At 62.3% G+C, this 106,867-nt stretch carries 104 protein-coding genes, 4 tRNA genes, 3 pseudogenes and 2 riboswitches; of the genes and pseudogenes, 51 read left to right on the top strand and 60 right to left on the bottom strand.

The genetic code is table 11. The features are described 5' to 3' along the window. The coding region (locus tag Q355_RS0105165) for an IS5 family transposase (RefSeq protein WP_027876814.1) at nt 1-311 on the top strand (311 nt) is incomplete at its 5' end. A 418-nt stretch (nt 312-729) separates the two neighbouring features. On the opposite strand, the gene Q355_RS16385 is transcribed toward Q355_RS0105165, so the two are convergent. Beyond that, nucleotides 730-891, bottom strand: coding sequence for a transposase (locus Q355_RS16385; RefSeq protein WP_084496062.1), 162 nt, complete (start codon nt 889-891; stop codon nt 730-732). A 62-nt stretch (nt 892-953) separates the two neighbouring features. Here Q355_RS16385 and Q355_RS16380 point away from each other — a divergent pair. From Q355_RS16380 to Q355_RS0105140, 3 genes and pseudogenes are all read left to right on the top strand, one after another. Next, a pseudogene (locus Q355_RS16380) lies at nt 954-2,035 on the top strand (IS630 family transposase). An 884-nt stretch (nt 2,036-2,919) separates the two neighbouring features. Then, complete coding sequence (locus tag Q355_RS16670) at nt 2,920-3,075, top strand: hypothetical protein (protein WP_156941875.1); 156 nt, start codon at nt 2,920-2,922, stop codon at nt 3,073-3,075. Further along, the gene (locus tag Q355_RS0105140; RefSeq protein WP_084496061.1) at nt 3,072-4,016 is read left to right on the top strand and encodes a stalk domain-containing protein; all 945 of its coding nucleotides are present in this window, start codon (nt 3,072-3,074) and stop codon (nt 4,014-4,016) included. Before Q355_RS16670 ends, Q355_RS0105140 begins: the two co-directional genes overlap by 4 nt. Nucleotides 4,017-4,050: 34 nt before the next feature. Here Q355_RS0105140 and Q355_RS0105135 read toward each other — a convergent pair. The 5 genes and pseudogenes from Q355_RS0105135 to Q355_RS0105110 all read right to left on the bottom strand — a co-directional run. Next, nucleotides 4,051-4,506 (bottom strand): annotated as a pseudogene (locus Q355_RS0105135) (magnesium chelatase subunit ChlI family protein); the annotation flags it as partial. A gap of 7 nt (nt 4,507-4,513) precedes the next feature. Further along, nucleotides 4,514-4,870: pseudogene (locus tag Q355_RS0105130) on the bottom strand (erythromycin esterase family protein); the annotation flags it as partial. A 12-nt stretch (nt 4,871-4,882) separates the two neighbouring features. Then, a complete protein-coding gene (locus tag Q355_RS0105125; RefSeq protein WP_156941874.1) occupies nt 4,883-5,245 on the bottom strand; it encodes a hypothetical protein in 363 nt (120 codons plus the stop codon). 480 nt (nt 5,246-5,725) lie between these two features. Next, nucleotides 5,726-7,252 (bottom strand): ABC transporter transmembrane domain-containing protein, encoded by a 1,527-nt coding sequence (locus Q355_RS0105120; RefSeq protein ID WP_027876805.1) that lies wholly within the window; start codon nt 7,250-7,252, stop codon nt 5,726-5,728. A 481-nt stretch (nt 7,253-7,733) separates the two neighbouring features. Beyond that, the gene (locus Q355_RS0105110; RefSeq protein WP_027876803.1) at nt 7,734-9,224 is read right to left on the bottom strand and encodes a YifB family Mg chelatase-like AAA ATPase; all 1,491 of its coding nucleotides are present in this window, start codon (nt 9,222-9,224) and stop codon (nt 7,734-7,736) included. Nucleotides 9,225-9,313: 89 nt separating this feature from the next. Here Q355_RS0105110 and Q355_RS0105105 point away from each other — a divergent pair, with 89 nt between their 5' ends. Together Q355_RS0105105 and Q355_RS0105100 are read left to right on the top strand one after the other, a co-directional pair. Continuing rightward, nucleotides 9,314-9,610 carry a hypothetical protein gene (locus Q355_RS0105105; protein WP_156941873.1) on the top strand — a complete coding sequence of 99 codons (297 nt, stop codon included), beginning with the start codon at nt 9,314-9,316 and terminating at the stop codon, nt 9,608-9,610. Further along, entirely contained in the window at nt 9,607-10,509 is a 903-nt protein-coding gene (locus tag Q355_RS0105100) for an ROK family protein (protein WP_027876801.1), read from the top strand. The genes Q355_RS0105105 and Q355_RS0105100 overlap by 4 nt, the downstream gene beginning before the upstream one ends. Before the next feature lie 101 nt (nt 10,510-10,610). Here the strand turns inward: Q355_RS0105100 and Q355_RS0105095 are convergent, their stop codons facing one another. Both Q355_RS0105095 and Q355_RS0105090 read right to left on the bottom strand, forming a co-directional pair. After that, nucleotides 10,611-11,531, bottom strand: coding sequence for an aldo/keto reductase (locus Q355_RS0105095; protein WP_051529315.1), 921 nt, complete (start codon nt 11,529-11,531; stop codon nt 10,611-10,613). A gap of 225 nt (nt 11,532-11,756) precedes the next feature. After that, a complete protein-coding gene (locus Q355_RS0105090; protein ID WP_027876799.1) occupies nt 11,757-13,187 on the bottom strand; it encodes an ATP cone domain-containing protein in 1,431 nt (476 codons plus the stop codon). Between the two features lie 159 nt (nt 13,188-13,346). Between Q355_RS0105090 and Q355_RS0105085 the strand changes: the two genes are divergently transcribed. Together Q355_RS0105085 and Q355_RS0105080 are read left to right on the top strand one after the other, a co-directional pair. Further along, nucleotides 13,347-13,421 (top strand) — tRNA-Cys (locus Q355_RS0105085). A 48-nt stretch (nt 13,422-13,469) separates the two neighbouring features. Further along, nucleotides 13,470-13,546 (top strand) — tRNA-Val (locus Q355_RS0105080). A 73-nt stretch (nt 13,547-13,619) separates the two neighbouring features. Here the strand turns inward: Q355_RS0105080 and Q355_RS15395 are convergent. The 9 genes from Q355_RS15395 to Q355_RS0105030 form a co-directional block, all read right to left on the bottom strand. Further along, nucleotides 13,620-14,870, bottom strand: coding sequence for a tyrosine-type recombinase/integrase (locus tag Q355_RS15395; protein ID WP_084496058.1), 1,251 nt, complete (start codon nt 14,868-14,870; stop codon nt 13,620-13,622). Continuing rightward, on the bottom strand, nt 14,851-15,090 hold the full coding sequence (locus tag Q355_RS0105070; protein ID WP_027876798.1) for a hypothetical protein: 240 nt from the start codon (nt 15,088-15,090) through the stop codon (nt 14,851-14,853). Before Q355_RS0105070 ends, Q355_RS15395 begins: the two co-directional genes overlap by 20 nt. 285 nt (nt 15,091-15,375) lie before the next feature. Then, entirely contained in the window at nt 15,376-15,750 is a 375-nt protein-coding gene (locus Q355_RS0105065; protein WP_027876797.1) for a hypothetical protein, read from the bottom strand. Between the two features lie 202 nt (nt 15,751-15,952). Then, entirely contained in the window at nt 15,953-16,228 is a 276-nt protein-coding gene (locus tag Q355_RS0105055; RefSeq protein ID WP_036258703.1) for a hypothetical protein, read from the bottom strand. A 2-nt stretch (nt 16,229-16,230) separates the two neighbouring features. Next, nucleotides 16,231-16,533: a hypothetical protein gene (locus Q355_RS0105050; protein ID WP_156941872.1), complete on the bottom strand. Its 303-nt coding sequence runs from the start codon at nt 16,531-16,533 to the stop codon at nt 16,231-16,233. Nucleotides 16,534-16,807: 274 nt separating this feature from the next. Then, entirely contained in the window at nt 16,808-18,316 is a 1,509-nt protein-coding gene (locus Q355_RS0105045; protein ID WP_027876793.1) for a DUF3987 domain-containing protein, read from the bottom strand. Next, on the bottom strand, nt 18,313-19,200 hold the full coding sequence (locus Q355_RS0105040; RefSeq protein ID WP_084496057.1) for a toprim domain-containing protein: 888 nt from the start codon (nt 19,198-19,200) through the stop codon (nt 18,313-18,315). Before Q355_RS0105040 ends, Q355_RS0105045 begins: the two co-directional genes overlap by 4 nt. Before the next feature lie 10 nt (nt 19,201-19,210). Continuing rightward, nucleotides 19,211-19,441: a MerR family transcriptional regulator gene (locus Q355_RS16665; protein ID WP_156941871.1), complete on the bottom strand. Its 231-nt coding sequence runs from the start codon at nt 19,439-19,441 to the stop codon at nt 19,211-19,213. A 646-nt stretch (nt 19,442-20,087) separates the two neighbouring features. Next, entirely contained in the window at nt 20,088-20,741 is a 654-nt protein-coding gene (locus Q355_RS0105030) for a sigma factor-like helix-turn-helix DNA-binding protein (protein ID WP_027876790.1), read from the bottom strand. A gap of 127 nt (nt 20,742-20,868) precedes the next feature. Between Q355_RS0105030 and Q355_RS0105025 the strand changes: the two genes are divergently transcribed. The 3 genes from Q355_RS0105025 to Q355_RS15390 all read left to right on the top strand — a co-directional run bounded on the left by Q355_RS0105025 (nt 20,869) and on the right by Q355_RS15390 (nt 23,577). Next, entirely contained in the window at nt 20,869-21,225 is a 357-nt protein-coding gene (locus tag Q355_RS0105025) for a hypothetical protein (RefSeq protein WP_245597492.1), read from the top strand. Between the two features lie 466 nt (nt 21,226-21,691). Beyond that, nucleotides 21,692-23,077 carry an HD-GYP domain-containing protein gene (locus Q355_RS0105015; RefSeq protein ID WP_027876788.1) on the top strand — a complete coding sequence of 462 codons (1,386 nt, stop codon included), beginning with the start codon at nt 21,692-21,694 and terminating at the stop codon, nt 23,075-23,077. A gap of 17 nt (nt 23,078-23,094) precedes the next feature. After that, complete coding sequence (locus Q355_RS15390) at nt 23,095-23,577, top strand: DUF5317 domain-containing protein (protein WP_245597491.1); 483 nt, start codon at nt 23,095-23,097, stop codon at nt 23,575-23,577. A 72-nt stretch (nt 23,578-23,649) separates the two neighbouring features. Here Q355_RS15390 and Q355_RS0105005 read toward each other — a convergent pair whose 3' ends face one another. The 10 genes from Q355_RS0105005 to Q355_RS16660 form a co-directional block, all read right to left on the bottom strand. After that, nucleotides 23,650-24,762 carry a Fic family protein gene (locus Q355_RS0105005; protein WP_027876787.1) on the bottom strand — a complete coding sequence of 371 codons (1,113 nt, stop codon included), beginning with the start codon at nt 24,760-24,762 and terminating at the stop codon, nt 23,650-23,652. A gap of 320 nt (nt 24,763-25,082) precedes the next feature. Beyond that, entirely contained in the window at nt 25,083-25,493 is a 411-nt protein-coding gene (locus Q355_RS0105000) for a GNAT family acetyltransferase (protein ID WP_027876786.1), read from the bottom strand. 51 nt (nt 25,494-25,544) lie between these two features. Continuing rightward, nucleotides 25,545-25,940 (bottom strand): hypothetical protein, encoded by a 396-nt coding sequence (locus tag Q355_RS0104995; RefSeq protein WP_027876785.1) that lies wholly within the window; start codon nt 25,938-25,940, stop codon nt 25,545-25,547. Nucleotides 25,941-26,067: 127 nt separating this feature from the next. After that, nucleotides 26,068-27,231, bottom strand: coding sequence for a zinc-dependent alcohol dehydrogenase (locus Q355_RS0104990; protein WP_027876784.1), 1,164 nt, complete (start codon nt 27,229-27,231; stop codon nt 26,068-26,070). 108 nt (nt 27,232-27,339) lie between these two features. Further along, the gene (gene metF / locus Q355_RS0104985) at nt 27,340-28,215 is read right to left on the bottom strand and encodes a methylenetetrahydrofolate reductase [NAD(P)H] (RefSeq protein WP_027876783.1); all 876 of its coding nucleotides are present in this window, start codon (nt 28,213-28,215) and stop codon (nt 27,340-27,342) included. Beyond that, on the bottom strand, nt 28,205-29,473 hold the full coding sequence (locus Q355_RS0104980; RefSeq protein ID WP_027876782.1) for an O-acetylhomoserine aminocarboxypropyltransferase/cysteine synthase family protein: 1,269 nt from the start codon (nt 29,471-29,473) through the stop codon (nt 28,205-28,207). The genes metF and Q355_RS0104980 overlap by 11 nt, the downstream gene beginning before the upstream one ends. Nucleotides 29,474-29,516: 43 nt before the next feature. Then, nucleotides 29,517-29,665, bottom strand: a riboswitch (SAM riboswitch). Nucleotides 29,666-29,729: 64 nt separating this feature from the next. After that, the gene (locus Q355_RS0104975; RefSeq protein ID WP_027876781.1) at nt 29,730-30,707 is read right to left on the bottom strand and encodes a DHH family phosphoesterase; all 978 of its coding nucleotides are present in this window, start codon (nt 30,705-30,707) and stop codon (nt 29,730-29,732) included. Between the two features lie 80 nt (nt 30,708-30,787). Next, complete coding sequence (locus Q355_RS0104970; RefSeq protein WP_027876780.1) at nt 30,788-31,546, bottom strand: ABC transporter permease; 759 nt, start codon at nt 31,544-31,546, stop codon at nt 30,788-30,790. Beyond that, entirely contained in the window at nt 31,524-32,336 is an 813-nt protein-coding gene (locus Q355_RS15385; RefSeq protein WP_169735535.1) for an ATP-binding cassette domain-containing protein, read from the bottom strand. Before Q355_RS15385 ends, Q355_RS0104970 begins: the two co-directional genes overlap by 23 nt. A gap of 50 nt (nt 32,337-32,386) precedes the next feature. Continuing rightward, nucleotides 32,387-32,671, bottom strand: coding sequence for a hypothetical protein (locus tag Q355_RS16660; protein ID WP_156941870.1), 285 nt, complete (start codon nt 32,669-32,671; stop codon nt 32,387-32,389). Nucleotides 32,672-32,926: 255 nt separating this feature from the next. On the opposite strand from Q355_RS16660, the gene aroA reads away from it, so the two are divergent. Continuing rightward, nucleotides 32,927-34,207 (top strand): 3-phosphoshikimate 1-carboxyvinyltransferase, encoded by a 1,281-nt coding sequence (gene aroA, locus Q355_RS0104955; protein ID WP_027876779.1) that lies wholly within the window; start codon nt 32,927-32,929, stop codon nt 34,205-34,207. A 107-nt stretch (nt 34,208-34,314) separates the two neighbouring features. Further along, nucleotides 34,315-34,962, top strand: coding sequence for a (d)CMP kinase (cmk, locus tag Q355_RS0104950; RefSeq protein WP_027876778.1), 648 nt, complete (start codon nt 34,315-34,317; stop codon nt 34,960-34,962). Between the two features lie 347 nt (nt 34,963-35,309). Here the strand turns inward: cmk and Q355_RS0104945 are convergent, their stop codons facing one another. The 3 genes from Q355_RS0104945 to Q355_RS0104935 all read right to left on the bottom strand — a co-directional run bounded on the left by Q355_RS0104945 (nt 35,310) and on the right by Q355_RS0104935 (nt 40,301). Further along, nucleotides 35,310-36,593, bottom strand: a complete 1,284-nt coding sequence (locus Q355_RS0104945; RefSeq protein ID WP_027876777.1) for a 2-oxo acid dehydrogenase subunit E2 — start codon at nt 36,591-36,593, stop codon at nt 35,310-35,312. A gap of 62 nt (nt 36,594-36,655) precedes the next feature. Further along, nucleotides 36,656-39,376, bottom strand: coding sequence for a pyruvate dehydrogenase (acetyl-transferring), homodimeric type (aceE, locus tag Q355_RS0104940; RefSeq protein ID WP_027876776.1), 2,721 nt, complete (start codon nt 39,374-39,376; stop codon nt 36,656-36,658). Between the two features lie 253 nt (nt 39,377-39,629). After that, nucleotides 39,630-40,301: a hypothetical protein gene (locus Q355_RS0104935; RefSeq protein WP_027876775.1), complete on the bottom strand. Its 672-nt coding sequence runs from the start codon at nt 40,299-40,301 to the stop codon at nt 39,630-39,632. Between the two features lie 76 nt (nt 40,302-40,377). On the opposite strand from Q355_RS0104935, the gene trmB reads away from it, so the two are divergent. Continuing rightward, the gene (gene trmB / locus Q355_RS0104930) at nt 40,378-41,298 is read left to right on the top strand and encodes a tRNA (guanine(46)-N(7))-methyltransferase TrmB (protein WP_027876774.1); all 921 of its coding nucleotides are present in this window, start codon (nt 40,378-40,380) and stop codon (nt 41,296-41,298) included. On the opposite strand, the gene Q355_RS0104925 is transcribed toward trmB, so the two are convergent. Both Q355_RS0104925 and Q355_RS0104920 read right to left on the bottom strand, forming a co-directional pair. After that, nucleotides 41,295-41,699 (bottom strand): bacteriohemerythrin, encoded by a 405-nt coding sequence (locus Q355_RS0104925; RefSeq protein ID WP_027876773.1) that lies wholly within the window; start codon nt 41,697-41,699, stop codon nt 41,295-41,297. The genes trmB and Q355_RS0104925 overlap by 4 nt on opposite strands. A gap of 49 nt (nt 41,700-41,748) precedes the next feature. After that, nucleotides 41,749-42,708 carry a Stp1/IreP family PP2C-type Ser/Thr phosphatase gene (locus Q355_RS0104920; RefSeq protein ID WP_027876772.1) on the bottom strand — a complete coding sequence of 320 codons (960 nt, stop codon included), beginning with the start codon at nt 42,706-42,708 and terminating at the stop codon, nt 41,749-41,751. A 124-nt stretch (nt 42,709-42,832) separates the two neighbouring features. On the opposite strand from Q355_RS0104920, the gene Q355_RS0104915 reads away from it, so the two are divergent. After that, on the top strand, nt 42,833-43,066 hold the full coding sequence (locus Q355_RS0104915; protein ID WP_027876771.1) for a hypothetical protein: 234 nt from the start codon (nt 42,833-42,835) through the stop codon (nt 43,064-43,066). A gap of 3 nt (nt 43,067-43,069) precedes the next feature. On the opposite strand, the gene nth is transcribed toward Q355_RS0104915, so the two are convergent. Beyond that, a complete protein-coding gene (gene nth / locus Q355_RS0104910; protein WP_027876770.1) occupies nt 43,070-43,705 on the bottom strand; it encodes an endonuclease III in 636 nt (211 codons plus the stop codon). Nucleotides 43,706-43,834: 129 nt separating this feature from the next. Further along, nucleotides 43,835-45,268, bottom strand: a complete 1,434-nt coding sequence (proS, locus tag Q355_RS0104905; RefSeq protein WP_027876769.1) for a proline--tRNA ligase — start codon at nt 45,266-45,268, stop codon at nt 43,835-43,837. 239 nt (nt 45,269-45,507) lie between these two features. Between proS and Q355_RS17215 the strand changes: the two genes are divergently transcribed. Both Q355_RS17215 and Q355_RS0104895 read left to right on the top strand, forming a co-directional pair. Then, complete coding sequence (locus Q355_RS17215; protein ID WP_027876768.1) at nt 45,508-48,132, top strand: S8 family serine peptidase; 2,625 nt, start codon at nt 45,508-45,510, stop codon at nt 48,130-48,132. A 165-nt stretch (nt 48,133-48,297) separates the two neighbouring features. Then, nucleotides 48,298-48,828, top strand: a complete 531-nt coding sequence (locus Q355_RS0104895) for a GNAT family N-acetyltransferase (protein WP_027876767.1) — start codon at nt 48,298-48,300, stop codon at nt 48,826-48,828. A gap of 106 nt (nt 48,829-48,934) precedes the next feature. Here the strand turns inward: Q355_RS0104895 and Q355_RS17290 are convergent, their stop codons facing one another. Next, a complete protein-coding gene (locus Q355_RS17290; RefSeq protein ID WP_416338668.1) occupies nt 48,935-49,006 on the bottom strand; it encodes a choice-of-anchor Q domain-containing protein in 72 nt (23 codons plus the stop codon). 124 nt (nt 49,007-49,130) lie between these two features. Between Q355_RS17290 and Q355_RS0104890 the strand changes: the two genes are divergently transcribed. Then, nucleotides 49,131-50,360: a 2,3-bisphosphoglycerate-independent phosphoglycerate mutase gene (locus tag Q355_RS0104890; protein ID WP_027876766.1), complete on the top strand. Its 1,230-nt coding sequence runs from the start codon at nt 49,131-49,133 to the stop codon at nt 50,358-50,360. An 85-nt stretch (nt 50,361-50,445) separates the two neighbouring features. Here the strand turns inward: Q355_RS0104890 and Q355_RS0104885 are convergent, their stop codons facing one another. Further along, a complete protein-coding gene (locus Q355_RS0104885) occupies nt 50,446-50,940 on the bottom strand; it encodes a CarD family transcriptional regulator (protein ID WP_027876765.1) in 495 nt (164 codons plus the stop codon). Continuing rightward, on the bottom strand, nt 50,937-51,533 hold the full coding sequence (locus Q355_RS0104880) for a TetR/AcrR family transcriptional regulator (RefSeq protein WP_051529310.1): 597 nt from the start codon (nt 51,531-51,533) through the stop codon (nt 50,937-50,939). Before Q355_RS0104880 ends, Q355_RS0104885 begins: the two co-directional genes overlap by 4 nt. Nucleotides 51,534-51,778: 245 nt before the next feature. Here Q355_RS0104880 and Q355_RS0104875 point away from each other — a divergent pair, with 245 nt between their 5' ends. The 3 genes from Q355_RS0104875 (at nt 51,779) to Q355_RS0104865 (ending at nt 54,088) form a co-directional block, all read left to right on the top strand. Next, nucleotides 51,779-52,294 (top strand): metal-binding protein, encoded by a 516-nt coding sequence (locus Q355_RS0104875; protein WP_027876763.1) that lies wholly within the window; start codon nt 51,779-51,781, stop codon nt 52,292-52,294. 51 nt (nt 52,295-52,345) lie between these two features. After that, on the top strand, nt 52,346-52,858 hold the full coding sequence (locus Q355_RS0104870; RefSeq protein WP_027876762.1) for a cupin domain-containing protein: 513 nt from the start codon (nt 52,346-52,348) through the stop codon (nt 52,856-52,858). 78 nt (nt 52,859-52,936) lie between these two features. Next, nucleotides 52,937-54,088 (top strand): MFS transporter, encoded by a 1,152-nt coding sequence (locus tag Q355_RS0104865; RefSeq protein ID WP_245597490.1) that lies wholly within the window; start codon nt 52,937-52,939, stop codon nt 54,086-54,088. Nucleotides 54,089-54,244: 156 nt separating this feature from the next. On the opposite strand, the gene Q355_RS0104860 is transcribed toward Q355_RS0104865, so the two are convergent. Beyond that, nucleotides 54,245-54,712, bottom strand: a complete 468-nt coding sequence (locus Q355_RS0104860) for an Hsp20/alpha crystallin family protein (protein WP_027876760.1) — start codon at nt 54,710-54,712, stop codon at nt 54,245-54,247. A gap of 177 nt (nt 54,713-54,889) precedes the next feature. Here Q355_RS0104860 and Q355_RS0104855 point away from each other — a divergent pair, with 177 nt between their 5' ends. From Q355_RS0104855 to Q355_RS0104845, 3 genes are read left to right on the top strand one after another with little or no spacing between them, the layout of a single operon-like run. Next, complete coding sequence (locus Q355_RS0104855) at nt 54,890-56,011, top strand: COG1470 family protein (RefSeq protein ID WP_036258709.1); 1,122 nt, start codon at nt 54,890-54,892, stop codon at nt 56,009-56,011. Between the two features lie 8 nt (nt 56,012-56,019). Continuing rightward, the gene (locus tag Q355_RS0104850) at nt 56,020-56,949 is read left to right on the top strand and encodes an ABC transporter ATP-binding protein (RefSeq protein WP_027876758.1); all 930 of its coding nucleotides are present in this window, start codon (nt 56,020-56,022) and stop codon (nt 56,947-56,949) included. Further along, entirely contained in the window at nt 56,939-57,913 is a 975-nt protein-coding gene (locus Q355_RS0104845) for an ABC transporter permease (protein ID WP_027876757.1), read from the top strand. The genes Q355_RS0104850 and Q355_RS0104845 overlap by 11 nt, the downstream gene beginning before the upstream one ends. On the opposite strand, the gene Q355_RS0104840 is transcribed toward Q355_RS0104845, so the two are convergent. The 4 genes from Q355_RS0104840 to ispD form a co-directional block, all read right to left on the bottom strand. Continuing rightward, complete coding sequence (locus tag Q355_RS0104840) at nt 57,910-59,451, bottom strand: ABC transporter permease (protein ID WP_051529318.1); 1,542 nt, start codon at nt 59,449-59,451, stop codon at nt 57,910-57,912. The genes Q355_RS0104845 and Q355_RS0104840 overlap by 4 nt on opposite strands. Before the next feature lie 181 nt (nt 59,452-59,632). Continuing rightward, entirely contained in the window at nt 59,633-60,655 is a 1,023-nt protein-coding gene (locus tag Q355_RS0104835) for a thiamine ABC transporter substrate-binding protein (protein WP_051529317.1), read from the bottom strand. A gap of 86 nt (nt 60,656-60,741) precedes the next feature. Then, nucleotides 60,742-60,838: riboswitch (TPP riboswitch) on the bottom strand. Between the two features lie 35 nt (nt 60,839-60,873). Continuing rightward, complete coding sequence (locus Q355_RS0104830) at nt 60,874-61,701, bottom strand: 4-(cytidine 5'-diphospho)-2-C-methyl-D-erythritol kinase (protein WP_027876754.1); 828 nt, start codon at nt 61,699-61,701, stop codon at nt 60,874-60,876. After that, entirely contained in the window at nt 61,689-62,321 is a 633-nt protein-coding gene (gene ispD, locus Q355_RS0104825) for a 2-C-methyl-D-erythritol 4-phosphate cytidylyltransferase (protein ID WP_027876753.1), read from the bottom strand. Before ispD ends, Q355_RS0104830 begins: the two co-directional genes overlap by 13 nt. Before the next feature lie 60 nt (nt 62,322-62,381). Between ispD and Q355_RS0104820 the strand changes: the two genes are divergently transcribed. Continuing rightward, nucleotides 62,382-63,158 carry an undecaprenyl-diphosphate phosphatase gene (locus Q355_RS0104820; RefSeq protein WP_027876752.1) on the top strand — a complete coding sequence of 259 codons (777 nt, stop codon included), beginning with the start codon at nt 62,382-62,384 and terminating at the stop codon, nt 63,156-63,158. Here the strand turns inward: Q355_RS0104820 and Q355_RS0104815 are convergent. The 3 genes from Q355_RS0104815 to Q355_RS0104805 form a co-directional block, all read right to left on the bottom strand. Beyond that, on the bottom strand, nt 63,155-63,745 hold the full coding sequence (locus Q355_RS0104815) for a UbiX family flavin prenyltransferase (RefSeq protein WP_027876751.1): 591 nt from the start codon (nt 63,743-63,745) through the stop codon (nt 63,155-63,157). The two genes, Q355_RS0104820 and Q355_RS0104815, sit on opposite strands and share 4 nt — an antisense overlap. 81 nt (nt 63,746-63,826) lie before the next feature. After that, complete coding sequence (locus Q355_RS0104810) at nt 63,827-65,206, bottom strand: alanine/glycine:cation symporter family protein (RefSeq protein WP_027876750.1); 1,380 nt, start codon at nt 65,204-65,206, stop codon at nt 63,827-63,829. Between the two features lie 15 nt (nt 65,207-65,221). Continuing rightward, the gene (locus tag Q355_RS0104805; RefSeq protein ID WP_027876749.1) at nt 65,222-66,007 is read right to left on the bottom strand and encodes a DUF4388 domain-containing protein; all 786 of its coding nucleotides are present in this window, start codon (nt 66,005-66,007) and stop codon (nt 65,222-65,224) included. Between the two features lie 159 nt (nt 66,008-66,166). On the opposite strand from Q355_RS0104805, the gene Q355_RS0104800 reads away from it, so the two are divergent. Continuing rightward, the gene (locus tag Q355_RS0104800) at nt 66,167-67,027 is read left to right on the top strand and encodes a cell division protein FtsX (RefSeq protein WP_027876748.1); all 861 of its coding nucleotides are present in this window, start codon (nt 66,167-66,169) and stop codon (nt 67,025-67,027) included. Beyond that, a complete protein-coding gene (locus Q355_RS0104795) occupies nt 67,024-68,370 on the top strand; it encodes a murein hydrolase activator EnvC family protein (protein WP_084496054.1) in 1,347 nt (448 codons plus the stop codon). The genes Q355_RS0104800 and Q355_RS0104795 overlap by 4 nt, the downstream gene beginning before the upstream one ends. Before the next feature lie 107 nt (nt 68,371-68,477). Here the strand turns inward: Q355_RS0104795 and Q355_RS0104790 are convergent. After that, nucleotides 68,478-68,554 (bottom strand) — tRNA-Ile (locus Q355_RS0104790). A gap of 119 nt (nt 68,555-68,673) precedes the next feature. On the opposite strand from Q355_RS0104790, the gene Q355_RS0104785 reads away from it, so the two are divergent. Beyond that, nucleotides 68,674-68,750, top strand: a tRNA-Pro gene (locus Q355_RS0104785). A gap of 191 nt (nt 68,751-68,941) precedes the next feature. Then, nucleotides 68,942-69,700, top strand: a complete 759-nt coding sequence (locus tag Q355_RS0104780) for a DUF4388 domain-containing protein (RefSeq protein WP_027876746.1) — start codon at nt 68,942-68,944, stop codon at nt 69,698-69,700. Between the two features lie 43 nt (nt 69,701-69,743). Here the strand turns inward: Q355_RS0104780 and Q355_RS0104775 are convergent, their stop codons facing one another. Then, complete coding sequence (locus Q355_RS0104775) at nt 69,744-70,082, bottom strand: hypothetical protein (RefSeq protein ID WP_027876745.1); 339 nt, start codon at nt 70,080-70,082, stop codon at nt 69,744-69,746. Nucleotides 70,083-70,135: 53 nt separating this feature from the next. Continuing rightward, entirely contained in the window at nt 70,136-71,626 is a 1,491-nt protein-coding gene (gene glpK / locus Q355_RS0104770; RefSeq protein WP_027876744.1) for a glycerol kinase GlpK, read from the bottom strand. A 417-nt stretch (nt 71,627-72,043) separates the two neighbouring features. On the opposite strand from glpK, the gene gyrA reads away from it, so the two are divergent. Then, nucleotides 72,044-74,464, top strand: coding sequence for a DNA gyrase subunit A (gene gyrA, locus Q355_RS0104765; RefSeq protein WP_027876743.1), 2,421 nt, complete (start codon nt 72,044-72,046; stop codon nt 74,462-74,464). Nucleotides 74,465-74,710: 246 nt separating this feature from the next. Here gyrA and Q355_RS0104760 read toward each other — a convergent pair whose 3' ends face one another. The 3 genes from Q355_RS0104760 to Q355_RS0104750 all read right to left on the bottom strand — a co-directional run bounded on the left by Q355_RS0104760 (nt 74,711) and on the right by Q355_RS0104750 (nt 76,013). Further along, nucleotides 74,711-75,085, bottom strand: a complete 375-nt coding sequence (locus Q355_RS0104760) for a type II toxin-antitoxin system VapC family toxin (protein WP_027876742.1) — start codon at nt 75,083-75,085, stop codon at nt 74,711-74,713. Then, nucleotides 75,066-75,347: a type II toxin-antitoxin system Phd/YefM family antitoxin gene (locus Q355_RS0104755; RefSeq protein ID WP_027876741.1), complete on the bottom strand. Its 282-nt coding sequence runs from the start codon at nt 75,345-75,347 to the stop codon at nt 75,066-75,068. The genes Q355_RS0104760 and Q355_RS0104755 overlap by 20 nt, the downstream gene beginning before the upstream one ends. Nucleotides 75,348-75,428: 81 nt before the next feature. Further along, nucleotides 75,429-76,013, bottom strand: coding sequence for a hypothetical protein (locus Q355_RS0104750; protein ID WP_027876740.1), 585 nt, complete (start codon nt 76,011-76,013; stop codon nt 75,429-75,431). A gap of 375 nt (nt 76,014-76,388) precedes the next feature. Between Q355_RS0104750 and Q355_RS0104745 the strand changes: the two genes are divergently transcribed. The 14 genes from Q355_RS0104745 (at nt 76,389) to Q355_RS0104680 (ending at nt 90,201) form a co-directional block, all read left to right on the top strand. Next, nucleotides 76,389-76,649 (top strand): type II toxin-antitoxin system Phd/YefM family antitoxin, encoded by a 261-nt coding sequence (locus Q355_RS0104745; protein WP_027876739.1) that lies wholly within the window; start codon nt 76,389-76,391, stop codon nt 76,647-76,649. After that, a complete protein-coding gene (locus tag Q355_RS0104740) occupies nt 76,646-77,062 on the top strand; it encodes a type II toxin-antitoxin system VapC family toxin (RefSeq protein ID WP_027876738.1) in 417 nt (138 codons plus the stop codon). Before Q355_RS0104745 ends, Q355_RS0104740 begins: the two co-directional genes overlap by 4 nt. Before the next feature lie 62 nt (nt 77,063-77,124). Then, on the top strand, nt 77,125-77,634 hold the full coding sequence (locus Q355_RS0104735; protein ID WP_156941869.1) for a PcfJ domain-containing protein: 510 nt from the start codon (nt 77,125-77,127) through the stop codon (nt 77,632-77,634). A 405-nt stretch (nt 77,635-78,039) separates the two neighbouring features. Continuing rightward, nucleotides 78,040-78,552, top strand: a complete 513-nt coding sequence (locus tag Q355_RS0104730) for a MogA/MoaB family molybdenum cofactor biosynthesis protein (protein WP_027876736.1) — start codon at nt 78,040-78,042, stop codon at nt 78,550-78,552. Between the two features lie 66 nt (nt 78,553-78,618). Then, entirely contained in the window at nt 78,619-81,165 is a 2,547-nt protein-coding gene (gene mutS / locus Q355_RS0104725) for a DNA mismatch repair protein MutS (RefSeq protein WP_027876735.1), read from the top strand. Between the two features lie 5 nt (nt 81,166-81,170). Next, nucleotides 81,171-82,802 (top strand): DNA mismatch repair endonuclease MutL, encoded by a 1,632-nt coding sequence (gene mutL, locus Q355_RS0104720; RefSeq protein ID WP_027876734.1) that lies wholly within the window; start codon nt 81,171-81,173, stop codon nt 82,800-82,802. A 236-nt stretch (nt 82,803-83,038) separates the two neighbouring features. Then, nucleotides 83,039-84,292 (top strand): molybdopterin-dependent oxidoreductase, encoded by a 1,254-nt coding sequence (locus Q355_RS0104715; protein ID WP_027876733.1) that lies wholly within the window; start codon nt 83,039-83,041, stop codon nt 84,290-84,292. Nucleotides 84,293-84,445: 153 nt separating this feature from the next. Continuing rightward, on the top strand, nt 84,446-85,150 hold the full coding sequence (locus tag Q355_RS17210; RefSeq protein ID WP_027876732.1) for a c-type cytochrome: 705 nt from the start codon (nt 84,446-84,448) through the stop codon (nt 85,148-85,150). After that, a complete protein-coding gene (locus Q355_RS0104705; protein ID WP_027876731.1) occupies nt 85,147-85,608 on the top strand; it encodes an MOSC domain-containing protein in 462 nt (153 codons plus the stop codon). The genes Q355_RS17210 and Q355_RS0104705 overlap by 4 nt, the downstream gene beginning before the upstream one ends. 9 nt (nt 85,609-85,617) lie before the next feature. Further along, nucleotides 85,618-86,514: a delta(1)-pyrroline-2-carboxylate reductase family protein gene (locus Q355_RS0104700; protein WP_027876730.1), complete on the top strand. Its 897-nt coding sequence runs from the start codon at nt 85,618-85,620 to the stop codon at nt 86,512-86,514. 133 nt (nt 86,515-86,647) lie between these two features. Further along, nucleotides 86,648-86,959: a divalent-cation tolerance protein CutA gene (gene cutA, locus Q355_RS0104695; protein ID WP_027876729.1), complete on the top strand. Its 312-nt coding sequence runs from the start codon at nt 86,648-86,650 to the stop codon at nt 86,957-86,959. A gap of 257 nt (nt 86,960-87,216) precedes the next feature. Next, complete coding sequence (locus Q355_RS0104690) at nt 87,217-88,125, top strand: magnesium transporter CorA family protein (protein WP_027876728.1); 909 nt, start codon at nt 87,217-87,219, stop codon at nt 88,123-88,125. Between the two features lie 206 nt (nt 88,126-88,331). Further along, nucleotides 88,332-88,940 (top strand): helix-turn-helix domain-containing protein, encoded by a 609-nt coding sequence (locus tag Q355_RS0104685; RefSeq protein ID WP_027876727.1) that lies wholly within the window; start codon nt 88,332-88,334, stop codon nt 88,938-88,940. 337 nt (nt 88,941-89,277) lie between these two features. After that, nucleotides 89,278-90,201 carry a DUF4032 domain-containing protein gene (locus Q355_RS0104680; RefSeq protein ID WP_027876726.1) on the top strand — a complete coding sequence of 308 codons (924 nt, stop codon included), beginning with the start codon at nt 89,278-89,280 and terminating at the stop codon, nt 90,199-90,201. A gap of 31 nt (nt 90,202-90,232) precedes the next feature. On the opposite strand, the gene Q355_RS0104675 is transcribed toward Q355_RS0104680, so the two are convergent. From Q355_RS0104675 to Q355_RS0104650, 6 genes are read right to left on the bottom strand one after another with little or no spacing between them, the layout of a single operon-like run. After that, nucleotides 90,233-90,844: a VOC family protein gene (locus tag Q355_RS0104675; RefSeq protein ID WP_027876725.1), complete on the bottom strand. Its 612-nt coding sequence runs from the start codon at nt 90,842-90,844 to the stop codon at nt 90,233-90,235. Then, nucleotides 90,841-91,713: a 3-hydroxybutyryl-CoA dehydrogenase gene (locus tag Q355_RS0104670; RefSeq protein ID WP_027876724.1), complete on the bottom strand. Its 873-nt coding sequence runs from the start codon at nt 91,711-91,713 to the stop codon at nt 90,841-90,843. Before Q355_RS0104670 ends, Q355_RS0104675 begins: the two co-directional genes overlap by 4 nt. A 29-nt stretch (nt 91,714-91,742) precedes the next feature. Continuing rightward, the gene (locus Q355_RS0104665) at nt 91,743-92,786 is read right to left on the bottom strand and encodes an SIS domain-containing protein (RefSeq protein ID WP_027876723.1); all 1,044 of its coding nucleotides are present in this window, start codon (nt 92,784-92,786) and stop codon (nt 91,743-91,745) included. Then, the gene (nagA, locus tag Q355_RS0104660) at nt 92,783-93,877 is read right to left on the bottom strand and encodes an N-acetylglucosamine-6-phosphate deacetylase (protein WP_027876722.1); all 1,095 of its coding nucleotides are present in this window, start codon (nt 93,875-93,877) and stop codon (nt 92,783-92,785) included. Before nagA ends, Q355_RS0104665 begins: the two co-directional genes overlap by 4 nt. Then, nucleotides 93,878-97,045 carry an alpha-mannosidase gene (locus Q355_RS0104655; RefSeq protein WP_036258697.1) on the bottom strand — a complete coding sequence of 1,056 codons (3,168 nt, stop codon included), beginning with the start codon at nt 97,043-97,045 and terminating at the stop codon, nt 93,878-93,880. Further along, nucleotides 97,045-97,533, bottom strand: coding sequence for a DUF4127 family protein (locus Q355_RS0104650; RefSeq protein WP_027876720.1), 489 nt, complete (start codon nt 97,531-97,533; stop codon nt 97,045-97,047). The genes Q355_RS0104655 and Q355_RS0104650 overlap by 1 nt, the downstream gene beginning before the upstream one ends. A 49-nt stretch (nt 97,534-97,582) precedes the next feature. On the opposite strand from Q355_RS0104650, the gene Q355_RS0104645 reads away from it, so the two are divergent. From Q355_RS0104645 to Q355_RS0104630, 4 genes are all read left to right on the top strand, one after another. Continuing rightward, entirely contained in the window at nt 97,583-97,852 is a 270-nt protein-coding gene (locus tag Q355_RS0104645; RefSeq protein WP_281172000.1) for a glycoside hydrolase family 3 N-terminal domain-containing protein, read from the top strand. Nucleotides 97,853-98,158: 306 nt separating this feature from the next. Then, nucleotides 98,159-99,241: a TRAP transporter substrate-binding protein gene (locus Q355_RS0104640; RefSeq protein WP_027876718.1), complete on the top strand. Its 1,083-nt coding sequence runs from the start codon at nt 98,159-98,161 to the stop codon at nt 99,239-99,241. Between the two features lie 165 nt (nt 99,242-99,406). Beyond that, on the top strand, nt 99,407-99,964 hold the full coding sequence (locus Q355_RS0104635) for a TRAP transporter small permease subunit (protein ID WP_027876717.1): 558 nt from the start codon (nt 99,407-99,409) through the stop codon (nt 99,962-99,964). Continuing rightward, nucleotides 99,965-101,389: a TRAP transporter large permease gene (locus Q355_RS0104630; RefSeq protein WP_027876716.1), complete on the top strand. Its 1,425-nt coding sequence runs from the start codon at nt 99,965-99,967 to the stop codon at nt 101,387-101,389. Here Q355_RS0104630 and Q355_RS0104625 read toward each other — a convergent pair. The 3 genes from Q355_RS0104625 to Q355_RS0104615 all read right to left on the bottom strand — a co-directional run bounded on the left by Q355_RS0104625 (nt 101,386) and on the right by Q355_RS0104615 (nt 103,857). Then, a complete protein-coding gene (locus tag Q355_RS0104625) occupies nt 101,386-102,348 on the bottom strand; it encodes a quinone oxidoreductase family protein (RefSeq protein ID WP_027876715.1) in 963 nt (320 codons plus the stop codon). The two genes, Q355_RS0104630 and Q355_RS0104625, sit on opposite strands and share 4 nt — an antisense overlap. Nucleotides 102,349-102,652: 304 nt before the next feature. Continuing rightward, nucleotides 102,653-103,147, bottom strand: coding sequence for a DUF4384 domain-containing protein (locus Q355_RS0104620; RefSeq protein ID WP_027876714.1), 495 nt, complete (start codon nt 103,145-103,147; stop codon nt 102,653-102,655). Between the two features lie 62 nt (nt 103,148-103,209). Then, nucleotides 103,210-103,857: a ribonuclease HII gene (locus tag Q355_RS0104615; protein ID WP_027876713.1), complete on the bottom strand. Its 648-nt coding sequence runs from the start codon at nt 103,855-103,857 to the stop codon at nt 103,210-103,212. Between the two features lie 197 nt (nt 103,858-104,054). Here Q355_RS0104615 and Q355_RS0104610 point away from each other — a divergent pair, with 197 nt between their 5' ends. The 3 genes from Q355_RS0104610 (at nt 104,055) to Q355_RS0104600 (ending at nt 106,842) form a co-directional block, all read left to right on the top strand. Beyond that, nucleotides 104,055-105,077, top strand: a complete 1,023-nt coding sequence (locus Q355_RS0104610; RefSeq protein WP_027876712.1) for an NAD(P)/FAD-dependent oxidoreductase — start codon at nt 104,055-104,057, stop codon at nt 105,075-105,077. Nucleotides 105,078-105,234: 157 nt separating this feature from the next. After that, complete coding sequence (locus Q355_RS15380) at nt 105,235-105,684, top strand: hypothetical protein (protein WP_051529308.1); 450 nt, start codon at nt 105,235-105,237, stop codon at nt 105,682-105,684. A gap of 36 nt (nt 105,685-105,720) precedes the next feature. Beyond that, nucleotides 105,721-106,842: a transposase gene (locus Q355_RS0104600; protein WP_027876711.1), complete on the top strand. Its 1,122-nt coding sequence runs from the start codon at nt 105,721-105,723 to the stop codon at nt 106,840-106,842. The last annotated feature ends 25 nt before the right edge of the window (nt 106,843-106,867 follow it).

Genomic DNA, 106,867 nt, shown 5'->3' with positions numbered 1-106,867 from the left:
TCCAAGCGGTCACCCAGGAACGGGTGGAGATCGCCTTCGTGGATCAGGGTTACACGGGGTCCGAGGCTGAGCAAGCCGCTGCCCAGGAGGGTATTGCCCTGTGTGTGGTCAAACTTGCCGAGGCCAAGAAGGGCTTTGTTCTGCTGCCCAGGCGCTGGGTGGTCGAGCGCAGTTTTGCCTGGATGGCTCGTTTTCGTCGTCTGGCCCGTGACTACGAACGTCTGGCCGAGACCCTCAAGGGGTTTCACTGGCTGGCTTTCTCCATTCTGCTCTTGCCGAAAGTCCTGGATGGTTTATGTTTGGCTTCTTAGCAGGCTCTAGCCACCTCCCGCAAACCCCGGTACCCCCAGTCCACGAAGACCTTCCGTGCCCTCGGCCAATAGTCGAGGTCCATCCCCTCCAGAAGGGCCTTCCCACCCCACCGGTCGTGCCCGCCCTCCGGGTGCACCTACACCTTCAGCCATCGGCCCCCCGTGTCCGTCAGGATCTGGCGTTTCCTCCCCTTGACCTTCTTCGCCCCGTCGTGTCCCCGGGGCCCCCCTTTTCACTCGTCTTCACCGACTGGCTATCCATCACCAGGGCGCTGGGAGAGGCGTATCGCCCCTCCCGCTCCCGATCCCACCGGGCCAGGGCTTGGACCGCCTTCTCCCACACCCCCTCCTTCTGCCACTTGCGGAAGTAGGGGTAGACCGTAGACCCGTGGGGTAAGTCATGGGGCATGGCCCGCCCCTAGATGCCGTTTTTCAGGACGTAGGGTATGGCGTTGACGATCTCCCTTCTGGGTACTTTTGCAGGGCGGCCTCCCGGCTTGGGGGCGGGGATGAGGGGTTCCAGGAGAACCCACTCCGCATCCGAGAGGTCGCTGGGGTAAAATCTTCGTGTAGAAGCCACCCTTCAAGCATAGTAGACTTTTACGACAGCCTCTCATACCAAATCTATGTAGATAATAATACATGCCGAGCAAAGCCATAGCCCTACACCCCCACCTGAGCCTGGAAGAACTCGAACAGCGCTACCGTAGCTGCAAGGATGCCAAGGAGAAGACCCGCTGGCAGGTGATCTGGTTGTACGCCCAGCAGACCCGGGAGCACCGCCCCAGCACCCTGGCGGTGAGCCAGGCCACCGGGTTTAGCCAGAACTGGGTCTACAAGCTCATCCGGCGCTACAACGCCGAGGGACCCCAAGGGCTCATCGATAAGCACCGCTACAACCCAGGAGGGGATAAGCGGGCCTTGCTGAACCAGGAGGAGCAACAAGCCCTCCGGCGGGCCCTGCAAGCGCGTCCTCCCGACGGGGGGGTGTGGACGGCCCGCAAGGTGGCCCACTGGGTTCAGGCGCACACCGGTAAGAGCATGGCCGAGGTCACCGCCTGGACCTACCTGCGCCGCTTGGGCTTCAGCCTCCAACGCCCCCGCCCCCGCCACACCCGCGCTGCGAGCGAGCAGGAGCAGGAGGCTTTCAAAAAAAAGTAGCCCAGGTGGTAGAGGCCCAGCGGCAGTTGCACCCGGATAAGCCGGTGGAGGTCTGGAGCCAGGATGAGGCCCGGGTGGGCTTGAAACCCATCCTGTGTAAGGTCTGGGCGCTCAAAGGGCAGCGGCCTCTGGCCTTCCACCGCACCCGCTATGAATGGCTGTACGTTTACCTCTTCGTGCATCCGGCCAGTGGGAGGAGTACCTTCCTGATCCTGCCCACGGTGAACAGCGAGCTCATGAGTCTGGCCCTACGGGAGTTTCAGCAGGAGGTGGACCCAGAGGGGCGGAAGGTTCTGGTGCTGCTTTTGGACAACGCAGGCTGGCACCGGGCCAAAGACCTCCAGGTACCGCCCGGTCTGCTGCTGCTGCACTTACCGCCCTACACCCCCGAGCTCTCCCCGGCAGAGCCGGTGGTGCCTTTGCTGCGGGAAGCGGTGGCCAATGAGAGCTTCCCCAACTTGGAGGCTTTGCAAGAGCGTCTGGTAGAGCGGTGTGTCTATCTCCAGGAGCACCCCGAGTTCATCCGGGGGGTGGCGGGGTTCGGGTGGATCCCCAAGGAATGACTATCTATCTAAGGTTGGTATCACCCGCCGGGCCGAGGAGCCGGGGTCGCCCCAGCAACCCCAGCACCCAGCTAGGGGCCGGTGTAGGGTTTTTGGGGACAGTTTCGAGCATCAGAGTTATTATCGCGCACTATGCGCTCAAAGGTGGATCGCAAACCCTCGTAAGCGTCTTGGTAAGCCCAGCTCTAGTATCCCATTCAAACGGATAATCTTGCCTGATGTACAAATTACACAAGCCAGCGTGACACTCGCGTGACATCCCGGATAAGACGGGGTCTTTCGCCTCCTCCACCTCCTGACCTGCAACCTCCACAGTCAAGCCGCCTTCGGCGACATCTACGGTGGCCAAAACCCAGTTAAGGTCTCGCCCCCCAAGGGCGGCGTGGACATCGCCCTCCAGCCTGCGACCGACCAGAGCCTGGGGTTGGGCGACGTGCAGCTGCCGGGAGTCGAGTACCCAAGATAAGCCGTCTGGAGATGGGACACAATCGCGTAGAACCGCTAGAGGCTACTAAGGACTGGTAGGGAAGGCTCCAAACGAAGGCAGGTGTTTTGTTTGGGGGCTCCCCTCGGGCGTGAGCGATGAGGTGTACTTTCGCCGAGCGGAGCTAGAGGTAGCGTTGTTTCGCGGCGACAGCCGGGTGGAGTGGAGTTTCGTAGTGCCCTATTTAGCCCTGCTGCCCTTGGATGCAGCGCAGCGGAAGTACAAACCCGCGCGAGGTGGCCTGCGCATACCTGGATCCCGAGGGCAAGTACCATTTACCCCATAATCGGTGGATTTCGATCTACCAAGCCTCAAGCTGAGTGGGGTCGGCAATGTCTTCAAGCACGTTCCTAGCAGCGCTCAGATCAATGGGTCTGGGAGCAGCGGGATAAAGGATACTATGAGCTGGAGTGATCTCCGATTGGGCCTCACCTCGAGTTCCGGCTTACACTGGAGACAGACCGCGCCCGACGTAGCCGAGGACTGCGTGACCGCCAAGACCCAGGTCACCTCGACCAGCAGTGGCTCAGAAGAGGTGTACATCCGCTTGCAATGATGCGTGCACTCCTCGCCCCAGCCTTCCTGGCCGCTGCCCTGCTCTTTCCTGCAGCGGCTTCCGCGCAGAACGTGGGCTGCTCCACCGGCCCCTTTCTGAAGGTGGCCGACCTCTGGCTGGTCTACACCCGGCCCGGTCTCTTCCTGGAGACCGGGCGGTTATGGGCGCCTGCGCGCTACCTGGCGGCGGTGGCGGGGATGGGCTTCGCGGCTGACCCGATGGGCTCCCGCATACAGCTATCATTTGCCGGGCACACCCTGGAGTTTGGCCGCGGCAGGGGTTACCGGGTGGATGGACAACCCGGTGCGTTCGAAGTCAGCCCGGTAGTCAGGGGGGGCCGGGTTGTGGTCCCGGTGCGGGAGGTGGCCCGGGCCCTCCGGCTCTCGCTGCGCTGGGATGGGGCCTACAAGGCGGCTTTTCTCGGGGGAGCGGGGCTGGCCCGCGAGCTACACGGACGGAGTCCCTCGGCCCGCTTCTATTTGGTAGATAACCACCGCGCAGCCCTTCCTGCGGTGCCCGAGATCCCAGGATTGGTACCCACTGCCTTTTGCTGGCACTGGAAGCGCGGTTTCTACGCCTCCCCTCAGGTGAACGCCAAGACCGTGGATCTCGCCAGGGAGAGCGGGTTCCGGCTTCTCTGGAGGCGTACCCGGAGGCTTCCGGAGCGGACCTTCGTACTGTTGGGGCTGGGCGCGGATGATCCAACCAGTCCTCTCAGGTACTTCGTGCGAGGCTACGGCCAGTACGGCTTCCCCTATGTCAATGAGGGCTTGGGCGGGAGGGATCCAAACGACCGCGAGTACTGCCGCCCGAAGGGCCGCTCTGGGGTGCTGTGCGAGGTCGGGCCGGTGCTCTACTCGGAGCCAGAGCCTTACCCTAGGGAGCCAAGGGTTATCATCGGCGCCCCACGTTTCGCGTTTGCGCGGGTGTACCGCTTTTGATGTAGCCTGTTCCTCCAAGGTAAGGTGCTGATCCTTACCCCAAACTCCGCCGGTAGGTCAGCGCCTCGGCCAGGTGGGCTTCCTGGATGGGTTCTGAGTTCGAGAGGTCGGCGATGGTGCGGGCTACCCGGAGGATGCGGTCGTAGCTCCTTGCGGTGAGGGCCAAGCGTTTAGTGGCCGCTTGCAAGAGGGCTTCACTGGAGGGGGAAAGCACCGTATGCTGCCGCAGCGCTCTACCGAAGAGTTCGCTATTGAGCTTCCCCTGGCGGGCCTTCATCTTTTCCCTTGCCGTCAGCACCCGTTCTCGCACCGCGGCGGTAGGCTCCCCTTCGGAGGCGCGGGCGAGTTCGGCGGGGGTGAGCCGGGGGACTTCCACCACCAGGTCGAAGCGGTCGAGCAGGGGGCCGCTGATGCGGTTCACGTACCGGGTGCGCTGGCTGGGGGTGCAGCTACAGGGTCTTTCCGGGTCGCCGTGCCAGCCGCAGGGGCACCCCTCCTCATCGCGGGTTGAGGGGCTCAGCCGCAGTGGTCTTGTCGATGAAGAGCAGGGCGTCGAAGTAGGTGGGGAGGGTGGCCGGGCTCGAGCCGACCAGGGGGAAGGGGAAGTAGCCCGACCCGATGGCCTTGATGAGCTGGGACCGCCGCAGCCAGCGCCCCAGCGGGCTATCGGGCCGCTCCGCGCGCAGGTCGAACAGGAAGTCCCCGCCGAAGGCCCGGTGGAAAGCGGAGTCGGCGGTGCCGGGAAGGGTGGGAAAAACCGGCATAGCCACCCGCTCCTGGCCGACCCCGGGTAGCTGCGGCCACATGGCCAGCACCGAGCCCGAGTAGAAGGTGGTGGCCAGGACGAAGTAGCCCCTGCCGTAGCGCTAACGCAGGTACCAGCCCATCGGGGACCCGCGCAAGGGGTAGATGGCCCGCTCGCGGAAGGCGACGTGGCCGTTGTGCGCCCACAAGACGGCCTTGCGTTCGGGGTACTCCTTGCTGCCGTGCGACCCCTCGCCCAGCCCCACCACCCGTGCCTCCCCGACCAGCCGGCGCAGGTAGGCCTTGTCGGCCGGGCTGAGCGCAGTAGGCGAGCTGCTGATGCGGTGGGCCTCAGCCCGGAGCTGGGTGACGACGGGCCGGTTGGCCCACTCCAGGCCCAAGCCCACCAGCAACGCCAGGGCGCACAGGACCAAAAAGCCGCGGAAGGATCCTAGAAAGCGCAGGATTCTCCAGAAGCGCTGCAAGATTCCCTCCAATTGGGGTCAGCCATTTTTCCCCGGACCGTTGGCACATGCGGTATAGCCGGTGCAGCCACAGGTGCAGTTGGTGCCGCAGGTGTCGTTCGTGCCAAAATCAGAGGCTGTTCTAAAAGTCTCCCATCAGGCCTCAGACGGCCCTAGCCAGCTGCTTCACCAACAAGCGTAGCATGCCCAGGTGCCCAGGTAGACCCAGGCCTCGCTCACCCGGGGGTTTCCCTCGTAGTTTGAACCCACCCTCCCGCGGAATCTCGGGTACCTCCTCTCCCCCCGCACCCCCGCGTAAGGACGGGCTACCCCCTCCAGCTCCAACCCCAGGGAGGAGGCCAAGCCCCGAAGACCCCGGTACCCCAGTCCACCAAGAGCTTCCGCACCCGGGGCCACAAGGAGAGGTCCATCCCCAAAAGCAAGGCCTGCCCGCCCCACGTGTTGTGCTCGTTGCCCAAGTGGCCGGGGTGAACACGGCCGCTACGGGGAGTCCAGCACCTGCGGGCCTGCCAGCTCCACCACCCGGTCGAAGCGGCTGTGCAGCGTCTCATCCCCGTGCAGTACCACGACCAGGGCCTTTCCTGCGGTCCGGCGCAGGATGAGCTCGAGCACCCCCTCCCGGCTCTCGGAGTCCAAGTTGGCCAGGGGCTCGTCCAGAAGGTAGAGGTCGGCCTCTTCGCAAAGCAGCACGCCGATGGCGGCCCTCTGCCGCTGCCCCGAGGACAGGGCCTCCGGGCGGCGGTCCTCCAGGCCCTCCAGCCCCAGTTCCCGGCGGATCCCAGCGTCGGGAACCAGCTCGCGTACCGTCAAGGGCGGCAGCTCGGGGGGAGCGGTGAGCGCGGCCACCCGCGCGGGCCGCACCACCTCGCCCTCCTTTGGGGCCAGATACCCCGCGAGCACGTGGAGGAGGGTGCTCTTGCCCGCGCCGTTGGGGCCTACGAGCAGTAGGCGCTCGCCTGGGCGGATTTCCACCCGCGGTAGCTCCAGCAAGGCCCCGCCCGCGTAGGTCACCCCCACCCCCTGGAGTCGGGCTTCGGCGGCCAGCCGCGCATAGGGGTCGGGTGCGGAGGAGAGCAGCCCGTGGACGCGCTCGAGGACCTGCGCGTGGCGGTGGAACTCGGGCACCCTGCGCAGCAGGGAAAAGGTGTTGTTCACCGCACGCCAGAAGGCGTTGACGAAGGCCAAATATCCGCCGAAGCTCAGCACGCGGACCAGGACGAAGTAGCCGCCCACGACCAGTGCGAGCGTGTTGGCCAGGTTCATGAACACGTCGCTCCAGGCCTGTTGGGCCCCTATCAGCCGGTGACTGCGGTAGGTGCCTTCGAGGTAGGCGCTCAGGGCCTCCCGGTTAGCGGCCAGAGTCGGGCTGAGAAGACGGGGTAGGCCGCGTAGAGCCCGGAAGGCCTTGAGCGATTGGGAGAGGACCTCGAGGTAGCGGGCCTCCGCCTCCCGCTCGTCCGTGGTCGCCTGGCGAATCCTCGTCCCGACCCGCTGCGCGACCCACAATAGCGGCGGGACCAGTATCGCCAGGGCCAGGGTAGCCTGCCACGACAGGTACAGCAGCACCCCCAGGAAGGCCAGGGTCGCCAGGGCCTGGCGGGCCACGTCAACCAAGAGGGAAACCGCAGGGGCCAGCCCCTCGAGGACGTCCTGGTGAACCCGGCTCACAAAGGCCCCGGCTCCCTCGCGGCTGAAGTCTTGCCAGTCGAGGCGGAGGGCCTGGGCTAGCAGCCGCCCCTCCACATCGAGCGCCACCCGGTTGACGAAGGCCTTCTGCCAGAGCGAGACGGCCCAGAACAGAGCAACCAGGCCCAGTCCCAAGGCGAGGTAGGCGAGCCCCAGGAGCCCGAAGCGCCGGAAGTCTTGCGTGATCACCGCCTCGTCGAAGAGCCACTTGAGCATTAACGTGTGGATCAGGGCCTCGGCCGCGCTCACCAGGCTGCTAACCGCCAGCAGGCCCAGGAACTCGCCTCTGCGCCCCTCCAGGAGGTTCCATAACGTCTTCATCGGGCATCACCTCGCCCAGTATAAAGTCGGCGGGGCCGGGGCTCGCCACCCGGTGCAGCACCCGCAGAACCCCAGCGCCACCGAACGCATTACCTGCCGCTCACGGGCAGTCAGGCTATCCGGGCCTAGCATAGGAATTTTGTGGAAACCCCGACCCTGCGCGACCTTCCGCAACCCCTCGAGGACATCCTCCGGCCTGGCCGAGGTGGCTAGGATCCCCTCCGGCTGCAAGTCCATCAGGTCGCGCAGGTAGTGGGGGGAAGGGCATTGGGTCACGATGAGGCAGGGCCGAGGAAGCTGGGCCAAGCCCCACAGCGCGAAGCCCCAGGTACGCCCAGCACCAGGTGGACGGGGCGGGAAAGTTGAGCGGACGCCAGGAGGGTCTGGCCGTGGAGCCGTAAGGTCTCTACGCCGCTATGGCATAGCATACCGTACTCATTCTAGGAGATCCGGAGCTAAGCGGCTTGTTTGGATTAAGCCCTCACCCCAGACTCCGCCGGTAGGTCAGCGCCTCGGCCAGGTGGGCTTCCTGGATGGGTTCTGAGTTCGAGAGGTCGGCGATGGTGCGGGCTACCCGGAGGATGCGGTCGTAGCTCCTTGCGGTGAGGGCCAAGCGTTTAGTGGCCGCTTGCAAGAGGGCTTCGCTGGAGGGGGAAAGCACCGTATGCTGCCGCAGCGCTCTACCGAAGAGTTCGCTATTGAGCTTCCCCTGGCGGGCCTTCATCTTTTCCCTTGCCGTCAGCACCCGTTCTCGCACCGCGGCGGTAGACTCCCCTTCGGAGGCGCGGGCGAGTTCGGCGGGGGTGAGGCGGGGGACTTCCACCACCAGGTCGAAGCGGTCGAGCAGGGGGCCGCTGATGCGGTTCACGTACCGGGTGCGCTGGCTGGGGGTGCAGCTACAGGGTCTTTCCGGGTCGCCGTGCCAGCCGCAGGGGCAGGGGTTCATGGCCGCAATGAGCAAAAACCGCGCCGGATAGGTGAAGCTGGCCCTGGCCCGCGAGATGGTGACCACCCCATCTTCCAGAGGCTGGCGCAGCACCTCCAAAGCGTCGCGGGAGAACTCGGGAAACTCGTCTAGAAACAGTACGCCCCGGTGGGCCAGCGAGATTTCGCCCGGCTTGGGGATGGTACCACCCCCAATCAGCCCGGCATCCGAGACGGTGTGGTGGGGGCTGCGGAAGGGTGGGGTCTTGACCAGACCCTTCATCAGGCGCCCCGCGGCAGAGTGGATGCGGGTCACCTCGAGCGCCTCCTCATGGCTCAAGGGGGGCAGCAGCCCCACCATCCGCTTGGCCAGCATGGTCTTGCCCGAACCGGGCGTACCGCTCATCAGCAGGTGGTGGGCGCCCGCAGCGGCAATTTCCAGGGCCCGCTTGGCTTTGGCCTGGCCTTTCACGTCGAGCAGATCGAGCGCGGTCTCTGGGGCCTCTGGGCCATCGCTATAGCGGGCCTGCGGAAGGTCTTCCTGTCCCAACAAAAAGCGCACCAGCTGCGCCAGGCTGGCCGCACCCCACACCTCGACCCCTTCGATCAGGGCGGCCTCCTCGGCAGAGGTCTGGGGCATGAGCAGCTTACGGCCCTCCTGCAGCGCGCCCAGCGCCAGGTTTACCGCCCCCGGAACCGGGCGCAGCTCGCCGTCCAGGCCCAGCTCGCCCGCCGAGGCAAAGCCCTGCAGGGCCTCGGGGGGGATGGTTCCCTGGGCACACAGCAGCCCCAGGGCGATGGGCAGGTCGTAATGGGTGCCCTCTTTGCGCAGTTCGGCTGGGGCCAGGTTGATGACCACCCGCCCCTGGGGATAGGGAAAGCCCGCATTCTTGAGGGCTGCCCGCACCCGTTCCCGTGACTCTTCGACGGCCTTGTCCGGCAGACCGACCACCGTGTAAAAGGGCATCCCCTGCGAAACATCCACCTCCACCGTGATGGGCTGGGCCTCGAGGCCAAACAGACTGTAGGTTCGTACTTGCGCCAGCATAGCTACCGCCCCCTAGCTTAGCCGGAAGGTGTGCAAAAGCTGGGTAATTTCGGGCTTAGGCCGCCTTAGAGCTGTTATGCTATGGGCCAATGAGCGAGCCTCAGCCGACTGCCGACAACCCCAAGCCCACCCGACCCCGGCGGATGCGGGGAGAAACCTGGTACGTTCTGTTCCTCTCGGCGCCCCGACTCATCGCCGAGGGCATCCGGGTGCGGCTGGAACAAAGCCGTATTCCAGTTCACCTCGAGACCCCCTTTACCGGCTTTGGCCTGCCCGAAGCCTATGTGGGCACCTACACCGGGGACGTGAGCCTCTGGGTGCCCGAGGTGCTCTACGACGAGGCGGTCTTGATCATCGAGCGCGACCATCAAGGAGAAGCATCATGAGCGTAGTGGGGATTGACCTGGGCGGAACCAAGATTATGGCGGGGGTGCTCTCGGAGGGCAGCATCAAGGCCAGGGTAACCGTGCCCACCCCGGAAGAAGGCGGCCCGGCCGTGATCGAGGCCATGGCCCAGGCCGCTCAAGCCGCCATAGAAGCCGGGGGTGTTGCTGTTCAGGCCATTGGCCTGGGCACCCCGGGGCCGCTGGACTTCAAGCGCGGACGCATCAAGTTTGCCCCCAACATCGCCAATTTCACCGACTTTCCCATCGTGGAGCGGCTCGAGCAGGCCACCGGCTACAAGGTCTATATGGAAAACGACGCCAACGCCGCCGCGCTGGCCGAACACAAGCTCGGCGCGGCCCAGGGTGCCGAAAGCACCCTCTACATGACGGTCTCGACCGGAGTGGGGGGCGGTTTTGTGTGGGGCAACAGGGTGCTGCGGGGTGTAAATGGTCAGGGGGGCGAGATTGGGCACATCACCATGCAGCCCGGCGGCCCCCTGTGTGGTTGTGGGCTGGACGGCTGCCTGGAGGCGCTGGCCACCGGCCCGGCTATGGAGCGCATGGCCCTGGCCGCCTTCCAGCGCGAGATGAACACCCGCGAGCTGTTTGCCCTGTTTCAGCAAGGCGACCCCAGGGCCAGTCGGATCGTGCTGCAGGCCGCGAGCTGGGTGGGCATCGCCCTGGCCTCGCTGGTCAAGTGCTACGACCCCGAGGTGGTGGTGCTGGGGGGCGGGGTGGCGCTCAATGCGGGCCAGGGCTACCTGGACGAGGTGCTGCGTTCGTACCAACGCTATATGGAAAACTGGATCGCCCCGCCCATCCGCCTGGCCCAGCTAGGCAGCGAGGCGGGGTTGCTGGGCGCAGCCCTGACGGCGGCCCTCGAGGTGGGCGAGGCTTGAGGCTTGGCCAAGAGACCCCAGGTTGGGTATATCGCACTCTTCTGTGCTGCGCCGGACAAAGCAATCAAGTTTTGAGCAGCTCAATATCTGTGAAGAGCGCTCTAGCCGCTCAGGTCGTCCAAACGCGCCATGTGCTCATCGGAAAGGCGAATGCACAAAGCCGCTGCGTTGCCCTCGGCTTGCCGTGCGTTTTTTGCCCCCGGAATGGGCAGGGTGCCTTTTTGAATGCACCAGCGCAGGGCCACCTGGGCCGGGGTAGCACGAATGGTTTCGGCAATCTCGGTCAGGCCTTTTAGCAGCAAAGGAATCTGGGCCTTACGAGTCACGTAGCGCTGGGCCCGGTAGCGGCCTGGCGGGGGGTTCTCCAGGTTGTACTTGCCCGTCAGCCAGCCCATGGCCAGCGGGCTATAGGCCATGAGCACCATGCCTTCGGCCTGCATGGCCCGCAAAAGGCCGGTCTGCTCGGGCTTGCGCTCGAGCAGGTGGTACTCCACCTGGTTGGCCGCCAGGGGGACATTGTGTTTAGCCAGTACCCGGGCCACACGCTCGAGCTGATCCAGGTTGTGGTTGGAGACCCCCACCGCCCTGGTCAACCCTTGTTCGTAGGCTTCGACCAGCGAAAGCGCCCACTGCTCGAGCGGTACCGGCTTCCAGGGCCAGTGCAGCAAATACAGATCCAGCTGGTTCATCTCCAGGCGCTTCAGGCTGTTTTTGAGGGCAGAGAAAAGCGTCTTGCGAGAAAAGCGCCAGGGATAGGGAAATAGCTTGCTGACTACCAGGGGCTTGGGCTCATAGGCTCGGCGATAACGGCCAATCAGCCTTTCCGAAAGGCCAAAACCATAAAACTCGGCCGTATCAAAAAGCCGCACCCCGCCTTGCAGGGCAGCCCGGTAGGCGGCCTCGGTATCGCTTTCCCGGTAGCCATTGCCGTAGCCCCAGACCAGCTTGTCGCCCCACTGCCAGGTACCAATGCCCAGGGGTGGAATAGCCGGCAGTCCCTTTATTTGAATCAGATCGCTCACACCTCGAGCCTACCCTGCCCAGCAGGCCCCGGTATGTGATACCGGATTCAAAAAGATAATCTTCAAACAAAAAGCGCTAAGAGGCTATCTTTTTGAATCCTAGAGCACACCCCTCGCTGCGCTCGGCGAAGAAAGCGTATCCCTTCGGTCGGGTTAGTTCGTCACCGTTCGGTGACGAACTAACCGAATCTGGTATGAGATATAGCCAGGTTTACCGCAGGCAGGCTACCCCTGGGCCACATCAAAATAGGCTTCCTGCAGGCGATCCACAATCACCTCGAGGCCCTTGTCAATGGCCCGATCCAGGTTCTCGGCAGGGATCAGCGGAACCCCTGCGCCTCGAGCCAGCTCAATGAGATGCTGCTGGATCAGGCGAATCTGGTCGAAGTGCTGCGTATAAGCCCCACTGGTACGCGAACCCTTGGTCTCACGCTCACGCAAGGCAAAGCGGTCACGGTGCAGGGCCTCGTCCTCGAGCACCAGCATAATTGGAATCTGAATGACCTCGTTCTGGTACTGGTGGGTCATGTAGCCCGGCACCACATGCACGCCTTCTACTACCAGCGAGGTTTTTTCTCGGGCGCTGCGCTCCTGGATGGCCCGCAGACCCACCGCTACCCTCGAGACCTGGTCGCGAAACCCTTGCATGACCAAAGCCGCGCTGGGTTCGGCTTTTTGTGGTGTGGTCAGCACCCGCCAGGACTCAAAGCTGCTGGTGTGCAGGGTGGGCAGCAGGTCTTTGGGAACCGTGGCCCGCAGTATTTCCCGCACCGCATCGGTAGAAATCATCCGGGTAATGCCCAGCCGGTAGGCCAGCGCCGAAGCCAGCACGCTCTTCCCCACTCCGGCCACCCCCCCAATCAACAGGTGAACCGGCTTAACCGCCCGCCGAATACTCCGCAACAGATGGTAGCGGCGGGCCACCTCCTCCCCTGCTTCCTCCATCAGCTCTTCTGCCACAATTTTACGCAGGTGGTCGCGCTTGACCACCGTCGAACCGCTGTCGCGCAAACGGCGCTCCACGTCGCGGGCCAGGCGGTAAGCCGCATCGGGCGAAAGCCCTACCGCCATCACCGACTGGGCCAGCACCCCTTTGGAAAAAGGCACCCGTGGCTCGCCTTCACCTTCCTCGACAAAAATTTCCCCTGCCAGCGCTTGCCGCCCTGCATAGCGGTTTCTTGCGGCTGGCCCATACAGCCCTTCAATTTCGGCAATAATGCGCTTCTCTAACTCGTCGGCATCTATCAAGCGCACCCCGCTGCGGCGCAAGCGGCTTTCCAGCGAACGCGCAATGGTCTGGGCCTCGCGCATAGAAAACCCCGCGTCTTCCAGGCTGCGCACCAGCACCCCTTTGGAAAAGGGCCGACGGCGATACCCCTCCCTGACCACGATGTCTTCAAAGGCCTGGGTCTGGCCTCTGAGGCGCTCGGCCATCTCTGGCCCAAAGTTTCTTTCCACCTCACTAATGAGCAGTTTCTTGAGAGCCAGGGCAGTAATTTCAGGCTTCTTGCGGGAACGCAACTGTTCCTCGATGGTATGGGCTAGCGACATGGCCGGCTCCATCTTCAGCCCTGCCATCATCATTGACTCGACCAGCAGTCCCTTCGAAAAAGGCCAGCGAAAGCCCCCTGGCGTTTTAATGAATACTTCGCGCACAGTTTAATCGTACCCGAAAAAGGTTTGACACACCCTAGCGCAAGTGCTAACCTAACGGTTGCTGAACCACTCGAGGCGGCCCGATGGACGCAGAGGGTGTAGGTCGGGGCAGTTTTAGCATGATCAGGTTCCGACCAGTGCGTCTCGAGGGACGGGCGCGGCGCTGTAGCCAAGTGGTAAGGCAGAGGTCTGCAAAACCTCCATTCACCGGTTCGAATCCGGTCAGCGCCTCCAACGTTTTCCGCTTTTTGCGAGAAAACCGAGGCCAAAAGCAGCACGAGCGGGCGCGTAGCTCAGATGGCTAGAGCACTACCTTGACACGGTAGGGGTCGCTGGTTCGAGTCCAGTCGCGCCCACCACGTCCCAGACGCAAAAACCCATTATGCAAAGAGTGCATAATGGGGTTTTTGGTGCAACCGTGGTGCAACGTGCCTAGTTCAGCGTGCGGGGGGAGGGGGTCAGAAGCTCGGTCAGGGGCAGGGCCACCTCTTCAAGCTCCCACGCTGCGACATGGCGGTAAATGTCGAGCGTGACGGAGGGGCGGGAGTGCCCCAGGCGGCGGCTCACCAACTCGATTTGCCGGGTCTTTTGCGCGAGTAGGGTAGCGTGGGTATGGCGCATCATGTGCGGGCTCAGGTGGGGCAGCATGACCACTTCAATGGCCCGTTTCACTTCCTCTTCGGGTTGCCCCCGCATGGCCTTTCTAAGCTCTTTGCCCCGCTTCGCATTGTGGGTCTTGATGATTTGGCTTATGTCCCGGTTCACGTTGCGGGGGTGAAGGGGATGACCGGTGCTCGAGGCAAACACCAAGCCCGAGTCGTGCCACTCATTACCCAGGATGCGGCGCTCTTCGCCTTGCTTGGCCTTCCACGCCTCCAGCACAGCAGCCACATCCGGCCCGAAGCCTATCACCCGGCGGCTGGCGCGGGTCTTAGGTGGGCCTATGTGGTAGCTGCCTCCGACGGGCACCAACACCTGCTCTACCCGCAGGGTGCGGCTCTCGAGGTCAACGTCTTTCCAGCGTAACCCTAGCAGTTCCTCCCGGCGTAGCCCGGTGGCGAAGCCCAGATATAGCAGCGGGTACAGGCGGTAGCCCCGGGCGGCTTCCAGAAACCGGGCCACGGTGGGGGCATCCCACGCTTTGACCTTGCGGGTCACGGGGGCGGCCTCGAGCTTCACCGGACGGGCGGGGTTGCGGGGGATAAGCTCTAACAGCATGGCCCGCTCTAAAGCAGCCTCTAACGTGCTCAGCACCTCGCGGCGGTAGGAAGGGGCGAGCCCCTTGCTTTCCAGGAAGCGCAAAAAAGTGTGTACGTGCCCCGGCCTGAGCTTGCGAAGCTCTACGCTGCCCAGGTGTTGGGTGATGTGCTTGGCGTGGGCCTCGAGCTTGAGCCGGTAAGTGGGGGCGGATTGGGTTGCTTTACCTCCAAGCCATATCCCCAACCACTCTGCAACCGTCGTGCGTTCATGGGTAGCGAGCATCCCTTGAGCAGCGGCTACCTGAAGCTCACGGGCTTTTTGTGCGGCCTCTTCTGGGGTGCGCCCCGTCACCCGGCGGCGGTCGAGCTTCCCGTCAGGACGGCGGCCTAGCGTTACTTGGATGCTCCAAGAATTGCCGCGTTTCACGGGTTTAGTGCCCAAGCCGTTGGCTCGCTTACGAGGTTCAGGCTTGCTCTTCGCCATCTCGCACCTCCAACGCCCCGAGCACCTCGAGCCCCTTGAGCAGCGCTTCACCGCGTTGTGTGGGAGTCATCCCCTCGAGCAGCGCCAATACCTCCCTACGCAGCCTCACCCGTGGCTTTGCGCTCACCTCATCCGGCCCCAGGGCCTCCACTCCCAACACAGCTAGGCGGCGCTCTTTTGGCGGTCGAACCCTCCCCACATGATGGTTTTTGTCTGGCATAAGGTCATTATAGCATCGTGGGGCTCGATAATGATATTTCCCTAAGCGGAAAGGTGCCCCCAAGACACAAGCCTAATGCGTACTAACGAATATAAGCACGCTTTTGTCTAGCCAGATTTAGACGTTGGGATTTGCCAAGATTTACCACAAGCGCATAGGGCTAGTGCAGGCCTCAAGGGGTTATAAATCCCGTCCTGCTCGGGGCTCTTTAGGGCGACCGCATAAAACGAACGATAAGGCCCCTCGAGCGGGGGGCCTAGTGGTAGACACTGGGGCTACAACCCCTCAGTTCAGCCGGTGGGTACCCTCGAGCCGGGCGGTTATCACCTCGCGGGTCATCTCGAGCTCGAACATTACCTTGAGGGCTTCGGCTATCGCGGTGACGGCTCGCGGGTCGGAAGGGTCGGCGCGTTGCGTGGCAAGACGCAAAAAGCGCAGCCCCTCGAGGATGGCCTTCTGCACCTCGCCTACCCAGTCCCCCTCCAGGGCTTGGCGCTTCTCGCGGAAAAAAGCGGCAAGATGGGGGTCACGGTTCAATCGGGCGCGGTAGTTGCGCAAGGTTCGGGGGCTGATTCCGTACTTGCGGCAGGTTTCCAGGTCGCCAGCGGTCACAGCTTCAGCCAGGATAGCGGCGGCGCGTTCGTAGTTGAAGGTTGGCATGGTCGCTAATCTCGGGCGTACCCATCGGGATAAACCACGATGTGGGGCAAGCCCTCCTCAATGGCACATTGGCGGGCGGCCTCTATCTCTTCTGCGCTTGGTGACAGCACCTCGCCATCACCCCCTGTGTAGGTGACAACAATCACCGTCGGTGTGGCTTCGCCTAGAAGACGCTCCAGCTTGTTTAGTAGGTTCGAGTCCATCACATCACCTGCCTTAGTCGGGCATCACCCATCAGTTTCAAGCGCTCCTCGAGGGCCTTCAGGCGGTTCTCGAGGTCGCCCTGTTCTGTGGCTTTGAGATAAGCTCCGGCGGCGGTCGCCAGGGCGCTAATGGCTTTCAAGCGGATGTTCTCGTCTAAAGTCCTGTCCTGGGCGATGTGCTCAGCCTCGAGCAGCATCCCCCACAGCACGGCGCGGAGCTGTCCTAAATCGCCAGGTTTACGGCGGCGTAAGCGCTTGGGTTTACTCGCGTTCATCGTCACTCCTCGATGGTATCCCCTCCCCTAGCCGTGCAGCGCCCAAGGGTGGCAGCTAAAAACACTGCGGCCTCCTCCAAGGAAGCCAACACCCGCACCGTGCCCTGCGGGTCGGTGATGGACACCGTGCCGTTGTAGGGGGGCAGAAACTTCAACAAGTACCACGTGCCGCCAATCTTGAAGCGGTACAGGTTGCCAAAACCCCCCTCGTCCACCATAGCCACCCTTGAGCCTCGAGGGGGTAGCTCCGGTACCCGTTGCCAGTGGGTGGGACACCCTGAAGGGTCGGGGTCACGGGTTGGCATCTCTTTACTTGGAAAATGCACTGACGCACTGACACTCGAGGGGTTTTTCTCGTCCTGTACGGTGTTAGTGACCGTCATTGTATGCACTGATGGCACACTGACACTCACTGCACGCAGGGGGGTGGTGTCAGTGAGTGTCATTGCGGTGTCGCTATGCACACTGACGCTCGTTTGCTCCGTCCTGGACGTATTTTCTGCCCTTAGCGTCAGTGTGTCAGTGCTTTTTGAGAGTAGAGCGTGCACAAGCTCGAGGGCTTGGTGAGGGTCGGTCAGGTTAGGCATGGCTACCCTCCCACAATCGGGGGTTGGGAATCCAGGCTTTACCGTCCCGGCGTATCCACCCCCTTGCTTCGAGTTCTCCCAAAGCCCGCTCAACCGCGCCAGGGTCGTTTAGTCCCTTCCAGTTACTGCGCTGGATGTCCCGGACGGTGAAGCGCTCGTAGGTGAAAGCGCTCTTGGTCTGGGTGCGCTCGAGGATGCGCTTAGCGAGGGCGTGAGCCCCTTGAATCTCCGGGCGGATGGCCTCCCACCAGGTGTACAGGGCGTGGTCACGGTACAGGTTAGCCAGGGCGATAGCGCGGGCGGTGCTTAGCGGGCGGATGTGGTGGCGCGAGTCCTCCACTGCCTCGCGCTGTGAATCCCCCCACCGTTCGGCAAGCTCGAGCAACATAGCCAGCTTTGCCACCAGCCCCCCTTGCTTCTCGAGTAGCGAGCGCTTGAGGGTGGGGGTGCTTGCTTGACGGCTCTCCCTGGCGGTCTGCTCTTGCCATTGCAGGTACAGCTCTTGGGCCTCGGGTGAGAAGGTCATCACCGGGCGGGTGATACCAGGGCGCAGCTCTACCTGGGGGTAGCTCAAGCCGTGGTTGGTAATCTGCCACAGGTTTTGTAGCAGGTTGGCGTAATCCGCTTGCAAGGTGTTGGGCGGTCTGACCGTCCGGCGGTATTCGGGTAGCTCCCCCACCGCGAGCAGTTGGAAGCGGTGCAGTAACCCGTCATTGTTCCAGCCCTTGGCGGCCTCGAGGATGTAGCGGCGCAGGGGGCCAGGTTGCGTCCCGCCAATCAGAGATAGGGTGCACATGGGCAGGTAGTGACTGCCTCGCTTGATGCGCTTGACCGTGTGGGGGCTAAGCCCGTTCCATAGCTTGAGATAAAACTGCCGCTCCCCGCTTTTCTCCGGGCGCTCCCAGGATGCCACCAGCCCGAGTAGCTCATCCTGGAAGGTCACCAGTCCCGAGGGGTTGTGCTCGAGCAGGTCGGCGAGTTTCTCCGGCGTGATGTCGTGGCAAAGCAGGGCCTGCTCAGCCGGGGGGTGCAGGTCATCCTCGGTCACCGGGTCGCCCTTCTTGCGGTTGCGGCGGTCTATCTCCCACTCATCCTGCGCCCGTTGATTCTCGCGGTGTAGCTCGGCCTCAATCGCGTGTACGGGGGCAAATGCCCGCTCCATCACCGGGCTCTTTTTGCTTCCCGGCTCCCCTACCAACAGCCCCCACAGGTTGCCGGCCTCGAACCAGCCAGGGTCGGCCTCGGGGTCGGGGGCTACCAACACGCGGTTGCCTACCACCCCAGCCAGGGCGACAAGCGCGGCGGTAGCGGTAAACTCCACCGGTGCGTTCATCCGCTCGGCGGTATCCACTGCCCAGGGCCCTAGCGGTTGAGGAAGCAGCTTTAGGGCATCGAAGCTCGGAAGGGTGGGAACCTCGAGCCCGTCTAGCGGCTCAGGGGTGGGCCATACCTGCTCAGGCGTTACCTCGAAGGCTTGGGTGAGCAAATCGCGGGCGGTCACGCAACACCCCCTGCTACCATGTCCAACCAATCGGTGCCGGCCTGCGGTGGAGTAGCCAGCCGAACCCTTCGGTTCTCTCCGAGTAACCTACGGGCCAGGGCGTTAGCGGCCTCGAGGCCGGCCTTGTCATGGTCAGCCGCAATCACTACCTCGAGGGCCTCAGCCGGTAGCTGTACCCGCTCGAGTCCGATAGCGCTTACACAAGCCCATACGGGCCAGCCGGTGGCTTGGTGGACGGCAAGGCCAGTTTCGATACCCTCGGCCAGGGCCAGGGGTGTACTGCCCTCGAAGGGATAAAGCCGGATACTCCCACCCAGGGGGTGTGTGCCCTTCGCTAGGCGCTTACTAACCCGTCCTGAGCCATCAGGCAGCAGTTCGGTTATGTGCATCCCACAAAGCTCACCCCTGGCATCAAGGACGCGGGCGAGCATGAAGTGTTTGCCTTCCCAAGTCGCCAGCCGCAGGGTCGGGGGTGGGGTGATGCTCAACCCTCGAGCACGTAGGTATACCCTGAGCAGGGGGTGATTGGGCGTTGCCCTATCCCACCACTTTTGCCACTTCTCGCGGGCCTCGAAGGGGGTTGTAGGGCGCTCAGGGGTAGGGGTTGAGCGGTAGTAGCCAGGGGCCAGCCAGGGCTTGCTACCCCCCGAGTACAAATCCCGCCAAGACAACCCGACAGCCGAGAGTATCGCGTCAGGCGAGCAGCCGGCGAAGCAGTAAAGCAAAACTTTACCGTCCACCGCGCGAATGCTCAGGCTTGGGGTACGGTCGGGATGAGCCGGGCAGCAGGCCAGCCACCTACCCTGTCCGGCGGGGTGGACGTTAGCCAGCCGCGAGAGTAGCGTTTCCGGCTCGGGGGTGCTATACTTTACGTAGCGTCGCACAGCACACCCCCTAACCCTCAGCCCCGCCCTGCATGGCGGGGGCTTTCAACTCGGCCCGGAGGTCACAGCGCTTGTGGGCGGCTTGAGAGAGAAAGTCGTCTACATCCGCCCTCCTTACAAGGTAGCGAGTGCCCACCCGCACATGCGGCAACCGTTTTGCCAGCGCATAGGCCACATCCCGTGCCAGGCCATACTCTCCTCGAAGCCCCGCCACGTCCAGCAATTGTTTTTTTGGTTCCATAACCCCTCGATTGCGCGGGGGTGCAGCAAAAACCCCCAGCGCTAACGCTGAGGGCAGCAGCGGTGATTTTCCCTCGCCCAGGGCTCCCGTCCTCTGGGGCTCTCCGCTGATCGACGCTCCCAGCTTGCGCTTTGCGCCAGCCACCTGGGCCACCGGGCTGGGGCACCTACCAGCAGATGGATAAATTCTATACCAACCCGCCACTTCCTGCAACCTGCAACAGTCACCTATGCCGTTAGGCAGCACAGATGCGTTCTCCCCATGTGGTGCAACCGTGGTGCAACCGTGGTGCAACGGGAAGGGTAAAGGGGTTTAGTAAGGGGTGGAAAACGGCAGGAAGAACAATCTGATTTTTAGCGTCCCGGACACGTAAATTGCGGGTCATCCTAGCGTTATACAGAACGCCTCGGAAAGAGTCTTATCACTTTGACACGGTAGGGGTCGTTGGTTCGAGTCCAATCGCGCCCACCAGATCCAGATGCCCCCTTATGCGGTTTTGCGTAAGGGGGCGTTGGTTTGTCCGGGTTCGATCGCAGCGAGGTGCGCGTTTTCAGTACGAGAGGCGCAACAAGGGTTTAAGCATGCGCCCCACAGAAGCTTTTTGTTTGAGGTGGGCCAAAGGACTGGAGCTGTTGTCAGGGCCTGCTCATGCGGGTTGGGCACTCGCAAAGCGGAATGGGTACTCGTCGGTTAGCTCGGCCTGGCCTTCGTTCACCAGCTCGAGCATCAGCTTCATCAGCCGTCTGCGCGACATGGGAAAGCGGGCCTCGAGGTCGTCATAGGTGAGGGGGCTCTCGCGCAATGCTGCCACCACCGCTGCTTTTAGCTCGACCCACTTGCCGGCCCTCGAGCCCCGATCCTCGCCCAGCAAGCGTGCTATGGCCCTATCGCGCAGGGCGGTGGCCTCGGTAATGCTCAGGCCCAGCTTTGGGGCCAGGTCGGCCACCGGCTCGCCCCTGGCGTAAGCCAAAACCAGGGTAGGCTCGGGCTCAGGTAGCTCCTTGACAGCAGTCTCGAGCGGCACCCCAAGACGGTGCTCAACCGCCAGGCGAAAGCGGCGACCCTGTACTTGTGCAGGCGTATCTTCTTCCTGGAGCTTTTTTAGGGCCCGAATCTCCACCTGGCGCACCCCCTCCGGGGTCAGGTTGAGCCGCTGACCAATGGCCCGCAACGTTTCGCCCGTAGCCCTTGCCAGCAAAACCTCGCGCTCGAGCGGATAAAGCTGCTCGAGATGATCGGCCAGCCGACCTGGGGAAATACCTTTGCTTAAAAAGTATTGTCCTGGGGTTTTTTTAGGCATCTATAAACGCTCCACTGTTTTAGATTATAATGACTTATCTGGTGCCACAACGCAGTTTGTGCACCCCCCAATCAGATTGCTTTTAATCGCTTGATAAACACCGTCGGCAAGGCATTAGACAAAGCAGATGCATATGAGGCAAAGCGCCATTCTCATCATGACCTCCGAAAGCGGCGCCCACCAAGGGGTGCGCTCGGCCACTTCCAGCCCCGGCTGGATCAGGCTTTATCAGGTTGACGACTGCTACTTCGACCTTAGCTACAGCCAAGAGGGCCAGCAGGCCCTGCTGGCCGGGCAGTTGCTACGCGAGGGCGGAGCCCCTTTTAGATCGGCCAAAATAACCCTGATAAGCCCCGAAGGAACCCCCCTGCAAAGCGCAAAGGTTTCGCCCAAAAAAGGTTTTCGCATGTTTGTGGGCGATCTAACCGCACACCGGCTCGAGCTCACCCTCGACCAGACCACCTTCGATGTGGCCCTATCTTGAACCCACGGCTGCTGTCCAGAGCAGCCTTTTTGTTTGCCCAAAGCCCAGCCGCGCCACGTAACGCCTGGCCGCCTTTTTTGGTGCAAAAATCACAGCCTGCCTCGCAAGGGGTGTCTACACTTAGGGTGTCTACTTCGGTAGGCAAGACAAAATTGAGGTATATTGTAATGTAGGCACATTCTAAACCAAGTGCACGTATCCCTGTACGCATTGACCGTACAGGGGGTCGTGGGGTATTGTCTTCCACAAGGCCGGAAGTCAAAAAACAAAAGCGCTTCCAAGCCGTCTAGGAGGAGATAAACATGAAAAAACTCGCCTTCAAAATCATGACCCTGGTTGCCGCCCTGGTTGCCCTGGCCGTTGCTGCTGGCGCTGGCACCAATTGGGAATAATCACGTAACGCTTGTGCGGGTGCGGATGTGCAATTCGCACCCGCTTTTTTTTGTGCCCCCTTTAGACTGGGGCAGTGAAGGTTTCGCTGCCGCCGCCCCGCATCCTGCTGTTCATCCTGGGCCTGCTGGTGGTCTTTTTCGGCCTGGTGTTTTTTTTATCCAGGCTTCCAGCGGATGGCTATACCCTAAACGCCCTCGACCTGGCTTTTTGGGCTGGGCTGGTATGGCTGGCGAGGTGGACAATCGTCAAGTTGCCCTTAGGGGCTACTATGTCACATGCTTTTGTGGTGAACCTCGCCGCCGTAACCCTCTTTCCTCCCTGGCTGGCCCCGGCCCTGGTTTTTATCTTCAGCATTAGCAAAAACTTTGGCAAACCCGACTACCCCTGGTACAAAGATCTATTTAACAGAACACAATCGGCCCTGGCCACCGGCCTTGCGGCCTGGGTCTGGTGGGCGTCGCAAACGCAGTTGAACCTTGACCCCCACCTGCGCGAGATAACGGGCATCCTTGTAGCATCCCTTGTGTACTTTCTGGTCAATGTAGGCACCGTCACATATGTGATTCACCTGGCCAGCGGGGCCAGTCTGCGCAAGGTGTGGTTCGAAAACTATAGCTGGCTCTGGATGAGCTACCTGGTGCAAGCACCGGTGGCCTTGCTGCTGGCCAAGGCCTACCAGACGCCCCTGATTGCGGGGTGGGGTGGGTTTACGGTGCTGCTCATGATGCTGTTGCTCTATTTCTCGAGCTTTTACTGGGACGAAAAGGTAAAGGTCGAGGAGTCTTTCGACGACACTATCGAGGTGCTGGTCTCTACGCTGGATGCCAAAGACCCCTACACAAGGCTGCACTCGGAGCGGGTGGCGGCCATTGTCAAAAGCATTGCAGAGCGGATGGGCTTCGACGAGCACGATGTAAAGCGCATTACCTATGCAGCCCGCATACACGACATCGGCAAGGTGGCCATCCCGGACTCTATTCTGCTCAAGCCCAGCAAGCTGACCGAAGAGGAGTTTGAGCTCATCAAAACCCACCCCAACAAAGGATTGGAGGTGCTGAGCCCCATGAAGCACCGCCTGTCTAAAGAGGTGCAGGGGGTTATCATGCACCACCACGAGCGGTGGGACGGCAGTGGCTACCCCGGCAGGCTCAAGGAGGAGGCCATTCCGCTTTGGGCACGCATTGTCGCGCTGGCCGATGCCTACGAAGCGATGACTGCGGGCCGGGCCTATAGCCCCGCCAAAACCCCCCAGGAAGCCCTGAATGAGATAATTGTGCAGGCGGGGCGGCAGTTCGACCCGCAGGTGGTAAAGCACTTCGAGGCCCTGTGGCGAGAAAATCTCATCTGGAAAGATCGGAAGGAGTTTTTACGACGCTATACCTTGCCAGCGCACTCATCGGAATCGCCCTCGCTCTCGCCCTCCGAGCCAGCCTCCGCGACATCGCCAACCTCGAGCTAAAAGTAGCCTGGGTCTTCGTGGTGGCGGCGGGGCTCGAGGGCAGTCTGGCCTACGCCACCTCGCGCGGCCTGATCGCCCCCAGCATTGCAGGCCCTGTGGCAAAAACCCTGGTGCTGCTGCTGGTGGGATACGGGTTGTGGGTCAACACCCACCTGCGCGGGCTATGGTTTGTGGGGCTCGGGCTATTGTGTAACGCACTGGTTATTTTCGCCAACAAAGGGCATATGCCCGTTAGCAGCGAAGCGCTGTACAAAGTAGGGATGGAGTCTTACCTGCCTAAACTCCAAGAGCAGTACGACGCGGTACATACCCTGATGACCAGTTCCACGCCGCTTTGGTTTCTGGCCGACGTGATTCCGGTGCGCCTACTGGGATATACCAACGTGATTAGCCTGGGGGACGTGTATCTGATGGTGGGCATTGTGCTCACTATTGTGGGCGGGGCTTTGGCAGCCAGGCGTAAAGCCCAGGAAGATTTGGAGATAGATTTGAGTTTCTAGAGCGCTCTTCATCGTCGTTGAGCCCCTCACCAATGGGAACCGCTCTAAGTCGAGTGGTTGCTGGATGTCACGCTAGCGGGTATTGGCAGTGTTTTGTACCACGGCGTCGAACAGACTGGTGGCCTGGCCTGCTTGGCTTTCGCGGATGGGGGGGAAGTGTTCCGGGGTTTGGGCCGGGGTATCCTGGGTTCCCAGGAAGAGCCACGGGTGGCTTAGCAAACCGGTGCGCCGTCCCTGTCGCTTGAGCACAATCAAACGCCCGCGCTTACGCCACTGGTATAGCGTGCCCCTATGCACGCCCAGCACCTTGGCTACCTCCTCCAAGTCCATCAAAGGGGTTCGAGCTGCCAGGGTTAGGGCAATGGTCTGATCCAGACGGGGCAGCATACCTTCGAGCAGCAACTGCTCTAGCGGGGTAAAGTCCCCTTCCTCCAGTCGCTCCAACAGCTGGTGCGGCTTCGGGGGAGGAAAGCCCCGGTGGAAGCCCCGGTCGGCCGCCTCGAGGGCCTGGTAGTAGACATTGCGCTCGCCCTCGCTCAATCCCTTGATCACAATGGGTACGTAGCCTTGGTTGATCGCCAGGTAGCACAGCAGAATCCGTCCAGCCCGTCCGTTGCCGTCCTTGAATGGGTGTATGGCCTCGAAAAGGGTGTGTGAGCGAGCCAGGGCTTTCAAAATGGGGTACTTATGCAGAAGCTCCAGCGTCACCCGCACGAAAGCCCGCATGTACTCTTCCACATCGTAGGTAGGCGGACTTACCCTGGCCCCCTGTATGACCCGAGCCTCACCCCCCGTCGCAAAACGCCCCCTGTCGGGTGCAAGCTCACGCCAGAGTTCGCTATGGATGTGGCGAATCAGCGCCAGGTCGAGGTGCGTCTGGCCCTCGAGGTGGTATTGCAACGCCAAGTCGTAAAGGCTTTGTGCAGTGCGAAAGTAATTAACGATCTCGGGGCCACTCCTGCGCCCCTGAAGCACGGCCTTAAGTTGCTGCTCGGTGGCAAAATGCCCCTCGATGGCTAGCGAGTGGCGGGTGTCCTCTTGCAGCATGTACAACCACTCCTCGTTGCGCACCGATAGCAGCCCTGCCGTAAGCCCGCCCAGCCGATCCAATAGCGCTTTGCGCTCTGCAACTATGTCAGATGGGTCAAACCCCAAATCGGCCAATTTGCCCTTTTTTATCGACATTATCTCATTGTAATATGAAATTGGGATTCCCGCCAATCTGACAAACACAATGGCCCTTATACCGGATTCAAAAAGATAATCTTCAAACAAAAAGCGCTAAGAGGCTATCTTTTTGAATCCTAGAGCACTCCCTTCGGTCGGGTTAGTTCGTCACCGTTCGGTGACGAACTAACCGAATCTGGTATTACCTGGTTGTGAAAAGAGAGCAAAACCCAGCAGCCCCACCCCTTCTCCCACAGCACATCAGCGGAACCGAGGCCGCCAAACCTGCCGGTTCGGGTTCCTGTGTTCTACGCTGCAGCGATGGAGCCAGACCTGGTTCAGCTCAGCCACTTCTCCATAAAAATGAGGTCGTCGCGGCGGTAGCCCAGCCGCTCGAAGAAGTCCTGGGCTCCGGCGTAAGAAGGCTCGACCAGAAGGTTGAGTTTCTGGCAGCCTTTGGCTTTTAGGCGGGCCTCGAGCTCCTCCATCATCCGCTTACCCCAGCCCTGCCCCTGACCAAAGGGATGGATGGCCATGTGGTACAGCCAGCCCCGCCGCCCGTCGTAGCCTGCCAGCAAAGCCCCCAGAATCTGGCCGTCCTCCTCCACCACCAAAAACAAGTCGGGGTCGCGCTCGAGCTTTTTTTGCAGGCCCTCAAAGCTATCGGAGGGGTTTATTTCCAGGCCCGCATTCTGCCAGAGGGCCAGCACGCTGGAGTAGTCGGCCATACGGAATTCGCGGATGGGCATAGTGCCTCCAGACTAGCGCAAAACCCCGTGCCAGCAAAAGGGCAGCAGCGGTTAAGGTTTGCTGGGGAAAAGCGTCTGGGCCATCTGGGCCAGCGGCTCCAGTTCGGGGTGCTGCTTAGCCAGCATGTCTGCCGCAGCGCTCAGGCTCTGGCCTTTGGTTTCGGCCTCGAGGGCCCGCTGGCTCCATTGCTGCCATTGCTGTTCAGCCTGGTAGGCCCGGGCCTCGGCCTGTTCGGCCCGGGTGCGGTGCACCTCCCGCCCAAAAAAATACCCCGCCGCCGCAAAGGCAATGGCCTCAACCCCAGAAAAAAGGTAAAGGGCCCGGTTCCAGGTGGTTTCGCTCGAGCTCAACAGGCCAAACATGTAGACCAGCAAAACCCCAAATCCCACCAGCACCAACACCCCAATCCAGACAATCGCTCGATCCTTACCATTGTCTCCAGTCATAAATCCTCCCGTCCCGGGCCGGCACAATCTGCGGGAAACTGCTTGCTGTGCTGCAAATACGTGGGCAGGTAACTTGGTTGCGGGGATGGCCTGGAGCGCTGAGCAGCCACCCGGATTGTTGGCGTGGCTATGGCTTAAACACCACCTTGATACCCCGCCGCCTGACCGCGGTTTTGATGGCCTCGGGCCAGGCTTCCAGAGCAAACTGGTGCGTAACCATCTGCTCCACCCCGCTCATCTCGGGCAAAAGCCCAACCGTCTGGGCAAAGTCGTCCCAGCTGTAGGCATAGCTTCCAATAAGCCCAACCTCGCGGAACCAGTAGGGCGAAAAGTCGTGGAAGGCCGTGGCGGGGGCACCCAGCAGCAAAACCCGCCCCCCCTCTTGCACCGCCCAGCTGGCTTCCTGCAGTCCCGCAGGCGAACCCGAGGCTTCCACCACCCCCTCAAAGCCGCCGCGCCAGGAGAGCGAGCCCAGGATGCCCCGGTAGCGCCTGGCCTGGGCAGCTTGCTGGGCTTCCTGGGTCGAGGGGAAGACCTGGTTGGCCCCAAACAGCCGGGCCAGCTCAGCCTGGCGGGGGTGGCGGGCCACGGCAAACAAAGGCCCCTGAAAGCCCAGTACCCGCAGCATTTTGACGGCCAGCAGGCCGATGGTTCCGGCTCCAATGACCAGTACCTGGGCGGGCCAGTCCATGCGCTGGGTGTGCGGGTTTGCGCGGGATCTGGCCTGGGACCTGCCCTCACCCCAGGCCTGCCGCAGCCCGTGCAGCACCACCGCCGCGGGTTCGGTCAGCACGGCGCGTTCGTCGGGCACACCCTCGGCAATGGGAAAAATGCGTTCGCGGTGGGCCACCATGCGCTGGGCCCAACCACCTCCCAGGTCTTTGCAAAAGCCCAGCATACCAGGGCCAAAGTTGCCCTCGGCCACGTTGAGGCAAAGGTGGTCATCGCCCCTGGCGCAGGCCGGGCAGTCCGGCAGACCGCGCTCGAGGCAGGCCAGCACCGGATTGACCGCCACCCGTACCCCCCCCAGCTCGGCCAGAATTTCGTGCCCCAGCACCGCCGGAAAAGAAAACATGCCCGAGAGGGTGGGGGCTTGTTTACCATACAGCAGGGCCAGGTCGCTGCCACAGATGCCCGCCAGCCGCACCTTTAGCCGCTCGAAACCCGGGGGGCGTTCTGGTTCAGGCAGGTTTGCCAGTTGAAGGGACAGGGCCCTGGGAGGATACCGCTTGCCCAGTAGCTTGGCAGCCACATAACGGGGAACCGAGGGGGTAAAAAGCAAACCGCGCATGAGTACCCGCGAACCAGTGCTCAGGCGGGTCAGGCTTTGGGTAGCTGGGGCCGCTGTCGAGGTTTGCATGCCCCTTCATTTTGCCCCCAAATGTGTCCTGGCGAAAGGTCACCGCAGAACCATTTGCAGGTTTTGCATCACCCGCCGGGTAGCGGGCGATTTGTTGAGGGTGTAGAGGTGAATGCCCGGGACGCCCGCCTCGAGCAGTTCCTGGGCCTGACGGGTGGTGTGCTCGACCCCAATTTCCAGCACCTCCTCGGGGCTTTGGGCCCGCTCGAGGCGCGAGAGCAGCGGCCCCGGGATGCTAGCCCCACACATATCCATAAAACGGCGAATCTGGGCCAGGTCGGTAATGGGCATCAAGCCCGGCACGATGGGCACCTGAATCCCGATGCGGCGGGCCCGCTCCACGAAGCCAAAGTACAGGGCGTTATTGAAGAAGAGCTGGGTTATCACCAAGTCGAGACCGGCCTCCACTTTTTGCTTGAGGTTTTGCAGGTCGGCCTCGAGGCTCACCGCCTCCGGATGCCCCTCCGGGTAGCCCCCTCCGGCCACGGCGAAGCGGTCGCCAAACTCGGCCCGAATCAGGGCGATAAGCTCGGAAGCATAGCGAAACCCTCCGGCCACCGGCTGAAACTCCCGCGCACCTTTGGGGGGGTCGCCCCGCACCGCCATGATGTTTTGCACCCCCACCCGGGCATACTCGTGCAGTATGGTCAAGAGCTCCTCGCGGGTGCTGCCCACACAGGTCAGGTGGGCCATGGCCACCAGACCCACCTCGTTTTGGATGCGCCCCGCCCACTCGGCGGTTTTGGCGCGTTCGCCGCCTCCGGCCCCGTAGGTGATGGAGACAAAGGCGGGCTTCAGGGGCTTTAGCTCGTGCAGGGTGCGAAACAGCGCGGCCTCGCCCTGGGGGGTTTTGGGCGGGAAAAACTCGAAGGAGAAGAGGGGTCGGCCGCTTTGCAGCAGGGTACTAACCTTCATGGCCCACCTGCTCCACTGCCCGGAGGCCCGCGGCCAGCATCTGCTGGAGGTCCTGGGGGCTTTCCAACCCCACCGAAAGGCGAATCATCTCCGGCCCCACCCCCGCCGCCCGGCGGGCTTCTTCCGGAATGCGGCTGTGGGTGGTGGTCCAGGGGTGCACGGCCAGGGTGCGGGCATCTCCCACGTTGGGGGCCTGGAGGATGTTCAGATGAGCCAGGAAGCGGCTGGCCCCTTCCATACCCCCCCGGATTCCAAAGGTCACGATGCTGCCAAACCCCCCACGCAGGTACTGGGCGGCCCGTGGATGGGCCGGATCACCGGGCAGGCCCGGATAGCGCACCCAGGCCACCTGGGGCTGGGCCTGGAGCCAGCGGGCCAGGATTAGGGCGGTCTGGCTGGCCCGCTCCAGGCGCAGCGTTAGGGTTTCCAGGCCCTGAAACAGCAGATAAGCATTAAAGGGCGACAGCACCATTCCACCCAGCGACAGCCCTAGCTGGCGCACCCGTTCCAGAAAACATCGCGGGCCGAACTGTTCCCAGGGAATTTTGCCCTGGGCATCGGGGCTGGAAAACTGCGGGTAGTGCTGCCAGAGGGCGGTCTCCCGCGAGAGCACCGCACCCCCCAGAATCGAGCCGTGCCCGCTGGCCCACTTGGTCAGGCTGTGTACCACCACATGCGCCCCGTGCTCCAAGGGCCGGGCCAGCGCCCCCACCGCGCCAAAGGTGTTGTCCACCACCAATGCCACCTGGAGCTCCTCGCAAAGCCGGGCCAGCCCTTGCAGGTCGGGGAGCTTTAGCGAGGGGTTGCCCAGCACCTCCACGAAAACGGCCCGGGTCTTCTCGTTCAAAACTGCGCGAACCGCCGCTACCTCCGGCTCCACAAAGTGCACCCGAACCCCCATCAGGCCGAATACCTGATTCAGGAGGCCCACCGTGCCGCCAAACAGGCCGGGGCTGGCCACCACCTCGTCGCCCGAGCGCACCAGGGCCAGCAGGCTGGCAAAGCTGGCGGCCTGGCCCGAGGCCAGACACACCGCCCCCAGCGCCCCCTCCAGGGCCGTTAGGCGGGCCTCGAGGGCCGCCACCGTGGGGTTCTGGATACGGGTATAGGTGTAGCCCTGGTTGGTGGCAAACTTGTAAGCGCCGTCTTCCAGGTCGGTGAAGCCGTAGGCCGCCGTGGCATAAATCGGCAGCCCCACCGCGTGGTAGGGGTCTTGGGCGGGAAGCCCGCTTAAAACAGCCAAGCTCGAAAAATCCATGCACCCTCCTTCAGTTCTGCTCGAAGAAGGGCCACTGTCCCTTCTTCCATCTTTCCCCTGGGGTCTTTGCTGTGCCTAGCGACACCGGGGCGGATTTGGCACCAAACGCGGGGTTTTCTCGGTAATGGGCGATAGCCCCCGCAGGTTGCCGCAGCTTCGTCGGGCCGTTCCCTCCGCTGCTCTGGATAGAAGAACCGCTTACCCTGGCCGGGTAAGGTTCTATGCAATGGTATGTGCTGAAAGATTGGGCGTCAAGCTAGATATAACCCACCCGCTTGAGCTCTTCTTCCACCGCTGCCAGCACCTGCCGGTAGGCCTCCTCGAGGGTCACCCCCCGCAGGGTGGCCCCCGCCGCCGGCACGTGGCCGCCGCCACCCAGCCGCACCGCCACCGCCTGGGCCGAGACCCCGCCGCGGCTGCGGATGCTGAGCTTTACCCCCTCCTCGCGTTCGCGCAGGAAGACCGCAATCTGGCTACCCTCGGCATAGCGGATGATGCCCACAAAGTCGTCGGAGTCTTCCACGCTCACGCCCGAGGGCATGTGGGCCGTTACCAAAAGACCGCCAAAGTGAAACCCCACCGTGGAAAGCACCGCTCCCATGGCCTTGAAGTAGCCCACCGGACGCCACTGTAAGCGGTCGGTCAGTTCGGCCAGCTTCACCCCGTGCCCCACCAGCTCGGCAGCCGTGTGCAGCACCTCCGGGGTGGTGTTGGCAAAACGGAAGTTGCCGGTGTCGGTAATCAGGCCGGTCAGCACCGGGGTGGCAATTTCGGGCGTCCAGCTTACCCCCAGCGCGTCAATCAAGTCTTTGACGATCTGGGCCGTGGCCGCTTTGGAAGGGTCCACCAGCGAAAGGTAGCCAAAGCGCGGATTGGTGCCGTGGTGGTCAATGTTGATGACAAACCCCTCCACCGGCGCCCCCGCAACGCGGCTTGGTTCGGCCGAGTCCAGCACCACCAGGGTGGCCCCCTCCGGCAGATGATCCACGGGGTCGCTGTACTCGTCTTCCCGAACCAGAAAACGCAGGAAGCGCGGAGGGTCGGCAATCCAGGTGACCTTTTTGTCCAGCGCCTTCAGGGCGCGGAATAGGCCCAAAGAAGAGCCCACGGCATCGCCGTCGGGATCCACATGCGAAACGATGATGATGGGGCCCTCGAGCTCGCGCAAGGTGGCCGCAACGGTTCGAACCTTTTCCCGGTAGCGCGGCTCAGGAGCATTGTGCAAAGCATCCATGCCGTCACTATACCGGACAGACTGAGCGCAAAATACCCCAGGGGGCGTGCTAGCGCGCCCCCAGGAGCATCCTCCGCATATCACCGGCTCATGGCAAAACCCCGCCGCAAAGCGCGACGCAGGCAGTGGTTAAACAGGGCCAGGCCAAAGACCAGCATGAACACAGACTGCACCACCAGCGCCATCAGGGTCAGCTCCCACTGGCCTCCGTTTTCCAATCGCCGAATGGTCTCTATGCCCAGCGACAAGGGCAGCCCCCAGGCCAGGGGTTGGATGAAGGCGGGAAGCTGACTAAGCGGCACCACCGCGCCACTCAAAAAGAGCAGCAGGTACTCCAGGGCGTTGGCATAGCCGATGGCGTTCCGGTATATGAGCAGAATTCCACCCATAGCCAACCCCAGCCCGACGAATCCAGCCAGACTAACCCCCAGGGTGAGGAGCATTCCTCCCCAGTTGTAGGTGAAGAGGTCAGTCAGAGAAAAGCCAAACAGCAGCGCCATGCCCAGGAACAACGGCAGCGCAACCACGGTTTGCTGAGCCAGGTAGTTCAACAACCGCACCACCAGCACCAACGCAGGTTGGGCGGCATGAAGGTACATCTGCTCGAAGGCTCCGCTGGTGGACTCCTCCCAGATGTCCGTGGATATTTTGGAAAGCGGGATGCTCACGTACTGCCAGAAGAACAGGGCTAAAAGACCCGAAAGGGTGGCCTGGCTCAGCAGGGAGACCACCCAAAAAAACCCAGCGGTAATGAGTACCTGGTTGATCAGGTTGCCAATCCACATCTGCCGGTAGAACTTTAGCTCCGCCCAGAACCTAAGCCATTCGGCCCTCCACACGATCCACCTCCTGCAGCAGATGTTCCAGTATGGATTGATGAAGCCTTACCTGGCGTACCCGCTGGCTATCCAGCAGACCCAGTTCGCGCAGATCAAGTTTGAGCCTGACCAGCCCGTCCTGCTGTTCCAAGGTCTCGCCCACTGTGGGCTGGCCCTCGTACCAGACCTCCACGAACTGCTTGAGCGCGTATTTTTTGCCGAGCTCGTGCAGCCGGCCATCGGCCCTGACCTGGCCCTGGTGTAGCAGAACCACCCGGTCGCAGACGGCCTCCATAAAGCCCATCTCGTGCCCGGTTAGCAAGACCGCGTTGCCCTGTGCAGCGTAGCGCCGCAGCGCGGAGCGTAAGGTGGCCACACTCTTTACATCCAGTCCGGCGCTGGCCTCGTCCAGCAGAAGCAGCCGGGCCTCCTTCAAATAGGCCAGGGCCAGGCCCGTTCTGCGCTTGGTTCCAAAGGAGAGCTCGAGCAGGGGTCGCTCGGCAACCAGTAATAAATCGGCCAGATCGAGCGCCTGGGCTACCCGGGCCTCGAGGTTCTTGATTCCCAGAAGATGCCCGTAGTACAGCAAGCACTGCCGCGGCGTCAGGAACTCCGAAAAGCTCGGCTGGCCCTCTTTTAGTAGGGCCACGGCGCTTCGAACGGTGGCCGGGTGGAGGGGTCTGCCCAGCAGCTTTATCTGGCCTTCGTCGGGCTCGAGCAGACCTGCCAGCAGTTTTATGAAGGTGGTCTTGCCCGCCCCATTGAGGCCCAGCAGCCCCACAATTTCGCCCCCATACAAACGCAAGCTCACCCCCCGCAGCACCTTGCGAGGGGGATACGCTTTATGCAGATCGCTTACCTCTACAACAGGGTCGTTTGCAGGCGCAGGGTCTCCTGGTAGAGGGCTTTTGCGTCTTTCGTAGGATTCACCCACTGGAATTTCTCCTGGATTAAAACAGGTAGTCTGAAAGCTTCGATCCTCCTTTGATAATCCGGAAGCCGCTCCGTCAAGCCTTTAGCAAAACGCCCTCTGCCTAGAATTGTCCGGTCATTAGCACTCACATGTTTGTACTCGACTTCCCAGGGCAGAACCTCATCCACATTGAGGAGACCTTCGTAACTACCATTGAACGTATTGAAGCACATCAACACTCCTGAATCAACAAACCGTACGTCACCTGCGGTGTAGATGAGGCCTTTGGCTCCAAGCGTGTATTCGGTAATGGCTTCTCATAGGCGAAAATTGAAACGCCATCGGGAGTAAGGAGATGTTTGCACTTCCAGGATCTACATGCCACAGGGGAAAAAGTACCTGGGAGACAGTTGAACAGAATCTCACTCTCAGACACTCTGGGAAGCGCGTCAATTTTCCCACCAAAGGCTATAATCCCGGTTGGACCTATGGAACGGCTCATCTCCCCTACCCATTCCCTCAAAGGCACCCTGCGCGTTCCCGGCGATAAGTCGGTCACGCACCGGGGGCTTATGCTGGGTGCGCTGGCCCAGGGCGAAAGCACCCTCTACTACCCGCTTAAGGCGGGCGACACCCTCTCCACCGCCCAGGTGATGCGCCAGTTGGGGGCCGAGATTACCGAGCAGGGCGAGCATTTTCGCATCAAGGGGGCGGGCCTGCGGCTCAAGGAACCCGACGACATTCTGGACTGTGGCAACGCCGGCACCCTGATGCGGCTGGTGGCAGGGCTCTTGTCGGGGCAGGAAATCTTTGCGGTGCTCACCGGCGATGCCTCGCTGCGGCGGCGACCCATGGATCGGGTTACCATCCCATTGCGCCAAATGGGCGCGCGCATCGAAGGCCGCGAAAACAGCAAGCTGGCTCCGCTGGCCATCCGGGGCGGCGGGCTGCGGGGTATCCACTACGAGCTGCCGGTGGCCAGCGCCCAGGTCAAAAGCGCCATTTTGCTGGCAGGGCTCTTTGCCGAAGAGGACACCGAAGTGGTGGAGCCCGCCCCCACCCGCGACCATACCGAGCGGGTCTTTAGGCACTACGGCCTGCCCCTCGAGCTCGAGGGCAACCTGATTCGCACCCGCCGGGCCGAACCCTTCGCCGCCAAAGACCTGACCGTTCCGGGCGATTTCAGCAGCGCGGCCTTCTTTATTGTGGCCGCCCTCATCACCCCCGATTCCGAGATCACCCTCGAGGGGGTGGGCCTGAACCCCACCCGCACCGGGCTGCTTACGGTGCTCAAAGCGATGGGGGCCGACCTGAGCTGGGAAGTCACCGAGGGGCAGGACGGCGAGCCGGTGGGCTGGATCCGGGCCCGCTCCTCGGCGCTCAAAGGGGTGGCGGTAGACCCCAAACTGATTCCCCTGATGGTGGACGAAGTGCCCATCCTGGCGGCTGCGGCGGCCTGGGCCGAGGGCGAGACCTATATTCCGGGCCTCGAGGAACTCCGGGTCAAGGAGTCCGACCGCCTGGCGGCCATCGCCAAAAACCTGCAAAACCTGGGGGTGCCGGTCGAGATGGGCCCCGACTGGCTTAGGATTCGCGGGGGAAGCGTGGCCGGGGGCGGGGTGGTCGAACCCTTCCACGACCACCGCATCGCCATGGCCTTTGCGGTGTGTGGTCTGCCCAAAGGGGTCACGGTGCAGGACGCCGAGTGGGCCAGTATCAGCTTTCCCAGCTTCTGGCAGGACTTAGATCGCCTGGCTGGCCGGGAATAGCCGGAAGCAGTTGCGTTTCGATAAAACCCCTCTCGCAGCGCTCGGCTGTGCCGAACCGCATGGCCCACAAAAGGCCGCAGCCCTCGCTAGGAATCCCCTGCTCGAATATGAACGAGATCATCACCATAGACGGCCCTTCCGCCTCGGGCAAAACCAGCGTAGCCAAGCTGGTAGCCCAGCGCCTGGGCATTCCCTACATCTCCAGCGGCCTGCTGTACCGGGCCGTGGCCCTGATGTGCTTGCTCGAGAATGCCTCTGCCGAGGAGATTGAGCATCGGCTGGAAAAGCACCGCCTCGAGCTAAAGGCCACCCCCACCCAGAACCTGGTTTACCTCGACGGGCACGAGGTGAGCCAGGCTTTGCACAGCCTCGAGGTAGACCAGATCGTCTCTGCGGTAGCGGTGCGCCCGGCCATCCGCGAGTACGTCAATCAGGTGCTGCGCCAGATTCCGCCCCCCTTCGTGGTAGATGGGCGCGACATGGGCAGCACGGTGTTTCCCCAGGCCCGCTACAAGTTCTACCTCACCGCCAACCCCCTAGTGCGCGCCATGCGCCGCGTCCCCGAACGCGGTGCTGCCTTCGACACCGTGCTGGCCGAGATCATGCGGCGCGACGAGGCCGACAAAAAACAGAGTGCGCCCGCCAGGGATGCCATCATCCTCGACACTAGCCACCTCGACCTGGATGGGGTGGTGCGGGTTGTGCTCGAGCACATCGCCCCTTCGTCGGGGCCGCCTGAACAGAATTTTTCTTGATTTGCCCTGGCTTTCGGGTTCCCAGTTGCGCCAGGGTAGATTGGCAAAACCCGCGGAATGATACCGGATTCAAAAAGATAATCTTCAAACAAAAAGCGCTAAGAGGCTATCTTTTTGAATCCTAGAGCACTCCCTTTGGTCGGGTTAGTTCGTCACCGAACGGTGACGAACTAACCGAATCTGGTATGAGTCTATGCGTGCCTGGCGCAATTCCTAAAGCGACCCTTCGGAACAGCACCTGGGAGACACTCCCTACCCCAAGCCCAGGTTGGAGCAACCGTCGGGGCTGGCCGCGGCCCCGTGGTCTTCGCTTTGAGGCAGCCCTTTTGATGATTGTGAAGAGGGCTCTAGCCTTCAAACCCCAGCAAGAAAGGGTCTTCCAGCATCTCGGCCACAAACCGGCAGAAACGGGCCGCATCGGCACCGTCAATCAGACGGTGGTCGTAGGAGAGCGAAAAGGGCATAACGTTTCTGGGTTCGAAGGTGGCTTTTTCGGCGTTCCATAAAGGCTCAATGCTGCTACGCGAGACGCCCATAATGGCTACTTCGGGCCAGTTGACAATGGGCGTAAAGCCGGTGCCGCCAATGCCGCCCAGGTTGGAGATGGTGAAGGAAGCCCCCTGCATTTCTTCCGGGGTTAGCTTGCGGTCGCGGGCTTTGGCCGCTATCTCACCCAGTTCTGCGGCCAGTGCAATAACCCCTTTCTTATCCACGTCGCGCACCACCGGCACCAGCAAGCCGGTGGGGGTGTCTACGGCCACGCCAATGTGGATGTACTCCTTGTAAATAACTTCGTTGGTGGCGGTATCTATCGAGGCGTTGAACTTGGGAAACTGCTTGAGGGCCGCAGCGGCAATCTTGAGCAGGATGGCGGTCATGGTGACCTTGGCTCCCCGCTTTTCGGCCCTGGGGTTGATGCGTTTACGCAGCGCCTCCATCTCGGTGATGTCGGCCTTGTCGAACTGGGTCACCATCGGGATGGTGCTCCAAGCCTGGGCCATGCTGCGCACGGTGGCCCGGCGAATGCCCGACATGGCCTCGCGGCGCACCGGCCCAAACCTGCTGAAGTCGGGCAGGGTGGGCGCTGGCGCGCTGGGGGGTTGAGCGGCTACGGCTGCAGGTGCTTCTCCCAAAGCAAAGCGCCTGAGGTCGTTTTCGGAGATGCGGTAGGCCGGGCCACTGCCCACCACCTCTAAAAGGTTGATGCCCAGCTCCCTGGCCAGCCTGCGCACGCTGGGGGCAGCCGGAATCAGCCTACGCTGGCCTACCGGCGCGCTGGGCAAGGGGGCCACGCTGCGCTGGGGGGCCGGCGTACTGGAAGGCTGTGGAGAAACAGGCGCTGGGGCGGGCGTTGGAGGGGGCGTGGGCGCTGGCTTGTTTTCTGCCGCCGGTTCAGCCGCTTCACCCAGCACGGCAATTACCTGTCCGCTTTTCACCTCGTCGCCTGGCTTTACCAGCACCTTAGAAACTGTTCCCCCCTCGGAAGCTGGCGCCTCCATCACCGCTTTATCGGTTTCCAATTCCAGCACCGGCTGCCCTGCCGTAATGCTATCGCCTTCCTTGATCAAGACCCCCACCACCACAGCGGAGGAAACATTGTCGCCTAAATCGGGTAGTTTTAGTTCTGCCATGATTGCTCCCGTTGGTCGCGCTGATAGCCGATAGCTAAAGACTACAGGCTATCAGCTATTTTTTAGCGTTTGTGCGGTGCTTCCCGCTTAGGATCAATGCCCAGTGTCTTGATGGCTTCGTGGATGGTGTTGACGTTAACCTTCCCCTCGCTCCGCAAAGCCGAAAGCGCCGCCACCATCACGTGCCTGGCGTCTACTTCGAAGAAATCGCGCAGGGCCTCGCGGGTCTCGGAGCGGCCAAAACCGTCGGTGCCCAGGCTGTGAATGGGGCGGTTCAGGAAGCCCGAGACCAGGGAAGGCAGGGCCTTCATGTAGTCGGAAGCCGCCACGATGGGGCCTTCGGTGGGGTTCAGGCACTGGGCCACGTAGGGCAGCCGGGCCTTGCTGCCGGGGTTGAGGCGGTTGTAGCGGGCAGCCTCGATGGCATCGTAGTAGAGGGCCTTGTAGCTGGTTGCGCTCCAGACATCGGCGGCGATGTTGTAGGCCTCGAGCAGCTGTGCCGCCTTGATGACCTCGTTCAGAATGGTTCCACTACCCAGTAGCTGCACCCGGGCCTTGGGCTTTTTAAGCTCGCTCTTTTTGAAGAGGTACAGGCCCCGCAAAATACCCTGGCGGGTTTCCTCGCGCGGCTCAGGCATGGCGGGCTGGAGGTAGTTCTCGTTCATCAGGGTGATGTAGTAGAAGATGTCCTCGCCATCCTGGTACATGCGCTTCATTCCGTCCTGCAGGATAACCGCCAGCTCGTAGGCAAAGGCCGGGTCGTAGGCAGGCATGTTGGGCACCGGCAGGGCCAGCACATGGGAATGGCCGTCCTGGTGCTGCAAGCCCTCGCCGTTGAGGGTGGTGCGGCCTGCGGTGGCTCCCAGCAAAAAGCCCTTGGTGCGCTGGTCGCCTGCGGCCCAGACCAGGTCGCCCACCCGCTGGAGGCCGAACATCGAGTAGTAAATGTAGAAGGGAATGGTGGGAATGCCATAGTGGGCATAGGCCGTTCCGGCAGCAATAAAGCTACTCATGGCCCCGGCCTCGTTGATGCCTTCTTGCAGAAGCTGCCCGGTCTCGGACTCGCGGTAGACCGTCACGGTTCCGGCATCCACAGGCGTGTAAAGCTGGCCCTTGGGCGAGTAGATGCCCACCGAGCTAATCACACCTTCCATACCAAAGGTGCGGGCCTCGTCGGGCACGATGGGCACGATGTACTTGCCCACCTCGGGGTGGCGCACCAGCTTGGTCAGCATCCGCACGAAGGCCATGGTGGTGGAGATTTCACGTTCGCCCGAACCCGCCAGGAACTCGTCAAAGAAAGCCAGGTCGGGGGTCTTGATGCGGTACTCGCGCACCCGCCGCTCGGGGATCAGGCCGCCCAGGGCTTTGCGGCGCTCGAGCATGTAGCGCACCTCCGGCGAGTCCTTGCCGGGGTGGTAGAAGGGGGTTTTCTCCAGGTCTTCGTCGGGGATGGGAATGCCCAGGTGATCCCGCGCTTCCTTCAGGTCTTCTAGGGTAAGCTTCTTGACCTGGTGGGCCACGTTCTTGGCCTGGGCGGTGGGGCCCAGGCAGTAGCCCTTTACGGTGCGGGCGATGATGACGGTGGGGGCACCCTTGTGCTCGGCGGCGGCCTTGAAGGCCGCGTAGATTTTGCGGTTGTCGTGGCCCCCACGGGAAAGGCTCAATCGGTCAAGGTCTTCATCGCTCATGCCCTCGATCAGCTTTTTGAGGGCCGGGGTGTTGAAGAACTTCTCGCGCAGCTCCTTTCCGCCATAGGCCGCGTAGCGCTGGCTCTCGCCGTCTACCAGCTGCTCCATGCGCTCGAGCAGCACCCCTTCGGTGTCTTTGGCAAAAAGCTCGTCCCAGGCACTGCCCCAGACCACCTTGATCACGTTCCAGCCATTGCCCCGGTAGACACTCTCGAGCTCCTGGATCACCTTGGAGTTGCCCCGCACCGGCCCATCCAGGCGCTGCAGGTTGGCGTTGATCACAAAAACCAGGTTGTCGAGTTCTTCGCTGGCCGCAACCCGCAAAGCCCCTAGGGTTTCCACCTCGTCCTGCTCGCCGTCACCCAGAAAGGCCCAGACCTTGGCATTGCTCTTGGGTTTGAGGCCCCGGTCTTCCAGGTAGCGCATGAAGCGGGCCTGATAGATGGCCTGCAGCGGCCCCAGCCCCATGCTGACGGTGGGGAACTCCCAGTAGTCGGGCATCAGCCAGGGATGGGGATAGCTGGAAAGGCCCCGCCCCGGCCCGCCCAAAAGCTCGCGCCGGAACTTGCCTAGGTCGTCCTCGCTCAGGCGGCCCTCCAGATAGCTGCGGGCATACACCCCCGGCGACATATGCCCCTGGTAGAAGACCAGGTCGCGGTCGGGGGAGTCGGCCCCGCGGAAAAAGTGGTTGAAGCCCATCTCCATCAGCTCGGCAATGCTGGCATAGGTGGCGATATGCCCCCCGATGCCATCGGCCTTTTTGTTGGCCTGCTGCACGATGGCGATGGTGTTCCAGCGCAGGATGTTGGCGATGCGCTGTTCGAGCTCGAGGTCGCCCGGGTAAGGGGGCTGGTGCTCCAGGGAAATGGTATTCACGTAAGGCGTGTTGACCTTGTCGTGGATGACCACCCCGTTGCGGTAGGCGTAGTTCTCGAGCATCTCCATGAGCTGCGCCACCCGGTCGCGCCCGGCGGTGCGCAGAACATACTCCAAGCTCTCGCGCCACTCCTGGTTCTCGAGGTCTTCCAGCTTGATCTGCTCTTCGGCAGATAGGCTGGCGCGGGCGGCAATCAGTTCGCGGTCTTCAACCATGGGTGCTCCTTTGGGCCAGTAGCCGAGGGCGCGTGGTCAGATGGCCCCGGACATTCGGCTTTTGGCGGTCGTTATTTGTCATCAGCCTTACATTACAGCAGATTCTGGGCCGGCCAATCGTAAGGAAGTATGTTTTTTACAGCGTATAAAAAACTTTTATCAAATGACAAATAAAAACAGCGACAAGACTGTGTGTGATAGGGTTTCTGAGTATTTCAAAAACCGCCTGAGCATGGCCCCGGCAAGCAGCCGATTATGGCCCCAGTTTGCGCTTCAAGTACAACAGCAGGTCTTCCAGCGCCGTGCGCAAAGCCCGTTGCTCACGCAAAATAGCCTCGATCCGGTCTTCCGGGCTGGCCAGCGTGAGGGTCTTGAAAATCATGTTGGCGTTGCCACAGCGCGGACAGGGAACCGCGGGGGGCGAGCTGGTAGGGGCATAAAAGATGCGGGTGTTGTCGCGGGTGCAGAGCATATACTTGGCCCCGGCAGCCTCCCCACGCCGAATGGCCTCGGCCAGTTCCTTGGCCTCTTCGGGAGCATAGCCCAAAAAGAAGTCTCCCCCCACCTCCTCGATGGAAGGCAGCGTCTCGCGGGTAGCGGTCAGGTCGGCCTTTAGACCACGGGAAGCCGTCCAGGAGATGCCGTTCCATTTAAAGTGCCGCAGGTGGCGCTTGCGGGCCTTGTCTTCTATTTCGACAATCAGGTTGACCTCGGGGTCTTTGGGGTAGTAGTACAGGCGCACCGCCGCCACCCCACTCAAGGCCGGCTCGGGGGGCATGGTGTAAGAAAGCGGGCCGTCGGTTTTAACCCGGCTGTTGTAGCCCACCAGATTCTGTAAGTCGTAGAGGGTCAGGCCTGGATGCTCGAAGTCGCCCTCCAGAAAGGCCCGCACCTTGGCAAAGGCTTGCTCGAGGCCCACGTCCATAGCTGTTTTAAGTCTATCATCCCAATGCAAAGGCAAATATCCCAGACTTACCGGGCATCGGGTATAATGGCCCCTTGTGTTAATTCGTCTGGGCGAAACTGAATTTCCCCTACCTGAGGCACCGCAGGTACTCGAGATAGGCTTTGGTGATGGGCGGTTTACAGCCCAGGTAGCCCGCCTGTACCCCGACTGGCGAATTCTGGGGGTAGAGATCTCAGCAGGCTCGGTGGCACGGGCCCTCAAGCGCTTTCGGCGCGAGGGCATAACCAATGTGCGGGTCTACCACGGCGCAGCAGGCTTTGCCCTGCGCAACCTGGTGGCCCCTAAAAGCCTGCACCAGGTCTACGTGAACTTCCCCGACCCCTGGCCCAAGTCCAAGCACCAGGAAAACCGCTTGTTGCAGCGGAACTTCTTCCGCCGCCTGTCCACCCGGCTAGCCACGGGAGGTGCGCTCTTACTCACCACCGACCACGAGGAGTACTGGAAGTTTGCTCAGGCCGAGGGCCTGGCCAGCGGGCTATTTGAAGTCGAGACCCCCCCACCCCCGGAGCACCACCTCACCACCAAGTACGCGCTCAAGTGGAAAGAACAGGGTCGCTGGTTCTACCACGCCGTATTTCGTAAAGTTTCCGAAGACCCCACCCCCTGGCCCCCCCTTGCGAGGTATCCCATGCCCCATGCCCTACTGTCTGGTACGCTACCCGAACTCAAAAGCTTCGAGAAAACCGTGGTTCGCTTCGAGGGCGGTACGGCGGTGCTGCTCGAGGCCACCCGCACCCTTGGCCCGGAAGGCGGCTACTACTTCCACACCCACCTCGAGGAAGAAGACCTTATTCAGGATCTGCTGCTGGAGGCCCGCCCCAGCACCCACGGCCTGTACGTGGGCGTGAGCCGTTTTGGCGCGCCCTTGAGCACGGTTGGTGTCAAGGCGGCGGTGGAATGGCTGGTGGGCTGGCTCGAGGGCCAGGGACTTCAGGTGTTGCAGCGGTCGTATTAGGTGGCGTTTCGCAAGGCCACGTCAATTTTGCAGATGTGCTGGGTAAGCCAGCCAGTCAGCATGCTATGCAGGGTTTCCAAAGCGGCAACGGAAATGCTTTGGGGCGTGTGGGTACGGTTGAAATCGGCCCAGAACTCTAAAAACTTGTTATGGGCTTCCTTGTTCTTTTGCGCCACTTTGCAGCCGCGCAAGGCCATGCACAGCTCTTCGTAGGCAAAATGGGTATTCACATAAGCATCCAGAAATACGAACAAATGCTCCACTTCCTGGCGGTCTAACTGTCTGGCTTTACCTTGTTCGATGAGTTTCTCTATTCGGTTGACGTAGTCAAAAAGGTTCTTGTGCTGGCTATCGGTTCGAGGGTCACCCACTTCGTACTGGCTGCTCCATTGAATAGACATAGCCACCCCCGGGCTGCATTGTAGGAAGCCAGGAGTGGAAAGATGTCCCTTAGGTATTTGAGCGGCCAAGCTGATTAAACAATACAAACCCCAGCAGGCCAAACCACAACAACAACAGAATCACGCTGCCCCAGCGCTGCCAGAAGGTGAGTTTCTTTTCCGGTTCGACAATCTGGGTGGTGAGCACCTCGGGGTCGTTTCCACTTTGCAGGCGCACCGGCTGGCCGTTGCTGGCCTCCAGCGGCAGGGCATAGGGTTTGGGGTTCTCGGCCACCTGACTGCCAATGGTCACCACCACCGCGCTGATGTTGTCGGGCCCGCCCCAGTCGTTGGCCAGCTTGATGAGTTTGGCCACCGCCGGTTCGGGGGGGTTGGTCAGGATCATCTCGGAGAGCACCCGGTCTTCCAGCACCCCACTCAGGCCGTCGGAGCAGAGCAAGAAAACATCGCCAGGGCGCACCTTTAGCCCCACCAGATCCACCCTTGCGCTGGGGAAAGAGCCCAGGGCATTGGTGATCACGTTGCGCCAACGGTGATTGCGGGCCTCCTCCTCACTTAACAGGCCCTGGCGCACCCGGTCGGCCACCCAGGAGTGATCCTGGGTCAGTTGTATGAGCTCGCCATCACGCAGCAGGTAGGCCCTCGAGTCCCCCACATGGGCAATCAGGGCATAAGGCAGGTCGAGCCAAAGGGCCGTGCAGGTAGTGCCCATTCCCCGCGACTCGGGCTTTTGTCCGGCCTGATAAATGGCCTCGTTGGCAGCCTCATAGGCTTCCAGCAAGCCCTGGGGCGAGGGTTCACTGCGTTTGAGCACTTCGACAATCTGTCCCACGGCCATCTGCGAGGCCACCTCGCCGGTACGGTGGCCCCCCATGCCGTCGGCCACTATAAATATGCCGCCATAGGGGGTTACGACCTGGGCAACCGCATCTTCGTTGAGGGCCCGCTTGCGGCCTGGGTCGGTCAAGGCCGCTGCAAACACCATGGGTAGGCTGTCGGAGCCCGGCATACAAGGCGCATTATAGGCCACCCCAGGGGAATGTAAGGCCAAAAATCACACAGCCATTCGTTATCCTACCCAATTGCAACACTCTCATCATTTGCCTCATGGCTTTTGCCCTACCCTGGAGTGTGTGAGACAGTTCTATTTCAATCTACCGCGGGGCCCGGTTGGGGTGCTTTTGCTGGTACTGGCCGGAACGGTGGGGCTGTTTTTGGTGTTCTGGCTCATCACCACCTTGTGGGTGCTGGCCATAGGAGCCGGTATGGTCGGCGCTTTGGCCTATGGGTGGCGGCGACTTCAGGCCCGGTTGCACCGGGGCCGCTGGCGCAGGCTACCCCAGCGTATTCAGCGCTGGGAGGACTGACCCTTACCAAGCACCCTTACTCAAGCACTCGGCCCCAAGTGGGCAGCCCTCGCACTGGGGCTTGCGGGCCGTGCAGCGGTAGCGGCCAAACAAAATCAGCGCGTGGTGAACAAAAATCCATTTGTCTTTGGGGAATAGGCGCTCGAGGTCTTTCCCAATCTTCTCGGGGTCTTTTTGCTCCGACAACCCCAGCCGCCGAGCCAGCCGGGTCAGGTGGGTATCCACCGCAATGCCCGGCACCCCGAAGGCCGCCCCCAGCACCACGGTGGCGGTTTTCCAGCCCACCCCCGGCAGCTCGCGTAGGCTGGCCTTGTCTAAGGGCACCTGCCCGCCGTGCTGCTCGACCAGTCGGCGGGCCAGCAAAACGATATTCTTGGCCTTGGAGCGGTACAGGCCGATGGTTTTGATGTACGGCTCGACCTCTTCAGGGCTGGCCTGGGCCAGGGCCAAAGCGTCGGGGTAGCGCGCAAAAAGAGCCGGTGTGGCCCGGTTCACCGAGGCGTCGGTGGCCTGGGCCGAGAGCACAGTCGCAATCAGCAGCTCAAAGGGGTTGCGGTGCTCTAGCTCGGTGGCGGCCTGGGGATAGAGCGCTTCCATCACGGCCAGCACCCGTGCGGCCCGTGCCTTTTTGGCTTTCAAAGATTCGCGGGGCAGGCCCGGCCCTCCCTGTGGCTTATCCCGACCTTGGGCCGTTGGCTTTGCGCCCTGGCTGGCTTTGGAGGCTGGGCGCTTGGCCTTGGGCGGTTGTCCCCTGGACTTTGGCATCGCTTAGTAGGCCTTGGCGAATAGAATCCGCTTGCCATAAGCGCTGGGCTTACCACAGCGGATGCAGCTTCCGTGAGCCTCGAGCTCGTCGTAGGGGATGCAGCGGGTGGTGGCGGTGGTCTCGGCCTTGATCTGTTTTTCGCAGTCCTTTTCGCCGCAGTGGAAGGCCTTCACGAAGCCCTGCTCCACCTTTTCTTTGAACTCGTCGTAGCTGTCCACTTCCCAGGTGTGGGCATCGCGGAACTGCAAAGCCCGCCGGTACAGCTCGTGCTGGAACTGCTCGAGTTTTGCCGGTATCAAGCCCAGCAGCTCGGAAAGCTGCACGGTTTCCTTGCCCCCCAGGCGGCTGGCCAGCACCGCGGTTCCGGCCTCCACATCGCGCGGCCCCAGCTCGAGGCGCAGCGGCACCCCCTTCAGCTCCCACTCGTTGAACTTGTAGCCAGGGCTGTACTGGTCGCGGTCGTCGAGGTGTACCCGTATTCCAGCGGCCTTTAGCTCCCGGTAGAGACTTTCGGCGGCGGGCAGCACCAGCTCGCGGGTCTCGGCCTTGTAGATCGGCACCATCACCACCTGGATGGGGGCCAAGCGGGGCGGCAGAATCAGGCCTTTGTCGTCGCCGTGGGTCATCACGATGGCCCCCACCACCCGGGTGGTAAAGCCCCAGGAGGTGGTGTGCACATACTTGTTCTGCTGATCCTTGTCCTGGAACTGAATGTCGAAGGCCCTGGCAAAGTTCTGGCCCAGGTAGTGCGAGGTGCACGACTGCAAGGCCTTACCGTCCTTCATCATGGCCTCGTAGCTGATGGAATACACCGCCCCGGCAAACTTCTCCGACTCGGTCTTGGGGCCTTCCCAGCCAGGAATGGCGCACCACTCGCGCAGCACCGTGGCATACACCCCCGCCATCCGGCGGGCTTCCTCCTCGGCCTCTTCCTGGGTGGCGTGGGCGGTGTGGCCCTCCTGCCACAAGAACTCGGTGGTACGCAAGAAGAGCTTGGTGCGCAGCTCCCAGCGCACCACGCTGTTCCACTGGTTTAAAAGCTGGGGCAGGTCGCGGTAGGTGCGAATCCACTTGGCCCACATATACCCGATGATGGTCTCGGAGGTAGGGCGCACCGCCAGGGGCTCTTCCAGGGTTTCGCCGCCGGCCTGGGTCACGATGGCCAGCTCCGGGGCAAAGCCCTCTACGTGCTCGGCTTCCTTTTGCAAAAAGCTGATGGGAATGAAGAGGGGGAAGTAGGTGTTCTGGTGGCCGGTTTCCTTGAACATCCGATCCAGTTCGCGCTGGATGTTCTCCCAGATGGCATAGCCATAGGGTTTTACCACCATGGTGCCCCGCACCGGGCCGTAGTCCACCAGGTCGGCTTTTAGCACCACTTCGTTGTACCACTCGTTGAAATCCTGCGATTGCGGAATGAGGCCTTTGTCCTTCGCCATACCGTGACATGATACCTGTTCAAGTCAAAGACCAGCGAATTTGTGCTGAGCTCCGCACAGAACAAGGCGGTCGCGAAAGAAATTAACAAAAAATTACTTGCCGGTAACGTCCATTTAACAGAAAGAATAACGTTCTTGACCGCTACAAAGTACGCAGCAGGCTTGACACAAAAAGTTGTCTTGCAGTTTGATAGCCCCTGACCGCATCAGGTCTAGATAAATATCCCAAGGAGGTCTACGTGCGTAGATTGATGATTGTAGGGATCGGATTGGCTGCTTTTTTAGCTGCTTGTTCCGGCCCCCAGCGTGTACAGCCCCAGTTTGAGCCTGTGCAGGAGATCGCCACCAGTGTAAGCGCCCTGAACACTGGCGCAGCCGAGATGGTGGACGAGACCCCCACCGCCTGGCTGGTGGAGCTCTCGGGTAGGCCCAAAATCGAAGGGGGCAGCGATGCCTCGGTCAAGGCCGACAAAGACAACTTCCGCGCCCTGGCCCAGGCCAATGGTGTGAAGTTCCGCGAGCGCTTCGAGTATAGCGAACTCTGGAACGGCCTCTCGGTAGAGGCCAGCGCCAGCGAGGCCGCCAAGCTGCGGGGTATTCCCGGCGTGAAGGCAGTCTGGCCGGTGCTCACCGTCAGTGCGCCGCAGCCCGTAGACGGGGGCAGCGAGACCGACATGTTCACCGCCATCACCCAGACCCAGGTCAACATCGCACAGAATACCCTGGGCCTGAACGGGCGGGGTGTCAAGGTCGGCATCATCGACACCGGCATTGACCTCGAGCACCCCGACTTTGCCGGGCGCATCCGCTACGGCTTCGACTTCGTGGGCGATGCCTACAACGCAGCCGACCCCAACAACAGCACCCCCATCCCCCAACCCGGCCCCGGCACCCGCCCCGGCGGCGACGACTGCAACGGGCACGGCACCCACGTGGCCGGAATCACCGGTGCCAACGGTACGGTTAAGGGCGTAGCCCCCGAGGTTACCCTGGGCGCCTACCGGGTGTTTGGCTGTGAGGGCTCGTCCAGCGCCGATGTGATCATCGCGGCCCTGGAAAAAGCCTACAAAGACGGCATGGATGTGGTGAACATGAGCCTGGGCGCTGCCTTCCAGTGGCCCCAGTACCCCACCGCGGTGGTTTCCAACCGCCTGGTCAAGAAGGGCGTGGTGGTGGTGGCCTCGGCTGGCAACAGCGGAGCCAACGGTGCTTACTCGCTGGGTGCGCCGGGCGTGGGTGAAGACGTGATCGGGGTGGCCTCCTACGACAATGTGGCGGTCTTCCTGAACTTCTTTACCATCTCCCCCGATAACCAGGCCATCGGCTACGGGCCAGCCACCGGAGCGCCCACACCGCCCACCTCTGGCAGCCTCCCCATGGCCCGCACCGGCACCCCCGCCGCAACCAGCGATGCCTGCAACCCACTGCCTGCGGGCAGCCTGGCAGGCCAGGCAGCGCTGATCCGGCGCGGCGGCTGCACCTTCTATCAAAAAGCCTTCAACGCGCAGCAGGCCGGAGCTGCCGCCGTGGTGCTATACAACAACGCACCTGGACGCTTCTCGCCAACAGTAGCTGGCACCCCTGCCATCACCATTCCGGTGGTTGCCATCTCCGATACCGAAGGCGTGCTGATCAACAACCGCCTGGCCACCGGCCCGGTCACGCTCACCTGGACCAACCAGTCGGGCTCCTTCCCCAACCCCACCGGCAACCTGATTAGCAGCTTCAGCTCCATCGGCCTTTCGCCCGACCTGACCCTCAAGCCCGACCTGGGCGCCCCCGGCGGTCTGATCTACTCCACCTATCCGCTGGAGAAGGGAGCCTTTGCGACCCTGAGCGGCACCTCGATGTCGAGCCCGCACGTGGCCGGTGTGGTGGCCCTTTACCTCCAGGCCAAGCCCGGCACCCCGGCCTCGGAGATGCGCACCATCCTGCAAAACACCTCCGACCCCAAGCGTCTTTCTGTAGCTCCAACCACCGGTCTGCTGGACATCGTGCACCGTCAGGGGGCGGGCATGGTGCAGATTGTGGACGCCATCAACAGCACCACCCGCGTCACCCCCGGCAAGCTGTCGCTGGGCGAGGTCGAAAGCGGCTCGGTCACCCGCACGCTTACCATCCGCAACCTGGGCAACGACAGCGAAACCTACACCTTCAGCCATGTGGCTGCCCCTGCCACTACGGGCACCTTCACCGTGAGCTACTTCAACGCACCCTCCCTGGTGTCCTTCAGCAGCCCCAGCGTCACGGTAGCCCCGGGAAGCTCGGCCAGCGTGAACGTGACCATTACCCCCAACACCGGTCTGGCCAACCTGGCCCAGTTTGGCGGGTACGTGGTGGTACGCAACAGCGAAGGTGCAACGGTAGCCCGGGTGCCCTACGCAGGCTTCAAGGGCGATTACCAGGGCATCCAGGCCCTTGCGCCCACAACGTTCGGCTTCCCCTGGCTGGCCCGCCTGGTGGGCACCAACTACGTCCGCCAGACCGGCGCCAGCACCTTTACCCTGCAAGGCGGCGACATCCCCTACTTCCTGGTTCACCTGGATCACCCTGTGGCCAAGCTGCAGTTTGAGGTGCTGAACGCCTCCAACAACCGCCCCGTGCACCCGGTCTTCAACAAGTTTGTGGACCTCGAGTACGTCGGGCGCAACTCCACCGCCACAGGCTTCTTCGCCTTCGCCTGGGATGGCACCCGCATCCACAGCAACATGGACAACGGCAACGGCGACAACTCGCTGTTCAAGACCGTGCCCAATGGCAGCTATGTGGTGCGCATTCGTGCCCTCAAGGCCCTGGGCAACGAGAACAACCCGGCCCACTGGGAAAGCTGGACCTCGCCTGTAATCACCCTGGCCCGTCCGTAAAACCAGCAACCTGCAACAGAAGACCCGCTTCGGCGGGTCTTTTTTCGTATCGCACCCTTCACAGACGTGGCCTCCCATCCGGGAGGCCACTGTGCTGTGCAGAGCATAGCCATCAAGTTGGTAGGGGGCTCAATGATTATGAAGAGTGCTCTATGCTAAAAGCACATGGAACTGCGCGGCCCCCGCCTGCTACTCCGCCCCCCACGCCCAGAGGACGCCGAGGCCCTGTTTGCTCTGATGTCCGACCCTGAGCTGGCCCCCTTTGTGTACTGGAACCCCCACCAGCACCTGGGCGAAACCTACCAGTACCTGGAGCATTTGCAGACCAAGGAGGGTTTTTTCATCATCGAGGTCGGGGGCAGCCCAGCGGGCGTGATTGGGCTGCACCTGGACTGGCCCAACAAGCTAGGCGAGACCGAGACCTGGCTGGGGCGGCCCTACTGGGGAACCGGCCTCAACACCGAGGCCAAGGTGGTGCTGTTCGATTTTGCTTTTGGGCCCTGGGATCTGCGCCGTATTCAGGCCATTGTGCATGTGCACAACCCCCGCTCGCAGCGGGCGCTGGAAAAGCTGGGCTTCCAGCGCGAGGGGCTTTTGCGCCGCTGGCGCTGGATTCGCGGGGAGCCCTGGGACTTCTACATGTACAGCCTGCTGCCCGAGGAGTGGATGTCGAGCCGGCCCCCCATCTATTACTAGCTGGCAACACATCGCCTGGCTTGTTCGACCGGCCACGAAAACCCTTTCGGTTTGAACCCACAAAAAACTGCGCTTCCTGGGAGCGCAGGGGGACGGAAGCAGGTTTCTAAGGCTGGCGTTCCACTGCCCCAATGTCGCAGCTACCGTTCTGCAGACGGCTGACCCCACGGGCATCCATCACATGATGCTCCCTTCGACAGGCTCAGGGAACACCCGTTATGCCAGACCTGGTTATTTTGTCACCAGATAATGTGGCGCATGCCCACGGCGGTACCAATGGAATGTATCGGTAGAATAGGCGCATGGACATGCTTCCCATCATCGCCGAGTTGGTGCAAAAAACTCCTTCCAAAATCCTGCTGGTCGTTCTGGACGGTGTGGGCGGGCTGCCCCTGGAACAGGGCGGCCCCACCGAGCTGGCTGCGGCCCACACCCCCAACCTCGATGCCCTAGCCGGGAAGAGTGCCTTGGGGCTCTTGACCCCGGTCTACCCCGGCCTGGCCCCTGGCTCCGGCCCCGGCCACCTTTCGCTCTTTGGCTACAACCCCTTCCAGTACCTGGTGGGGCGCGGGGCGCTCTCGGCCATCGGGATTGGGGCCGACTTCCAAGACGGCGACGTGGGGGTGCGCGGCAACTTTGCCACCCTGGACGCCCAGGGCCGGGTAGCAGACCGCCGGGCAGGCCGCCCCAGCGATGCCGAGAATGTGCGGGTGGTGGGCAAGCTAAAAGCTGCCATCCAGGAGATCGAGGGCGTGCAGGTGCGTTTCTATACCGAAAGCGAGCACCGCTTTGTGGTGATTTTGCGGGGGGAGGGGCTGGGCGAGCAGGTGACCGACACCGACCCCCAGAAAACCGGGGTGCCTCCCTTACAGGCCGAGCCCAAAGACAAAAGCGACCACAAGAGCCAGCGCACTGCCCAGGTGCTCAACCGGCTGTCCGAGCGCATCCGCGAGGTGCTGGCCGACGAGCCCCAGATTAATGGCGCTTTGTTCCGGGGCATCTCCGAGCGCCCCCGCTTTCCCTTGATGTCTGAGGTGTACCACCTCACACCGGCCTGCATTGCCAGCTACCCTATGTACAAAGGGCTGGCCAGCCTGGTGGGCATGGAGGTGCTGCCGGTGGAGGGGGTGGAAGACGCCCCGGAGGGCAAGGTGAAAGCCCTAGAGCAAAACTGGGAGCGCTTCGATTTCTTCTACCTGCACTTCAAAAAGACCGACTCCACCGGCGAGGATGGCAACTTCGGCGAGAAAGTACACAAAATAGAGCTTTTTGACCACCTGCTGCCGCAACTGCTGGCCCTGAAGCCCGATGTGCTGGCCATCACCGGCGACCACTCCACCCCCAGCCGGATGAAAGCCCACTCCTGGCATCCGGTACCGCTCTTGCTGCACGCCCCATTGCTGCGCAACGACCCGGCCCAACGCTTCACCGAAGACGAGGCCGCTAAAGGCAGCCTGGGCCACCTGCGCGGGGTGGAGCTGATGCCCTTGCTTCTGGCGCACGCGGGCAAGCTGCAAAAATTCGGTGCGTGAGCACGGCAGGCACCGCGCCGGTACTTCACAAAAAAACCGGTAGGGCCCAAAAGCCCTACCGGCAGCTAAAGATATTGCGATGATTTCAGTTGAGGCTCTCGCCCACCGACTCTTCGAAGAGCTTGCGGGCCTCCTCGAGGGTAATTTCAAGCACCTGGGAAATTTCTTCAGCCAAAAGGTGCATGGCCCGGCGCAGGGCCTGGCGGTCGAGATCGGGGAGGCCCTTCTCGAACTCCCAGGCCCGCAGCTGACCGGCCAGGGTTGCAATACGGAAGGGGTCTCCATCGGCCAGAATCTCGGTGGTCTTGCGATGGCGGGCAGCCCACTGGCGCGGCAAGGGCAGGCGGCCTTCCTGCAGCAGAGCCAGGATCTCGCCCACCTGATCCGGCGACAAGGCCCGACGCAAACGGGTGGTCTGCGGTGCTTCTACGGGCACGTAGGCCTTCGAGCGGGTTCCGGGGAAGTCCACCTGATAATAGGATTTGTCTGAACCAGCAATCGAACGCTGGGCGATCCCCGCCACCACACCTACACCATACGGCGGCAAAACAACCTTGTCTCCTGGACGGTATTCGCTCACAACGCCACTCCTTTCAGTAACACCTCGAGCAGGTGCTCGAGGTAGGCTTCCCGTGGAAACTCGAGCTGCGGGTTACAGGCCAGGGCGGCAATGCTGGCGGCAGTCAGGCAGGTGTCGAGCTCGAGCCGCACCTCACCCCTGGCCTTGCCTTCCTGTACAAGCTTTTCCAGCAAGCGCTGGTAGTGCTCGTGCATGCCCCTAAGCCACCCGGTGGTGTCCTCGGGCTGGGCCTCCCGGGCCACTGCTGCCCACAAACCGCGCCACTCCTCAACCCAGGCCACGCGAAGCCGCAGCACCTCGGCCAGACGTTCGCGGAAAGAGCCATCCCGGTTCACCTCTTCCTCTACTTTTTGGTAGTAGGAGAAAGTATGGTGTTCCACCAACGCCTTCAGCAGGTCTTGTTTATCCCGGAAATAAAGATAAACCGTGCCTTTGCCGACTTCGGCTTCCCTGGCTACTTCCTCGACTTTTAGGCCCGACAACCCCCGATTCCTTAAAACTCGGATGGTTGCCTCGAGGATCGCTTCGCGTTTGGGGGCAGTCCGAGCCTCCACGGTCACGGCTACAAAGTGTACCAGAAAACAAAGGCCCATAGATGAGATGGGAACCCCCGCAGGCCCTGATTTAGATTCAAATTCCGTCCAAAACAGCGCTTTTTGAAGAAGTTGGGCCCGGGCTTGTTGCAGATTTTTTTGTTTTTTGCCCGCAAGCACCCCATTGGTTCTGATTGAGGCAAAATTGACACCCCGCCCAGCCCCGCTGCTGCGGCCTGACCGGGCGGATCCGAAATTGGTTACCAGCAACCCCTCCCATAAGCCCTGGCCCGTAAACTACAGGCGTGCCGTCGGGTCGCGTTCACGAAGCCATTAACCTAAGCGCGCTGGGGCTGGCAACCGCCGCCTACTGGGTTTACCAGCAAGACCTCGAGGTTTCCCAGCCCACCCTGGTAGCCTTTATGGGCAGTTATTTGCTGGGCACTTTTCTCATCACCCCCGACCTGGATCTGGCCGAGCAACAGGTACGGGCCAAAGGGCGCTGGGGCTGGCTGGGCTGGTTCTGGGTGCCCTACGGCTGGATGTTTGCCCACCGGGGGCTCTCACATACCTGGGTGGTGGGCCCCCTGACCCGGATTCTGTATCTGGGCGCAATGGGCGTGGTGGTGTACTGGCTGTTCACGGCCATCTCGAGCTATCTGGGGCTAAACATCAACCTGCAAGCCCAGCTCAAAGCACCCTCCCAGGAAATCCTCTGGGCGCTGGTGCTGGGGTATTATGCCTCGCAATGGCTGCACCTCATCGCCGATGGAATCTGGCCCGACTCGGGCCGCTTGTTGCGCGGCAGGCGCCGCCGCTAAAACTCGGCAGCACAACCCTCGAAACATGCCCCGCAGCGCAGGAGGTTGCTCATGTCTGAGGCCAAATTCTGGGTGGAACACCTGGGGCTAGCGCCGCACCTCGAGGGTGGCTTCTACCGCCAGACCTACCTCTCCCCCGAGTCCATTGCACATCCTCACCTGCCTCCGCGCTACAGCGGCCAGCGGCCTTTTTCCAGCGCCATCTACTTTTTGCTGGAACACCCCGACTTCTCGGCCTTTCACCGGCTGCAAAGCGACGAAGTCTGGCATTTTTACACCGGCGCCTCCCTCAGCCTGTGGCTTATATCGCCGCAAGGAGCGCTCTCGCGCCTGCGCCTGGGCCCCGATCCCAGCCAGGGGCACTGCTTCCAGGCTGTGGTTCCTGCCGGTTGCTGGTTTGCCGCCAGCTTGGATACCCCCGAGACCTTTGCGCTGGTGGGCTGCACCATGGCCCCCGCCTTCGACTTTGCCGACTTTGAACTGGCCCGGCGCGAGGAACTGGCCCGCCAATTCCCACAGCATCGCGCCCTCATCGAAAAACTGACCCGCACCGCGGGGCCATAGGCTGTAAGGCCGCCAAAGCAGGTAGCGAAGACCGCTAGCAGCACCCACACCCAGCGCTGGTACGCGAAAGGAATGCCGGTGAGCACCACGCCATCTAAGCCCGATACCCTACCCCTGGCCCGGGCCGCCATCTACCTGACTTTTTTTATTTGCGGCCTGGTGCTGGCCGCCTGGGTTTCGCGCATTCCCGCCATCAAGCAGCACCTGGGCCTTAGCGCCGGCGAGCTGGGCCTAGTGCTGGCAGGAGCCCCCATTGGGTTGGTGCTGGCCATGCCCCTGACCGGCTGGCTGATTGCCCGCTGGGGTAGCCGTCCGGTACTCGCAGGGGCTGCCCTGGGAAACTGCACCACGCTGCCCCTGCTGGCCCTGGCCCCCAGTGGCTGGACACTGGCCCTGGCCCTGTTTGTCTTTGGCTTTACCAATGCCGCCACGGACATCGCCATGAATGCCCAGGCTGTGGAGGCCGAAAAACGTTATACCCGGCCCATTATGTCCAGCTTTCACGCGCTGTTTAGCCTGGGGGGCCTGGTAGGCGCAGCGCTAGGGGGGGCGGCTGTCGCTATTGGGATGGCCCCGCTGCCTTTTTTTGTGTGGATGGCCCTGGGCTCGGGGCTGCTGATGTTGTGGGCAATTCGGCATTTGCTCGAGGTTCGACCGCTTGCGGGTGGGCCGCGCTTTGTCTGGCCCAGAGGGGTGCTTTTAGGCCTGGGGCTAATTGTGTTTTGCACCGGCCTGGGCGAAGGCGCAGTCGCCGACTGGAGCGCAGTATTCATGAAGCAAGAAGTTGGCTCCAGCGAAGCAGTGGCCGCGCTGGGCTTTGGGGCGTTTTCGCTGGCGATGGTGGTCGGTCGCCTGGGCGGCGATGCCCTCATTTATCGGTTTGGGCCGGTGGCCCTGGCCCGCTCGGGTGGCCTGCTGGCTGCGCTGGGCTTTGTTGCAACCCTCACGACCAGCCGCCCCGAGGTTGCCCTGCTGGGCTTTGTGATGGTGGGGCTGGGCTACTGCACGCTCTTTCCACTGGTTTTCAGCGCCGCCGGAAGGATACCGGGGGTGCAACCGGGGGTGGCCCTGGCCTCGGTGGCTACGCTGGGCTACCTGGGCTTTCTGGCCGGGCCACCCGCCATCGGCCTTATCGCCGAAGCCGCCTCACTGCGGGCATCTTTTGCGGTGGTGGCAGGGCTAGCGCTGGTGATTACCCTGCTGGCCGGGTTGCTGCACCCCAAAAAATAAGCGGCTCCACCAGGCCGGTTGGCAGGTGGTGCCGTACTGCTCATGTGTGGAGCTGCTCGAGGATGTGGGGTCAGCAATCTTCAAAAGACGTCGCCTCCCATCCGGGAGGCAAGACGCAGGAGATTTGAGCAACGGGCTCAATGACTATAGTGCACTCTAGGCAGAGGTAATGGCAATCTTGCGTACCCGGGCCTGCTCAACTTTGGGCAGGGTCAGACGCAGAAGACCATCGGTGATGATGGCCTGGATCCTGTCTACCTCTACCGAGGCGGGCAAGGTAAAGCTTTGCACAAAGCTGCCACGCGGCAGACCCCGCGACCAGTAGCGACGTTCCTCGGTGCCCTGGGCTTGCGGGTAGGTGCCGCGAATGGTTAGTTGATTGCCCTCCAGGCGAACCTCGAGGTCGTCCTTACGCAGGCCCGGCACCGCCATCTCCAGCACCAGGCTGTCCCCGGTTTCGTAAAGGTCGTAGGGATAGGCACTGGTGGGCAATGGGCTGCCAAAAGAAGCCGTTACCTCGTTCCAGAGCCGGTCAAACTCACTAAAGACATCATTTACGCTCGAGAGATTCCAGCTCCGCAGAGGCATGGTCTGAACAGGTACGTTCCGAACAATGTCCAGCATACTGAAACCTCCTTACGTAGGGGTTTTTGGATTGTCTTCCCTACAGCATGTCAATATAAAACTTGAGCGTTACTTTGTCAAGTATCATTATGACTCTAATGCATATTTCATCTTTCTTGCCTAGATTCACAGATGAAAAACTTCGTCTGGAGGTGAAGCGTGCCACGCCTACTTGCCATGCTGCTGTTGCTGACGAGCCTGGGCCTGGCCCAGGGGTTCCGAGGCCTGGCCCTGTACACGCCCTACCCTTCGCAGAGCGTGCGGCTGGGCGAAACCGTTAACCTACCCATCACCCTCAAGGGCTACAACCTGCCGCCCCAGACCGTACAGGTGCGGGTGGCCGAGCTGGCCCAGGGCTGGAAGGCCAGCCTGCTGGGTGGGGGCCGGGTGGTCAGTGCGGTTTATGTGCTGCCCGACGGGGAGCAGAGCCTTTCCCTGCGGTTAGAGCCACCGCCCAACGTGCGGCCCGGCACCTACCGCTTCAGGCTGCTGGCCGAAGGCAGCGGGGTGCGGGCCGAGCTACCCCTTACACTCACGCTGGGCCAGGTCTTGCCCAAGCGGCTGTCCCTCGAGACCGAGCTTCCGGTGCTCAAGGGCACCCCAACCGCTGGCTTCCGCTACCGCGTAACCCTCAAGAACGAAAGCGATCAGGATCTGCTGGCCAACCTCGAGGCCGATGCCCCCGAAAACTTCCGGGTGAGCTTCAGCACAGCTTTTGGCGGCCAGGAGGTCAACAGCCTGCCCTTGAAGGCTGGCGAGAGCAAGGACCTCGAGGTGCAGGTTACCCCGCCGCGGCAGGTGGAGGCCAAGGTGTATGCCGTCACGCTGCGGGCCCTGGCCGGAGAGACCAAGGCCGAGCTGGTGGTCAACCTGGACATCACCGGACAGGTCGAGCTCAGCCTGACCACCCCCGAGGGGCGGCTTTCCGGGCGGGCCTATGCGGGCCGGGAGAACCCCATCAAGCTGGTGGTTAAAAACACTGGCAGCGCACCCGCGGAAAACCTCGAGCTTTCGGCCAGCGAGCCTTCGGGCTGGGAGGTGAAGTTTGAGCCCGACAAGCTGGAGAAGCTGGCCCCAGGCGCCGAGTCGGAGGTCACGGCAAAAATCAAACCCTCACCCAGGGCGGTGGCGGGCGACTACATGCTCACCCTGCGGGCCTCTGCCGGCAGCGCCCAGGCCTCCGCCGATTACCGGGTGACGGTGCAAACCTCGACCCTGTGGGGGCTAATCGGGGTGGCCTTGATCGCCGTAGCAGTTGGCGCAGTGGGCTTTGCCGTCTCGCGCTTTGGGCGGCGCTAGGAGGCCCTATGGTCATCGAAACCCAAGGTCTGACCAAACGCTACGGCAAGGTGGTGGCGGTAGATAACCTCGAGCTGCGCATCGAGGCGGGCGAAGTATATGGCCTTCTGGGCCCCAACGGCTCGGGCAAAACCACCACCATCCTGATGCTCTTAGGCCTTACCGAGCCCAGCGCAGGCAACGTGCGGGTGCTGGGCCTCGACCCGGCCCGCGAACCGCTCTCGCTCAAACGGCAGGTGGGCTACCTGCCCGACTCGGTGGGCTTTTATGGCGAAATGACGGCCTGGGAGAACCTGGCCTACATCGCTCGCCTGAATGGATTGCCCAAAGCCCTGATCCAGCGCCGCATCGAGCAGGTGCTGGAGCGTATGGGCCTGGCCGAGGTGGCCCAGCGCCCGGTAAGTGCCTTTTCCCGGGGCATGCGCCAGCGGTTGGGGCTGGCCGAGGTGCTGTTAAAAGAGCCCAAGGTGGTCATCCTGGACGAGCCCACCCTGGGCCTGGACCCCGAGGCGGCGCAGGAGTTTTTGCAGATGATTCGGGGCCTGAAGGCCGAGGGGATTACGGTGCTGCTCTCCTCGCACCTGCTGCACCAGGTGCAGGCCATCTGCGACCGGGTGGGGCTTTTCCATAAGGGAAAACTGGTGCTGGAAGGGCGGGTAGAAGAGCTGGCCCAGCGGGTTTTAGGGGGTGCCTACCGAATTCGGCTCGAGGCCACCCCACTGGAGGGCCTGGCAGAGCAGCTACAGGCCCTGCCCGAAGTAAGTCGGGTGCAAGCCGACGCGCAGGGGCTCCGGCTGGAAGCCCGCCAGGACATCCGGCCCCAGGTGGCTCGGGCTGTGCTCGAGGCCGGAGCCGCCCTCCAGAGCCTCTTGCTGGAGCGGCCCAGCCTGGACGAAGTGTATGCGCGCTACTTCCAGGAGGTGCGCCATGCAGCCTAGCTCGAGCCGGCCCAAGCGTGAGGGCTCCCCCTGGACGGGGCTGTGGGCGGTCTTCTTCAAGGAGATGGCCGACCAGCTGAGCAGCACCCGGATGCGCATCCTGGAGGTGCTGATCCTGCTCTCGGCCGTGGGTGCCATCTATGCCGGGGCCCAGACCCTGCGCCAGACCATCAGCGAAGACCCCTTCCTGTTGCTGCGGGTGTTTACCGCCGCTCAGGATCCCTTACCCTCGTTCGTGGCCTTTTTGAGCTTTTTCCTGCCCTTGGCGGCCATCGCCTTGGGTTTCGACGCCATCAACGGCGAGTACAGCCGCAACACCCTTTCGCGCATCCTGGCCCAGCCCATCTACCGCGACGCCCTGCTGTGGGGCAAGTTTTTAGCGGGACTGGCCACCTTAGCCCTGATTCTGCTGGCCTTGTTTTTGCTGGTGGTGGGCCTGGGCCTGATTTTCCTGGGCGTACCACCCAGCAGCGAGGAGGTGGCGCGGGCCTTGCTCTTCTTGCTGGCCACCCTGGCCTATACCGGAGTCTGGCTGGGGATTGCCCTGGTGGCCTCGGTACTCTTTCGCAGTGCGGCCACCTCGGCCCTAGCGGCCATTGCAGTCTGGCTTTTTTTCGCCCTGTTCTGGGGCATCATCGCCCAGCTTCTGGCCCAGGCCGTGGCCCCCTTCGACCCCTTCGACCCCCAGAGCGAGCTGCGCCAGACCGAGGCCTTGCTGGCTTTCTCGCGCCTCTCGCCCAACACCCTGTACGCCGAGGCCATCCAGGCCTTGCTGAACCCGGGGGTGCGCAGCCTGGGGCCGGTGCTCATCAGCCAGCTCGAGGGGGCCTTGCTGGGGGCACCCCTCCCCCTAGGGCAGAGCTTCCTGCTGGCCTGGCCTCAGCTTACCGGTCTGATCGCCCTCACCTTGCTACTTTTTGCACTGGCCTACGTGCTCTTCCAGCGGCGGGAGGTGCGGGCCTAGCGCGCCCAGGCGCTCTTCTGCAACCCCAGCAGCAGCGCCGTACAGAGCGCCATAAGCACCACCGCCAGCACCACCGCCTCGTAAAAAGGGGTAGCCCCAGGCCGGCCCAGGCGTTCGTATACCGCAAGCGACAGGGTAGCCCACTCCGGGCGTTGCAGGGTTAGGGTGGCCCCAAACTCGCCCATAATGGCGGCCAGCGCCAGGGCCAGGCCAGCCGTGGTCGAGGGTCGCACCAGGGGCCACTCCACCCGTATAAAGCGTCGCCAGGGCGGGGCTCCCAGCACCCGGGCGGCCTCGAGCACCCCCCGGGGCAGCCCCCGCAGGGCTGGCAGCAGGGTGCGGGTTAGCAGGGGGTAGCTTAGCAGGGTGTAAGCAGCAATCAGCAGCCAGATGGAGCCCCTGAGCCAGGGGTAAACCAGCAGGTACCCCAGCCCCACCGCCACCGGCGAAACCATCAGGGGCAGCAGGCCCAGCCCATCCAGCCAGCGGGCTCCCCGCCAGACCGCATAGGCGTACAGCGTCCCTAGCGGGAAGACTAAAAGCAAAGCCAGCCCGGCAAAGGCCAGGGTGTTTTGCAGCGCCAGGAGGCCTGGGGTAAAGTCGGGGCTTTGCCACACCGAAATCCAGGCCGCGGGGCGCTCCAGTGCGCGCCACACCAGGCCCAGCAAGGGGCTGTACAGAAGCACAAAAAACCCACCCACGCCAAAGGCCAGGCCCAGGGCGCGACCTCTGGCCAGGGGGCGGGGGGTTTCTGTGCCCTCGAGCCCCACCGCCCACCCGGCCTGTAGCCGCAGGTAAAACCCCAGCACCACCCCAGTAACCACCAGCTGCATGAGCACCAGCGCGCTGGCTTCGGGGAAGGCCAGGCGCTGGGCCAGCGCATGGTAGGTGGCTACCTCGAGGGTGGCCCACCCTGGCCCACCCAGCAACAGGGGTACGCCAAAACTGGTAAAGCTAAACAAAAACACCAGGCTTCCGCCGGACAAAAGGGCTGGGGCCAGGAGGGGTATCCCCACCCGCAGGTAGGCCCTGGCCGAACTGGCCCCCAGGGTGCGGGCGGCCTGCATGGGGCCGCTCAGCTTGGGCAGCAAAGCCACCAGCGGGCGCAGCACCAGGCCCAGGTTATAGAGCAGGCTGGCCCAGAATAAAATCCAGGGCGTGCCGTAGAGGTTCAGGCCCAGCAGACCCCGGGGGCCCACCAGGCTCAAAAAACCCATCGCCACCACCAGGGTGGGCAACACGAAAGGAACCACCGAGAAGGCCAGCCAGAAGTCCCTGCCAGGGAAGCGGTAGCGGAAGGCATAGGCCAGGGGCAGGGCGACCAGAATGCACAAAAGCGAGGAGCCCAGGCCATAGGCCAGACTCCAGACCAGCCTGGCGCGGTAGTAGGGGTCGGTCAGGGCGGCGGCAAAACCCTCGCTCAGGCCCAGGGCCACGATACGCCCCAGCGGATACAGCAAAGCCAGGGCCATAAACACCACTACCGGCAGGGCCAGCCAGTGCGCGCCTGTGCTTGGCCTGCGAGGATCCCTGGCCATACCTGCTAATACCGGATTCAAAAAGATAATCTTCAAACAAAAAGCGCTAAGAGGCTATCTTTTTGAATCCTAGAGCACTCCCTTCGGTCGGGTTAGTTCGTCACCGTTCGGTGACGAACTAACCGAATCTGGTATAAGTTTACCGGAAGGCCAGGGCCAGCCCCGCCCACGGCCCGGTAGCCTAGCGGCGGGCCCGTACCGCCTCTGCGGCCTGACCCTGCACTACCACCTGTGTCCACTCGCGAATCCAGCGCTCGCGGTTGTTGGTTATTTGTTGCGGCGTTAGGCGGGCAGGCTCGAGGGGCACCTGAGCAAAGCGGAACACCTCGGGCAGCCGGGCCTCACGCCGGGCTGGATACACCCACATCTGGGTAGGGATATTTTCTTGAACGGGCCTGGAAAGCAGCCAGTCCACAAAACGCTGGGCCGCCCGCAAGTTGCGCGTACCCCTCAGAATGCCCACATACTCCACCTGAAAAAACGAGCTGCGCGGCAGGAAAAGGTTGGCCGTGGGGGGCTCGCTGGGCTTGGGCTTGGCCTCACTGTAGTAAAGTTCGGCGGCAGGGCTGGTGCTGTAGGAGACCACCAGGGGGCGGTCACCCCCAGCTCGGGTGAAGTGGGTGTAGTAGGCCTCACTCCAGCCACTGACCACCCGCACCCCGTTCTTGCGCAGGCCTTCCCAGAAGTCCAGATAGCCCTCCTCCCCGAAAGCCGCCACGGTGGCCAGCAGGAAGGCCAGCCCCGGCGAGCTGGTAGCCGGGTTCTGCACCACCAGCAGCCCGGCGAATTCCGGCGAGGCCAGGTCAGCGAAGCGCTGGGGCAGGGGCCTGTCCTTGAAGTAGTCCCGGTCGTAGTTGAGGGCCACATAGCCAAAATCCACCGGTGTGGCCCGGAAGGTCTGGTCGAGCAGGAGTTCAGGGCGCAGGTTGCTCAGTTCGGGTGAGCGGTACGGCTGCAGGATGTCGGCCTGGAGTGCACGCGAGAGCAGGGTGTTGTCGAAGCCATAGATGACATCGGCAATGGGCGCGCCCTTGCTCAAAATGGCCTTGTTGAGCATCTCGCCGGCATCACCCCCCTTCAGGAAGCGCAGCTTGATACCGCTCTCGCGCTCAAAGCTGGCTATCAAGTTCTTATCGAGGCTAAAGCTGTTGTGGGTGAGGACGGTCAGGGTGGTTTGCTGGGCCAGCGCAGGGAAAAACCCCATCGCCAACAGGGCAAACAGCACACCGAGCCAGGCCAGCCATCCGATTGTTCGGGGTTTGTGCATAAAAAATCCCTCCATGTCATCGGGAGGGTATCGCGTCATGCTCCCTACGGCGGTGCAAACCGCATCAGGTTCAAAGGGTGTTTCTCAGCCCGGCGCTTCCGGGCACCCCCGATGACGCCTGAATAATACGGCCTGATGGGAGAAATGTACAGCACTTAGCTTACGGTTTCGCTGGCTACCACCCAAAAAGAAGGGTATTTGCTGCGCAGAACCTCGGCAAAATGCTGGGCCTCATGCACATCGCCGGCCAGACCAAACAGGGTGGAGCCTGAGCCCGACATCAGCACGCCCTTGAGGCCCAGGCGGTAGAGCTCTTGCTTGAGGGCCTCCAGATAAGGGTGCATGCGGAAAACCGGGCGCTCGAGGGTATTCCAGTAGGGAGGTTCCTCCCCCGCCTGTATGGCTGCTTGTATCCCGGCGACATCCAGCTCGGGCTGCCACATCTCGGGTGTAAGGCCTTTATAGGCCTCAGCCGCCGAGACCGCGATGCCCGGGTTGACCAGCACCAGCGCAGCCTGCAGCGGCGGCAAAGGGGTGAGCCGCTCGCCCACACCCCGCCCCTCGGCCAGACCAGACCCCAGGAAAAACGGCACGTCGGCCCCGAGCTTCAGGGCCAGCGAGGGCAGCTCGAGGGGCGCCGGGTAGAGCCTGGCCAGAGCCCGCAGTACCGCCGCTGCATCGGATGAGCCCCCACCCAGCCCAGCCGCCAGGGGAAGGTTTTTCTCCAGCACGACTTTTACCCCGCCGGGCCAGCCTGCTGCGCTCAGGTAGGCCAGCGCGGCCTTATACACCAGGTTGTCGGTGTTGGCGGGAAGGCCCTGACCCCGCACCTCCAGCTTGATCCCTTCAGGAATGGCCTCCACCCAGAGCCGGTCGCCCACCCGCAAGGCCGCGAACAGGGTATGCAGCTCGTGGTAGCCGTCGGGCCGGCGGCCCAACACCGAAAGGCCCAGATTGACCTTGGCCGGGGCTAAGAGCTCCATACCTGCGCCAACCCTTCTGCCAGTGCCAGGTCTTCGGGATAGGTCACCTTGAACATCCGCCGGTCGCCCTCGACCAGGGCCACCGGATGGCCCAGCCACTGAACCAGCTGGGCATCGTCGGTAAACTCAATCCCCTGGGCGCGGGCTTGCTGGTGGGCCTGCCACAAGATGGCCCGCCGGAAGGCCTGGGGGGTTTGAACCAGCCGGTAGTGTTCGCGCGAGATCACCTCGCCGTACTGCTGGTCTTCTTCCCGCACCAGTGTATCGGGCACCGGCACCGCCAGGGTGGCCGCCCCCACGGCCCGCACCGCCTCCATCAGCCGCTCCACCGCTGCCCGCACCACAAAGGGCCGGGCCACATCATGCACCAGCACCACCTCGCCGGTAGCGGCCTGTAGCAGGTTGTACACGCTTTGCTGGCGGGTCTGGCCCCCCAGAACGGTTTTTAGACCCTCCTTCTGGAAACCCGGCGGAAGGGCTACCACCAGCTCGTCAGCCCAGGAAAAACCCTCGAGGGCCCAGTCCAGCAGGGTCTTTCCCCCCACCTGCAAAAACGCTTTAGGGCCCCGCCCAATCCGCTCCCCCGAACCGGCTGCCGACAACAGTACCGAAACCTTCACGCCTGGAATCCTACCGCGTCTGCGCGGCCCGCTCAAACCTGGCATGGTATCCTCTGGGACGTGACGGTTTTCGAAGCGCTTATTCTAGGAGTCCTGGAGGGCTTAACCGAGTTTTTGCCCATCTCCTCTACCGGCCACCTTACCCTGGCAGCCCACCTGCTTCAGCTCGACATCGAGCACGACCCCTTCATCAAGAGCTTTGTGGTGGTTATACAGCTTGGAGCCATCCTGGCTGTTCTGGCCCTGTACTTCAAGCGTTTCTTGCAGGATATGGAGGTCTGGAAGCGCATTATTGTGGCCTTCATTCCCACCGGCATCCTGGGCTTTTTGCTGGCAGACGTTATCGAAAACGTATTTTTGGGCAACGACCTGATCGTGGTGATTAATCTGGTTGGGGTGGGCATCCTCTTGCTTTTTGTGGATCGCTGGCTGCAGCACCACAAACGCTACGACGACGTCAACCAGATGCCCGCGCTTCACGCAGTGTTCATCGGTCTGTTTCAGGCCATCGCCATGATGCCGGGGGTCTCGCGCAGCGGGGCCACCATCGTGGGGGGCATGACCCTGGGGCTTTCGCGCCGAGCCGCAGCCGAGTTTTCCTTCATCCTGGCCGTACCCACCATGCTTTCGGCCACCGGATTTTCGCTGGTACGCAACATGGGCGAGTTCCGCACCGATAGCTGGGGCCTGCTGGCGGTGGGTTTCCTGGCGGCCTTTGTGTCGGCTTTGCTAACGGTGCGCTGGCTTTTGGGTTTTGTGAGCCGCAACAGCTTCGTGCCCTTTGCCATCTACCGCATCCTGATTGGGGTGGTGTACGGGTTGTTTTTCCTGCGCTAGTCGAGCTCGAGCTCCCGCACCTCACCCCAGCGGGGCGCCCGGGGGTACTCGAGGCCAAACAAATCCAGAATGCGCTGGGTCATAAAGGCCAGCAGGTCGTCTATGGCCTTGGGTTTGTGGTAAAAGCCGGGGGCAGCCGGCAGGATGGTGGCCCCCGCCTGGGCCGCCCTGACCATGGCCTCGAGGCTCGGCAGGGGCAAAGGGGTCTCGCGCGGCACCAGCACCAGCGGGCGTCGCTCCTTCAGGGTGACGTAGGCGGCCCGGGTCAGCAGGTTGTCGGCCAGACCGTAGGCCACCTTGGAAAGCGTGGTCGCACTGCACGGCACCACCACCATGCCGACGGTGCGAAAACTTCCTGAAGCAACCGGCGCGCCCAGGTCACTGCTGCGGTGCACCACGTGGGCCAGGGCCTCCACCGCCTCCAGGCTTAGCTCTGCTTCCTCTACCAGAACCCTTTTGGCCCCCTGGGTCATCACCAGGTGGGTTTCCAGCCCCGGGATTCGCCGCAAGGTTTGCAGCAAGTCCAGGGCATAAGGTATCCCCGAAGCCCCCGAAAGCCCCACCACCAGTCGCTTAGGTACGCTCATGTGCCGAGTGTACAAGCAAGCTGGCTCCTTAAATGCAGCCCGAGCCGCAGGATGGTCTGCCCAGAAAACATCCCCCTGGTATCAATCTTCTTCCTGTGGGGGCTGCCAGGGCATCCCGCCGAAAAACTCCCGCACCAGCCGGCCCACCAGCCCCCCCAGGGCCAGCAGAGCAATCAGGTTGGGAATGGCCATCAGGCCATTCAAGGTATCGGCCACGCTGGTCAGGGCGGCCAGGCCACCCAGTGGCCCCACAAAAGCAAAGGTCGCAAAGGTCAGGCGGTAAGGCCAGCGGATGCCCTCGCCAAACAGATAGGCTGCGCCCTCTTCGCCATAAAAACCCCACGAAACCATAGTGCCCAAAGCAAAAACAGCCAGCAGCAGCCCCAGCAGGGCTACCCCCAGCGGATGCTCGGCGAACAAAGCACGGGCCGCCTCTACCCGGTCGCCCCCTAAATATGACTGCCAGAGCCCACTGGCGATGAAGGTCAGGGCCATCAGGGTAGTAACCGTCAGGCTCAAAAGCATCTCGGTCAGGCCCCAGAAGCCCTGCCGCACCGGGTGGTCTACCTGGGCCTGGGCATGGGCAATGGCCGCTGAGCCTAGCCCGGCTTCGTTGGCAAAAATACCCCGCCCCACGCCGGCTTTAAGGATTTCGGCCAGGCCCAGCGATACCGCAGCCCCGGCCACCCCCCCCGCAGCCGCCTGAAAGCTCAAAGCCGAAGAAACAATCAGCGCCAGCGCAGCGGGAAGGTTCTGAAGGTGCATCAAGAGCAGCGGCAGAATCGCCACCAGAAACAGTACCAGCTTGAGCGGCACCACCATCTGCGCGAAGCGCGCCACCGAGCGAATGCCTCCGGCCAGCAAAACCCCGACCAGAAGTGCCACCAGCAAACCAGTAATGGCAGGCGGCACGTCAAATTCCTGGGCCAGGGCTGCCCCCACCGCGCCCGCTTGTGAAAGGTTGCCAATCCCAAACGCCGCAATGGCGGTAAAGAGGGCGAATAAAGCCGCCAACCAGGCCATCCGTGGGCCCAGGCCATAGCGGATATAAACCATGGGGCCGCCCAGAACCGAGCCATCGGTGTACTGGCGCCGAAAGTGTACCGCCAGAACAGCCTCGGCAAACTTGGTAGCCATGCCCACCAGATACGCAATCCACATCCACAGCACCGCACCTGGACCGCCCAGCACTACCGCGCCCACCATGCCGATGATATGGCCGGTTCCGATGGTAGCAGACACGGCGACCATGGCGGCCTGAAAAGGCGTAATCTGGCCCCCAAAACTCAGGAAGCGTTCGCGTATGGCCCCCAGCGTTTCGCGCAGCGCCGTGCCCAGCCGACCAAACTGCACAAAGCCGGTGCGAAGCGACAGGTACAGGCCCACCAGGATGAAAACCAGCATCATCCATTCGCCATAGACCGCTCGGTTGATATAGTCGTTAAGCGCAAGTAGATCCATAAGGCCGCCTTTGTTTTACCTGGCCTCTGGCCAGACTTCTACCGCTACACCCCGGCTGAGGCGCAGTTGACGCAAGTCGCGTTCGAAAAGCCCCACCCGGCCCTGCATATTTAGGCGGGGCTCGGGGCGCAGGGTGGTTTCCTGGGTTTTACTACGCACACGCACCACAAACCCTCCCCCCAACAACCTTTGCCAGCGCAAAAACAGCTCCTCGTCGATGGCGGCCACCCCCTGCCCTGCGCCGTACAGGGTGAGCGCCACCAGGGGTTCCGGTTGTACTTGCAGGTGCATCCGGGCCTCGAGCAAGCCCAAACGCAAAAGTTTGTTGAGCACCTGGGCCGTCTCGAGGGGTGAGAGCCGTCCATGTGTCAATGCCTGGGCCAGGCTTTTCCCCTGGGCCTGGGTTAGCACGCTAACCTCGAGGGGGCTGAGCTGGGTATGGCCCTGGGCAGGACGGGCCTGTAGCAGCAGCTCCCAGTTGTCGGGCAGATCTATCTCCTTCCAGGCTTCGAACTGGTGCAGGATGAGCCGGTGGGTTCTCAGGCCAGGCTCGATGCTGCGCTCTTGGGTCTGCTGTTCGGAGTCGAAGCGAAACGGCGCAGAGCGCAGGCCGGCCAGAAGCTCGAGGGCCTCCAAACCCCGCAGTGAACCAGCCTGGGCATGCACCGGATGACCCCCCTCCAGATAAATAGCGCCCGCAAAACTGGGGTGCTCGATGAGTAAAGCCCCACCCCTGGCCGCCCCCATCAGGGTCTCCAAGAGCCTTAAAAGGGGGAACTCTGCCAGGTTTCCGCTCAGCACATTCCGGCCTCCTGTAAGAAAAATGGCTCAAGGTCGCACAACAAGCATATTCTACACAGCAAGTGGCTTTGTCTTTGTTCAAACCGGTGGCCTCCCTAAAAAATACAGCACTAAGCCGGGATTCACCCATCGGCGGGTGGCAGCAGATACACTAATGTCGTGTACGCTTTTTCTCAGGCTTTGCGTTCGTTGCGTCAACACCTAACCAGTACCCTGGCTACCTTTTTTACCGCCCTGGTATCGTTTTCGCTCCTGTTTTTGCTGGGGTTGCTGCTGTGGAACCTGGATCGGGTGGTGGCCACCCTCGAGCGCGAACTGGAGGTGGCTGCTTTTCTCAAGCCCGGCGCCCAGGCCAGCGATATCCTCAACCAGATTAAAACCTGGCCTGAGGTCAGCGAGGCCCGGCTACAAACCAAAGAAGAGGCCCTGGCCACGCTCCAGCTGGATTATCCCTATCTGGCCCAGGCCCGCGAGTTTATCCAGAACCCCCTTCCCGACACCATCCGGCTCAGGCTGAACGACCCCCAGGCGGTGCGCGAAGTGGGGCGACGGGTAGCCCGGCTGGAGGGCGTAGACAGCGTGGAGTATGGTGGCGCCCTTACCGAGCAGCTGGTGCGGGTGCTGGGGGGTTTGCGGGTAGCCGTAAACATACTGGTCTTGTTGCTTCTTCTGGACACACTTTTTAGCGTAATGGGCACGATCCGGCTTTCCATCGAAAACCGGCGCGAGGAACTACGGGTGATGCAGCTTGTAGGGGCCACCCGGCGCTTCATCCAGGGGCCCTTTGTGGCCGAGGGAACCCTGCTCACCCTGGCTGCGGGCCTGGTAGCGCTGGGACTGGGGGTGGTTTCCTATCGCTTTTTGGCCCAGGCCCTGCAAAACCTGCTGCCCTTCGTACCCGTGCTGGCCGATGGCGACCTGGCTCGAGCCGCCGGGGCCATGCTGGTGCTGGCGGTTCTGCTGGGGGCCACCGGGGCCTACCTGGCCAGCCGGGCCAACCTGCGGGAGACCGACCTATGAAGCAGAGCCCAGCGGTGGGGGCTAAAAAAAATAGCCCGCAAGGGGCCTGGGGTATTTACAGCAATATCGCCCAGGCTTTCTGGCTTACGGGCTTGCTGTTGGCCTTGGCCTTTCAGTCCGGGGCCCTGGGCCAGGCCAACCTCAACCAGCTACAGCAGCAAGCCGAACAAAACCGTCGGCTCCTTCAGCTCCAGCAACAGCGCATTGAGCAGCTCAACCGCGACCTGGCCAACCTCGACGCCGCTACCAGGCAAAAGCTCCAAGAACTGCGCCGCCTCGAGGCCGAAATCACCCGCCTCGAGCGCGAACGGGCCGAGCTAACCCGGCAAATAGAGCTGCTTGAGGGCCAGAAAAAACAGGCCGAGGCCCGCATAGCCAGCCTGCAAAAGGAGCTCGAGGGCCTGCGCGAGCGGCTTTCGGCGCTGCTACAAAGCCTGCACCGCGAGCGGGCCGGGCGCTATTTACCTCTTTTGCGGGCCGAGTCCTTCACCGACTTGTCGGTGCGCAGCCGCTGGGTAGGGGTGCTGGGGCAGCACCAGACCGACCTTATGGAACGCATCAAAAACACCGTGCGCCAGCTCGGCGAAGAGCAGGTACGGCTGGAGCTACTGGTGAATACCCTTAGCGAGCGTCGGGCCGAACGGCAGCAGCGCATCGCCGCCCTGGCCCAAAACCGCCAAGCCGTGCTGCTAACCGTCGCCAACCTGCGGCAGCAGCAGGCTGGCCGACAGGTGCTTCTGCGCGAAACCCTGCAAGCCCAGGCCCAGCTCCGGGCCGAGCTGCAGGTACTGCAAAGCCGCATTGCCGCCGAGCTGCGGCGCATCGCCGAGGAGCGCCGTCGGGCCGAGGAAGAGCGTCGAAGACGCGAGCTACAAGCCCAGCGAGAACGGGCGTTGCTCACCCAACGCCAGCGCGAAGAAGCGGCCCGCCGCGAGCGCGAGACCCCTGCGGTTCCGCGCGAGGTGGTGGGGGCTTTGCAATTCCCAGTACGTGGTGGCCGCGTCGCCGAGCCCTATGGCTTTCAAGGCAACGACTGGCAAACCCTCCAGGGGGCCGAGGCCTCCAGCCCCATTGTGGCCGCCGCCGACGGGGTGGTCATTGACAGCCTGTTTATTGCCAACCTGGGCTACACCCTAACCATCCGCCACTCCGACCAGATTGCCACCCAGTATGTGAATGTGCTTGAGCCCCGGGTATCGGTGGGCCAGCGGGTTAGCCAGGGTCAGGTGATTGGCTTTACCGGCGGGGGCGTGCTCATCCCCAGCGATCAGATGTGGTTCCGGGTAATCGTTATTGACAACAACGGCAACTTTCGCTACGTGGACCCGTCCAGGTATTACTAGCACTGGGCTCGCTCGAGTTCGGCCTAAAGAACCCAAGCAGCGGGCTTATAGCCTATATAAAGCGAAAACCGGAGCCTTAGCGACTCCGGTTTTTCTCGTCCTGGACTTGGTGGGCGATCCGGGACTCGAACCCGGGACCTCACGCTTATCAGGCGTGTGCTCTAACCAGCTGAGCTAACCGCCCCCACAGCGAGTTATGAGTATAGCGGTGGCTTTGCCAGAGGTCAAGCCAATGTGTTGACGTTTTGACCTCAGGTCGCTAGACTTGTGTGTGCCTGAGGCTTTGGCCCAGGTAAAAAGTTTCGAGGCGTAGCGCAGCCTGGTAGCGCACACCCTTGGGGTGGGTGTGGTCGGAGGTTCAAATCCTCTCGCCTCGACCAGAATAAGTGTCGTTCAGGACGGGTTCTAATGGCTCATGCCAGACCACACCTGAACGGCTTTTTTATGGTGGGTGAGCCACTGCTAAACGGTAGCTGGAAAGCATTTTCCCTCCGGCCAACCCCTGTTTGGTCAAAAGCTGGCTGGCACAAGCAAAAATTGGCTTTATTGTAAGGTATACGAGGCGACTGATATGGACGGCACGTTCGAGCTTTTGGGCCCCATCGAGCTTTTGCAACTGCTCTCACAGGCCCGACAAACCGGGGCGTTCAAGGTTCCGGGGGGTGAGGTCTACCTCGAGCAAGGCCAGCCGGTTCACGCACAGTACAAAAACCAGATAGGCCGTGACGGCCTGTTCCAGATTCTGTCCCTCAAGGAGGGCAAGTTTCGCTTTTTGGTGGGAGAACGGGCCAGGCAATCGAGCCTGCAAGGTTCTCTCGACAACTACCTGCTCGAGGCCATCCGCTTTATGGATATGCGCCTCGACCTGAGCCCCTTCGATCAGGTGCAACTTACCGATGCCAACCGCACCACCCACCTCACCCTCTCGCCCGATGAGTTTGAGCTACTACAGCACATGAGCAAGCCCATCAGCCTCTTCGACCTTGCATTGGCAAGCGGGCTTTCCAACGACGCGGTGAACCTTAACGTAAGCCGTTTAGCCCGGCTGGGCCTGGTGCAGATTACCACCCGCACCCCCCATACGGTACGCCTGGTAGTGGCCAGGCTCGAGGGTTCTGCCGTGGCCCGTATAGATTCCCAGCTTCTGCGGGCCTGGCGCAGCCACTTTGGTTCTTTTGCACAAGTTGAGGTGCGCGCAGAAAATCGCATTCTGCAACTGCCTGTCGAGGCCAAAAGCAACGCCGGCCCGCAGTTGCTGCTCTCTTCCGACGCCCTGTTTTTTCACAACCTGCGGGTGGGCCAAGAGGTGCTGGTCTGGCCTTCTTTGTAAAAAAACACCAGGGGCCGTGCAGCCCCTGATGTTCAGCACTCCCCTAGCTCTTTTTGCCCAGGCGCTCCTGGGCGGCCTTGGCCAGCTCTTCGGCCTTGGCCCTGGCCTGCTCGGCGGCCTGCCGGGCCTGCTCGCTCAGGTGCTTGATCTGGTCGGGAAGGCCGTCGCCATCCTTGTCCAGGTTAGACTTCAGCTCCTCGAACTTGGCTTTGGCCTGTTCGGTGGCTTGCTTGGCCTGGTTCAAGACCCCCTCGAGCTGATCCGGCACTCCATCGCCGTCCTTGTCGAGGTTGGCTTTCACCTCGTTGAATTTAGCTTCGGCCTGCTTGAGTGCATTTTCGGCAGCCTCGCGGGCTTTGTTGGCCAGTTCTTTGAAATCCATAATTGACCCTCCAGCCTCAATCCTAGCACCCCGGTGTGACGCGGGTATGAAAGCTACCCTTCTACCCAGCCTCGAGCCCGCTCTACGGCTTTCTTCCAGCCGCCATACAGCCGGGTGCGCTCCTCCGGGGGCATAGACGGCGTAAAGCGCGCTTGCACCGCCCAGCGTTCGGCAATCTGCTCGCGGGTGAGCATCCCCACCCCCACCCCAGCCAGGTAGGCGGCCCCCAGGGCAGTGGTCTCGGTTACCTGGGGCCGCACCACCGGGGTGCCCAGGATGTCGGACTGAAACTGCATCAAGAGGTCGTTGGCGGTGGCCCCCCCGTCTACCCGAAGTTCGGAAAGTTGCAGCCTGGAGTCGGCCTCCATGGCCTCGAGCACATCTTTGCTCTGGTAGGCGATGGCCTCCAAAGCCGCCCGGGCCAGATGGGCTTTGCTGGTGCCACGGGTCAGACCCACGATGGTGCCGCGGGCGTAGGGGTCCCAGTAGGGCGCGCCCAGGCCCACAAAAGCCGGCACCAGGTACACCCCATCGGTGCTGCTCACCTGGCGGGCCAGGCCTTCCACGTCGCTGGAGTTTTGAAGGATGCCCAGGCCGTCGCGCAGCCACTGCACCACCGCCCCCGCCACAAACACCGAGCCTTCCAGGGCGTACTCGGGCGGCTCCCCCTCGAGCTGCCAGGCCACCGTGGTCAACAGGCCGTTCTGCGAAGCCACCTGCGCCCGCCCGGTGTGCATCAGCATGAAGCAGCCGGTGCCGTAGGTGTTCTTGGCCATGCCGGGGGTAAAGCAGGTCTGCCCAAACAAAGCCGCCTGCTGGTCGCCCGCCACCCCCGCAATGGGGATGGACGCCCCCAGCAACTCTCGAGCGGTCTCGCCAAATAGCCCCGCCGATGGACGCACCTCCGGCAGTAGCGCCTTGGGAATACCCAAAATGCCCAGCAGGTGCTCGTCCCAGCGCAAGGTGTGCAGGTTGAAGAGCAGGGTGCGCGAGGCATTGGAGACGTCGGTGGCGTGTACCCGGCCCCCGGTCAAGTTGTAAATCAGCCAGCTATCGATGGTGCCAAAGCAGAGCTCGCCCTTCCCGGCCCGCTCCCGCAGCCCCGGCACGTTTTCCAGAAGCCACTTCACCTTGGTGCCGGAAAAATAGGCGTCCAGCAAGAGCCCGGTTTTCTGCTGGAATACGCCTTCATAGCCCCCTTTGCGTAGCTCATCGCAGATAGCCGCAGTGCGGCGATCCTGCCAGACGATGGCCCGGTAGACCGGCTTGCCGGTAGCCCGTTCCCACAGCACGGTGGTCTCGCGCTGGTTGGTGATGCCGAGAGCCACAATCTCGCCGGGCTGGATGCCGGCGCGCCGGATGGCCTCGCGGGCTACCTGAAGCTGGGTTTGCCAGATTTCCAGGGGGTCGTGCTCGACCCAGCCCGGCTGGGGAAAGTGCTGCATGAACTCCTGCTGGGCCATGGCTTTGGGCTGTCCTTCCAGGTCGAAGACGATGGCCCGGCTGCTGGTGGTTCCCTGGTCGAGGGCAAGGATGTAGGGCATGGATTCCTCCGCATTGCTTGCGTTTCTCGCAAACACCAGCCTCAGGTTGGCAAATGTGAAGCCCCATCCGGCATTCGCGCGAACCGCTATGTCTGCTTGAGTATAAAGTAGCCCCTATCGCGCTTCCACGCGGCTGGCAGATCGTGTGCCTGGCTCCAAAACAGGGGTGGCTACAATCCCACCACCCCCATCATCCGCAGCGTTCCGCTGTGGCCAGAGCTAAACCACCTTCCAAAACAACGCTTTAGCCCAGCCCAACCAAGCAAAACAATTTCTCAACTCCGTCAACTGTTTGACGGGCCCTGCACATTTTCTGTTTTTGCCATAATTGCCCGAGTTGGAGTATAATAGAGTGTTGGATACAAAGCACGTTCACGTGCGCTTTTTTTGTGCTGAAAGCAAAATAGGAGTTATTGAATGTCCCAGGTTCTTCCCATTGAAATCACCGACGAAGTCAAACAAAGCTTCATCAACTATGCCATGTCGGTCATTGTCGACCGGGCCCTGCCCGATGTGCGCGACGGCCTCAAGCCGGTGCAGCGGCGCATCCTGTATGGCGCCTACCAGGACGGGGTGTTGCCGAGCCGCAAGCACGTGAAGTGCGCCAAGATTGTGGGTGAGGTGATGGGTAAGTTCCACCCCCACGGCGATGCGGCCATCTACGACACCCTGGTACGCCTGGCCCAGCCCTGGAACCTGCGCTACCCGCTGATTGACGGGCAGGGCAACTTCGGCTCGGTGGACGGCGATCCGCCGGCCGCCCAGCGTTACACCGAGGCCCGGCTCTCCCATATTGGCCTCGAGCTCCTGCAAGACCTCGACAAAGAAACCGTGCCTTTCGCGCCCAACTACGACGGCACCCAGGAGCAGCCCGAGGTGCTTCCGGCGGCCCTGCCCAACCTCCTGGTCAACGGCTCCGCCGGTATTGCCGTCGGTATGGCCACCAGCCTCCCCCCCCACAACCTGAGCGAGGTGGTGGATGCGCTGGTGCAGATGATTGATAACCCCGAGGTCTCTCTCGAGGAGGTCATGAAGGTTCTGCCCGGCCCCGATTTTCCCACCGGAGCCAAGCTTTCGCGCCGGGGCATCAAAGAGGCCTACGCCACCGGGCGTGGCAGCCTTAAGATCCGCGCACGCTACCGTAACGAAGATAAAAACGGGCGGGCCATGCTGGTCTTTACCGAAATTCCCTATCAAGTCAACAAGGCCGACCTTATTGCTCAGATCGCCTCTCTGGTTCGCAACAAAGTCATCGAGGAAATCTCGGCTTTGCGCGACGAGTCGGATCGCCAGGGCATGCGCATTGCCGTCGAACTCAAGCGCGGGGCCAACCCCCAGGTGGTGCTCAACAAGCTCTACAAGCACACCCGCTTACAGACCAGCTTTACCGTGAACCTACTGGCGATTGTGCACGGCGAGCCCAAGGTGCTCAACCTGCTGGAGATAATGCGCCACTACCTCGAGCACCGTGGGGTGGTAGTACGCAAGCGTACCGAGTACGAGTTACGTAAAGCCAAAGAACGCGCCCATGTGCTGGAAGGGCTTTTGATTGCCCTCGACCACATTGACGAGGTCATCGCCCTAATTCGCGGCTCGCAGGATGCCGCCGAAGCCCGCTCGGGGCTTGTTAGCCGCTTTAACCTGAGCGAGATTCAGGCCCAGGCCATCCTGGATATGCGTCTGCAACGGCTGGTGGGCCTGGAGCGGGACAAGCTGCAAGCCGAATACCGCGACCTGATGGAAGAAATCGCGCGCCTCGAGGCCATTCTGGGCGACGAAAAGCGGCTGTGGCAGGTGGTTAGGGGCGAGTTGCTGGATATAAAAAACAAGTATGGCGATCAGCGCCGCACCCAGATTACCGAGTTCGAAGAAGGCTTCAGCCTCGAGGACCTCATCGAGGATGAGCCCATGGTCATCACCCTCACCAGCCAGGGTTTTGTCAAGCGCACCCCGCTCGAGGCCTACCGCGCCCAGGGCCGGGGAGGAACGGGGGCCCAGGCTGGCAAAACCAAGGCCGAGGACGAGGCCATCTCGGTCTTTGTGGCCTCGATGCACGATACCCTGCTCATCTTCACCAACCGGGGCCGGGTCTATGGCGAAAAAGTCCACGAGCTGCCCGAAGCCAGCCGGCAGGCTCGAGGTACCCACATCGTCAGCCTGCTGCCCCTACAAGAGGGTGAAGAGGTAGCAGCCCTGCTGAACGTGCGCGACCTGACCCAGGAAGGCTACTTTGTGTTCGCTACCAAAAACGGCTTGATCAAAAAAACCGAGATTAAGGAGTACCAGAACCTCAGCAGCGCGGGCTTGATTGCCATCAACCTGGTAGAAAACGACGCATTGGTCGGGGTAGCCATTGCCCAGGAAGGCGACCAGGTTATGCTGGCAACCCAAAGCGGTCAGGCCATCCGCTTTGAGCTCTCGGATGTGCGGGCCACCGGGCGGGCCAGCCAGGGCGTAACCGGCATTCGCTTCAAGGAAGGCCGCGACGACCAGGTGGTTTCGCTGGTCATTCTGCCCAAAGGCGAGGAGGGCGAGGTGCTGGCTGTGGGAACCCATGGCTACGGCAAGCGCACCCCCATTTCCGAGTACCCCCTGCAAGGCCGCGGTGGGGTGGGGGTTATCACCTTCAATACCAACGAAAAGGTGGGCCAGCTAGCCGCCCTCATGCGCGTACAGGGCAACGAAGATCTGCTGGTACTCTCGCGCCGGGGTAATGCCATTCGCACCAGCGTGGCCAGCATCTCCCAGTACGGGCGGGCCACCAGCGGGGTCAGGGTAATGAACCTGAGCGACAAGGACGAGATTGCCTCGGCCTTTGTGATTGCGCCGCAGGACTAGTTTTGGCCCGTCCCGGACAGCTCTGGCAAGCGCCCTTAGAGCGCTCTTCAGAAATATTGAGCTGCTGCCCAGCACAGTTGCCTCCCAGATGGGGGGACGGGGTCTTCGGGGGTAGGTACGCCGCCGCCACCGGCGGCGTGAACCGTCCCGTGAGAACCGCTCGGCCCAGCCGAAGGCTGGGGGAGGGGGCGGTGAAGCCTCGAACTTGCAGTCTGAGGTGTCGTCAGCAAAGTTGGCACTGTCTCTTCAAACCCTGATCACGAGTCTTCCGTACGGAGCTAGCGCAGCATCCGCACTCACCAACTTCAATCCCTCGACCATGGCCTGGGCCAGCAGGATGCGGTCGAAGGGGTCGCGGTGATGCCACGGAAGGCTTTGTACGGCCATGGCATGCTCGGGGCTGATGGGGAGATGAAGGAAACCCTGCGCCTCCACCACCTCCAGAAAACCCTCCGGCATCCGTAGCTTCCCCAGCGAAGCCTTCACCGCCAGCTCCCAGGTGGTGGCCGCACTCACGAATACTTCGTCGGTGTGCTCAATGAGCCCACGGGCTTTGCGGCTCAGCCTTTTATCGTCGGAAAGCCACCACAAGAGGACGTGGCTATCGAGCAGCAGGTTCAAGGGGGCTTTCCTCCATCATCTGCGCGATCTCGGCATTGGGCTGGTCGAAGTCCGGGGCCATCCAGACCTTCCCCTTCCAGACCCCCGGTACCCTCTTGGGTTTGACGGGCTGCTCAGGAGGCACCAGCCTGGCCACCACCCGCCCATACCGCCCAATGAGGACGACCTCCCCCCGCTCGACCCGCTCGATCAAGCGGGAGAGCTGGGCCTTGGCTTCAGCGATGTTGACCAGCTTTTTGTTCCAGTGGGCTGCCTTAGGCATAGTGACATTTCCCCTTGAAACTCCATACTAATAAACCTGACCATTATTGGTCAACAAATGTCACCAAATAGCGATACTTAGTTATACCTCCATGCAATCAGGGAGCCCGTGGAGAAAGGCTTTGCAGACGTTCTCGGCCCGGATGGGGTCCTCCGAAGGCCGGCGGGGAGCCAGGTACATGCCTTTGTCGGGAATATCGCAGAAAGGGGGCGGCTGCCGGTACAGATGGTTCATGACCGCAGCCTCGATGCGCTCGAGGACTCGAGGGCCAGTCCCCACGTCCGCGACAAAGATGCAAAAGCCCGCCAGCTGTCGGCGTACAGCCTCGAGGATCTCCGGTTTGCGCGCCTCGAACTCCTCCCGGTGCGCCCGCGCGTACCCCCAGCCGTGCCAAACCTCCTTGCGCACCCCTCGCCGGGCCGCGTCGATGTCCAGCACGTTGTACTCACCGTTGAGGTATTTGCGGGTGTGATCCTTGAAGCGGGCCGAGACTGGGCGACGGGTGATCCCGGCGAGGTAGATCAGGTAGCCGTTCTGGTATTCGAAGGTCTGAAGGTAGACCCCGGGTTTTTGGGGAAGTGAAGGCAGCCCAGCCACACTCTCGAATCCCGGCCAGGCAAAAGGCCCCTCCCAATTAAGCGTGAGGGTGTGTACTTGGTCGATCATAAGTAGTCGCTTAGCAGCTTTTGCCGCCCTGGGCATCGAGCGGTCAAGTGCAGAGTATAGCAAGCTGTACTGTTATAGGGAGGGAAAACTGGCTTCCTCGGCAGGGCCGGTGCGTGAAATCACACCACCCCCAACCGCGTCAGTAGTTCGAAGGGTTTGGCGGCAAAACGCTCTATCGCGGCCAGATTGGACACCTGCCATGGCCGCAAGCCGGGGGCGATCTGTTGCAGGACAGAAGGCTCGCGCCCTGTTCAACCATATGACGGGGAGCTGGGCTTTTCGGCAGTTGGTGAGTTTTGTGCAATATAGAGAGCGGGAGTTCTGGGAGCGGCACCTGAGCTTGACCCAATCATCCAGTCAGACTAGACTGTTTGAGTGAAACGCATCTGGCAGCTTCAGGAAGCCAAGGCCCGTTTCTCCGAGGTGGTGGAGTTGGCCATGAAGGGTGAAGCCCAGACCGTAACCCGACGTGGTCGTCCTGCGGTGGTGGTGCTGGACTGGGAGACCTACACCCGGCTGCTCGGCCAGAACCTATCCCTTTTCGAGGCGCTACGCCCTGCGGAACCCCTCTCCGACGAGGAAGCTGACGCCCTCTTCGACCGCTCCCAGGCAGATTACCGAGAGGTTGGCCTTTGAGCTACCTGCTGGACACCAACGTGGTCTCTGAGGCCGCCCGGCGCCAGCCCCACCCCAGGGTCGTGGCCTGGCTGAAAGGGCTCCCGCTGCAGGAAGCCTACCTTTCGGCGCTCACCCTGGGGGAGTTGGTGCAGGGGGCCGTTCGCGCCCCCGAACCACGCAGGCCGGTGCTGGAGCGCTGGATCGAAGACCTCGAGCGCCGCTTCGCTGGGCAGATTCTGCCGCTGGACCTCGAGGTTCTGGAGACCTGGGGTGCCCTTACTGGCGAGGCCCTGAACGAGGGCCGCCCCCTCTCTCCCCTGGACGCCTTGCTGGCCGCTACCGCCTTGCACCACGGGCTCATCCTGGTTACCCGCAACACCGCCCACTTCCGGGGCCTGCCTATCCGGCTGCTCAACCCCTGGGAGGGCTGACCCCAGGCCCCAGGACGCTCCGGTCAACCTACTGCCTGGCCCGCTCGAGCACCAAAGCCTGGATGGCAGGAGTAAGAACCGAGGTTATGCAGGGCGTTTTCCACTGCAACAATGCGACAGCACAAGGGTTCCTGGCCGCCCTCGAGGCCATGAAATCGGGCCGGGAGCCCGGGCGCTTCTCCTCTCTCGGGAAGAACCTCGGCCTGGAGGCCCTGGCCCGGCGGGTCTTTGACAGGCCCAGGCCGCTCTTCCCCAGCCCCTTTTCCTGCGGCCAGCTGGTAGCGGAGGAACTCCTCTCCCCCCAGGCCCTGGAGGAGGAGGGCAAGGCCATGCGGCACTGCCTCGGGGAGGAGAACTGGGCGTCGGTTCTGCTGGATGAGGAGCGCTTCTTCAGCCTCCGCGACGGGGCGGACCAGCGGGTGGCCACCCTGCGCCTGGAATGGGTCAGCGGGGCCTGGAAGGTGGCGGAGCTAAGGGGTCCAGGTAACGCCAGGGTGACCGAGGAAGTGGCCGCCTTCGCCGAGGAGCTGGCCAGAGCGGCCGGAACCGGCGCTCTCCGGCCTGCGGTCTGAAGGTGACAGCGCGCCCTTGCGGCCAGGCGCATACGCGCCGCTTCGTATAGATCAGTTCGGGCTGGGAGCAACCACACATCCTTTTGGTCTGCCGGGGGTGATGTTGGTCAGTGGAAGAGGCTCCCAGCCACCCCTTCACCGCACTTACAGGGAGGTTCCAGCAGATAGGAGTGATGGGCCAGCCCTGGCCGTCAATGCAGCGGCCCCCTGCGGGAGCTGCACATGGAGCAGCAAGCGTTCCTAGAAAACTTGAGAAACTGGCAGTGTGAAACACATCAGCCGCCAGGGAAAAGCACTTTTTTTTGTAGCTGGAACCGCCCCTTTCATATACACCAAACGACGCGGGCTCCATCTGCCCCCACTTTTTACCGCGCTCCATCGGCGTAGAGGCGTAGAATTGCAGGCATGTCCGAGAGTACCGACAAACACAAGGAGATTGCCAAAGCCAGGGGCCCGGTCAACATCGCCATCGTAACCGTTTCCGACACCCGCACCCTCGAGACCGATACCAACTACCACTACCTGAGGCCCGAAATTGAGGCGCTGGGGCACAAAATTGTGGGCTACCGCATCATCAAGGACGAGCCCGACCAGGTAGCCCAGGCCCTGGACGATATGGTAAACGCAGGGGCGCAAATAATTCTCTTCAACGGCGGCACCGGCATTGCCCCCCGCGACACCACCTACGACGTGCTGGTTCGCAAAATCGAGAAGCCCATGCCGGGGTTCGGCGAACTGTTTCGCATGATCTCCTACAGCGAGGTGGGGGCCGCCGCCATGCTCTCGCGGGCCACTGCGGGAACCTACCGCAAGAAGGTGGTGATCTCCACGCCCGGCTCGCCCAACGCCGTACAGGTGGCCTGGGAGAAGCTGATCAAACCCGAGCTGGAGCATCTGGCCTGGGAAGTGGCCCGGTAAGTAAAAAAATAAGTCGCACACGATACTTGTTTTCACCTTCCAACCCAGAGGCTTGGGGGTATCATGATGAGCATGACCCTCAAGGGCCAGGGGCCGGGGCCCCTACCACCTCTGCTCGAGCAGTACGTCGAACTGCGGGATGCCTACCCCGATTATCTGTTGCTGTTTCAGGTGGGCGACTTTTACGAGGCTTTTGGTGAGGATGCCGAAAGGCTCTCGAGGGCTCTTAACCTAACCCTGACCCACAAAACCGCCAAAGACTTCACCACCCCCATGGCGGGTATTCCGGTGCGCTCGGTGGATGTGCACCTTGAACGGCTCCTGAAGCTAGGCTTTCGGGTAGCGGTGGCCGACCAGGTGGAACTGGCTGAGGAGGCCGACAAGCTGGTGCGCCGCGAGGTTACACAGTTGCTCACCCCCGGCACGGTCATGCGCGAGAACCTGTTGAAGCCGGAGGCCAACTACCTGGCTGCCATCAGCACCGGCGATGGCTACGGCCTGGCCCTGCTCGATCTCTCCACCGGGGAGTTTCGCGGTAGCGTACTTTTCAGCAAGAGCGCCCTCTACGACGAGCTCTTCCGCTTTCGGCCCGCCGAGGTGCTGCTGGCTCCGGAGCTCTACCACAACCCCAGTTTTTTGCAGGAGTTCCAGCGGCGTTTTCCGGTCATGCTGTCGGAGGAGGGCTTCCAGGGCGAGGCCGGAAAAGCTGCCCTACAGGCACAATTCGACCCTCTACCCGCCGGTTTGGAGCACCCCGCGCTGCTGCGTTCGGCAGGAGCGGTGCTGGCCTACGCCCTGCGGGTGCAGGAGAATGGGCTCCCCCAGGTGCGTAGTTTTGTGCGCTACGACCCCAGCGCCTTCATGCAGCTCGGCGAGGCCACGCTGCGAACCCTGGAGATTTACGAGCCCAGTTCGGTGGGCGACCAAAGCGGGGAACGTACCCTGATGGGGGTGCTGGGCCTAACCCGCACCGCGCCCGGACGGCGCCTGCTGCGGGCCTGGCTGCGGCATCCGCTGGTAGAGGAAGCCCCCCTGCAAGCCCGGCTGGATGCCGTGGAGGCCTTGGTGCGCGATGGGGTACTGCGAAGCGAGGTGCGCAAGGTGCTCTACCGCATGCACGATTTGGAACGCCTGGCGGCCCGCCTGTTGGCCGGTCGGGCCAGCCCCCGCGACCTTTCGGCCTTGCAACGCAGCTTATCGCTGTTGCCCGAACTGACCGAGCTGCTGGCGGGGGTGGGGCCGCTCGCAGTCCTATCCGAGCGTCTACCCTATTCGGTTGCGATTACTGAACGCATCGCCGCTGCCCTGGTGGAAGACCCGCCGCTCAAGATTACCGACGGGGGCCTGATCCGAGAAGGCTTCGACCCCGAGCTGGATGAGCTGCGCCACCGGGCCGAGGAGGGCCGGGCCTGGATTGCCCATCTGGAAAGCGCGGAACGAGAAAAGACCGGAATACCCAATCTGAAGGTGGGCTACAACGCGGTATTTGGGTATTACCTCGAGGTCACCCGCCCCCACTACAGCCTGGTGCCCAAAGACTGGCGGCCCCTGCAAACCCTCAAAGACCGCATGCGCTTCAGTACCCCAGAGCTCAAGGAGCAGGAGCGCAAAATCTTGCAAGCCGAAACCGAGGCCATCAAGCGTGAGTACGCGGTGTTCCTGGAGCTGCGCCAGCAGGTGGCCCAGGCCGCCGACGAGGTGCGCCAGGCGGCCCAGGTGCTGGCCGAACTGGACGTGTACGCTGCGCTGGCCGAGGCTGCGGTGGAGTACGGCTACAGCCGCCCCCGCTTCTCACCCGACGGCCATCTACACATTGTGGCCGGGCGCCATCCGGTGGTAGAGCGCAGCAATTCATTTATCCCCAACGACCTTGCCATGAACCCCTCGGCCCGGCTTCTGATCCTGACCGGGCCCAACATGGCTGGCAAGTCAACCTACCTGCGGCAGACCGCCCTGATTGCCCTGCTGGCCCAGATTGGCTCCTTCGTGCCCGCCGAGTCGGCCACCCTGCCCCTGTTCGACCGCATCTACACCCGCATTGGAGCCTCGGACGACATCGCCGGGGGGCGCAGCACCTTTATGGTGGAGATGGAGGAGCTCGCCAGCATCCTGCAAGGTGCAACGAGCAAAAGCCTGGTGCTGCTGGACGAGATTGGGCGCGGCACCAGCACCTACGATGGCCTGGCTTTGGCCTGGGCGGCCTGCGAATACCTGCACGACCAGGTGGGGGCCTACACCCTCTTCGCCACCCACTATTTCGAACTCACCGCCTTGCCTGAGCGCATGGCTGCTGCCCGCAATGCCCACGTGGCCGCCAAGGAGGAGGCCGGGGGGCTGGTGTTTTACCACCAGGTGTTGCCAGGGCCCGCCAGCAAGAGCTATGGGCTGGAAGTAGCCCGGCTGGCCGGGCTACCCAGGGAGGTTTTGCAGCGGGCCAAAGCCGTGCTGACCGGCCTCGAGGCCAACCAGCAGGGGCTGTCCAAAGACGTGCTGGAAGAACTGCTCCAGCTCGACCTGGCCCGCACCAGTCCGCTCGAGGCCCTTTTGTTCTTGCGCCAACTGCAAGACCGGCTCAAAGGCCTGGCTCCTCTGGCCGAAACCGAGCGCATCTGAAAGGTATGATCCGCAAACTTCCCCCTGAGCTCGTCCGTGAAATTGCCGCGGGTGAGGTGGTCTCTGGCCCCGCCGACGTGGTGCGCGAGCTGCTGGAAAACGCCCTGGACGCCGGGGCAACCCGGCTGTACATCGAGCTGTGGGGTGGGGGCCTGGACAAAATCGTGCTCAGCGACAACGGAAGCGGCATTCCCAAAGAAGAGCTGGCCCTGGCCCTGGAGCACCACACCACCAGCAAGCTCACCGACCTGCACAACATCCGCACCCTGGGCTTTCGGGGGGAGGGGCTGTGGGCTATCCGGCAGGCGGCCCAGGTACGGCTGACCTCGAGGCCCCCCCAGCAGCTCGGGGGCGCCACCCTGACGGCCTTTCAAGACCAGGTAGAACTACACGAACATCCAGCCCCTGCAGGAACCCGGGTCGAGGTGAGCGCCCTGTTCAACCACCTGCCCGCCCGCCGAAACGCGCTCGAGGCCCCCGCCGCCGAGGCCCGCAAGGTGGTACACCTGGTCTCGCGCTACCTGCTGCACCGCCCGGAAATCGCCCTGCGGCTGGTGGTGGATGGTGAAGAGAAAATTGCCCACGCGGGGGGTGGGTTCGGCGAGGCGGCCAAGCTGCTCTGGGGCTCGGTGGTGGCCAATCGGTTGTTGTCCTTGAAGGAAACGGACGGCCCTTTCCGGCTTTCGGGTCTGCTCTCGCGCCCAGAGCTATCGCGCCCCCGGCGAGATAGATTGTTGCTTGCCCTGAACGACCGCCCGGTGGAGTGGCCCGAGTCCTTGCTACAGGCGGTGCTGGCCGCCTACAAAGAACTCTTGCCCCACGGCCAGTTTCCGCTGGGGGTGCTGAATCTGGACGTACCTGCTGAGCATCTTCTGATCAACACCTCGCCCGATAAATCGAGGGTTAAGCTGATTCGGCCCGAGCCCATCCTGGGGTTTGTTACCCAGGCGGTACAGGCGTTGCTTTCGGCCCATCCCCTGGCCCGTGCCCTGCCCGAACCCACCCCCCTCACCGGCCCCACGCCTGTACAGCGGGCTAGCTTTCCCCGCTTGCGCTACCTGGGCAGCTTTCGGGGGCTATACCTGCTGGCCGAGGCGGGGGACGAGCTGTACGTGGTAGACCAGCACGCGGCCCACGAGCGCATCCTCTACGAGGAGCTGTCGCGCCGCTACCTCGAGGAAGCTCCCCTCGAGCTCCCCCACCCCGAGCTGGTCTCGCTCTCGCTGGGCGAGGAGCTGAACTTTGCCGAGCGGGCGCAGGAGCTCGAGCAGGCCGGGCTATGCCTGGAGCCCTTTGGCCCTGGCAAGTACCGCATTCGCACCATTCCGGCTTTTTTGGCGGGGCACCCTTCGCTCATCCCCGAGGTGGTGAAGGGCAGCCTGGGAACGCCCAATTTTAGCGAAGCCTGGCGCAACGTGCTGGCCCGGCTGGCCTGTCTGCCCGCCATCAAGGCCGGGCATCCGCTGACGGGCGCCTCGGCCCAGGCCCTGCTGGATGCCCTGGCCGAGTGCGCGCTGCCCTGGGTCTGCCCCCACGGGCGGCCCACGGTGCTGGTGATGAGCGAGCTCGAGCTGGCCCGGCGCTTTGGGCGGCGCGGGCTGAGGGCGGTAGAGCGCTTTAGGGTGGAGAAAACATAGTGTTGCAAGTGTCTCCATAGGTTGAAGTACAAGTTGCTGTTCCGAAAGATCGCTGGGGGAATTGCGCCAGGCACGCATAGACCTACTCCGCTGGTTTTGCCAATCTACCCTGGCGCAACCTATACCCTAGTTGAGTATGTTTGTAATCCGTTGTAACATGACGCTGTCAGAAAACACATAGGCCCAAGCATCCCGCTAGCTGGCCCGTAGGGTCTTGTTTTGGGGAGGAGTCTCAGATGAGCGAAAAAGAAAAAGCACTACTTCAGGCTGAAATGAACCGCCGCGCCTTCTTGAAGAAAAGCGTTGCAGCCGGAGCAGCCGTGGGCATGATGGGGCTGGGCATGGCCCAGCAACAACCCACCGCCGACCAGGTGGTACGCGGCAAAAACCCCAAGCTGGTTGTGCTGTCGTCCCGTCCGGTGGTGATGGAGTCTACCCTGGAACTGTTGGGCTCCGAGCGCATCACCAGCAAGGCCAACCTCTTCATCCGCAACAACATCGACCTGCCCGGTCTCAACACCACCGAGCCCAACGTGCAGCCCGGCTGGGAAGTAGAGATCACCGGCCTCATTGACAAACCTTTCAAGATCACGGTGGACGAGCTTTCCAAACTGCCCCAGACCGAAGTCACCAGCGTGTTGCAGTGTTCGGGCAATGGCCGTAGCTTCTTCAACCCCCGTCCTTCAGGCAACCCCTGGACCTACGGCGGGGTGGGGCATGTCACCTGGCGCGGGGTGTTGCTCAAGACCCTGCTCGAGGCCAAAGGCGTAAAACTCGATCCAAAAGCCCGCTTCATCACCATGAACGCCTCCACCCAGGGCGGGGCTGCACCTTATGAAAAGAGCTTCCCCATCAGCGTGCTGGACTACAGCAGCGCCATGCTGGCTTTGGGCATGAACGGTGAGCCGCTGCCGGCGGTACACGGCGGGCCGGTGCGGCTGGTGGCAGCGGGTACCTTTGGCACGGCCAACGTTAAGTGGATTGCCAAGCTCGAGTTCACCGCTACCGAAAGCTCCGGCAACGAACAGGTGCCCCGCTACCGGGTGCCGGTGCTGCCCGGGGTGAACCTGCCCATCCTGCCCACCCAGCCCGGCAGCCGCTACAACTACACCCTGGAGAACTCCCGCTCGAACTGGATGACCAACATCAACTCCTTCATCCTATCGCCGCTGGCCGGAGCCAGCGTCAAAGGCCGTCTGGTAGAGATCCGTGGGGTAGCCTGGAACGACGGCCTGGCCCCGCTCGAAACCGTAGAGGTCTCGGTAAACGGCGGCACCTCCTGGCGCAAGGCCATCATCGAGCGTGACCACGGCAAGTTTGGCTGGTATCAGTGGGTCTCACCCCAGCTACTGGCCCCCGGCGAATACGAGGTGATGGCCCGCGCTACCGACGCGGTAGGCCGCACCCAGCCCATGAACGGCAACATCTGGTGGAACGAGCGCGGCTACGAGTGGAACGGGATTATGCGGGTCAAGTTCAGGGTAACCTGAAATCTCCAAAGCCTGCTCTTTTGACCGGCGCCACATACCCCAGGGTGCCGGTTGTGTGTTAACGATTTTTTTAGCTTCAGCACAGGTGTGTCGGGCGCACAAAAACGCCTTGCCAAGCATGATATTCTTTTGCATCAGGGAGGAAGACCAAACATGAAAGCCAAATACCTGGTATGGGTAATGTTTCTAGCGCTAACTGCCCTTTGGGTGGGCCTCGGCCAAAACGCACTGCCCGAGGGGCCGGGGCGGGAGCTTGTTTTACAGAAATGCCAGACCTGCCACGAAATCGGTTTTGTAACCCGTGAACGGCAAAACCGCGAACGTTGGGACAGCCTGATTACAGAAATGCAGGGCTACGGGCTCAGGCTCACCCCGGAGGAACGGGCTACCATCCTCAACTACCTGGCAACACAGTTGGCTCCAGGTGCGAGTGTTCCTGCGCCCACACCAGCGCAGGCCGCGGCTGCAGTTAGTGGGGCAGCGGTCTACAACAACTGCATCGGCTGCCACCAGGCCAATGGTGCAGGTATTCCAGGGGTCTTTCCGCCTCTGGCCGGGCATGTGCCGGAGATTTTGGCAGCCAAGGGCGGACGCGAATGGCTGATTCAGGTGATGCTCTATGGCCTGCAAGGCGCAATTAGCGTCAAAGGGGCCAGCTACAACGGCCTGATGCCGGCCTATCCCCAGCTCAGCGACGCAGAGATCGCCGCGGTGCTCAACCACATCGCCACCCAGTGGGGGAATGCCCTGCCCACAGGCCAGAGCGCTTTTACCGAGGCCGAGGTGAAGGCCCAGCGCGGCAAGAACCTGAGCGCCCAGCAGGTGCTGGCCGCTCGAGGTCAGCTCGGTCTGCGATGAATACCGTCCTGTCGCTCCACGCTGGGCCGGGTACAAGCCTACCCAAACCAGCGGTGGCTAAAGCCCATCTGGTGGAAGGCATGGGCGTAGAAGGCGACCGGCACTTTGGCAAGCACCCCGACCGGGCCGTGCTGGTGGCCGGGCGCCCGACTTACGCGCTGGCCGCTCGAGCCAGCATCGAGCTACCCCCGGGGGCCCTAGGCGAAAACTTGCTGGTAGACTTCGACCCCCACGCCCTTAGCCCAGGAACTCGGCTACAAGTAGGCCCTGCCTTGTTGGAGTTGACCACGGTATGCACCGTTTGCAACTCGCTCTCGGTCTTCGATTTGCGGCTGCCCAAGGTGCTTTTGGGCAAGCGGGGGCTGTATGCCCGGGTGCTTCGGGGCGGGGTGGTAGAGGTTGGCGATAGCGTTCAGGTTCTATCGCCCCAGTCTGCACAAAACACAACTTTCGGGTAGGCTGGGCACATGCGCATTCTATCGGCAGAGGAAACCACTGCCCTATTGCCGTATGCTGCCCTGGCCGAGTCCATTGCCCAGGTGCTGGCCGACCATGCCCAGGGTCTCGTTACCGCACCGGAGCGTCTGGTGGTGCCGCTACCGGGGGGCGCTACCCTGCTGCTGATGCCCGCAGCCGACCCTTCCATCACCGTTACCAAGCTGGTCACCGTCCACCCTGCGCAACAGCCCAGCGTCCGGGCCGAGGTCTGGGTCATGCGAACTGCTACCGGCGAACGCCTGGCCCTGCTGGACGGTGGGGTGGTCACGGCCCGCCGCACCGCAGCGGTCTCGCTGCTGGCCGCCCAGACCCTGGCCCCCCTTCCCGCCGGGCCGCTTTTGATTATGGGCGCGGGAACCCAGGGCAGAAGCCACCTGGAAGCCTTCCAGGTGGGCCTGGGCACCGACAAGGTGTACGTGTACTCCCGCAGCTTTGAACATGCCGAGGCATTGGCCTCGTACGCCCGCCAGCGGCGAATGCTGGCCCAGGCCATCCGGGACCTCGAGCCCGCCCTGAACGAGGTGAGCCTGATTGTGTGCGCCACTACCAGCTCAACCCCGGTGCTGCTGCGAGCCCCCTCGAGCGCCTTCATCGCCGCCGTGGGAGCCTACCGCCCCGATATGGCCGAGGTTGCGCCGGAGGTGGTGCGGCAGGCCCGGCTATATGTGGATACCCTCGAGGGGGCCCGTTCGGAGGCGGGCGACCTGCTGCAAGCCGGGGTGGACTGGGACGAGGTACAGCCGCTCGCGGCAGCCCTCCACCAGCCCAAACCAGCCTCAGGTGTGGTGCTCTTTAAAAGCGTGGGCCACGCCCTTTGGGATCTGGCCGCGGCCCGGTTGGCGGTGAAGTCGCTGGGGATTCGCTAATATGAACCCCGCCTGAATCGTTCCGTTAGGGATTGTCAGAGCACCCTGGTTTTTCGAGCTGTTGCTACCCACGCTTTAGGCGGGGGCCCCAAAGAAAGAACAAATCAAAGACATTTCTTATAACCTAGTAAGTATGTATCTGACCGTTTTTTGCACCGTACCGGACCAAAAGACCGCCCAGCGCATCGCCCAAACCCTGGTGCTCGAAGGGCTGGCCGCTTGTGTAAACCTGCTGCCGGGCATCACTTCGGTCTATCGCTGGGAGGGTGAGGTTCAGGAAAATAGCGAGCTGCTGCTCCTCATCAAAACCCAGCAAGCGCGCTACAATGCCCTGGAAGCCCGTATCAAAGAGCTGCACCCCTACCAGGTGCCCGAGATTATTGCCCATAAAATCGAGGCAGGGTCGAAGGACTACCTGGACTGGATCGCCGAGAGTACCCGCTAGGCACAAGCAGCAAAACATCGTCCTGCTGGCGAAATGGCCGTGGGTCAATGGCCGGTCGGCAAGCTCGTTTTGCAATCGTGCATCGTATAGATAAGAAGCTTTTTTGCCTAAAGACCCCTCATTCCAACCCTTCTCCTCCAAGTTAAGTCCCCTCTCCCATGGGGAGGGGGCGGGGGTGGGGGAATAAGCGGCGTGAATGCCTTTCAAGTTGCCAACACTTTTGCAGCCATCGGCCATCCGCAATAAGCTATGAGCTAATGATTCGGGCTAAGCAACTTTCCGATGGCGCAACCTGCGGCCTGATGGAGGCCCAGGTCTGGGTGGACGTCGAGACCCCTACCCCTGAGGAAATCGCCCTGATTCAAAACCAGTATCCCCTCAACCCGTTGGCCCTGGCCGATGCCCAGGAGATCGGCCACTGGAGCCGTTTCGAGGAGTACCCCAGGCACCTTTTCCTGATTTTTCGCACCCTCGAGACCCCAGACAATGCCCATAGCCGCACCGAGCGGGTCTCCTACTTCTACTTCCCCGAGACCCAGGTGCTGCTCACCTACCGCAACGAGCCGGTAGACTACCTCGAGCAAATCTGGAACAGCTTTCGTGGGGGTTCGTGCTTAAGGCTGTGGCAGCGCTTGCTCGACCAGGGGGTACAGACCTTTTTTGAATACACCGATGCCCTCACCGAGCGGGTCGAAGACCTGGAAGAGCAGGCCCTGGACGGCGACAACACCCCCGAAACCCCCCGCCGGGTTTTTTCCGCCCGCCGCGAGGTGCTGCGTACCCGGCGGCTGGTCTCGCAGGCCCGCGAGGCCTTGCTGCACCTCGAGCGCCTTCCCCTGCTGGGCGCCGAGGCCTATTTATTCCGCGACCTCACCGACCGCATGGGCCGGGTATACGAAGGCCTGGACGCAGCCCGCGACGAGCTATCCAATGTGCTGGAGGTGCACCTCTCGGCCCAGAACAACCGGCTCAACCGGGTGGTACAGGCCCTTACGGTGATCTCGGTGCTGTTTCTGCCCATGACCCTCTGGGCCGGCATCTATGGAACCAACTTCGAAGCCTTTACCGAGTACCAGTGGCCGGCTGGACGGGTGTATTTCTGGGGTGGGCTGGCGGTCATTGGCGGGGGGCTGGCCCTGTGGATGAAGCGCCGGGGCTGGTGGTGAAGGGAATTGGGGCTGCGCCCATTCAGCAAACACGCGCAGCAGCGGTCTTCCTTGCTTCATCGCGCCACATCTAACCTGTAGCTTGTTTGCGTATACCTAGATGTGAGCACCGGCCAGATCCGGCATAACCCACCGCAAATAATAAACACAAATGTTTACAAAATCACTTAAGCCTGCTATAGTCGGAATCAAGGAGTGATGAAGCTATGCAAACCAGCATCCTAGATACCCTAACTTTTGATCCTGGCGAGATCATCCTCTATCCGGGAGAGCCCGGCCCTAAGGATCTACTCTACCGGGTACGGGAGGGTCTGGTTCGGCTCCAGAGTGTAGATGACGAAGGCAACGCCCTGACGTTGCGATTTGTGCGTCCTGGTGAGTACTTTGGTGAAGAAGTGATCTCCGGTGGCGAACGTACCTACTTTGCCGAAGCCGTAACTGAAACCAAAGTTGATACCCTGGCGCCAGCCCAACTTTCCGCACAGGAAATGACCGACCTGGTGCAAGGCCTGGTAAAGGCCCTGAGCCAAACCTACCAGACCATCCAGCGCATCTCTGGTCAGCGCCTCAAGAACCGCATTGCGGCTGCCCTGCTCGATCTGTCTCGCACGCCTGTGGCTTTTACTGAAAAGAATGGTCGCATAGGGGTTAGGGCCACCCACGACGAGATCGCTTCGGCAGTAGGTTCGGTACGCGAAACCGTAACTAAGGTTATTGGCGAGCTAACCCGCGAAGGCTACATCCGCTCTGGTTATGGCAAACTCGTACTGGAAAACCCGAGTGGCCTCGAGCGGCTCTCCAAAGAAGCAGCCTAGCGTTCCAGATGCCCTTGAAACACCCGCCAGCACAGGCGGATGTTTGTTTGGCTGTGGGGCTCTAATACCAGATTCGGTTAGTTCGTCACCGTTCGGTGACGAACTAACCCGACCGAAGGGAGTGCTCTAGGATTCAAAAAGATAGCCTCTTAGCGCTTTTTGTTTGAAGATTATCTTTTTGAATCCGGTATAAGGGGGTTATAATCGGGCAGGGTTGTCTTCAACCCAATCCACGCAAAGCGAAGCCTGCCGCCCTTTTTCAAGCGATCCGGGAATACCCCAACCGGGCCACGACACACAAGCATCGCCTATCGGAGAACGCATCAGGATGAAGCCTATGGATTTAGAGCAGCAAGCCCAGCTAGAAGCCGAGGCGCTGTCGCGTCGGGTGCTCATCCACGATGTTTTGCGCCGTTTACGGGGTAAGCCCAACCAGTTGCTGCCCTATAGCGCGGTCTTGGAGCTACGGCCAAAGAGCGAGTCGTACAAGGGGCTCCAGACCATTGAAGTCGACAAAATCATAGGCTCGGTTGACCGCTACGGCGACTTCGACGCCGAGTTTATGCCCAAAGAACCCTTTACCCTGGATCGCTGGACCAAGCTGCGCCAGGCCCAGCTCGAGGGCATCGAGTTTCCCCCCATTCATGTCTACAAGGTGGGCGACACCTACTTTGTCAAGGACGGCAACCACCGCACTGCGCTGGCCAAAGCCCAGGGTCAACATTTCATTGATGCCTATGTCACCGAGCTCGAGGTGCCGGTAGACCTTGACCCCAACGACACCATCAAGGATGTGATTCTGAAGGGAGAGTATGCGGAGTTTTTAGAGAAAACCCAGCTACCCCAGCTGCGCCCCAACCATGAGCCCATCCTGTTTAGCAGGCCTGGCCGCTACGATGTGCTGCTCGACCATATCCATACCCATCAGTACTTTATGGGCCTCGACCAGAAGCGTGCCGTCAGCTGGAAGGAAGCCGTTGCCGACTGGTACGACAACCTCTACCTGCCCACCATTTTGGAAATTCGCGAAAACGGCGTTCTGAAAAACTTTCCGGGCCGCACCGAGGCCGATTTGTACCTGTGGATTTCCGACCACCGCTACTACCTATCCCAGGCCATCGGCCATGATGTAGGCCCCGAGGAGGCCACCCTTTCGGCCCGTCGGCAGGCAACAAAAAGCCCCTTGCGCCGCCTTGGGGAGTGGCTGGGTTCATGGCTTTGGCGCACCCCGGTCGAAAAAGCAGCCTCCAGCAACCGATAAAGCTGGCGCAGAGCGGATTTTTTGGGCGCGGCTAGCGCAGCAGCTTGGGCCCTGCAGGGGTCTGAACAAGGGCCATCAGATCGGGTGATTCGGCACGCTCGAGGCGCACCTGGCTCAAATCGAGCTCGAGGCTCTTGAGCACTTTGTCCACTGCCTGGGGCTCTGGGTGGCGAAGCACCAGCTCCCCCAGGCGACAACCCGCGTCCGGCAAGGTCTCGGTGGGGTGCCGGGAACCCCACTGGATCAAGTAGGGCACCAACCCGCCCCAGTGCAAGCGCCCGTCCGCGGGGAGGGTGATGAGCCACTCGAGGTCTCCCCTGCTGGCCCGGGTCACCAGGCCAAGCCCCAGCGAGGCGTAGCGTTCCAAAGCCCCGGTGCGGGCCACCCAGGTCAGGAGGCGGGGCGCTCCGGCGAAACCATCGAGCGCGAACCAGCGCGGATGACCCGGTGCGGGGGCCTCGGGATCAATGGCGATAATCTCTAAATACGCCCCATTGCCCAGGTTCAGCAGGCGGTTGTGCGTCCCCATCAGCGGGTGTGGGCCCCCAGCCGGTGAAAGCACCACCTCCAAGACGTCCTGGACGTACTCAACCCCCTCTTGCAGGGTCTGGGCGGCCAGCACCAGGTGATCCAGCCGGTTCATCCGATCTTGTTGCCCTTCTCGTCGTAGCGGTAGAAACCCCGCCCGCTCTTGCGCCCCAACAGCCCGGCCTGCACCATCTTGCGCAGCAGGGGCGAGGGCCGGTATTTATCGTCGCCCAGGCCCCGGTGCAAGACTTCCATAATGGACAAACAGGTATCCAGCCCGATGAAGTCGGCCAAAGTGAGCGGCCCCATGGGGTGATTCATGCCCAGCTTCATCACCTGGTCGATGGCCTCCGGCGTGGCCACACCCTCCATCACGCACTGGATGGCCTCATTGAGCATGGGCAAGAGGATACGGTTGGAGACGAAGCCGGGGTAGTCGTTGACCTCCACCGGGGTCTTGCCCATCTTGCGGGCGGTTTCCAGCACGGCCTGGGTGGTGGCGTCGTCGGTCAGGTAGCCCCGGATCACCTCCACCAGCTCCATCAGGGGAACCGGGTTCATGAAGTGCATCCCGATAAAGCGTTCCGGCCTGCGGGTGGCCGCGGCCAGGCGGGTGATGGGAATCGAGGAGGTGTTGGAGGCCAGAATGGCCTCGGGCTTAACCAGCTGGTCGAGCTCGCGGAAGAGCTCGAGCTTGCTGGGCTCGTGCTCCACGATGGCCTCGATCACCAGGTCGCAATCCTTCAGATCGGCCAGGTGGGTGGTAGTGGCAATGCGGGCCAAAGCCGCATCGTGGCTGTTCTGGTCGAGCCTGCCCTTTTCCAGCAGCTTGCCGATGGAGCGCTTTATACTGCTCAGGCCGCGCTCGATAAACGAGACCTCGAGGTCGCGCAGCACCACCTCATAGCCGGCCTGAGCTGCCACCTGAGCAATACCGGAGCCCATCTGCCCTGCACCGATCACACCAATCTTGCGTATTTCCATGCCCCTATCCTACCTAAATCCAAGACCGCTTAGCGCGTGCGGGTCACCTTGGACAGGTTGCGCGGGGCATCGGGGTTGCGCCCCCGGGCTACCGCGAGCTCGGCGGCGAAGGGGTAAAAGGCCTGCGCCAGCAGAATCGAGTCCAGCACCGGGTGAAGCCGGGTGGGGAGTGGCAGGAGGGTGTGGGCCAGCTCGAGGGCCTCGGCTTCGGAGGAGGCCACCAGCAGGTGTCCGCCTTTGCCACGCAGGGTTTGCAGCAGGCTCAGCATGCCGGGCAGGGGCTTGTCCTTGGGCACCAGCACCAGCAGGGGAAAGTCGGGCTCCACCAGGGCCACCGGGCCATGCAGCAGTTCGGCGCCTGACATGGCCTCGGCATGAAAAGCACTGGTCTCCTTGAGCTTGAGGGCCAGCTCGTGGGCGATAGCAAAGGCATAGCCGCGCCCCACCACCAGGCCGTTGTCGGCCTCTACCAAAGCCCCCAGGCCCGCCTGCCAGTCGGCATGGGCCGCTTTATAGAGGGCCTCGGGCAGCATGGCCAGGGCTTCTTTGAGGGGTTTGTCTTCGGCCCAGGCGGCCACCAATTGGGCCAGGGAGGCCAGGGTAGCCAGGTAACTCTTGGTAGCGGCCACGGCTTCCTCAGGGCCGGCCCACAGGGGTAGCACCACCTCGGCCACCTGGGCCAGGGGGGAGTTTTCCTGGTTGACCAGGGCCAGGGTCAGGGCCCCATCGCGCCGGGCCTGACGGGTAACTTCGATCAGATCGGGGCTCTGACCCGACTGGGAGATAGCAATCAGCAAAGCACGACCGAGGGCGAGGCGCTGCCCGTAGACCGTGTGTACCGAGGGAATGGCCGAGGAACAGACCACGCCCAGCAGGCTTTCAATGAGGTATTTGCCATACAGAGCGGCGTGGTCGGAGCTACCCCGGGCCACCGTCAGCACAAAGGGCGGGGTATGACGACGCAAAAAAGTGCCCAGTAGTTCCATCTCGCTCTTGTTCTCGCGCAGGGCCTGCTCTACCACCGCCGGCGCCTGCTGGGCCTCCCTGAACATTTTGCTTTCGGCTGCCTTCATACTGTCTCCACCTTCTGGCCCCGCACGTACACCTCCACAAGGTTTAGCGCTTCGTCAAGCACCACCAGGTCGGCGGGCAGGCCTGGCTTCAGTCCATGCTGTATCCCTAAGTAGGTTGCGGCAAAGCTCGAGGTCATCTGCATCACCTCGCGCAGGGTATAGCCCCAGCGGCGCAGGTTTTGCGCGGCTTGATCCATGGTGAGTGCACTCCCGGCCAGCCTGCCATCGGCCAGGAAGACCCCCTGGCCTTTTTTGTATACCTGATGCCGCCCCAGCCGGTACACCCCCTCTGGCATTCCGGCGGCTGCCACTGCGTCGGTTACCGCGTAGGCCTGGGATATGGCCCGGGTTGCCACCCCGATGGCCGCGGGGTGGACGTGCAACCCGTCGGGAATGAGCTCGGCCCACTGGGCACGCCCCAGGCCCAGCCCCACCACCCCCGGCTCACGGTGGTGCAGGGGGGTCATGGCGTTGTAGAAGTGGGTGAAACCCCGCGCGCCCGCCTCGAGGCCTATCAGAGACTGGGCATAGGTGGCGGCTGTATGGCCCTGCTGCACCCGTACCCCCTGGGCCTTGAGAAAGGCAATCAGTTCCAGGGCCCCCGGCAGCTCGGGGGCCAGCGTGACCACCCGGATGGGCGCCAGGCTTAGTAGATAGCGCATGGTCTCTAGGTCGGGTTCTATAGTGTAGGGCGGCTGCGCGCCCAGTTTCTCGGGGTTGATAAAGGGGCCTTCTAGATGCACCCCCCATACCCGCGCTTCCCCCGGCCCCGGATTTTGCACCACCGCGGCAATGCCCCGCAGGGCGGCCTCGAGGTCGGCCAGGGGGGCCGTAACGGTAGTGGCGAGCAGCGCGGTGGTGCCATGCTGGGCATGGAAGCGGGCCATCTGTCGCACCGCCGCCTCTCCTTGCATGCAGTCGGCCCCTCCCCCGCCATGCACATGTAGGTCAACAAACCCCGGCAAAATGTAACGTGGCGGCCAGTCTCCAGTGGTCTCGAGCGGAAGCACCGCCTCGATGCGCTCCGAAAACTCGATACGGCCGGGGTAGGTTAGGCTGGGGGTAACCAGGGTTCCAAGCAGCTCTGCCATCTATGGCTCCAGCTTCAGGCCGATCACCTGGTAGGGCGTATAGGCCAGGGTCAGGTGGCCATTGTGCAGAGAAAGGGCCTCTTCCGGGTCTTCCAGCAGATTGACCCGGTGTACTGTGCGGATTCCCAGGGCCCCAAGGTCAAGCTGGGCCACCCCCCGCCCGCCGTAAGCCTCGTAGAGCCGCAGGATGTAGCCGAAGCCTCCTTCGGCCCGTTTGAAGGCGGCCACCCGCAGGCTGCCCTGCGACAGGCGCAAAAACTGGCGGCTGGCCGGCTGCCCCCCCGCATGAACGGGCATGGCCAGGGGCCGCAAGGGCGCGGCAAAGTCCTCGGCTTCGGCCACGGTATCGGTTCTCCAGTCGCCCGGGTGGGGGTAAAGCGCATACGTAAAGCTGTGTTCGCCCACATCGGCCAGGGGATCGGGCCAGAGCGGACCGCGCAGCAAGGAGAGGCCCAGCACGTTACCCTGCACGCTGTAGCCATGTTTGGAACCACCCAGCAGGCTCACCCCATAGTTGGCCTCGCTGAGATCGGCCCAGCGCAGGGCTGGCACCTCAAAGCGGGCTTTATCCCAGGAGGTATTGGCGTGGGTGGGCCGGGCAACCGCCCCAAAAGCGGTATCGAACCAGGCTTCGTGGCTTCGCACGTTTAGCGGAAACAGCGCCCGCAGCAGGGTGCGGCGCTCCTGCCAGCGCAGCCGGGTCTCGATCTCGAGCCGACGGGCACCCCCCCAAAGCCAGTAGGTCTGCTCGAGGCTCAAGGCCCCTAACCTGCGCTCCACCCAGATACCCGCCCTGAGCGGCCCCCCTTCGATGAGCTTGACCTGGCTGGCTGTAATCTCGCGGCCCTCCCGTGCATACGAGGCGTCTATATCCCAGGCTTCCCAGTAGCGCGGGATGTCGGTATAGGCCCAGAGCTGGTTGCCGCGCCCGGCCAGCACCTCCCGCTGGTGGTCTTTGTCATAGAGGCGGGCCAGGGTGCCATCGGGGGCTACTTCCAGGCGCAGATGCTGGTTTTCCAGCACCCGGGCCTGCCCGTTGACCCGCACACTGGGGGTTCGGCGGGCCTCCAAGTGGTCCACCACCGCCAGGGCCAGGTAGCCCATGGCCGGCACGGTCTGGTCGGCCACAATCAGGATGTGGGGGCCGGCTTCCTGATAAGGCACCTCATCACCGGTGGTGGTAAGCAGGCGGAAAAACTGCTCGGTGGGGCGTTCCATCTGCAGCCGCAGGGGGCGCGGGCTGCCGCCTAGGTTCCACACCACCAGGTGGGCCAGGGCCTGGGGGTGTACCTTGCGCACCTCGGCGGAGAGCAGGCCCAGGGCTTCCTGGCGCAACTCCTCGGCCTGAACCAGGGCCACCTGGAGGCTTTCGGCGGCCTGCTGGGGCACGCTGTGGATGGCCGAACCCGGCAAAATGTCGTGAAACTGATGCAGCAGCAAGACCTTCCAGAGGCCCTCGAGGTCACGCGCCGGATAGCTGGGTTCTTCGATGGTTAGGCGGGGGTCGAGCGGCTTAATTGAGGCCAGGGTCCAGGTCAGCTCGGCCTCCAGCAGGGCTTGCTCGAGGCGCTGGTTGAGCTCTTTGAGCCGGGCCTGGGTGGTGTAGGTGGCCCGGTGGAGCTCGAGGTATAGCTCGCCCACCCAGACCGGCAGTGCGGGCGCAGCCTGTTCCAGGGCCTGGTAGAAAGCCTCGAGGCGGCCCATCGCCAGCTGGGGCAGGCCGGGAAACGCGCGGTAGCGTTCGTAGCGCTCCAGCATGAGGTCGCTGGGGCCGCCGCCTCCGTCACCATAACCAAAGGTCAGGAGGGAGGTGTCGTGGTAGCGCTTGCCCTTGAAGTTCTTCCAGGTGCCCGCCAGGTCGAGGGCTTCCAGCCGCCCGTTGTAGTTTTCGTTGGGATTCCAGAAGCTGTGGGCCAGCACCCTCGAGCCATCCAGGCCCTCCCACTGCCACAGGTCGTGGGGGAAGGGGTTGGTCTCGTTCCAGTTGAGCTTGGTGGTGAAGAAGAAAGGCAGCCCGCCCTGCTTTAAGAGCTGGGGCAGGTTGGCGGGAAAACCAAAGGTATCAGGCAGCCAGGCCACCCTGGCTCTCTTGCCGAACTTCTGCTCAAAGTAGCGTTGCCCCAGGAGCATCTGGCGTGCCCAGGACTCCCCCGAGAGCAGGTTGCCGTCGGGCTCAACCCACATGCCCCCCACCAGCTCCCAGCGCCCCTCCTGCACCCGCGCCCGCACCTGCTCGAACAAGGCCGGGTCGTCGGCCTCGAGCCAGGTGTAGGCCTGAGCGCTGGACTGGTTGAAGTAAAAGGCGGGGTAACGCTCCATCAGGTGCAACACCGTGGCAAAGGTGCGCCGAATTTTGCGCCGGGTTTCGGCGATGGGCCAGAGCCAGGCCAGATCGATGTGGGCATGGCCGGAAATCCAGAGCCGCCCCACCCCAGGGTAACGCTGCCGCAACTCGGCCAGGGCCTGCCCAAGAAAGCCGCGGGCCACCTCCAGGCTCTGGCGGTGCTCGTCCTGCAGGGGCAGGCCCGGCCCCACAAAGTGCCATTCCTCCCATAGCTTGGCGGTTTCTTGAGCCCAGACGGAGTCCTCGAGCTGGTTTAGGTAGGCTCGAGCTGGGCCGCGTGGCAGCTTGATACGGGCAAAGGTTTCACTCAAAACATCCAGCAAAAGCTGGGCCAGGTCGGGCTCGAGCTGGGGCACAGCCTCCAGCGCACAGGCCAGGTCGGCGCACAAAGCGCGCACCTGAAGGTCGGGCAGGAGGAGGGTGGCCTCCTCGAGCCGGGGCTGTGGAACCGGGCTACCAAACAGCCCTTTAGGGACTGCCTCGACCTCGAGGCGTATTCCCTCACCCCCCTGCGCTTTTTCCAGCAAGGGGTACTCGCTGTGGTAGGGGTTGAGCCCCCCCAGGGGCCTACCCTCGGCCAGCAACAAACCCTCCCCACCGGGCCTTAGTCGTACCCAGACAGGTTTTCCCGCCCAGGACTGGGGTACTATGGCCTCGAAAAATAGACGAACCGGAAAGCTGCGGTCGGGCCAGGGGTCACCCGGCTGGATCGGCACCCTGGGGCCGTCGGCTGCCTGGAACACGCCCCCCAGGGGCTGGGTTTCCAGGTCCTGCCAGGCCGAGAGCTCCTTCCAGCGAACCCACAAACGCTGCAAAACTTGCATCACCCTTCCTCCTGAACCAGCCGCAAGGGAAACACCCCGTTCGACAGGCGCGGCCAGCCCATGACCCCTGGCAGGCTGGGGGCAAAATACTGCTGCCAGAGGCTGTGGGCCAGCGGGCTGAGGCGCTGCTCAATGGCCAGTTCGGCCCCCCACTGAAGCTCGCCCAGATCGTAGGGACTGGGGTCCTCGGTCAGGGCTTGCTGCACCTCCCCGCGCACCCGGCTCTGGTACAGCCAGTCGTCCACCAGGCAGGCAAAGCTGGCCTCGGCCAGCGCAACCGGGCCGCCGCCAAGGGCACACACCCCCGCCGCCGGGGCTTCCCGCCACAACCACTCGGCAATGGCCGCAGTGTTCCCCGGCTGGTTCATCTGATTGAGAATCTCCAGCGGCAGAGAGCGCACCTCCAGACCAGCTAGCTGCGCCATCTGGTGGGGGAGCTCGAGGGTTACAGGTCTGGTATCGGCAGGTATGAGCAGAACGCGCTTCATAAATGGGGTGCAGGCTTGCTCCTCAATCTACTCGAAACTGTAGCGCAAAATAGAGGTCGGCGTTCGCGCCATCATGAGCGCCCACATCCGGTTTCCCGCCCTGGATCCGCAGCACCCCGCCACCCTGTCCAGAAAAATCCTCACCCATTACCTCCGGGAGCGGCTGGGTTTTCGGGGCATCACCGTGAGCGATGCGCTGGACATGCAGGCCATTACCAGGCATTGCCCCGCTGACGAGGCTGCCGTGCAAAGCCTCCAGGCCGGGGCCGGCATGATTCTTTCGCTGGGGCGGCCCGCGGTGCACATCGCCTATGGTTGACGTTTGCAGGTATTTTCAACGAATTCAGCCCAGCACACCGATCCCTGCAAAGGCTGGGCAATCCGATTCGCTTGTGCAGGCGAACCAGCCTTGCTTGGCGGCTTAGTTGGTGGCGGAATTGTCATCTTAGGATAATTACACCATCTGGAGCCATGTATTACACCAAAATAACTTTTTTTGGCAGGAATATAAGTTTTTCTACACATTACAGCTTAGGTTACACATGTCCTTGTTGATAGCTTGCGATAGCTCGCATATAATCGCTTCGCACCCATCAGTGCAATAGTTGCTTTTAGGAGGAGCTTAATGAAGCGACGTGACTTCTTAAAGAAGGCAGGAATTGGCGCTGTTGCCGCCAGTACGGTGTTTGGCCCGGTTTACGCCCAGACCGCCCCGCGGATCCGCTGGCGCATGGCCACCAGCTGGCCCCGCTCCCTGGATACCCTTTTTGGCGCGGCTGAGACGGTGGCCAAGCGGGTGTCCGAGCTGACCGAAGGGCGTTTTGAGATTCAGGTCTTCCCTGCAGGCGAACTGGCCCCAGGGTTGCAGGTGCTAGATGTGGTGCAGGCCGGTAACGTGGAAATTGGACACACCGCCAACTACTACTACATAGGGAAGAGCCCATCGCTGGCTTTCGACACCGGGGTGCCATTTGGCCTCAACCCCCGCCAGCAAAACGCCTGGCTCTACTTTGGCGGCGGCCTGCAGGCCATGCAGCGGGTAATCGCCGACTTCAACGCCATTACCTTCCCCGCCGGCAACACCGGTGTGCAGATGGGGGGCTGGTTCCGTAAGGAAATCAAGGGCCCCGAAGACCTCAAGGGTTTGCGCTTCCGCATTCCTGGGCTGGGGGGTCAGGTCATGACCCGCCTGGGCACCACCGTTCAAACCCTGCCTGCTGGCGAAATCTTCCTGGCACTCGACCGGGGTGCCATCGATGGTGCCGAGTTTGTCGGCCCCTACGACGATGAAAAACTCGGCCTCAACAAAGCGGCTCGCTTCTACTACTATCCCGGATGGTGGGAGCCGGGTTCTACCGTCTCGACCATCGTGAACCTCGATCGCTGGCGCGGCTTGCCCAAGGCCTACCAGGAGGCCATTATCAGCGCCGCCAGCGAAGCCAACGATAAAACCATGGCCGAATATGATGCCAAGAATGCGCCAGCTCTGGCCCGCCTGCAACGGGCTGGCGCCCAGTTGCGGCCCTTTCCCACCAGCGTACTTCAGGCAGCCAACAAAGAGGCCACCGCCTTGTTTGACGAAATCGCCGCCAAGGACGCCACCTACCGCGGCATCTACGAAAGCTGGAAGAAGTTCCGCGACGAGTCGCGCCGCTGGTTTGCTTTGAACGAGTTCCGTTACGACGATTTTGTGCGCACCCTGCGCTAGTGGCTGAACTGGCTATACCCGGAGGCTCCCACCCCCGAAGGTGGGGGCTCTCGTTTAGGGGTCATTGACGCCATGGAATGGGGTGGTTAGGATAGACCGAGTCAATTTTGGAGCATCAGAGCTGTGTCGCGCAAACGGTTGGGTTGCCTTTCAGGAGGTGCTTAGGTGAGGGTGTTGCTGGCAATATCCAGTCTAATAGACTCGGTCAACGAATGGGTGGGCCGGATTGTGTTGTGGCTGGTGGTGCCGATGGTGGCGATTGGGGCCTTCAACGCCATTGGGCGGAGTCTGGACAAAAGCATAGGAACCCGCTTGGCCTCCAACACTTACTTCGAGCTCCAGTGGTATATTTTTTCGTTAATCTTTTTGCTGATGGTGGGTTATGTGCTCAAACACGACGGCCACATTCGGGTAGATGTGGTCTATGCCCGCCTGGGTGAGCGGGGTCGGGCTTGGGTTAACATGCTGGGCTCTATTCTGTTTCTGGTTCCTTTCGCGCTGATCCTTTTTTATGTGTCACTGCCCTTGGTGGCCTTCTCGGTGCAGGTGCGGGAGGTCTCTTCTGACGCGGGAGGACTACCCCGCTGGCCGCTTAAATTGATGCTGTTGCCTGCATTTATTTTGCTGGCCCTGCAAGGGTTTTCCGAGTTCATCAAGAACCTTGCCTTTTTACGAGGTGTGCTGCCCCGCCTCCCGCACGAGGCCAGAGGGGAGGTTGCCTAAATGTTGTTACAAGGTGGTGGCGTTGAGCTTCTGGGCGGCGCGATGTTCCTGGGGGCCCTGGTGCTCATCTTTACCGGATACCCCGTAGCCTTTGCCCTGGGGGGGGTCGCCCTCATCTTTGGAGCCATAGGAATTAGCATCGGGGAGTTTGACCTACGCTTTGTGGGCAGCCTACCCCAGCGCATCTTTGGCATCATGTCCAACTACACCCTGCTGGCCATTCCCTATTTCATTTTTCTGGGGCTTGTTCTGGAAAAATCGAAACTGGCCGAACAACTCCTGGACACAGTAGGGCAGCTTTTTGGCCCGGTACGGGGCGGCGTAGCCATAGCCGTAGTACTGGTGGGCACACTGCTGGCGGCCACCACCGGGGTCGTGGCCGCTACGGTGGTGGCCATGGGCCTGATCTCGCTACCGGTGATGCTCAAGTACGGCTATAGCAAACCCCTGGCTACCGGAGTGATTGCCGCCTCGGGAACCCTGGGCCAGATTATCCCGCCCAGCATTGTGCTGGTGGTGCTGGGCGACCAGCTGGGTGTGAGCGTGGGTGATCTGTTCCTGGGCGCCCTAATACCAGGCCTGATGCTTTCGGGGGGTCTGGTTTTGCTGGTGGCCCTGGTGGCCCTGGTGCGGCCCAAAATGGCCCCTGCCCTGCCCCTTGAGGCCCGGCCTTACAGGGGCTGGGAGCTGGGGCGGAGGGCTATTGTTGCACTGGTGCCGCCGGTCTTGCTGATCTTGTTCGTGCTGGGAAGCATCTTTTTTGGCATCGCTACCCCTACCGAGGCAGGGGCGGTGGGCTCGCTGGCGGCGCTCATCATGGCGGCCTTATACCGCCGCCTGACCTGGAAAGTTTTCCGCGATGCGGTGGTGGAGACGGCCCGCTTTACCAGCATGGTGATTTTCATCCTCATTGGCGCGACCGCGTTTAGTCTGATTTTTCGGGGCCTCGAGGGCGACAAGCTGGTCAAAGATATCCTGGTAGGCCTGCCGGGCGGCGAAGTAGGATTTATCGCCTTTGTGATGATTCTGGTATTTGTATTGGGCTTTTTTATCGACTTCTTCGAGATTGCCTTCATCATCGTGCCGCTGGTGCTCCCGGCGGCGGAGGCCATCTGGCGCGCCCAGGCCGAGGCCATGCAGATGGCCGGCAACTACGACCTCTCTACCGAGGCCTTTGTGCAGGGCAAGCTGCTCTGGTTTGGCATCATCCTGGCCATGAACCTCCAGACCAGCTTCCTGACCCCGCCGTTTGGCTTTGCCCTGTTCTACCTGCGCGGGGTGGCCCCGCCGGAGGTCAAAACCACCGACATGTACCGGGGAGTCGTTCCCTTTATCATCGTGCAGATACTGGTGCTTATTGCCGTAATTGCATTCCCCAGCCTGAGTAGCTGGCTGCCCTCGCTAAGGGGCACGCCCGGCGGCTAAGGAATCAGCAGCACCTTGCCGGTGGTCTCGCGCCCCTGTAGCGCCTTGTGGGCCTGGGCGGCTTGGGCCAGGGGAAACTCGGCTCCGATTCGAATTTTGAGCCTGCCCTCCAGCGCCCAGCGCATCACGTCCCCGGCCCGCCATTCCAGTTCCTGGCGGGTCTGGGTGTAGTGCCACAGGGAAGGCCGGGTCAGGTAAAGGCCGCCTTTTTGGTTGAGCACCTGGGGGTTGAAGGGGGCCACCGGCCCACTGCTCTGCCCGTATAGGGCCAGCATCCCACGAATCCGCAGGCTATTGAGGCTGCCTTCCCAGGTGGCCTGCCCCACCCCGTCGTAGACCACGTCTACCCCCTTACCGCCGGTAATTTCACGGGCTTTCTGGTCGAAGCCCTCGTAGGGTAGCGCATAATCTGCGCCGGCCTCCTTAGCCAGGGCTCGCTTTTCCTCGGTGGAGGCGGTGGTAATGACGGTGGCCCCAATCATCTTGGCCATCTGGATTAAGAGCAACCCCACCCCACCCGCCCCGGCGTGCACAATGCAGGTTTCCCCGGCTTTGAGGGGGTAGGTGCTGTAGGCCAGGTAGTGGGCGGTCATGCCCTGGAGCATCGCGGCTACTGCGATTTTGGGGTCTAGCCCTGCAGGTATGAGCACCAGTTTGTCAGCCGGTACTACAGCGTATTCGGCATAACTGCCCTGCACATTGGAGTACACCACCTGGTCACCGGGCTTCACGCTGGTTACCCCCGGCCCCACAGCCTCGACGAGACCGGCCCCTTCTTCGCCTACTATGAAAGGGGTGGGTACGCTGTACAGGCCGGAGCGCTTGTAGGTGTCGATAAAGTTGACCCCGATGGCCTGAAGCCGCACCAGGGCCTGGCCTTCGCCCGGGGTGGGGATGGGGATTTCTTCCAGTTGCAAAGCCTCGAGGCCGCCGGGTTGGTGAACGCGAATGGCTTTCATGGGCATAGCTTAGCGCAATTTAACGACTGTTCCGTAGTAACCGGCGATACCATACCCGGCCTAGCCAAAGCATTGCAGTAAGACCAGACCCGTGTGAGTGCCCCGGCTATCGAGATTTTGGGAGGGAAGGCGGGGTGGCCTGTAGCTCCCCGGCCCACACAGAGGGCTAATACCGGATTCAAAAAGATAATCTTCAAACAAAAAGCGCTAAGAGGCTATCTTTTTGAATCCTAGAGCACTCCCTTCGGTCGGGTTAGTTCGTCACCGTTCGGTGACGAACTAACCGAATCTGGTATAAAATCTGCTAATGAATGTAAAGGTAGGTCTCGGCCACATCACGGACCCTCGAGCCCGAGCGCTCAAGGTAGATGGAGATCTGCTGATCCCAACGTTCAAGGCCATAAGTACCCCGGATAACAAAGCCAGAAGGGTACGGGGTATCGGTATAGATGGCCCGCACGCGCTGCATGCCCAGGGGCGGGCGCAACTCATAGCGGAACCCCGGCGGCCCCGAGAGCACGTGGGTACCGGGGTTCAGAAAAACCCGGTCGAACTCGTAGGCTGTCCCGTCTGGGTCTAGGCCCACCAGGGCCACATAGCCGGCTCGAGTCAGGCTGATGATAAAGCTAACGCTCTCCCCCACCCGGTAACTAGCGCCCCGCCCTCGGTCAGGTTCAAAGCGGGTGATGATAGGGCTCAGCTCAAAACCAAAGCGCAGCCCCACCGTAAGGCTGGAGCGCGAAGGAAAACAGCTGGAAAGCAATACGACCAGCAAGGCGAGGAATAGTTTTGTGCGCATAGCTATCTCCAAGAGCCATTCTACCTCTGCCCAGTCCCCAAGCAGCCCTGCTTTAAAGAAAGCTAAAAAAGCCCTGTCTGGGCTACCGGGGCAAAAGTGCGGCGGTGTTCCTCACAGGGACCAAGCTCGTCCAGGGCCTGCAGGTGGCGTGCGGTGCCGTAGCCTTTGTGCTGGGCAAAGCCATACCCTGGATACCGCTGCTCGAGCCCTTCCATGTAGCGATCCCGCGCCACCTTTGCCAGAATGCTGGCCGCCGCTACGGTGGGGCTGTTCTGGTCGGCCTTAGGCGGGCAGCGAAGCAGGCCGGGCGAGTCGGGCCGGGGTGGGTTATTGTGCAGATATTGCCGCCACTCCCGCTCCAGGCGCAAATAATCGGTGAGCAGGGCTTCTGCAGGTACGGCCAGCTGCGCCAGAGCCCGCCCGGCGGCCAGGTGGGTGGCCTTGAGAATGCCGAGGCGATCTATTTCGGCCACCCCGGCCCAGCCCACCCCCCAGGCCAGGGCCACGGCCTGAATCTGGTCGGCCAGCTGGTCGCGCAGCCTGGCGCTAAGGGTTTTGGAGTCCTGGAAAGGGTACTGGGTTGGCTCTTCCGGGGGCGGCAGAATGACGGCTGCAGCCACCACCGGCCCGGCCAGCGCGCCTCGGCCAGCCTCGTCCACACCGGCCACCCGCAGGCCCATGCTCCACCAGTCGGACTCCAGCGCGGGCATCTCGAGCCAAAGCCTACCAGAACCACCGGCAGATTGACGAAAAAACCCCCAGGCCCGATTCTTGAAATTAGAATGACCGGCAACCCGTTAAATTCGTTTTGCTTTTTGCGGCGCTCTTCTGAAGCAGCGGCAGAAGATGTGTTCACATCCGGCCAACTTTGGCCTGAGCAGGGCAAAGCGCCTGGGCTGGGGTTGGTATGACAGGCATCCCCGATGTGTTGGTGGTGGGCGCCGGGCTGGCCGGGCTGGCCGCTGCACGGGACCTGGCTCGAGCCGGCCACACTGTGCATATTTTGGAAAAGTCCCGCGGGGTAGCAGGACGGGCAGCCACCCGTAGGCTCGAGCTAGACGGCAGGGTTGTGCCCATTGACCACGGCGCCCAGTATTTCACAGCAAAAAACGCCCCCTTGCGCATCCTGCTCCCCGACCTGGTTCAGCATGGCCTGGTGCGGGAATGGAGCCAGGGTTTTCCAGTTTTGAAACCCAACGGCATCAAAGCACACAGGCCCGGCCACCCACGCTATATCTGCCCGGATGGCATGAGCACCCTGGGCAAGGTTTTTTTGCAGGGGTGGGAAGCCTACGACCAACCACTGCCGCTGGAAGTCGAGGCCCTGGTAACGGGGGTGCAAAAAGCCACTGATGGCTGGACGGTGACGCTCGAGGATGGTTCAACCCGCTCGGGGCGGGCCCTGGTGCTCAACATGCCAGCACCCCAGGCCCTCAAACTGACCCAGGGGCAGCTCAAACCCGAGGTGCAGATGGCTTTACAGGCCGTGCGTTATGCGCCCTGCTGGGCCGCCATCCTGGTTCCCCGTCAGCTGCCCTACCTGGACTGGGTGGGGCTGGAAATCGAACATCCGGTGCTGGCCTGGGCCGCCCTCGACCACACCAAGCGGGCCGCGCCAGAGCCAGCGGTGCTGGTTCTGCACGCTTCGCCCGAGTGGAGCCAGGCCCACCTCGAGCTAGACCCCGACGAGGCCCTCCGACAAATCATCGAGGCGGCCCAGGAACTCTTCGGTGACTGGATTGGGCAGTGCCGTACCGCCATGGCGCACCGCTGGCACTACGCCCTCCCTACCCAGACCCATCCCTGGCCCTATCTGGCGCAAGAAAACCTGGTGTTTTGCGGTGACTGGTGCGGTGGGCCCCGAATAGAAGCGGCCCTGGAAAGCGGGTGGGCCAGCGCCGATTACCTGGTCGAATACCTGAGGCCCTGAACCTAAAAACCCGCTCGCGCTCACAGGTTCGCCAAGTCGAGTACCGGCGCTGTGTGGCTTCACAACAGCCGGCTCGAGGCGTTCAGGCTCCGTTAAGACCCCTTTTGCTAAGCTGTAGCTACCCACAGCAGGCTGAGCCTGTATCTGGAAACAGCATATGCTACCCCAACATTCACCCGACCCATACAGCACCATCGAGGTTGCCGACCCCCTCGAGACCCTGCGCATCCGCATCTCCTTGTGGTTGCTTCCGCTCGGGGCGCTGGCCGCCCTGGCCGCCTGGGGGCTGTCGGTGGCGGCGGATAAACTATCGCCTCCCGACAAGTACCTACTTCTACCCATAGCCAGCGGGTTCCTGGCCCTGGAAGTTTACCTCTGGCGCAACCCCCAAAGCATTCGCTGGGTCTGGCAGGTGGCCCTGAGCCTGATCGCGGTGTATGAAATTGTCAGCCTGTACTACGAAGCCGCCTACAAATTGCATCAGCGCGACGGCATCACACCTGCCGCTTTGTGGTTTCCCATGGTCTTTCTGATGGCCTTTAACTTGCTCAACTCAAAACTTGCAGTTATGCGCCCTGGGGATTCCTTATGCACCGGGACCACTTGAAAGGGGCTGCTGGTTTCCCGTCTGATGACGGGTGCTATGCACACAGCAGCCCAGTCCCTACTCTCAGCCATCCTGGCCCTCCTGCCAAGCCCCCACCTGCGGGATTCCCTCAAAGCCCTGCTCTTCCTGCTCCTCCAAGGCCATGGCAAGGCCAGGCCCCAGCACAGCCAGACCAAGTCCCCCTCCGCCCTCTCCCGCTTCCTGAATAGCTACCCCTGGCCCACCCGCGCCCTCATCCGCCTGGCTAGGCAGGAAGCTGAAAAAACCCTGCACCTGGCTAGGAGAAGACGAGGCCCCAAGCCCAGGCTCTTGGTGGTCCTGGACCTGGTCACCCTGGAGAAGCAAGGCACCTTTCCCCTCCTGCCGCTCTCCTTTTTCCACGGCAAGTGGGGCCTGCATCTGGTGGTGCTTTACCTGGTCTACGGTGACCTTCGGGTGCCCTGGGTCTATCGCCTCTGGCGAGGTAAAGGCGAGAAGAGCCTTTCCCTCCTGGCCCTGCGGCTTCTCGCGGCCCTGCCCCCCTGGATGCGGAAGGCCTTTCGTATTCGGGTGGTGGCCGACGCCGCCTTCGGCACCCTCTGCTTCCTCACGGGGGTGCAGGGGATGGGCCTGGAGGCGGTGGTGGGGATGCGGCGGGATCGGAGGACGCGGGAGGGTCAGCGCCTCCTGAACCTCAGACGGCAGGGGAGCAAGGTTTACCTACGGGGTCTGGCCTTTCCGGTCTGGGTCAGTTGGTACCGCTACCCTCTGCCCAAGGGGAAATGGGAATGGCGGTATGTGGTGGCCACCTTTCCCGCCAGCGGAAGGACGGTGCTCCTGTGGGGCAGGCGGAGGTTCAGCATCGAGCATTTCTTCAAGGCCATGAAAAGCGAGTTTTCTTTGGGGCAATTCGGCCAGAGAACCCCCTTAGGGGTGCATCGTTTCCTGGTGCTTTGCTTTCTCGCCTACCTGCTGGCGCACTGGGTGCGGATGGAGCAGGAGGGAGAGGGGCTGACCTGGCGGGAGGCGGCCAGGGAGTCCCTGCGCCTTCTCTTGCCCGGACTTGTAGCTCAGGCGGCACTGGGGGAACTTCATGCCCTAGGCCTCTGGCACCCACCGCCGGATGAAGTGAGAGGAAAAGCAGGTTTATGCAGGCTATGCAAGAGGTGCAAGTTTTGAGTTAACCAACACCTATACGCCGATG

The sequence above is a fragment of the Meiothermus cerbereus DSM 11376 genome (genome assembly GCF_000620065.1).
In the GTDB taxonomy this organism is placed as follows: Bacteria; Deinococcota; Deinococci; order Deinococcales; family Thermaceae; genus Meiothermus; species Meiothermus cerbereus.
Note: the sequence above shows the minus strand (reverse complement) of the source record. Positions and strands in the feature narration are given on the sequence as shown.

Excerpts from the sequence above, each read along its gene's own strand:
- Q355_RS16670 (WP_156941875.1), top strand. The coding sequence starts at position 2,920 with ATGAGCTGGAGTGATCTCCGATTGGGCCTCACCTCGAGTTCCGGCTTA.
- Q355_RS0105140 (WP_084496061.1), top strand. The coding sequence starts at position 3,072 with ATGATGCGTGCACTCCTCGCCCCAGCCTTCCTGGCCGCTGCCCTGCTC.
- Q355_RS0105120 (WP_027876805.1), bottom strand. The coding sequence starts at position 7,252 with ATGAAGACGTTATGGAACCTCCTGGAGGGGCGCAGAGGCGAGTTCCTG.
- Q355_RS0105110 (WP_027876803.1), bottom strand. The coding sequence starts at position 9,224 with ATGCTGGCGCAAGTACGAACCTACAGTCTGTTTGGCCTCGAGGCCCAG.
- Q355_RS0105105 (WP_156941873.1), top strand. The coding sequence starts at position 9,314 with ATGAGCGAGCCTCAGCCGACTGCCGACAACCCCAAGCCCACCCGACCC.
- Q355_RS0105100 (WP_027876801.1), top strand. The coding sequence starts at position 9,607 with ATGAGCGTAGTGGGGATTGACCTGGGCGGAACCAAGATTATGGCGGGG.
- Q355_RS15395 (WP_084496058.1), bottom strand. The coding sequence starts at position 14,870 with ATGGCGAAGAGCAAGCCTGAACCTCGTAAGCGAGCCAACGGCTTGGGC.
- Q355_RS0105070 (WP_027876798.1), bottom strand. The coding sequence starts at position 15,090 with ATGCCAGACAAAAACCATCATGTGGGGAGGGTTCGACCGCCAAAAGAG.
- Q355_RS0105065 (WP_027876797.1), bottom strand. The coding sequence starts at position 15,750 with ATGCCAACCTTCAACTACGAACGCGCCGCCGCTATCCTGGCTGAAGCT.
- Q355_RS0105055 (WP_036258703.1), bottom strand. The coding sequence starts at position 16,228 with ATGAACGCGAGTAAACCCAAGCGCTTACGCCGCCGTAAACCTGGCGAT.
- Q355_RS0105050 (WP_156941872.1), bottom strand. The coding sequence starts at position 16,533 with ATGCCAACCCGTGACCCCGACCCTTCAGGGTGTCCCACCCACTGGCAA.
- Q355_RS16665 (WP_156941871.1), bottom strand. The coding sequence starts at position 19,441 with ATGGAACCAAAAAAACAATTGCTGGACGTGGCGGGGCTTCGAGGAGAG.
- Q355_RS0105030 (WP_027876790.1), bottom strand. The coding sequence starts at position 20,741 with ATGCCTAAAAAAACCCCAGGACAATACTTTTTAAGCAAAGGTATTTCC.
- Q355_RS0105025 (WP_245597492.1), top strand. The coding sequence starts at position 20,869 with ATGCATATGAGGCAAAGCGCCATTCTCATCATGACCTCCGAAAGCGGC.
- Q355_RS0105005 (WP_027876787.1), bottom strand. The coding sequence starts at position 24,762 with ATGTCGATAAAAAAGGGCAAATTGGCCGATTTGGGGTTTGACCCATCT.
- Q355_RS0105000 (WP_027876786.1), bottom strand. The coding sequence starts at position 25,493 with ATGCCCATCCGCGAATTCCGTATGGCCGACTACTCCAGCGTGCTGGCC.
- Q355_RS0104995 (WP_027876785.1), bottom strand. The coding sequence starts at position 25,940 with ATGACTGGAGACAATGGTAAGGATCGAGCGATTGTCTGGATTGGGGTG.
- Q355_RS0104990 (WP_027876784.1), bottom strand. The coding sequence starts at position 27,231 with ATGCGCGGTTTGCTTTTTACCCCCTCGGTTCCCCGTTATGTGGCTGCC.
- metF (WP_027876783.1), bottom strand. The coding sequence starts at position 28,215 with ATGAAGGTTAGTACCCTGCTGCAAAGCGGCCGACCCCTCTTCTCCTTC.
- Q355_RS0104980 (WP_027876782.1), bottom strand. The coding sequence starts at position 29,473 with ATGGATTTTTCGAGCTTGGCTGTTTTAAGCGGGCTTCCCGCCCAAGAC.
- Q355_RS0104975 (WP_027876781.1), bottom strand. The coding sequence starts at position 30,707 with ATGGATGCTTTGCACAATGCTCCTGAGCCGCGCTACCGGGAAAAGGTT.
- Q355_RS16660 (WP_156941870.1), bottom strand. The coding sequence starts at position 32,671 with ATGTGCTTCAATACGTTCAATGGTAGTTACGAAGGTCTCCTCAATGTG.
- aroA (WP_027876779.1), top strand. The coding sequence starts at position 32,927 with ATGGAACGGCTCATCTCCCCTACCCATTCCCTCAAAGGCACCCTGCGC.
- cmk (WP_027876778.1), top strand. The coding sequence starts at position 34,315 with ATGAACGAGATCATCACCATAGACGGCCCTTCCGCCTCGGGCAAAACC.
- Q355_RS0104945 (WP_027876777.1), bottom strand. The coding sequence starts at position 36,593 with ATGGCAGAACTAAAACTACCCGATTTAGGCGACAATGTTTCCTCCGCT.
- aceE (WP_027876776.1), bottom strand. The coding sequence starts at position 39,376 with ATGGTTGAAGACCGCGAACTGATTGCCGCCCGCGCCAGCCTATCTGCC.
- Q355_RS0104935 (WP_027876775.1), bottom strand. The coding sequence starts at position 40,301 with ATGGACGTGGGCCTCGAGCAAGCCTTTGCCAAGGTGCGGGCCTTTCTG.
- Q355_RS0104925 (WP_027876773.1), bottom strand. The coding sequence starts at position 41,699 with ATGTCTATTCAATGGAGCAGCCAGTACGAAGTGGGTGACCCTCGAACC.
- Q355_RS0104920 (WP_027876772.1), bottom strand. The coding sequence starts at position 42,708 with ATGCCGGGCTCCGACAGCCTACCCATGGTGTTTGCAGCGGCCTTGACC.
- proS (WP_027876769.1), bottom strand. The coding sequence starts at position 45,268 with ATGGCGAAGGACAAAGGCCTCATTCCGCAATCGCAGGATTTCAACGAG.
- Q355_RS0104895 (WP_027876767.1), top strand. The coding sequence starts at position 48,298 with ATGGAACTGCGCGGCCCCCGCCTGCTACTCCGCCCCCCACGCCCAGAG.
- Q355_RS0104890 (WP_027876766.1), top strand. The coding sequence starts at position 49,131 with ATGGACATGCTTCCCATCATCGCCGAGTTGGTGCAAAAAACTCCTTCC.
- Q355_RS0104880 (WP_051529310.1), bottom strand. The coding sequence starts at position 51,533 with ATGGGCCTTTGTTTTCTGGTACACTTTGTAGCCGTGACCGTGGAGGCT.
- Q355_RS0104870 (WP_027876762.1), top strand. The coding sequence starts at position 52,346 with ATGTCTGAGGCCAAATTCTGGGTGGAACACCTGGGGCTAGCGCCGCAC.
- Q355_RS0104860 (WP_027876760.1), bottom strand. The coding sequence starts at position 54,712 with ATGCTGGACATTGTTCGGAACGTACCTGTTCAGACCATGCCTCTGCGG.
- Q355_RS0104855 (WP_036258709.1), top strand. The coding sequence starts at position 54,890 with ATGCTGCTGTTGCTGACGAGCCTGGGCCTGGCCCAGGGGTTCCGAGGC.
- Q355_RS0104850 (WP_027876758.1), top strand. The coding sequence starts at position 56,020 with ATGGTCATCGAAACCCAAGGTCTGACCAAACGCTACGGCAAGGTGGTG.
- Q355_RS0104845 (WP_027876757.1), top strand. The coding sequence starts at position 56,939 with ATGCAGCCTAGCTCGAGCCGGCCCAAGCGTGAGGGCTCCCCCTGGACG.
- Q355_RS0104840 (WP_051529318.1), bottom strand. The coding sequence starts at position 59,451 with ATGGCCAGGGATCCTCGCAGGCCAAGCACAGGCGCGCACTGGCTGGCC.
- Q355_RS0104835 (WP_051529317.1), bottom strand. The coding sequence starts at position 60,655 with ATGGGGTTTTTCCCTGCGCTGGCCCAGCAAACCACCCTGACCGTCCTC.
- Q355_RS0104830 (WP_027876754.1), bottom strand. The coding sequence starts at position 61,701 with ATGGAGCTCTTAGCCCCGGCCAAGGTCAATCTGGGCCTTTCGGTGTTG.
- Q355_RS0104815 (WP_027876751.1), bottom strand. The coding sequence starts at position 63,745 with ATGAGCGTACCTAAGCGACTGGTGGTGGGGCTTTCGGGGGCTTCGGGG.
- Q355_RS0104810 (WP_027876750.1), bottom strand. The coding sequence starts at position 65,206 with ATGGATCTACTTGCGCTTAACGACTATATCAACCGAGCGGTCTATGGC.
- Q355_RS0104795 (WP_084496054.1), top strand. The coding sequence starts at position 67,024 with ATGAAGCAGAGCCCAGCGGTGGGGGCTAAAAAAAATAGCCCGCAAGGG.
- Q355_RS0104780 (WP_027876746.1), top strand. The coding sequence starts at position 68,942 with ATGGACGGCACGTTCGAGCTTTTGGGCCCCATCGAGCTTTTGCAACTG.
- Q355_RS0104775 (WP_027876745.1), bottom strand. The coding sequence starts at position 70,082 with ATGGATTTCAAAGAACTGGCCAACAAAGCCCGCGAGGCTGCCGAAAAT.
- glpK (WP_027876744.1), bottom strand. The coding sequence starts at position 71,626 with ATGCCCTACATCCTTGCCCTCGACCAGGGAACCACCAGCAGCCGGGCC.
- gyrA (WP_027876743.1), top strand. The coding sequence starts at position 72,044 with ATGTCCCAGGTTCTTCCCATTGAAATCACCGACGAAGTCAAACAAAGC.
- Q355_RS0104755 (WP_027876741.1), bottom strand. The coding sequence starts at position 75,347 with ATGCCTAAGGCAGCCCACTGGAACAAAAAGCTGGTCAACATCGCTGAA.
- Q355_RS0104750 (WP_027876740.1), bottom strand. The coding sequence starts at position 76,013 with ATGATCGACCAAGTACACACCCTCACGCTTAATTGGGAGGGGCCTTTT.
- Q355_RS0104735 (WP_156941869.1), top strand. The coding sequence starts at position 77,125 with ATGGCAGGAGTAAGAACCGAGGTTATGCAGGGCGTTTTCCACTGCAAC.
- Q355_RS0104730 (WP_027876736.1), top strand. The coding sequence starts at position 78,040 with ATGTCCGAGAGTACCGACAAACACAAGGAGATTGCCAAAGCCAGGGGC.
- mutS (WP_027876735.1), top strand. The coding sequence starts at position 78,619 with ATGAGCATGACCCTCAAGGGCCAGGGGCCGGGGCCCCTACCACCTCTG.
- mutL (WP_027876734.1), top strand. The coding sequence starts at position 81,171 with ATGATCCGCAAACTTCCCCCTGAGCTCGTCCGTGAAATTGCCGCGGGT.
- Q355_RS0104715 (WP_027876733.1), top strand. The coding sequence starts at position 83,039 with ATGAGCGAAAAAGAAAAAGCACTACTTCAGGCTGAAATGAACCGCCGC.
- Q355_RS17210 (WP_027876732.1), top strand. The coding sequence starts at position 84,446 with ATGAAAGCCAAATACCTGGTATGGGTAATGTTTCTAGCGCTAACTGCC.
- Q355_RS0104705 (WP_027876731.1), top strand. The coding sequence starts at position 85,147 with ATGAATACCGTCCTGTCGCTCCACGCTGGGCCGGGTACAAGCCTACCC.
- Q355_RS0104700 (WP_027876730.1), top strand. The coding sequence starts at position 85,618 with ATGCGCATTCTATCGGCAGAGGAAACCACTGCCCTATTGCCGTATGCT.
- cutA (WP_027876729.1), top strand. The coding sequence starts at position 86,648 with ATGTATCTGACCGTTTTTTGCACCGTACCGGACCAAAAGACCGCCCAG.
- Q355_RS0104690 (WP_027876728.1), top strand. The coding sequence starts at position 87,217 with ATGATTCGGGCTAAGCAACTTTCCGATGGCGCAACCTGCGGCCTGATG.
- Q355_RS0104685 (WP_027876727.1), top strand. The coding sequence starts at position 88,332 with ATGCAAACCAGCATCCTAGATACCCTAACTTTTGATCCTGGCGAGATC.
- Q355_RS0104680 (WP_027876726.1), top strand. The coding sequence starts at position 89,278 with ATGGATTTAGAGCAGCAAGCCCAGCTAGAAGCCGAGGCGCTGTCGCGT.
- Q355_RS0104675 (WP_027876725.1), bottom strand. The coding sequence starts at position 90,844 with ATGAACCGGCTGGATCACCTGGTGCTGGCCGCCCAGACCCTGCAAGAG.
- Q355_RS0104670 (WP_027876724.1), bottom strand. The coding sequence starts at position 91,713 with ATGGAAATACGCAAGATTGGTGTGATCGGTGCAGGGCAGATGGGCTCC.
- Q355_RS0104665 (WP_027876723.1), bottom strand. The coding sequence starts at position 92,786 with ATGAAGGCAGCCGAAAGCAAAATGTTCAGGGAGGCCCAGCAGGCGCCG.
- nagA (WP_027876722.1), bottom strand. The coding sequence starts at position 93,877 with ATGGCAGAGCTGCTTGGAACCCTGGTTACCCCCAGCCTAACCTACCCC.
- Q355_RS0104655 (WP_036258697.1), bottom strand. The coding sequence starts at position 97,045 with ATGCAAGTTTTGCAGCGTTTGTGGGTTCGCTGGAAGGAGCTCTCGGCC.
- Q355_RS0104650 (WP_027876720.1), bottom strand. The coding sequence starts at position 97,533 with ATGAAGCGCGTTCTGCTCATACCTGCCGATACCAGACCTGTAACCCTC.
- Q355_RS0104640 (WP_027876718.1), top strand. The coding sequence starts at position 98,159 with ATGAAGCGACGTGACTTCTTAAAGAAGGCAGGAATTGGCGCTGTTGCC.
- Q355_RS0104630 (WP_027876716.1), top strand. The coding sequence starts at position 99,965 with ATGTTGTTACAAGGTGGTGGCGTTGAGCTTCTGGGCGGCGCGATGTTC.
- Q355_RS0104625 (WP_027876715.1), bottom strand. The coding sequence starts at position 102,348 with ATGAAAGCCATTCGCGTTCACCAACCCGGCGGCCTCGAGGCTTTGCAA.
- Q355_RS0104620 (WP_027876714.1), bottom strand. The coding sequence starts at position 103,147 with ATGCGCACAAAACTATTCCTCGCCTTGCTGGTCGTATTGCTTTCCAGC.
- Q355_RS0104615 (WP_027876713.1), bottom strand. The coding sequence starts at position 103,857 with ATGCCCGCGCTGGAGTCCGACTGGTGGAGCATGGGCCTGCGGGTGGCC.
- Q355_RS0104610 (WP_027876712.1), top strand. The coding sequence starts at position 104,055 with ATGACAGGCATCCCCGATGTGTTGGTGGTGGGCGCCGGGCTGGCCGGG.
- Q355_RS15380 (WP_051529308.1), top strand. The coding sequence starts at position 105,235 with ATGCTACCCCAACATTCACCCGACCCATACAGCACCATCGAGGTTGCC.
- Q355_RS0104600 (WP_027876711.1), top strand. The coding sequence starts at position 105,721 with ATGCACACAGCAGCCCAGTCCCTACTCTCAGCCATCCTGGCCCTCCTG.